Origin of the sequence: Longitalea arenae (assembly GCF_016924755.1) — a bacterium.
Lineage (GTDB): Bacteria > Bacteroidota > Bacteroidia > Chitinophagales > Chitinophagaceae > Niastella > Niastella arenae.
The window spans coordinates 115343-206917 of sequence record NZ_JAFFJX010000010.1; the positions used below are offsets into that span (position 1 = coordinate 115343).

Sequence of the window (91575 nt, forward strand, 5' to 3'; positions counted from 1 at the left end):
ACATTATAAGGGATCAGCGTGAGGTATGCATTGGTATCATTGAAATAAATAAAATTCAGGATCAGGCAGCTTAAGAGAATACTTACTTCCATGCCCGGACTGCCGGCCAGATCCGGGTTGATGAAGATGAGATATACGGCGCTGAACAAAAGGATGAGAAATAAAGAGCCGATGATGGTGTTCTTGGTCGTGGCAGGACAGTCATTGGTAAAACATACTGCCTCAGCTATATTATAGTGATACAGGATGTATTGTCCCAACCAGGCTATTATAAACGAAATAACCACAATCAGGGTAATGGATTTGATCGCATTACGGAGGGTCATAAGGATCTTTTAAGGCCTTTATTACCTTATAAAAATAGCAAAATTTATCAGTGTGACTAATAAGACAGGGCGTCTTGTTCTGATTGTACCCACTAGACACTCTTCACGGCTGATAACCAGTATGCTTCATGAAACGATTCCTCCTAATACGTGGCTTATTTATTGCTATCTGCAGTCATTATCCGGTTTACTTTATTAACTTTCGGCGTATGGAACAAACCATTTCAATAACGGTAAGCGGCCTGGTACAGGGAGTATATTACCGCCAAAGTACGAAAGAAAAGGCCCTGGAATTGGGGGTTTCGGGTTTGGTAAAGAACCTGCCTGATGGGAACGTGCATATTATAGCCACCGGTACCGCCGACCAGCTCGATCAGCTGGTGCATTGGTGTAAACAGGGCCCACCACATGCCAAGGTAAGTGCTGTGAATGTAAAGCAGCTGGAGAAGCAGGTATTTATGAGTTTTGTAATACAACGATAACCGGGGGTAATGTGCTAATTTGCTGATGTGCTAATGTGCTAATGCAGCGTTGTACCCGATGGCTTTTTGAGAGCAGGGGGCAGTTATGGGATAGGGGTTCGCTCACTGCCTTGTGCCTTTATGCCTCTGTGCCTTTTTGCTTTGTGCCTCGTTGCCATTATGCCTTTTTTGCCTTTTTGCATTAACTTTCCAACTTATTATTAAAATTATCAACCAATGGCTAAACGATTCCTTTGTGCCTTTTCCTTTATTATTTGTGCATATGCCGTACAGGCGCAAAAACCTTTGCGGCAGGGTGATCCGAAATTATCAGAAGTATGGGAACCCGAACCAAAAGTGATCACGCCCGGCAAATCAGCTTCCGATGCACCTTCCGATGCGATCGTGCTCTTCGATGGACAAAACGCAGATGCCTGGGCGGGGAAAGATAATGGACCGGTTAAATGGAAAGTGGAGAATGGCGCATTGACCGTTGTTGGCGGCACTGGGGAAATCCATTCCAAACAAGCTTTTGGCGACTGCCAGCTGCACGTTGAATGGCGTACACCGGCCGAGGTAAAAGGGGATGGACAGGGCCGTGGTAACAGTGGTATTTTCTTAATGGGCCGGTATGAGCTGCAGGTACTTGATTCATACAAGAACAGGACCTATAGCAATGGCCAGGCGGGGAGTATTTACAAACAATTGCCTCCATTGGTGAACGCCAGCAGAGGACCTGGTGAATGGCAAACCTATGATATCATCTTTATTGCACCCCGTTTTTATGAAGATGGTTCTGTTAAATCAAGGGCGCAGATAACCGTTCTGCATAATGGCGTGCTGGTACAGAATAATGCTACGTTATGGGGCAGCACCCAGTATATCGGCATTGCTACTTATGAGAAACATGGAGAAAAAGAACCGCTGGTGCTGCAGGATCATGGAAATCCAACGAGCTTCAGGAATATCTGGATACGTCCGTTATAATCAATAGACAATTGGCCATAATTTATGTTACAGGTTCCAGGTTACAGGTTTCAAGGAAAAAAGCCCTGGAACTTGTAACCTGGCACTTGAAACTTCGATAAAAGGACCTGTAGTCCCTGCCACCAATTGCATTTTTATTTTAGCAGCTCATCAACGATCGCATAAAACTCTTTCTTAAAAGCCTCATAGTGTTCCCCGGTGCCCGGGCCATAAAAGCCGCTATGCGTTCTCTTCAGTTTGCCGTCGCGGCCAATGAAAAGGGTGGTGGGGAACATTTTGATCTTCGTTATTTGCGGTAATGTCTTTTCTGTACGCAGGGTATCTGAAACCCGTACACCTGTAATAAGCATTGGATAGGTGATATTGAAATGCTGCTGGAATTTACGCAAACTCTTCTGTGACCTGCGGAAATCGGTGCTGTATTCATATGCAAGTGCGATCATTTCAATGCCGCGTTGTTTATTGTTTTTGTAATACTCACTTAGGAAGGCAGTTTCATCCATACAGTTCGGGCACCAGGAACCCATGATCTGGATGATCACCACTTTATTGCGGAAACGATCGTCGTTTATGGATACCATATTGCTGTCGAGGTCGGGAAAGCGGAAGTTCAAACGTTCTTCACCCGGTTTCAGATATACGTTTGCCAGCGTGTCCGGAATGATAGCTTTTTCATTTTTCCTGGCTGTCCAGTTCTCTACAAAACTGGCGCCGGAGAAAAATAAGCCATCGGTAATCGCCGTATCGTTGTGAACCGTGCCCCTGAAATAGTAAGCATGGCTGCCATCAAAGGTGCTCAGGTGTATTGTGTCTTTATCCAACCCGCCTTCCAGGTAACGATAGTCGCCGGTGGGTGTTAACACCGTGCCTGTTAAATGCGTGCCGGACTGGTTAAATTCAATAATGGCCGGTTTTGATCTGTTTTTGTCGATAAAGGTGGCAGCCCATCTTCCACTGATCTTCCGCCTGGTTTCTCTGGCTTGCGGATAGCGTTCGCCCTTATTATAGTTAAATACCACAGGCATCACCTGGGTGGATGTAGAAGTGCCTTTGATCCACGAACCGCGCAGCGTTTGGTTGTTTTCCAGTTTTAACCTGAATTCCGATTCAAACAGCGGCATTTGAACGAATATGCTATCCTTTTTTTGTTCAATAGCAGTGACCTTTATTTTTTCAGCTGCATTTCGAACTTGCCATACTGGTTTGCCAGCTGCATATTGTATGGTTACACTAAAATCAATGGTATTTCCATCTGCCCTTTGCAGTGATGCGCGCCAGGCACCGCCGGCCGGCTTTTGCGCCTTGGTTGCAGCCGGAAGAATAAAAGCGGTGATCAAACCGAAAATCCAGGGAATCTTTTTCATATTACTTATCTAAACAAAAATTTAGCATGCAAGTTTAGTGCATTTGTCTATCTATAAAAAGTTGGGGCTGCTTCATTTTTTGAAACAGCCCCGGTGACAACACATAGCACTAAATGCTCAAAGAAAAACAATGAATATTTTGCACCTATTTAACAATATAGTATTGGGAAGAAGTACTATTCCTATTATTCAGGAAATTTAAAGCACAATTCCTGGAATTCCAAAAAAACTGTCCAACCAACAGGGCTACACGCTGTTGTCTGCAACAATGATTACGGTTTGCGCAGATTTTCCAACATGTCCTTGGTCATTTTTAACAGATCGTATTCTGGTTTCCAGCCCCAGTCATTACGCGCAACAGAATCATCAATACTTTGCGGCCAGCTGTCGGCGATAGTTTGCCGGTAGTCAGGTTCGTATTGCATAGTGAATTCGGGAATATAGTTTTTGATGGCGCTGGCAATTTCTTTGGGGGAGAAACTGATCGCCGATATGTTGTAGGAAGTGCGAACAGAAATATTACTGGCGGGTGCTTCCATCAATTCAATGGTCGCCCTGATGGCATCGGGCATATACATCATGGGCAGGTAAGTATCTTCTTTCAAAAAGCAGGTGTATTTCTTTTCTTCCAGTGCTTCATGAAATATTTCCACGGCATAATCGGTAGTGCCGCCACCGGGCGCAGATTTGTAAGAGATCAATCCGGGATAACGAAGGCTGCGCACATCAACATGGTAGCGTTGATGATAATAGTTGCACCAAAATTCACCGGCGTATTTACTGATGCCATACACCGTTATTGGTTCAATGATGGTTTGCTGCGGGCAGTTCTGCCTGGGCGAAGTGGGGCCGAATACGGCAATACTGCTGGGCCAGTATACCTTGTAGATCTTTTCTTCCCTGGCGATATCAAGCACATTCAGCAATCCCTGCATGTTCAGATGCCAGGCGAGGTTCGGGTTCTTTTCACCGGTGGCTGAGAGGATGGCGGCCAGCAGGTAGATCTGCGTGATGTTCTGCCGGATGACCTGAACATGCAGCATTTCTTTATTCATAACGTCGAGGCTAACGTATGGGCCTGTGCCTTTCAATAAATCGTTCTCTTCCCGGAGATCAGATGCAATGACATTGGCATTACCATAGATCTTGCGCAAGGCCAGTGTAAGTTCAACACCAATTTGGCCGGAAGCGCCAATTACGAGTATTCTTTCTCTAATCATTAATAAACAACTGTTAGTTTTTGTAATAGCAGCAAAAGAAAGGAAAAAAGATCAAATACCAATGTGATAATGTGATAATTGGATAATGTGATAATTAAAAGACTAAACAGGTTGATTTTTAGATTGTTAACTTTTTTGGCGCTGAACAGCCTGAGCGAATTCATTATCAAATTTGCTAATCATCAAATTATCACATTGATTTACCTTTGCCGCATGAAAAAAATGCTTACTGACCTTTTCGCCGGGCAACAATACGATGCTTCGAACTTCTTTTTGATTGCTGGTCCCTGTGTAGTGGAAAGTGAAGAGTTGTTGATGGAAGTAGGAGAGAAAGTATCCACGATCTGCCGCAACCTGGGCATCCCTTATATTTTTAAAGCTTCTTACCGCAAGGCTAATCGCACCAGCGCTTCTTCCTTTACCGGACTGGGCGATGAAACCGGCTTACAACTGCTGCAAAAAACAGGCGCCGCCTTTAAAGTGCCGGTAACAACAGATATCCATGCGCATGATGAAGCAGCCATAGCTGCCCAGTTTGCAGATGTGTTGCAGATCCCCGCCTTTTTGTGCCGGCAAACCGACCTGCTGATCGCAGCGGCTGAAACCGGTAAAATAGTGAATGTAAAAAAAGGCCAGTTTGTTAGCGGCCCATCCATGAAATTTGCGGTAGAGAAAATAATAAAAGCCGGTAATGAGAATGTGATCCTTACCGAGCGGGGTAATACCTTCGGTTACCAGGACCTGGTAGTTGATTACCGGAACATTCCCTGGATGAAAGAACATGGCGCACCGGTGGTAATGGATTGCACGCACAGCCTGCAACAACCCAATCAGACAACAGGTGTTACCGGTGGTAATCCGCAATTGATCGGTACCATTGCCAGCGCTGCCATTGCCTCCGGCGCCGATGGTTTATTTATTGAGACCCATCCCAATCCCGCTGTTGCCAAAAGCGATGGAGCCAACATGTTGCGCTTAGATCTGTTGGAAGCCCTGTTACAGAAGTTAGTGAGGATCAGAAAAGCGGTGGTATAAGGGCAAGTGGTAAATGGCTAGTGGCTGGTGGGGAACGGCGAGTGAAGAGTAGCCAGTAGACTGGCGGGGGAATCTCATTTCTGGCATAATCGCCTAGGATAATTTAGCATTACTATAAAAAGAAAAGCCCTTGTAGTGAAGTTCACTATAAGGGCTTTTGTATTTCAAATTTGTGAGGTCTGAAGTTTGCAGCGAAGCTTGCATGAAAGCCACCCGCCACTCACTACATACAACTCGTTACTTCACCAAACGCACGGTGTCTACAACGGTTACATTACCGGTAGTTACAGCGATACCCGTCTTAACCTGTGAGTTGTAGGTGGTATCGGTAGGCCAGTATTGCAGGGTATAAGAAGCAGCAGGTACTCCTTTGATCAAGTAGCCACCGGTTGAATCGGTAAAGGTAGAGATGGTATCGGCGCCATTGATCGCATACACTGCAGTGATCACCGGGGCAGGTGTAACAGCACCTTTGATGCTACCACCAACCGCATTTAATACGGTGCGGATAACCGGTTTCAAAATGTACTTGCCATTACCGGGGGTTATGATGGATTTACCAGCATCGAAATCAAGCAGCATGGTGTACAGGATGCCACCTGTTACATTATGCTGAACGTTCAGCTTTAAACCGCTTTGTTGTGCGCTGGGTGTTTCGAGCTGAATGGTTTTGCCATCAACAACAATTGAATTGTTGGAGCCCAGTACCAGGCGGATCTGGTGCAGTTTGCCTGTAGGAATATCGGCATTCACCAGCAGGGTGTCTTTATCATTCACCAGGTCGAGCAGGTTGTATATACCCTTATGTACACCTGGTAACGATTGCCACCCTTTGTCGTCTTCACCGGTTACATTGATCTGTACATCCTGCAGATCGATATAAACGGCATCGTAATTAGCAGGATCATCGGTCATGCGGACCTCTAATCTGGCTTTCTCATTCGAGTCTTTATCAGAACAGGAAATCAGGCCAGTGGTAAATAGTAAACTTGCGAACAGGGACGTGAGCAAATTGGATTTCATAGTGTGTGACATATTTTATGTAGGCACAAAGGAGCGAAAAGTATACCACACATAAAAACATAATATGAAAAAAGCTCCCTGGGGGAGCTGTAAGCATTTGTTTATCAAAGGTCTTATAATGAGGAAAAATATTTATAAACATTTTTCCTTATTTGGTATTGGATTTAAAAACGGGGAGTTGAATACCTTCAGTATTGTATTTGTACGCAAAACTATTCCGGACTATTACTATAGGGTATCTGATATAGCTATAACAACAACCGTAAAAAGTAAACGGAATAATACGGCTTCAATTTAACGTTTCATAAACAGCCATGGTATTTATCAATGGGGAATTGTTCGTGTCGGCTGTTAATGAGACAGTTTCTTTTGTGAGAGTAACTGGCTGGGTAAGATGCCAAATTCTTTTTTAAAGGCGATGGTAAAATTGCTCAGATTCGAATAGCCCAGCTCCATGGCCACTTCTTTAACAGAATACTTTCCGGTCAGTAATTTATCCTGCGCCGCATGCATCCGTGCTTTTTGAAAGTACTCATAAATGGGGAAATTGTACATCGTCTTGAAGTCCTTTTTCAGCTTTGATTCACTGATAGCGGCTATCCTGGCCAGTTGCTGTATCGAAGGCGGGGTTTGCAATACATTTCTTGTTAATAAGCGTTCGATATGCATTACCCGGGCGATATCTTCATGGGACAGCGGCAGCCGGTATGCCGGGTTGCTCATTTTTTCGAACAGGCTTGTAAAGAAACGTTCAACCAACAGCATCATGCGGTTCTGCAGAATGGTCGTTCTCATCGGATTGTCTTCTTCCACATGACTTATGGTCTTCATCCACCGCCTGTACCGTGCATCGAGTGGTATAATATTTATGCTTTCCGCTTTCAACGAAATATAGGATGATAATACATCTTCTACCCGTTCAATTTCAAAATACCGCCCCAGCCATTGTTTGCTGAAGGCGATATGCACTCCTTTATAACTACAGCCGGCCGTTCCTTCATACGACCAGTTGTACAGTGAACTGGTGAGATATGCCAGCGCTTTATTGGTATTTTTTTCCCTGATCTTTTCATCAGCCACCGTAATGGTCAGTGACTGTGGAATGGCCAGTTCATCAAAACGAAGCATATAGTATTCTTCGCTGGATTGATTGATGTGAATATGCCAGTCCTTGCGCAGGGTACAGTCTATGAGGTAGGCATGTAAGCCGTTTGGGGCATGAATATGGCGAAAGCTCCCGGTGCCGATCGCTTCGGGAATTAACAATTGTTCGTTGTGCACCGGAACCTGTAATGAGAAGGCCATCGCATGCACCAATTGCTCATAATTGGTATCAGTGTAATCAAATTCGAACACAGAGCCTTATTTACGTCTGTACATAGGACAGATGATAAAAAAATCCGTACCAGCCCAGATCACGGCTAAATATTCAGAGGAGTAAAAGGTTCTATTGATATTTCAAGGGGTTGCGGCGGAGCGACCAGATGTATCTTTTAATATTCATCCAGAACGCCAGGATGAAATAAATGATCAATGGAGAACCCATAGTAAGAAAGGATACATATATAAACCAGGTACGAATGCGCGAGGTAGCAATGCCCAGCCTTTCACCAATAGCTGAACATACGCCAAATGCCTGCCATTCTATAAATTGCCTGAACCGGTTCATGGCTCTAAATTAAAACATTCGCCAAAAATCTGCAAGCAATGAATCCCACACTACTCATTTTTTAGGTAACTTTGCCAAACTTTTTTATACGTTTGATCACTTCTTAAACGAAAAATCATGGTTTTTGATCTGGACTTAATTAAAAAGGTTTATGCCGCAATGCCTGAAAAGGTGGCTGAAGCGCGTAAACTGGTAGGCCGTCCCCTTACATTAGCAGAAAAAATATTATATGCGCACCTGTTCGTTCCGGCAGAAAAAGCTTACGATCGTGGGGTTGATTACGTAGATTTCACTCCCGACCGCGTGGCCATGCAGGATGCGACGGCGCAAATGGCATTATTGCAGTTTATGACCTGCGGACGTGCAAAAGTGGCTGTTCCTTCAACCGTGCATTGTGATCACCTGATTCAAGCCAAAACAGGCGCGCAGGAAGACCTGAAAACTGCGAATGAGATCAATAAAGAAGTGTACGAATTCCTTTCTTCAATTTCCGATAAATATGGCATCGGTTTCTGGAAGCCGGGAGCCGGAATTATTCACCAGGTAGTACTGGAAAATTACGCTTTCCCCGGTGGTATGATGATCGGTACCGACTCCCATACGCCCAATGCCGGTGGTTTAGGTATGATCGCCATCGGTGTAGGTGGTGCTGATGCAGTGGACGTAATGGCTGGTTTGCCCTGGGAGCTTAAAATGCCCAAACTCATCGGTGTTAAATTAACCGGTAAAATGAGTGGTTGGACAGCCGCCAAGGATGTGATCCTGAAAGTGGCTGGTATCCTTACCGTAAAAGGTGGTACCGGTGCCATCGTTGAATATTTTGGGGAAGGCGCCGACAGCCTGAGCGCTACCGGTAAAGCTACCATCTGTAACATGGGTGCTGAAATTGGGGCTACCTGCTCATTGTTCGCCTATGACGAAAAGATGGCCAGTTACCTGAGCGCTACCGGCCGTGAAGATGTAGCTTACCTGGCTACTCAGATCAAAGAGCACCTGCGTCCTGATGAAGAAGTATACGCTGATCCTGCCAAATATTACGATCAGTTAATCGAGATCAACCTCGATGAGCTGGAACCATATGTGAACGGTCCGTTTACACCAGACCTCGCTTGGCCCATTTCCAAATTTGCTGAAGCTGTGAAAGCCAACGATTGGCCACAACGGCTGGAAGTAGCCCTGATCGGTTCCTGCACCAACTCTTCTTATGAAGATATCAGCCGCTCTGCCTCACTGGCAAAACAGGCGATCGATAAGAACCTGAAAGCAAAAGCTGAATTCACGATCACACCTGGTTCTGAGGTGGTTCGCTATACTATTGAAAAAGACGGATTCCTCGATACTTTCGACAAGATCGGTGGCATCGTGCTGGCCAATGCCTGCGGTCCCTGTATCGGTCAATGGGCCCGTCATATCGACGATCCCAAACGTAAGAACTCCATCATCACATCGTTTAACCGCAACTTCGCAAAACGCAATGACGGTCTGGCTTCCACCCACGCATTTGTAGCCTCGCCCGAGATCGTAACTGCATTTGCTATTGCCGGTGACCTCACCTTCAACCCGTTAAAAGATAAACTGAAGAACGAAGACGGTAAAGAAGTCATGCTTGATGAGCCAACCGGTATGGAATTACCGCCCAAAGGTTTTTCTGTGGAAGATCCCGGTTACCAGGCGCCTGCAGTGGATGGCAGCGGTGTTCAGGTAAAAGTGGCTCCTGATTCACAACGTCTGCAATTATTGGAACCATTTGCTGCCTGGGAAGGCACCGACCTGAAAGGGTTGAAGCTGCTGATCAAGGCAAAAGGCAAGTGTACAACTGACCATATCTCCATGGCTGGTCCCTGGTTAAAATTCCGCGGCCACCTCGATAATATCAGTAACAATATGCTGATCGGTGCGGTGAACTTCTTTAACGACGAAACCGATAAAGTAAAGAACCAGCTGACCGGCGAATACGGTGCGGTTCCTGCTACCCAACGTGCTTACAAAGCGGCAGGCATCGGTTCTGTTGTAGTTGGCGATGAGAACTACGGTGAAGGCTCCAGCCGCGAGCACGCTGCTATGGAACCCCGTCACCTGGGCGTTCGCGCGATCGTGGTAAGAAGCTTTGCCCGTATTCACGAAACCAACCTGAAAAAACAGGGTATGCTGGCATTGACCTTCGCTAACAAGGAAGACTACGATAAAGTACAGGAAGACGATAGCATTGATATTGTTGGACTGGCATCTTTTGCGCCTGGCAAACCATTGACCATGGTATTGAACCACAAAAACGGCAGCAAGGATGAAATAACGCTGAACCATACCTACAATAAACAACAGATCGAGTGGTTTAAAGCAGGTGGTGCGTTGAACGTTATCCGTTCTCAATTCGCGAAGAAATAAGCCTGATCGCTTATTTGAACATACTAAGAGAGCAAAGTGAGTTCCGTACTCCTTTGCTCTTTTTTATTGCTTCGCTTCGGGCAGAGATTCGCGTGAGCTTTTTTGACGAATGGTTACCATTGAATGCATCTTCTGCTGTACATTACATTTTTTCCATTTACAGCACTTATAATTAAAACACTGCCAATGATGCGCTTCCTAATACCAACACTGTTACTGCTTCACCTGTTCGGCAGCGGTTTTTCGCAATCCGCATCGAAAAAGACCGGTAATGCACAAGCCCTGAACGTAATTGCCTATTATGCCGGTCAGGCTGCCCAGGTCGACAGTTTTGCGGCCGAAAAGCTGACGCATATCATCTTCAGCTTTTGTCATTTGAAAGGCAATCAGCTGGCGGTGGATAATGCCGGTGACACCGCAACCATTCAGCGGCTGGTAGGGCTGAAGAAAAGAAATCCCCGATTAAAGGTATTGTTGTCCCTGGGTGGATGGGGCGGTTGTGAAACCTGCTCCGATGTGTTTTCTACCGACAAAGGGCGTGAGGAGTTTTCCCGCTCGGTAAAAGGACTGCTGGATTATTTCAAGGCGGATGGGATTGACCTCGATTGGGAATATCCTGCGATCTCGGGTTATCCGGGCCACCGGTTCGTGCCGGAAGACAAACCCAATTTCACCAAACTGGTGGTATCGTTGCGTAAGGCGATCGGCCCAAAAAACGTTATCAGTTTTGCAGCCGGCGGTTTCACCCAATTTCTGCAGGAAAGTATCGAATGGAAAAAAGTGATGCCCGTCATTGATATGGTCAATTTAATGACCTACGACCTCGTAAATGGCTTTAGTACCGTTACCGGCCACCATACACCCATTTATTCAACACCACAACAAAAAGAATCGGCTGATAATGCTATCCGTTTCCTGGATTCTATCGGCATTCCCCGGAACAAAATGGTGATCGGTGCGGCTTTCTATGCACGTATTTTTGAAAACGTAGATAGCGTCAATAACGGCTTGTACCAGGCTGGTAAGTTCAAACGAGGCGTGCCTTTTAGAAATTATCCGACGGTATTTGCGCCAGACAGTGGTTATGTATATCACTGGGATCCGGTAGCGCGGGCGCCCTGGATGTATAATGCATCAAAGAAATTGTTCGTAACCTATGATGATACCACATCGATGCGGCTTAAAACTGCCTATGCCACCGATCAAAAGCTCAATGGAATTATGTTCTGGCAATTGGGTGAGGATACGTTTACCAATGGGTTGCTGGACGTTATTTATGATGAGAAAGTGAAGACGATAAGCAAGTAAGCGAGTGGCAAGTAGGGCATGGGCTTTACCTGCGGAATTCAAAAAAGTATTTGAACAACCGATACCGGCACTTGTAACCCGTGAACCTGGAACTTGTAACCTGGAACCTGAGACCGGTAACCGGAAACGGTAACTGCCTGCCAAACAGAGAACTTGGTGCTAAGTAGCAATCGCTCTACCCCCTAATTCTATCACCTCACAATCTTTCATATTACTTCCATCAATAACAAAGCGGATCAGGGTGCGCACTTTGTGCCAGCCCTGCATTCCTGCTGCGCCGGGATTTATATGCAGGCATTGCAATTTATCATCGAATATTACCTTCAGAATATGAGAGTGCCCGCAAATGAAAAGCTGGGGCGGATCAGCCGTTAACAGTTTTTTTACCGCGGGATTGTATTTGGGCGGATAGCCGCCAATATGGATCATGAACACCTTCACCTCTTCGCAGGTAAAGCGTAGTTGCTCAGGATAAACAGTACGGATATCCTGCCCGTCGATATTTCCATATACACCTTTCAAAGGCTTGAAAGCAGCCAGTTTGTTAGCCAGTGCGATATTACCGAAATCACCGGCATGCCAGATCTCATCGCAATTGTCAAAATGTTTGAAAACTGCTTCATCCAGATAACCATGTGTGTCGGAGATCAAGCCTATTCGTTTCATAAATGTTGAAATGTTAACGTAACGGCAGGTAGAGATGGCGGGGCGCTCTGCTCATCAGCTGTGGCATCCGCTATTCACCATTGACCATTGACCATTCACCATTGACCATTCACCACTGCGCTTCTTCTTCTGCCAGTTTTTTGATGCTGTCAAGGGTTTCTGCCCAGTTCTTTTCGGCATGGGCAAACATTACCTGGGATATGATATTGCTTTGTGTCATTTGTAATAGAACACCACTGCCATCAGGTGTAATGGTAAAGGTGATCACGGAGTAATTCTCCGGGCTGTCTTCCGTAGCGGAGAATACGCTCCAGTAATTGTAAGATAATGTTTGTTCTTTTTCCAGCGCTAACAAGGTGCCTTTGTCTTTTACCTCTTTGTCCTTATAATTAAAGGTGAATTCAATAGGACTTCCTATTTGCCAGTCGGTGACCATTTGAACACCCAGCCATTGTTCGATCCATTCGTTATCGGTTAAAACGGTCCATAGTTTCGAAGGGGGAGCATCTATATGTCTTTCTTTGGTAAGGATCAAATTCTTTTTCATCTGCATATTATTTAGTGGTTCGCCTGGTTCTTCGGGAATCGGGTCGCAAATTACCGGATTTTCCATTTTGCCCCCCAAATTTCAAAATTGCCTGGTTTAACCGGTATTTATTAACTTTATATCAACGATCATTGCTATGCCATTCTTTCGCAATTTTACATATTGGATCGATAAGCGAAGCTGGAAATACGTTTTTCTGCTCAAAACGCTTGAACTTTCCCTATATAGTCCACGTTTCAAATCCTTAGTTACTGCTTGTCTGTAAATGCTGGTGTATTGCATCAGCAAACTAGCACATCAGCAAATTTTCACATTATCAAATTATTGTTATGCCATACTATTATAAATTGGGAAATATTCCACACAAGCGTCATACCCAGTTTCATAAAGCAGACGGTTCATTGTATGCAGAACAGCTGTTTTCCACCGAAGGGTTCTCCAATGATTATTCCCTGTTATACCATTGCCATCCACCTACCGATATCATTAAAACAGAACCTTCATACGATGTATCCCCAAAGGTTGCTGAAGAAAAAATGTTGAAGCACCGCAGTTTTGAAGGCTTTCACATAAAACCGGCTATTGATTATTTGCAGAGCCGTACACCGGTGCTGGTGAATAATGATTGTCATATTGTACTGGCTGCGCCACAGGAAGGAATGCACGATTATTACTTTAAGAATGCCGATGCCGATGAAATGATCTTTGTACATGAGGGCGCCGGCGTATTGCGCACCATGTATGGCGAATTGCCTTTCGGGTATGGCGATTACCTGGTAATACCCAGGGGTACCATTTACCAAATGCAATTCAAAGATGATAACAACCGCCTGTTCATCGTGGAATCGTTCAGTCCAATCAGGTTCCCAAAAAAGTATTTAAGCAAATATGGCCAGCTGCTGGAGCATTCTCCATTTTGCGAACGGGACATTCGCCCGCCGCAGAACCTGCCTACCTTCGATCAGAAAGGCGACTATCTCATCCGCACCAAAAAGCGGGGAATGATGTATAATCTGCATTACGGGCATCATCCGTTCGATATTGTAGGGTGGGACGGCTACTGTTATCCGTTTGCTTTCAGCATTCATGATTTTGAACCCATCACCGGCCGCGTTCACCAGCCACCGCCTGTACACCAGACATTTGAGGCGAACAATTTTGTGGTATGTTCATTTTGTCCGCGCCTGTTCGACTATCATCCGCAGTCGATACCCGCGCCGTATAATCACAGTAATATCGACAGCGATGAAGTGTTGTATTATGTGGATGGGGATTTCATGAGCCGGAAAAATGTGACCCGTGGTATGATCACCCTGCATCCCGGTGGCATTCCGCATGGACCACATCCCGGCGCCGTAGAGAAAAGTATCGGCGCAAAAGAAACAAAAGAACTGGCCGTGATGGTAGACACCTTCCATCCCTTACAACTGACGAAGGAAGCGCTGGAGATCGAGAATCCGAATTATACGATGAGTTGGGCAGAGTAAGGCACAATTAGCTGATTTGCTAATGTGCTTATTAGCTAATGAAATAGCTTACTTGAACAAAGGAAGGCCTGGATGATTTAGGCTTCCATTATTTTAGTTGTTTGTTCAGTAACCGGCTACCAGTTGCGGTTCCAGTCCATGACTAAAAATCGGCCATGAGGTTCGAGTGCGGTTTTGTCAACTTCCCGAGGCTTTACCGCTTACACCATAGCTTCAGCGACGGTACATGTAGCAAGCAGTTATGCAGCGTACCGCGTATTCCTTAGCAAATCATCGAATTAGCACATCAGCAGATTATAAATGATCGTCTGCCTATAAAAAGGCAGGCGATTTTTTTTGCAAAAAATGTTGGCAGTATCGATATTTTGGTTATACCTTTGTGTTTAACCAAATGGTTAAACTTTGTGGCTAAAGTAACAAAAAACGATACAAGTACCGAAGAGAGGATCCTGGCAGCTGCCAAACAGGTATTTATGGAGAAGGGGCTCGATGGCGCGCGTATGCAGGACATCGCTGATAAAGCAGGCATTAACAAGGCTTTATTGCACTATTATTTCCGCAGTAAGGATAAATTGTTCGAGCGCATCTTTATTGAAGAAGCGCAAAAATTCATGCCCAAGGTTACGACCATTATGCTGTCGGAAATGCCGCTGTTTGAAAAGATTGAAAAATTTATGGGCGAATATATCGATACCCTGGCGCAAAATCCGCTGCTGGCCAACTTTATCCTGAATGAGATCAACCGGAACCCGAAGGACATGATGAAAAAGATCTGGGGAAACCACCGGCCACCGGTTGATAAAGTAGAAGAGCACCTGGCGAAGCTGATAAAAAAAGGAGAGATAAAACCGATCAAGGCGTATGAGCTCCTGATCAATATGGTCTCTCTCTGCATTTTTCCCTTTATGGCAAGGCCGATGGTGCAATGGGTCACCAGAACGAATGATGAAGAGTTTATTGAAATGATGGAACAACGTAAGAAGTCGGTAGTCAGGTTTGTTATTGATTCAATTAAGAAATAAATTTTTTTACCATGCAATTAACTAAATGGTTAAACCTTATGATTAAATCCTGGGTAACAATGGGGATGCTGCTGCTGGCCATGGCTGTGCAGGCGCAGGACAGCATCCGGCTTAGCCTTGAACAGGCCTACGATCTGGCCAGGCAACATTATCCGGTGATCAAACAGAAAGACCTCGTTCGCCAGACTGCCAGTCTCACCGTCGAAAACCTGAGCAAGGGTTTCCTGCCGCAACTGACCATTTCAGGTCAGGCTACTTATCAATCAGATGTGACCAGTGTACCTGTATCGATTCCCGGCATTAAAATAGATGCGCCCGAGAAAGACCAGTATAAGATCCAGGCAGAACTGAGTCAGCTGCTCTATGATGGCGGCAGCACGGCAGCTCAGAAAAATTGGCAGCATGCGAATGCTTTGGTGGAAGATCAACGGGCGGAAGTAGAATTATATAAAGTGAAGGACCGCATTAATCAGTTATACCTGGGAATTCTATTGCTGGACGAACAAATTAAACAGGTTGACCTGGTAAAAAAGGATATCCAGTTAGGCATTAAGCGCATAGAAGCGCAGGTTAAGAATGGAACCGCTTTCCGGTCGAGCCAGTTAACCCTGGAAGCGGAACTGATGAAAAATGACCAGCGCATTATAGAGCTGAATGCTAACCGTAAAGGCCTGGTAGATGTACTATCGTTGTTCATTAACCGGCAGTTGCCGGCTACCGTACAACTGGAACAACCGGTATTGCCTGCAACCCTTGTGAAAGAAAGCATGGCCCGCCCCGAGTTGAAATTATTTAATTACCAGAGCGAATCATTCAAAGTGCAAAACCAGCTGGTAACTGCGAGGAACCGGCCACGTACCAGTTTATTTGTGCAGGGAGGTTATGGCCGTCCCGGATTGAACATGCTGAAGAATGAGTTTGATTTCTTTTATATAGCAGGCGTACGGTTAAACTGGAGCCTGGGCAGTTTATATACTACCAAGCGGGAAAGAGAACTATTACAGGTGAACCAGCGCGTGGTGGATGTACAAAAAGAATTGTTCCTGCTTACCACCAATACCCAGTTGAAGCAACAGGAAGCCGAGCTGGAAAAGCTATCCCAATTGATCGAAAGCGATCAGCAGATCATTGGCATCAGGTCACAGGTAAAAGAGGCGGCCAATGCCCAATTGACGAATGGCGTGATCACTGTCAACGATTTTTTGAAAGAAGTGAATGCGGAAGACCAGGCGAGGCAATCGCTTATTGCACACCAGTTGCAACTTATTCAGGCCCGGATCAACTACCGCACTTTATCAGGTAATCAATAATAATGACCGGGTCATGGCGCAAGACCGTGGCCGGTTGAAAGTCAAAATAAAAGAACATGAACAAACTTATTGTGACCCTTACTGCTACGGCGATGCTTTTAGCAGCCTGTGATCGTAATGCCCCAAAATTCGATGCTTCAGGCACTTTTGAAGTAGACGAAGTGATCGTATCTGCTGAACAAACCGGAAAGATCTTATCGTTCAATGTATTTGAAGGACAAACAATTCCCCGCGAACAGGTGGTGGGCATTATAGATGCCGAAAATCTGTCTTTGCAAAAAGAACAGATGCAGGCCAGTATTGAAGCCCTGCAGGAGAGAACCTATAGTGTGCAGCCGCAGATAAAACTGCTGGAAGAACAGCTGGCGGTTCAACAATCGCAATTGAAGAACCTGCTGCATGAGCGTACCCGCATTGAAAACCTGTTGAAGCAGGATGCAGCCACAGGCAAACAACTGGATGATATTACTTCCCAGATAGAAGTATTGCAGAAACAGATGGGTGTTACCCGCCAACAGATCAATGTGCAGCGTACCAACACCAATACGCAGAACCGGTCGGTACTCAGTGAAAAGAAACCCCTGGAAAAAAGGGTGGCCCAACTGAGCGAGCAGATCGACAAGGCGAAGATCATTAACCCAGTGGATGGCACCGTTATTACCAAATATGCTGAAGCGGGCGAAGTAACAGCTGCTGGCAAGGCCCTGTACAAGATCGCTAACCTCGATACGCTTACCCTTCGCGCTTATATTACTGGTACACAATTGCCACAGATCAAACTGAACCAATCCGTAAAAGTGATGATCGACAGCGGTGCGAAAGCTTACCGCGAATACCCCGGTACCATTACCTGGATAAGTGATAAAGCGGAGTTCACCCCCAAGACCATACAAACGAAAGAAGAGCGGGCGAATCTGGTATATGCTATCAAAGTAAGGGTTAAAAATGATGGGTATCTGAAGATAGGTATGTATGGTGAGGTGATCTTAAACTAAAACACATGGCATCTGTAACTGTAAATAATATTACAAAGCATTACGGTAAAAAGAAAGAGCTTACCCAGGCTTTGCGCGGCGTTTCTTTTACCGTAGAGCAGGGTGAATTATTCGGCATTATTGGTCCCGACGGCGCCGGTAAAACATCCCTGTTCCGCATTCTTACCACCTTGTTATTACCCGATGCCGGTGCAGCTTCTGTAGATGGCCTGGATGTGGTCAAGGATTTCAAAGCCATCCGTCAACGCGTTGGCTATATGCCGGGCCGTTTCTCTTTGTACCAGGATCTTACCATTGAAGAGAACCTCGAATTCTTTGCCACCATCTTCAATACCTCGGTCAGTGAGAATTACGATCTTATCAAAGATATCTATTCGCAGATAGAGCCGTTCAAGAAAAGGCGGGCTGGTAAGTTGTCGGGAGGGATGAAGCAAAAACTCGCCCTTTGTTGTGCGCTGATCCATAAACCTTCGGTCTTGTTCCTGGATGAACCTACTACGGGTGTGGATGCAGTATCGCGCAAAGAGTTCTGGGAAATGCTGCGCAATCTTAAAAAGCAGGGCATTAGCATCCTGGTGTCAACGCCTTATATGGATGAAGCCAGTATGTGCGACCGCGTGGCATTGATCCAAAACGGAAGCATATTATCGGTAGACAGTCCCGAAGGGGTGATCGCTTCTTTCAAACAGCCGCTGGTTGCGGTGAAAGACAGGAATATGCTGCCGCTATTGAATCATCTGCAGGCTTTTGAAGGAACACAGGATGTATATCCGTTTGGGGAATACCACCATGTCGTGTTGAAGGATGGTTATTCAGCTGCTGAGGTTTCTACTTACTTACAGCATCAACATGCGCAGGCGGAAGTACAGCCGGTGAGGGCAGACATCGAGGATTGTTTTATTGCCCTGATGAAGTCCGCGTGACAGGCTTAGGCGGGCGAAACAAAAGGACCCTGGCACGCATATAACGAACGCAAACATTTAGCAATGACAACTAACAATATAGCCATACAGGCCGTTGAGCTAACGAAACGTTTCGGTGATTTCACTGCTGTGGATGCTATCTCCTTTGAAGTAAAAAAAGGCGAGATCTTCGGTTTCCTGGGTGCGAACGGGGCCGGCAAAACAACGGCCATGCGCATGTTATGTGGTTTATCAATTCCCAGTTCCGGTAAAGCGGCTGTAGCTGGCTTCGATGTTTATAAACAAACCGAACAGATCAAACGGAGCATTGGCTATATGAGCCAGAAATTCTCCCTGTATGAAGACCTGACCGTAAAGGAGAATATCCGGTTTTACGCTGGTATTTATGGAAAAAGCGATGCCTTTATTAAAGAGAAAACGGCCTTCCTTTTAAAGGAGCTGCGCCTGGAAGCAGAAGCCAGTAAGCTGGTGAGATCGCTACCATTGGGCTGGAAGCAAAAGCTGGCTTTTTCTGTAGCCATCTTTCATGAACCGGAGATCGTTTTCCTCGATGAACCAACCGGCGGTGTGGATCCTGTTACCCGGCGCGAGTTCTGGAATATGATCTATCAGGCCGCCGAATCGGGCATCACCATTTTCGTGACTACGCACTATATGGATGAGGCCGAGTATTGTAACCGCGTGTCGATTATGGTGGATGGCAGAATAGATGCTTTGGATACGCCGGCAGCATTGAAGCGGAAGTTTGAAGCCAGGTCGATGGATGAGGTGTTCCTGAAACTTGCCAGGAAAGCGAAACGATCCGGAGACTAGCCAGGTCTTGACACGCATACCGGCAACCGGCGACTGGTAACCGGTAATTGTATTGAATCGAATAATAAAATGTTGGCATAACCCATTCATATGAAACAATTCATTTCTTTCGTAAAAAAAGAGTTTTACCATATAGCCCGTGACAAGCGCACGCTGTTTATTTTATTGGGTATGCCCATTATGCAGATCCTCATCTTTGGATTTGCGCTTACCAATGAAGTAAAGAATGCGCGGGTCGCCATTTTCGATCAGTCGAAAGACCTGGCCACGCAGGCCTTGCGCAGCGAGCTCGATGCCAGCCGGTATTTCGATATAACGCAGGATGTACATACCTATTCCGAAATAGAAGCTGCGTTTAAAAAAGGCACCATTAAACTGGCCGTGGTTTTTCCGGAAAACTTTGCCAACGATCTCGATCATTTTAATACGGCACAAGTGCAGCTGATCGCCGATGCTTCTGACCCCAACGTGGCCAATACACTTACCAATTATGCCACGGCTATTGTGCTCGATTATCAGGATCGTATCACCAACAACAGGCGCTTACCCTATACCATTAAAACGGAAATGCGCATGTTATATAATCCGCAACTAAAAGGCGCTTACAGTTTTGTGCCCGGCGTGATGGCCATGGTACTGATGCTTGTTTGTACGCTGATGACTGCCATTACCATTGTGCGCGAAAAGGAATCGGGTACGATGGAAATTATGCTGGTATCGCCCATGCGCCCCTTCAAGATCGTGGTTGCCAAAGCGGTTCCCTATTTATTATTATCCGTCGTAAATATTACAAGCATCCTGTTGCTGAGTGTGTTTGTGCTGGATGTGCCTATCAATGGCAGCCTGTTGTTGCTGATCTTTGAAAGCATCCTCTTCACGTTGACCTGCCTGGCTTTCGGTCTATTGATCTCTACCCGCACCGATTCACAGCAAACGGCCATGTTCATTGCATTGACCGGCATGTTCCTGCCCACGATCATGCTGAGCGGTTTTATGTTCCCGATCGAAAATATGCCGTTGCCGCTGCGTATCCTTTCGAATATCGTTCCGGCCAAATGGTTCTATTATATCGTAAAAGAAGTTATGATAAAAGGACTGGGGATAAGCGCTGTTTGGAAAGAGACCCTGATCCTCACCGGCATGCTATTGTTTTTATTGCTGTTAAGCATCAGGAATTTCAAGATCAGGCTGGCATAGGTAATTTCTATTGTTAACTTTTTCACTCCCCTAAAGGGGTTGGAGGTAAATAATTATATGAGAACATTACGTTTTCTCTTACAAAAAGAGTTCCGGCAGATCTTCCGCGATCCGTCGATCATTCGCATCATCTTTATGATGCCATCCATCCAATTGCTGATCCTGCCGTGGGCGGCCGATTATGAGGTGAAGAATATTCAGCTCAGCGTGGTTGACCATGATCATTCGCAATATTCCCGGCAACTGGTAAATAAAGTGACCTCCTCCGGTTATTTCCAATTGCAGGATTATTCCGGCTCTTATTCCAATGCATTACAACAGGTAGAGCATGACAAGGCAGACCTGGTACTGGAAATACCAGCTGATTTTGAAAAGAACCTGATCCGGGACAATGAATCCACCCTGTTTATGGCCATCAATGCCATCAATGGGGTGAAAGCGAACCTGGGCGGTGCTTACCTGCGCAGCATTGTTCAGGATTATAACCGGGAAGTGCGGGCGAAATGGGTACAGTTGCCGCGGTTCAGTCCGGAAGTTCAGCTGGAAGTAACTTCTTCGAACTGGTTCAATGCAGCCATGAACTACAAATTATTTATGGTGCCTGGGATCCTGGTGGTACTCGTAACCATGGTTGGATCTTTTCTGGCATCGCTGAATATTGTGCGGGAAAAAGAGATCGGTACCATAGAGCAGATCAATGTAACGCCGGTTAAAAAGTATCATTTCATTTTGGGTAAGCTGATCCCTTTCTGGATACTCGGCCTGCTTATTCTCAGTATTGGATTGACCATTGCATGGCTCGCCTACGGCATTATTCCGGTGGGCAGTTTACTGGTGATCTATACGTTTGCGGCCGTCTACCTGCTGGCGGTACTTGGTTTGGGCCTGCTGTTATCCACCTACACCAGCAACCAGCAACAGGCCATGTTGTTATCGTTCTTTCTGATGATGGTATTCATTTTATTGAGCGGTCTGTATACATCTATCGACAGTATGCCGGTCTGGGCGAGGGCCATTACCAAAGTAAACCCCGTTACTTATTTTATTGATGTAATGCGGATGGTAGTGCTGAAGGGGAGTGGATTAAAAGACATCGGTCCGCATTTGCTTACTATGCTGGGTTTTGCGCTGGTGCTGAATAGCTGGGCGGTGCTTCATTATAAAAAGCGGTCATGAGAAAAGATAGTAATGAAAAACCCTCCTGAATGTCCGGGAGGGTTTTTCTATTTTTATTTTAATGCTGTTTTAATCGTACCAAAACTGATGCTCGGAATAATTAAAGGAAATAGCAGCGCTTGATCTGTTGTAGTTAATGCCGATGTACAGATCGCCGGGCTGGGCAAATTTCTCCGATCTTTCGATATTGCCGTTTACAACTACTTTGATGGTATGAAGCCCATCTGTATTGGCTGTTGAAATGCTGGTCGCCAGTCCGAGTGATGGAGATGTTGTTACTTCTGTATTCAATAAAGGCTGGTTATCAATATACACCTGTACATGGTCCTTTTCGAAACCTCCCTGCACATCTACTCCCAGATCAAACACCGTTGGGTTGTTTGTTTTGCGGCAGGCTGCAAATAGCAGCAAAACCAGTGGGAGCAATAAAAGAGTTTTTTTCATAATATTTTTGCGTTCATGGCTGATTGCAGTACGACAACCGGTTAAAGGTTTTCGTTGCATGTTAATAACAAGGTAACGTTTATTAGACGTGCAAAGTTACAGTAACTTGCATCATTACAAAAGCGATCTGCTTAATAAATAGTCACAACCAACAAATTAAGTTATGGAATATAGACAATTGGGTAGTTCTCCGGTGAATGCTTCGGTAATTACGTTTGGTGCGTGGGCCATTGGCGGCTGGATGTGGGGCGGTAGTGACCGCCGGGAGGCTGTTGATGCCATTAAAGCGTCTTATGACAATGGAGTTACTTCCATAGATACGGCGCCAGCCTACGGGCAAGGCCTGAGCGAAGAGATCGTAGCGGAAGCTATCCGGGGCATTCCCCGTGACCGTGTGCAGCTACTTACCAAATTCGGATTGCGCTGGGATACCCAAGAGGGTGAATTCTTTTTTAAAAGCAAAGACAATAACGGACGCGATATCGACATGCATAAATATGCATCGAAAGAAAGTGTGATCCAGGAATGCGAAGATTGTTTACGCCGCCTGAAAACCGATTATATCGATCTGTTTCAGATCCACTGGCCCGACAGCACTACACCGGTAGCGGAAACCATGGAAGCCTTGTTGAAGTTGCAGGAGCAGGGAAAGATCCTGGCAGCCGGTGTAAGTAATTATACACCCGCGTTAATGCAGGAAGCGGAAAAGACGATCAGCCTGGCAGCAAACCAGGTGCCTTACAGCATGGTATTCCGGGATATTGAAAATGACCTGGTGCCTTACTGTATCGAGAATAATAAAGCGATCATTGTGTATAGTCCGCTGCAGCGGGGTCTGCTTACTGGTAAAATAAAACCCGGCCACACCTTTAACGACGGCGATACGCGTGAAGGCAATCGTTTTTACACAACCGAAAATATCACCCTGGTAAATCAGATGCTGGATAGTTTACGGCCTCTGGCAGCCGCTAAAAACGCAACGCTGGCACAATTGGTGCTCCGCTGGACGATTGACCAGCCCGGTATCACGATAGCCCTGGCGGGCGCCCGCAATGCGGAGCAGGCTATACAGAATGCGAAAGCGGCAGAGGTGAAGCTTAGTCAGGAAGATATTGCGTTCATTGATGAAAAAGTAGCTAAGTTGGAATTGGTGATGCCATAAAACATCAGCTTGAGTAACACGGATTGGCGCGGAGGCAAGAACCTGTTAGAAACGCAGGAACCGAGGGCGCTAACCGGTGTGACGGTGTTCGCATATCTATAAAAAATATATGTTCAGGAGAATATAAGTGAATGAATATTCATTTATGTTTGCGCTGCGATGCGTACAAGAGACGTTAATAAAGAAAACAGTATCCGGGAAAAGGCGATCGAAATGATCGTGAAGGAGGGGCTCGATGGTTTCAGCATGCAGAAGCTGGCCAAAGCAGCCGCTGTTTCACCGGCTACCCTCTACATCTATTACAAAGACCGGGACGACCTGATCACCCAGATCGCGACTGAAATCAGCAACCGGTTGATGGAATCCAGCCTGAAAGGGATGCATCCCAAGATGTCATTTGCCGATGGTATGGCCCTGCAATGGAAAAACCGGATGGAATTCTTTTTCAAACATCCGCTTGATATAGAGTTCATCGAGCAGATCAGGTACACGCCCACTTATGACAGTATCAAGAAATCAATCCGGCAGAATTTTGGCGATGTGCTTGGCAAATTCGTGCACAATGCCATTAACCGGGGCGAATTAACACCCCTTCCTTTTGAAGTGTATTGGGCGATCGCTTTTGCGCCTCTGTATCAGTTGATCAAATTTCACAATCAGGGAGAAACGCCGGCCAGTCAGCATTTTACGATCAGCGATGAGATCGTTGATCAAACCCTGCAGCTGGTACTAAAAGCCCTGCGGCCCTGATATTTTTTTGTCCAATTAAGTAAATGAATGTTCATTTTTATGCAAACCATCATTAAACCTGCTTCTTATTCTGAACAAAACGTACAGGTATTGGTCTTTAGGACCAACCTGGTATCTGCAAAAGATATCTGGCGCATTTCGCCGTTAATGAGCGTTACACCGGGTATACTCAAGTGGAATGTTGATCAGCACGATATTGACAATGTGCTTCGTATCGAAACGGCCTGGTTGCTGCCGGAGGATATCATCCGGATAGTGACAGCGGTAGGTTACCTCTGTGAAGAGCTGCCTGATTAAGACGTTCCGCCGGCTGAAACATCCTCCCGGTCAATAGGGGAGGATCCATTTTTCCGTCCGATCGACCTCGGGACGGTATTTGTTCCAAACGCAAATCATATTTGAAATGAACCAAACCAATCCAACGAAAACAGTCAAACCATCCTTTACCGGCTATGAGGTCTTTGTGATCGCCATACTGGCTTTTTTACAATTCACGGTCATTCTCGATTTTATGGTGATGTCGCCCCTGGGCGCCATCATCAGACCGCAATTACATATTTCACCGGCCCAGTTTGGCATGGCCGTATCGGCTTATGCCTTTAGTGCGGGCGCTTCGGGTTTGCTGGCGGCCGGTTTTGCCGACAAGTTCGACCGCAAAAAACTATTGCTCTTTTTCTACACCGGTTTTTTGATAGGAACGGCCCTATGCGCCATGGCGCCCAACTATTATTTTCTGCTGGGCGCCCGTATTGTGACCGGCTTGTTCGGAGGCGTGATCGGCTCGGTAAGTATGGCCATTGTAACAGATCTTTTCCGTATGGAAGTGCGGGGCCGGGTAATGGGTTTTATTCAAATGGCCTTTGCTGCCAGCCAGGTGCTGGGTTTACCGGTCGGTCTTTTCCTGGCGAACAAATTTGCCTGGCATGCACCCTTCTGGATGATCGTGTTGGCGGGTATTATCCCGGGCATTATCATAGCGGTGAAAATGAAGCCGGTAAATGCCCATTTAGCGCTGCAGCACGACCGCAATGCTTTTGAGCACATGGGAAAGACCGTTTCCAATGCCAATTACCTGCTGGCCTTTCTGACCACTACTTTGCTGGCTACCGGCGGTTTTATGCTGATGCCATTCGGCAGTGATTTCAGTGTAAGGAATCTCGGTATCAGGCCGGAAGATCTGCCCATTTTATATGGCATTTCAGGCATATTTTCCTTTGTTTTTGGTCCGCTCACCGGCTATCTCGGCGATAAGCTGGGCAAATACAATGTGTTTGTGGGTGGAAGTATCCTGACCATGGTCATGGTGGCCATTTACACCAACCTGGGCGTAACGCCCTTGTGGATCGTCATTGCGGTGAATGTGCTCATGTTTGCGGGTGTGCTGGCGCGGATGGCCACCTCCACAGCGCTGGTAAGCGCCATTCCGCAGCCGCAGGACAGGGGTGCGTTCATGAGCATTAATTCTTCGGTGCAGCAGTTTGCAGGCGGTTTGGCGGCCTTTTTGGCGGGGCAGGTGATCACCGAGGGGGCCGATAAAAAGCTGCATCATTACAGTACGCTGGGAATCATAGTGATAGCTTCTATGTTAATAGTGATTGTCATGTTGTATTTCCTGAACCGCCAGGTGAACCGGAAGATGGGGAAGACGACCGCTGTGAAGCAGGAAAAGGAGCTGGAACCAGGGGCCTTTGTAATTGAATGAGTTGCAGGTTTGCAGGGAAAAGCCCTGAAACCTGTAACCTGAAACCTGTAACTTGTAAGCTGAATCCTCCGCCGTGCTATGAACGGGGAACATGGAACTTTGAACTTAAGTATTGTTATATGGACAGCCTTTTGTAAATTAGAAATCAACTAAAAATGCTGTCATATGATCAAATTTTCAGAACTTAAATTCGGAGATGTTGTAATAGCTGAGTATGAAGGTCAGCGGATGGAAGGCATGGTGAAGGAGATCAACCGGGAAGACAAGGAAGTGTGCGTGGATACCGGTGTGCAGGAATTCTGGTATTCCCCGGAACAATTGTATCCCATTCCCCTCAATGATGAGCAAATGCGAAAGCTGGGTTTTACGATGACCGAGAACGGCAATGGGTCGGTCAAGTACATGAAGGACTCTTTCCGGGTGCTTTTGCCCAAAAAAGACGATTTTTCGGTGATGGAGATCTGGTGGCGGGAAGATCACCGGTATTTGAACCAGCCGATTAACGTGCATGAACTGCAAAACCATTACTATCAAATGACCAAGGTAGAATTATTGCCAGCCCGTGTGCATTAAATTGCTTATTTTCATATCTTTATAGGTAAACAAGGAGTGTCGGACCAGAGGTTGAGCGATCTTCGTCAGTCGATGTTCCTTGTTTCTTTTTGTCCTTTCAGGCCGGGAATTAAAGGGAAAAAGGGCAAATATTTTTAATTATTTCTTATTTTTTTCTTTTTTAGGGCGATTATCATATCTTTGCGCCTCCTTAAAATTATATGGGTAAACAACCGCTGATTAAACAGGATGGAGTTATAACAGAAGCTTTATCGAACGCAATGTTTAAGGTAAAACTTGAGAATGGCCATGAGATACTGGCAACGATCTCTGGTAAAATGCGGATGAATTACATCAGGATTTTGCCAGGCGATAAAGTGGGAGTGGAGATGAGCCCTTATGATTTGACGAGAGGAAGGATAATCTTCCGTTATAAGTAGTAAAGCACTGTAAATAAATAAATGTTATGAAAGTTCGTGCATCTATTAAAAAGCGTAGCGCAGATTGCAAGATCGTGCGTAGAAAAGGCCGGTTATATGTTATAAACAAAAAGAACCCGCGCTTCAAGCAAAGACAAGGGTAATCGATCGGCAATGGGCAATCGGCAATCGGCACTATCAGCTGTTTGCAGGTTGTAGGACTGATGGATTGTAAACAACAAACTACAAACAACAAACAATAAACAAGAATTATGGCTCGTATTGCCGGTGTAGACTTACCCAAGAATAAAAGAGGTGAAATTGGTCTTACCTACATTTTTGGGATCGGCCGTTCAACTGCCCAGTACATACTCAGCAAAGCTGGTATTTCGCTGGACAAAAAAGTGCATCAATGGAATGATGACGAACTGAACGCTATCCGTAATATCATTACCAACGAATTCAAGGTAGAAGGTCAGTTACGTTCTGAAGTGCAAATGAGTATCAAGCGCTTACTTGATATCGCTTGCTACCGTGGTTTGCGTCATCGCAAAGGTTTACCAGTTCGCGGTCAACGTACCCGTACCAACAGCCGTACCCGTAAAGGAAAACGGAAAACTGTTGCCGGTAAAAAGAAAGCACCTAAGAAATAATAATAGCTCCAAGCTAGAAGCCTTAAGCTGCAAGCCATTTTTAATAATGACTTGTGGCTTGAAGCTTATAGCTTGAAGCATTTTATCTATATGCACCGATATAACAGGTCAGCTACAGATACCCGGTGCAGGTGGAGTGTTGACCTGGTTCCCACACAAATGGGAGTTATTTTTAAACAAGATTACCTGTAAACAATTATGGCAAAAGCACAACAGCCCAGCGCAAAAGCCGCTGCGAAGAAAAGAATTGTGAAAGTGGACACCTATGGTGATGTTCACATTTCAGCCAGCTTCAACAACATTATCATCAGCATTACCAACAAAAATGGCCAGGTAATTTCCTGGAGCAGTGCCGGTAAAATGGGTTTCAAAGGTTCTAAAAAGAACACCCCATACGCCGCTCAGATGGCTGCAGCCGATGCTGCCAAAACAGCGTTCGATGCAGGTGTGAAGAAAGTTGATGTTTATGTAAAAGGACCGGGCGCCGGTCGCGAAAGCGCTATCCGTGGCCTGTCTCAGAACAGCATTGAAGTGGCTATGATCAAGGACGTAACTCCGCTGCCCCACAATGGCTGCCGTCCTCCGAAAAAACGTAGAGTATAAAGAAATTTCTGATTTTGGATATAGGGATTTCGAGATTTGAATTGTAAATCTCGAAATCCCAACTCTCGAAATCTAAAATATTAAATAGGGTACACGATTGATTTTTAAGATTTTTAGGATCGTGTATCGTCACCAAAAAATCTGATTAAATAACAACATGGCACGTTACACTGGTCCCAAAACAAGAATCTGCCGTATTTTCGGCGAGCCTATCTTAGGCAATGGTAAATATCTGTCAAAGAACAGCAATCCTCCCGGTCAGCATGGTCCTTCAAAGAAGCGTAAAGCGCCCGGTGAGTATGCATTACAGTTGAAAGAAAAGCAAAAAGCAAAATATACATACGGCGTTCTGGAAAAACAATTCCGCAAGACCTTTGAAGAGGCAGCCCGTATCAAAGGGGTTACCGGTGAAAACCTGATCAAATTGCTGGAAGCCCGTTTGGATAATGCCGTTTACCGCCTGGGTCTTTCTCCTTCACGTCCCGGCGCCCGTCAGCTGGTATCGCATAAACATATTACCGTTAACGGAGAAGTGGTGAACATTCCTTCTTTCCAGTTAAAACCGGGTGATATCATCAGCATCAAAGAAAAAGACAAGTCAAACACAGCAATTACCAGCGTATTTCGCGGTAAGAACCAGAAGTTCAGCTGGCTCGACTGGAACGAAGCTGAAATGACAGGTACTTTTGTCGCTTATCCAGAGCGGGAAAGCGTTCCTGAGAACATTAAGGAGCAATTGATTGTTGAGTTATATTCTAAATAGTCGATAAGTCAGAAAAAGTCAAATGAGTCAAAACAGTTAAAGGAACTCATGTGGCTTATATGACTGATTTGACCCATTTGACAGATTTGACATTTGACTCCTTTGACATTGTAAAAAATCGAAATTTTAAAATATGGCCATTTTAAATTTCCAGAAACCTGACAAAATAGTTTTACAGAAAGCTACGGAATTCGAAGCTCAGTTTGAGTTTCGCCCGTTAGAGCCAGGTTACGGTGTAACCATTGGTAATGCTTTGCGCAGGGTATTGTTGAGTTCATTGGAAGGGTTTGCAATAGTAGGTATCCGCATTGAAGGAGTAGACCACGAGTTTGCTACCATCAAGGGAATTACTGAAGATGTGCTGGAGATCATCCTGAACCTGAAACAGGTTCGGTTCAAAAAGAAAGTTGATCATGAAGTGAGCCAGGAAAAGATTACGTTGAGCATTAAAAATAAATCAGAATTCACAGCCGGTATGATCGGAGAAGCTACCCAAAACTTCGAGATCATGAACCCTGAGCTGCTGATCTGTATTTTGGATTCATCAGCCAAGCTTGACATTGAACTGACCGTTGCAAAAGGCCGCGGATATGTTCCTGCTGAAGATAATAAGGTAAAAGATGCGCCATTCGGCTACATCCCAACCGATGCGATCTTCACACCGATCAAGAACGTAAAGTATGCTATTGAAAACACCCGTGTTGAACAGCGTACTGACTACGAAAAACTGATCATGGATGTTTCTACCGATGGCACCATTCACCCTGAAGAAGCGGTGAAGCAAGCCAGCCGCATCCTGATCCAGCACCTGATGATCATCACTGACGAGAACATCACTTTCGATAACAAGGAAGATAAGAAAGAAGATGTAGTTGATGAGCAAATGCTGCAACTGCGTAAGATCCTGAAAACCCCGCTCGAAGACCTGGATCTGTCTGTACGCGCTTTCAACTGTTTGAAAGCAGCGAAGATCAATAGCTTGAGCGAACTGGTTCAATACGAACAGGAAGACCTGATGAAGTTCCGGAACTTCGGTCAGAAATCACTCGCTGAAATTGAGCAGGTGCTGGCTGAAAGAGGACTGCACTTCGGAATGGATCTTAGCAAGCTTGGTCTTGACAAAGAAGAACTTTAGTCACAGCTAATGTGATAATTAGCGGATTTGATGATGAATTGCAATTTGTGGTTCCTGCCGGAGCGCAGGCTTCCCAAACGGCAGCATTATCACAGAAACGAATTATCACATTATCACATTAAATAAACGTAGACTGTAAATCCTGACACGGTACAGTCGGTAAAACAACAATCGTCATGCGTCACGGAGACAAAATCAACAACCTGGGCAGAACGGCTTCTCACCGGAAGGCGTTACTGAAAAATCTGGCTTGCGAGCTGATCAACCACAAGCGTATCACTACCACTTTGGCAAAAGCAAAAGCACTGCGCACATTCATTGAGCCGCTGATCACGAAGTCTAAGGACAATACCACGCATCAGCGCCGTGTAGTGTTCAGCTACCTGCAAAACAAAGAGGCTGTTACCGAACTGTTCGGACCTATCGCCGAGAAAGTAGGTGGACGTCCTGGTGGTTATACCCGCATCATTAAGCTGGGTATCCGCGTGGGTGATAATGCTGAAACAGCTATGATCGAACTGGTTGACTACAATGAGATCTACGGTAAAGGAAAAGGCGAAGTTAAAGAAGCTGCGAAGAAAACACGTCGTGGTGGTAGCCGTAAAAAAGCTGCTGGTGAAGAAACTGCCGCTCCTGCCGAAGAAACAGCATCAGAAGAGAAATCAGCTAAAAAAGCAGCAAAGTAAAAATGACCGAATTGGTTTTTATAGAAAAGCAAGACTGTTACCGGTCTTGCTTTTTTCATGCATATAATTCCGGGCCTTTGTGATCCGGAGATCTTGTGTTTGAAGATTTTTAAAAGGTTGGTCTGGTATTAGCGTGAAATAGTTAAAAATCCAGAAATCAGGAAATCCCGAAATCACAAATTCAAAATTATTGTTTTATTTTTGCAAAATTTTTTATAGAAAGATGTCGAATCCGCTTCAAAAACCCGCTGTACTACTGTTGGAAGATGGCACCGTTCATTACGGTAAAGCTTTTGGAAAAATAGGCACTACAGCCGGTGAAATTTGTTTCAATACCGGGATGACCGGTTACCAGGAAGTTTTTACCGATCCCAGTTATTATGGTCAGATCGTTATCATGAATAACGTTCATATTGGGAATTACGGAACCAAAGACACAGATGTTGAGTCGGATGGTGTAAAGATCCGAGGCATGATCGGTCGAAACCTGGAAGAACAATACAGCCGTAAACAGGCAAATGAATCGCTGGATCAATACCTGATCAAAAATAACATCGTTTGCATAGAGGGGGTTGATACCCGGGCGCTGGTAACCCATGTTCGCCAGAAAGGTGCTATGAACTGCATCATCTCCTCAGAAATACTCGATGTTGACCAACTGAAAGAAGAACTGAAAAAAGTGCCCAGCATGGATGGCCTGGAACTGGCCAGCAAGGTGAGCACCAATGAACCATATACCCTGGGTGATCCCAATTCACCGGTAAAGATCGCCGTACTGGATTTTGGCACCAAACAGCATATTCTGCAATGTATGGTTGAACGGGGCGCATATGTAAAAGTATTCCCCGCCAAAACGCCTGTAAGTGAACTGAAGCAATTTGCGCCCAATGGCTACTTTATTTCCAACGGTCCCGGCGACCCCGCTGCGATGGATTACGCCATTGTAACCGTTAAAGAGGTGCTGAAAGAAAAGAAGCCAACTTTTGGTATCTGTCTGGGACACCAGTTACTGGCCCTGGCCAATGACATCACTACTTTCAAAATGCACCACGGCCACCGCGGGTTGAACCATCCGGTAAAGAACCTGTTGACCGGCAAATGTGAAGTGACCACGCAAAACCACGGGTTTGGCGTTGATCCCGAGTCGGTTAAAAAGGCGAAGAACATAGAGATCACCCACGTGAACCTGAACGATAATTCTATCGAAGGTATCCGCCTGAAAGATCAGCCCGCTTTTTCGGTTCAATACCACCCCGAAAGCACGCCTGGTCCGCACGACAGCCGCTATTTGTTCGATGACTTCATTAACATGATCAAGGAATACATGAACTAATACAGAAGGGCGGGTCATTGAAAAGGCCCGCCTTTTTTCTCTATTTACATTATGAAAATAGCTATCATTAACGGTCCTAACCTGAACCTGCTGGGAAAGCGGGAGCCTGGCATTTATGGCAGTACTTCCTTTGAAGATTACCTGGTAACGCTGAAAAGTAAATATCCCCAGGTAGAGATCCTCTATTACCAAAGTAATGTGGAAGGGGAGCTGATCAATGAATTGCAACGGGTTGGCTTCGATTATGATGGCATTATTATGAATCCCGGCGGTTATACCCACACTTCTGTAGCTATTGGCGACGCTATCGCCAGTATAAAGACCCCGGTGGTAGAAGTACATATCTCCAATGTACATGCAAGGGAAGAGTTCCGTAAATTAAGCCATGTTTCGGGTAAATCGGCCGGTAGCATCATTGGGCTGGGGCTGAAGGGCTATGAGCTGGCTCTACAATATCTCATCGACCGGAAGTGATTTCTGATTTCTGATTTCGGGATTTCTGATTTTGGGATTTCTGATTTCGGGATTTTGAGATTTTCGGATTTCCGGACTTATCAGCGTGTTCAAATCTGAGCAAATCCCCAGATCTCGCAATCCCGAAACCAGAAATATGTATTTGCATGGTGGCTGAAATTTAACAAAGCCTCCCATCAGGGCCGGCAATGAATTGCAGGTCCTGGCGTTATTATTGCGAAGGATAAGTTGTTTTTTTACCATTACAAACCTGTTAAAGATGCGAACGATATTCATTGTGGTCCTGCTGGGGTTTTCGGTTTGCAGTTTTGCCCAATGGAAGGACTATAAACTTACCTCTAAAGGCGATACCCTGAACCGGATCGATAAGATCGGCCGGAAATGGGGCCCCTGGAAGCACCATTATGACAATGTACGGGGCGAACCCGGCTATGAAGAAGAGGGCTGGTATGAAAAGGACCGTAAAGAGGGTGAATGGCGCCTGTATTCGCTTATGGGCGACCTGGTAGGCATCGAGTATTATAAATGGGGTTTGAAGGACAGCATCTGCCGTTATTTTACCAAGGATGGAGCCTTAAGGCTTGAACAAAGCTGGCGTGCTTTGAACCCCGATAAGGAATATGATACCCTCGAAATTGAAGATCCCGACAAATTTGATACTTACCGCACGGTGATCGTTAAGAACGAAGGCGCCGCTATTAAACACGGCATCTGGAAATATTATGATCCGGTGAGCGGGCGGGTTATTCGCTCTGAAATGTACACCCTGGGAAAACTGGAACAGGAAGCCAAGAGCGAACCGGTAACCACCGAAAAGAAACCGGTAGCCAAACCAAAAGAAGTTGTGGAGTTTGAAAAGAAGAATGCCGGGAAAAAGAAAGTGAGGTATAAAGATGGAACGACCGGAGGTTAATTAGCTAATTTGCTGATGTGCTAATATGCCAATGAAATACAATTTTAAAAAAAAGCCCCGCCAAAAACATTTGGCGGGGCCTTTTTATACAGTGATGCTTTTAGAAATTCATCAGCACATAAGCTAATCAGCAAATCAGCACATTAGTTTTTGGTGAAACGGCTGATCACCGTAATGGAGCCGGCCTGTGCTTTCAGGATATAAACGCCTTTTCCAAGTGTGCTTACATCTATAGAGGTATTGAGGGCGTTACCATCAGAAGCAAGATTGTTCCGCCTGATCACTCGTCCGTTCATATCGATGATCTGTAAGCCGATAGAACCGTTCATGCCCTGGGGCAGCTGCACCTGTAACATGTCTTTTACCGGGTTGGGGAATACCTGCAGGCTGCTGCCCGACTCACCGCCAAATTTAACGATGAGCGTTTTGCTGTAGGATTGTTTGCCATCAATATCCTGCATCAACAAACGGTAATAATTATTGCCAGACAAAATCGGCGACTGATCTGCAAATGAATAGTTCTTAGCTGTAATGCTATTACCTGCAGCGGCTACCTGGCCGATGGCTTTATAGGTCTTACCATCGCTGCTGCGCTCAATAACAAACTGCTTCACATTTTCTTCGCTCGACGTCTGCCACAGCAATACTACTTTGTTGCTTTGTTTTTGTGCATAGAAGTTCGACAACACCAGGGGCAGGGGCGTACCGTCGTTTTGGAAGGCAGCCACTAAAAAATCGCTGGGCGCTCCTGGTCCGGTACCACCCGCCAGATAAATGCGGTTGCCATACAACTTTACAGCGTAACCGAACTCTTCGTCAGTGCCGAGATCAGCAGTAACTATGCCGTCGCCATCGAAAGTGGCGGCATCCAGGCTGCCATTCGCGTTATAGCGTAACAACAAAAGCCTGAAATCAGCACTTATAGGTTCCAAACTGCCGCCGATAATTATTTTACCATCGCTTTGCAATGCGATGGAGCGACCGTCTTCATCTGAATTCACGGTGCCCGGTGCAAAGTCGAATATTATTATTCCATCATTATCACCATCGCCATTAAAGCTGGCATCAGGGATACCTGTGGTGGTCAAACGAACGGTAGCAATATCATTGTTGGTCACCGCAACAGCTTTGGATTCTCCGGTCATCACCAGTTTCCCATCGGGTTGTAAAGCAATGGCATTGCTTTCGTCGTTGGAACCGGCAACACCACCATTGGCGATATCTATAATCGCAATACCGCTGGTACCATAACCATTGTCAAGTGTTCCGTCTGTATTATACCGTACGGCCGTATAGTTGCCGTTGGCGCCTATATTACTGGTGCCACCTGCAATGATCTTTCCATCCTGTTGTACTACTACGCCTGTTGCCTGGTCATTGCCACTGATAGCGGTTGTTACGATACCACCGGTGCCAAAACCGCCGTCGGGATTTCCGTTTGCATCGTATCGTACTACTGCAAAATCATTGTTCGTTCCGTTGTGACTGAAGCCTGCCACTATGATCTTACCATCACTTTGAACGGTTATGGCCCTGGCTTCATCATGTCCGCTGCCAATGGGTGTTAATACCCATCCACCCGTACCAAAGCCGGCATCAGGCGTACCGTTTGGCTGTAGTTTCAGGAGGGCAAAATCCCTGGTAGCGTCATAGGAGAAGCCTGCTACCAGGATGGAGTTATCACTTAAAACAGTTATTGCAAAGGGAACTGCATTATTCTGTGCACCGGCATCTTCTCTTAAATGAACGATACCACCGGTGCCAAAAGAAGCATCGAGTGAACCATCAGGCAAATAGCGTACAATGGTCATGTATTCATCGGTGGTATACGTAGCTACCACAATTCGTCCGTCATTATGCGTACCAATAGCCTGGCCATAATCGCTATTGGCAGGAACTATATTGTTTATGACATAACCAGGCGTTCCGGCTGGCGCGGGATTGAACGTGGGGTCCAGGGCTCCAACCTGGGCGCTTAGGTACAGGCATAGAAATAACGCTGTAAGAGTAGAGGTAACCTTCTTCATATTATTTATTGTTCTTTAGAATTTAGCTAACCAAGGACATAGAAGATCGGATATACGTATTAACCGGATACACGTTTTCAAAGGATGATAGGGGCTATAAACTCATAATGGGATGGGACATCAGGATCTGCCAGGTATTCTCGTCAGGTTAAAGGAATAATGGTAAAAAAGCACAGTTCGTGTGTGGAGATTAGATAGTGATAGGAAATTCAAAGGAATCGTGGCGCTATATTAGAAAGAAAAATCCAGATTAGGAAATGGAGCCGGCTCTTTTACTTGCAGGCGGTCGCAAAAATAGTATAAATGTCCATATAACGATAATCAATTATTCGCACAGCGCTATCTGCTGAAAATATATCATTGATAATTGTAATGCCATTCAATGTAAAAGGGGATTTTTCATCAGAACAGCCGGGTTTCAGATAATTGATGGGGAAATCAAAAAGCTACATAGTAATTTTACTGTATTATGAGATCAACTACCATTTTCTTCTGGATCCCTTTTGTTGTCGCATTTGTCGGTTTTTTCTTGCGTGCATGCCATTAGAATCAGCCGCAAAAAAAATCGCTTCCTGTTGCATAACAGGAAGCGATAAAGAGGTGCGCTACTTGCTCTGGCCATGCAAAGGAAGTATGGCACACCTGCGAGAATACTATTAGAATCCTTTTTTCTGCTCTTGTGCTTTTTGCATAGGCGTAATACCGGTTGATTGTCCGCGCGCCTGTTGTTTATGCTTGAACGCCGCAAATTTCGACGGAGCAGGCATGGTGCCCCAGTTGTTATTGGCTTCATTGATATCAGCAGTTTCACGCATGGGATCCAGTTTCAGCGCGGCCACTTCTTTATCTTTCATGAACACCTTGCTGACTTTCTTTTCATTCAGACGCCAGATCTGCACCGGGATGCGGTCCACTTCTTTGGTGCCATCTTTAAAGGTCCACTCTACAATAATAGGCATTACCAGTCCGCCTTTATTGCTGAATGATACTTCATAAAAATGTTTGCCGGCCAATTTCTGTTTGGTGGCATCGTCTGCTGCTTCAACACTGGCAGGAACCGGTACCTGGTAAGTAGCGGTATCATATGGCTCTATGCCGCGGGCGTATCTCCAGTAAAAATCGCGCAGCGTAGTATCCTGGTCGGTCAGGAACTGAATGCTTTTATCGTCGCGGTTGCGTTGTTTTGAGATATCGGGATTGGTAGAACCCATCGGCCGGTCCAGTTTCCTGAAAACAACAGTATCGCCCAATTGTGAAGGCTTTGCATTCAGATCGGCTGTAAAGTATTTTACCGAATCAATGGCCAGATCACAGGGATCGGTACCAAAGAACCAACCTCGCCAGAACCAGTCGAGGTCTTCGCCGGATGCATCTTCCATGGTGCGGAAGAAATCGGCAGGTTCCGGATGTTTAAAGGCCCAGCGGCGTGCATATTCTTTAAAAGCATAGTCGAACAGCTCGCGGCCCATGATGGTCTCCCGTAACATATTCAAACCGGTTGCCGGTTTGGTGTAGGCGTTCGGACCGAAACCGACGATGTTCTCAGAATTCGACATAATAGGTTCCAGCTGGTCTTTGGGCAGTTTCATATAATCAACGATCGCCCAGGCCGGTCCTTTTCCACGAACCGGGAATTTATTATCATACAATTCTTCTGTGAGGTATTCAACAAAGGAGTTCAGGCCTTCGTCCATCCAGCTCCACTGGCGCTCATCACTGTTAATGATCATCGGGAAAAAGTTATGACCTACTTCGTGGATGATCACTCCCAGCATACCATATTTGGTAGCTTCACTGTAGGTGCCATCTTTATCGGTACGGCCATAGTTGAAGCAGATCATGGGGTATTCCATACCATTGGAGGCTTCTACGCTTTGTGCCACCGGGTAGGGGTAGGGGATGGTGAATTTAGAATAACTTTTAATGGTATGCGCCACCGCTTTGGTGGAAAATTTACTGTACAGGCCATACGCTTCTTTGCCGTAAAAGCTCATGCACATTACTTTTTTGCTTTCTACATAGGCAGGCATGGCGTCCCATACGAATTTGCGGGAAGAGGTCCAGGCAAAATCACGCACATTATCGGCTTTGAAGATCCAGGTTTTTTTTGCTTTGCTTTTTTGCGTTTCTGCCTTCTTCGCTTCTTCGAGGGTTACGATCTGCACGGGTTCTTTAGCGGTTGTGGCTTTGGTATAACGCGCCATTTGGGTGGGGGTCAATACCTGCGCATAGTTCTGGCATTCACCAGTGCTGCCCACCATATGATCGGCAGGTACTGTCATCTGCACTTTGAAATTGCCAAAGGTCAAAGCAAATTCGCCGCGGCCGGTGAACTGGTGGTTCTGCCATCCCTGGAAATCGCTGTATACGCACAAACGGGGATACCATTGGGCCATGGTGAACAGGTAATTGCCATCTTCGGGAAAAAATTCGTAGCCGCCGCGGCCGCCATATTTGAAGCGGTCGGCGATCTTGTAATTCCAACTGATATTAAAAGTGAACTTCTGACCGGGTTTTAAGGCCGTGGGCAGTTCAACCCGCATCATCGTCTTGTTAATGGTATACTTCAATGTACTCCCGGCTATATCTGTTATTTTAACAATATTAAAACCATAGCCATTATCTGAATTAGCTTCTTCGAGCCTGTCTACCATTCCGGCATTCAACTCCCGGGGCATGGTGCTGCCGGTTTGATAGTTGGCGTTCTTCGTGGAGCTGTGCTGGTTCTCATCGAGCTGCAACCACAAATAGGTAAGTGTATTGGGTGAGTTGTTAAAATAATTAATGGTCTCGCTGCCGGTTAGCTTCAGGTTCGCCTCATCGAGCTCGCATTTGATATCGTAATCGCAGCGTTGCTGCCAGTACTTAGGACCAGGCGCGCCGCTGGCGGTGCGATATTCGTTGGGGGTTGGCAGTATAGTACCTAACTGCTCGAATTTATTTCCGTGGTTTGAGCCCGGATTGTTCTGTATATTCTGGCCCTGTACGCCCTTATACAGACCTGCTACAGCCAATACCAGAAACAAGAACTGTTTTTTCTGATTCATCATCGTAGTTTTTTTGATATGGGAATCTTTGGTATGCCCAAAATAGTGAAATGACCAAAATTAAGGCAGATGCAGCCTGCAACCACAGCTTTCGTGATAATTTTAATAATTGAACCACCAGGTAAGACAGCAACAAAACCACCAGCACAATGAGCAGCTGCGCTACCTCAATACCAATATTGAAGGCCAGCAGGTCTGCCACCAGATTGTCTTTTCCTTCCATACTGAGGATCGTCTCTGCATAGGCGAGCCCATGGATGAGGCCAAAGAAAAGCGCAAAGAAATAGATGAGGGGCAGCCGCTTTGTTGGTTCTGCTTTGAATTGTGTTATATTATTAACGCAGGTGGCGGCTATGGTAAGCGGAATCAGGAATTCGATCCAGGTGGCATTTACCTGGATATAATTCAGGGCGCTCAACGCCAGCGTCAATGAGTGGCCAATGGTGAAAGCCGTTACCAGCACCACCACTTTTTTCCAGTCCTTCCACAGGTACCGGAGGCATAAAGCGGTTACGAACAGGATATGATCCAGTGCGTCGGGGGTAAGAATGTGCTCAACACCTAATTGAAAATAAATGGTAAAATCCTGCATAGTGCCGAAATGGTGTTAAAATAATTAAGAGATTTGTAACCTTAAAATTTTCATGTTTAATGGTAATACTCCTGTATAAATGGTTGTTCCTGCTGTCGGCTTTCCTGCATGAAGCGGATGTTGTGTTATCGCGCGCCGGGGTCCGTCATCCATTATATGTAAGTGTTACAGAGATTAACCACAATGCAGCGGACAAAAACCTGGAAATAAGCTGTAAGCTTTTTACCGACGATTTTGAGAAAACGCTGGCAAATATTTATCAAACCAGGGTGGATCTTACGGCCCCTGCCAATAAAGCGCTGGCTGATAAAATGGTGATGGAATATATCAAAAGCCATTTGCTGTTGAAGCTCGACAATAAAGCCGTTACCTTGTCATTCGTGGGTTTTGAAAAGGAGAACGATGCGGTATGGAGCTATTTTGAGGTGCAAAATACGGCGGCGCCTAAAAAGATCGACGTTGTAAATACCATCCTCTACGAATCCTTCGATAAGCAAATAAACCTGATGCATGTGACCGTTGGTGGCAACCGCAAAAGTTACCGGCTGAACAATCCTGACAAAGAAGCTTCCTTTCAATTCACCCCCTGACCTTCTAAGGAGGACCTGTATTTCATCAGCTCATTACCAAATCAGCAAATAAGCACATTGCCAATTACACTTCGTCTTCTTCGTTGTCTTCCATTTCTTCTTTAATATCCTCTGAAGGAGTAACAAGCACTTTATCGATGCGCTGGGCATCCATATCAATGATCTCGAATTGAAAATCTTTCCACTCCATGGTATCGCCGATATGTGGTATACGTTCGAGCTGGTGCAGGATAAAGCCTGCCAGGGTGTCGAATTCCTGTTCCACTTCGCTCATCCATTCTGCTTTGGAAAAATAACTCAGGAAATTATAGAAAGGGATCTGGGCATCTACCAGGTAGCTGCCATCCTTGCGCTTTACTATTTCATAGTAATCATCATCTGGTTGTGGCATTTCACCTACGAGGGCCGTTAAAATGTCGTTCAGGGTCACCATTCCCTGCAGGCTTCCATATTCATCTACGATAAAACAGGAGTTCACGCGTTGCTGTTTGAACCTTTCCAGCAGGCGGTAGGCCGTAATGTTCTCCGGTACGAAGAGGGCCGGTTTCATAATGGATTTAAAAGCCGTAAAGTCATTGGTAACATACAGGTCCTTCAATGACACAATGCCTTTGATATTATCCAGGTCCTTATCGCAGATAGGGTATACGGAATGCGGCTCATGAATGATCTTGTCGCGGATGGAATCCTCCGTATCGTTCAGATCGAACCACATGATATCGCTGCGGTGGGTCATGAGCGAGGTGATATTGCGGTCGCTGAGGTGAAAGACCCGTTCAATGATCTCCTGTTCCACTTCCTCAATGGCGCCCTGTTCCGTTCCTTCGCTGATGATGGCTTTAATCTCCTCTTCCGTTACCGAATTGTCGGAAGTGGATTTTACATTCAGGATCTTCAGGAATAAATTACTGGTCTTGTTCAACAACCATACAAAGGGATGGGTAAGCTTTGAAAAGGCCAGTACCGGTAATACCACGATACGGGCGATCTTTTCGGCCTTTATCAAACCGATGCGTTTGGGGATCAGTTCACCGAATACAATAGATAAAAATGTAACGATTATAACAATGATCGTAGTGGCCACTGTTTGGGCATAAGGCCGCAACAATTCAATTCTTTCAATAGAAGGTTCCAGGTATTTGCCAAATCGTTCGCCTGAGTACACACCCGTAAGGATCGCAATAAGGGTAATACCAATTTGTGCCGCCGATAAAAAGATCTCCGGGTTATTGGCCAGGTCCAGGGCCTTGCGGGCTGTGTCATCCCCCTTATTGGCCAGGTTCTCTAACCGGGATTTGCGGGCTGATACCAGGGCTATTTCAGACATTACAAATAAACCATTCAATAAGATCAACGCCAGTAATATGAATATTTCCATTAGCCGGTTGGTTTGGTTAAACTAAGATACTGTAAGCATTCCTATTCGTTTATGAAATAGTTTGCTTAGTAAAAAACCTATTCCGCAACCCAGGAGCGCCCCGCAAAATACATCAAAAGGGTAATGTACCCCTACATAAACCTGGGTATAGGCAATAATAAAGGCCCAAACAAAGAATAGACCGGCCCATTTGCCAATAGCAGGCCGCAAAGTGGCAAAAAAGAACATGGCCTGGGCAAAATGGTTGGTAGCATGGGAAGAAGTAAAACTGCTGCTGCGTGGACAATAATTGATAAAGAATCGCAATTGGGGGCCCATAATTTCATCGCGGCAGGGCCTTGTTCTTATAATGAATGGTTTTATGAGCTGACTGCTGATCAGGTCGCTCAGGGCGGCGCACAAAATGACGCCCATGACCCACCACCAGCCTTTGATGCCGAAATTACCGGTCACAAACAAGAGCAGGAACAGGTAGAGGGGTACCCAGGTAAGGGTCTCGCGCATAAAGGGCAGTACCGTATCTAAGAAAGAAGTGCTCCAGTCCTGGTTAATATGGGTGATCAGCCATGCATCAAAGGGCTGAATTAGTTGCCAAAATGTTAATAGGAAGGCGGGTGGATCAACAATCATAATTGCAAAAATAAATACTATAATTTTAGGTCTTATTTGTTATTTACAACGTATGGCGAAAATTCCTAAACTGATCCGGTGGATACTATGGACTGGCCTGATCTTCCTTATTTTATTCACGCTCATGAGGCTGGGGTTATTTATTCTTTCAGACCAGCAAAGTTATGGTCTTACCCAATTGGGCGGGGCTTTTTTCCTGGGTTTGCGGTATGACCTCCGCATGATCTCGTGGTTACTGGTGGCAATGCTTGTATTGGGCAGTATACCGGTGCTGCATCCTTTTTCGAGCAGCAGGGGCAAGAAATTCTGGATGATCACCCTGGGAGCGGTCACTTTATTTGTACTTTTCTTCTTTTCCGTTGATTTTGCACATTATGCCTACCTCGAACAGCGGCTCAATGCCAGTGTATTGAATTACCTGGAAGATGCCCGTATTTCGATGGGCATGGTATGGCAATCATATCCCATTATAAGGATGGTGCTGGGCGTATTGCTGTTTGCCGCCCTGCTGATTTGGGTCTTACACCGCACGCACCGCAAGGTGGGCAAGCAATCCTTTATGGGAACAAGACGCAGCCGCATTATTTCTTTTGCCATCTGCTTTCTGCTTTGCGGCTTTTTTATTTTCGGCAGGTTCGATCAATATCCCTTGCGCTGGAGCGATGCTTTTGCGCAGGGCAGCGATTATAAAGCTTACCTGGCCCTGAACCCCTTTGAAAGCTTTTTCAGCACGCTCAAGTTCAGGCACAGCACCTATGATGAAAAAAAGGTGAAGGCTTTTGCCCCGGTGATCGCCGAGCATTTCAATATTCCGCCAAATGCTCCTTTCCCTGCAGCTTTTACCCGCACGGTAACACCGCGGCCGGGCGCTTTGACCACACAACCCAATATTGTGCTGGTGATTTGTGAATCGTTCAGCGCCTATAAAAGCTCCATGTATGGCAATCCATTGAATACCACGCCCTTTTTTGACAGCTTATGCCGGCAGGGCATCTTTTTCGACCGTTGTTTTACGCCTACTTATGGCACGGCCCGCGGGGTATGGGCAACGGTCACGGGTACACCCGATGTGGAAATGCCTAAAACGGCCAGCCGCAACCCGGCCGCCGTTAACCAGCATACCATCATCAACGATTTTACAGGCTATGAAAAATTTTACTTTTTGGGCGGAAGCACCAGCTGGGCCAATATCCGTGGCGTGCTCACCAATAATATAGATGGACTTCATTTGTACGAGCAGGAAGATTATACCGCAGAAAAGATCGATGTGTGGGGCATCAGTGATAAGAACCTGTTCCTGGAAGCCAATAAAGTGCTGGCCCAGCAGCAAAAGCCATTTTTCGCCATTATTCAAACGGCCGATAACCACCGGCCATATACGATTCCGGAAGAAGACCTCAAGGAGTTTAAAAAGATCCAGGCGCCGGCTGATTCGCTGGCTAAATATGGCTTTGAATCCCTGGCCGAGATGAACGCTTTCCGTTACACCGATTTCGGGTACCAGAAATTTATGGAAGCTGCCCGTAAGGAGAAATATTTCAACAATACCATTTTTGTGTTCATTGGCGATCATGGCATTCCCGGCAATGCCGATGCGCTCTTCCCGAAATCCTGGACGGCCCAGCGGCTCACTACCATGCATGTGCCATTGTTGTTCTATGCGCCGGGACTGCTAACGCCCCGCCGCATCAATACCATCAGTTCGCAAACCGATGTGTTGCCTACCATCGCGGGGCTCTGCAATATGAAATATACCAACAGTACGCTTGGTAAAGATCTGCTTGATTCCACCACCAAAGGCTTTGCTTTTATTTTTGACCCGGATAACAGCATGACCGGCGTGGTGAAAGGTGATTATCTGTACCGCAAGCAACTGGTGACAAAAAAAGCGGAGCTGGTTTCCATTATCAACAATGAGCCTGTTCCGGATGATGCCGAACATGCTGCCATTGCGCATGAGATGCAGGTGCTTACCGATGCTTTGTATGAGACGGCGAAGTATATGTTGCTCAATAATAAGAAAGGAGGGAAGTAAGAGCAATGTGCTGATATGCTGATTTGCTGATGTGCTGATGCCTGAACGCTGAGCAATGTGCTGATGTGCTGATGTGCTGATTTGCTAATATGCTGATGTGCTGATGCCTGAACGCTGAGCAATGTGCTGATGTGCTGATTTGCTAATATGCTGATGTGCTGATGCCTGACCGCGCAAGCTGTATTTCATTAGCACATTAGCACATCAGCAAATTAGCTAATTCTTCTCCGCTATCATGATCATCCGCGGGGACTGCTTAATATCGTAAGCGTTCAGATGATAGTCGCCATACACCTCCTTTAGCTGCAGGTCGTAAAAAGCAAACATATCGTTGAAATCGCCGAGAGAGAATTTGGCCACTTTCTCGGTGAATTCCAGCGGAGCGTCCAGCGCTTCGTCTTCGATCTCTATCTTTTTATAGAAATGCGTTTCATCGAACCATTTAGTAAGGTAATAGGTAACATCCTCTATTACCTTTTCCTGTTTGTGCACCAGGTGGTCTTCGGCAAAATGCACGTTCAGGTAATCAATTACGAGGGTGCCGCCATGCACGAGGGAGCCGGCAATGGTCCGGATGGCGTTGTAATGTTCACGTTCCGTTCGGAAATAGCCGAAGCTGGTGAAAAAGTTGAAAGCGTAGTCGAAATAATTGATCCAGAAAGGCAGGCGCATATCATGTTCAAAAAATTGCAGGTGGCCATTTTCCAGCCGGCGGGCGATGCTGATGCTGTCGGGAGCCAGGTCGATACCGGTAACATCATAACCTTTCGATGCCAGGAATTTCGCATGGCGGCCGCGGCCGCAGCCCACATCCAGCAGCTTTGACCGTTCAGCCGGTTGCAGTTTCCCGAGCAACCTGGTCATAAAGGCAGCCGCTTCCTGGTCGTCGTGTTCAAAGTATAATTTATGGTAATAAGGCGAATTGAACCACTCTTTAAACCAGTTGCTGCTGTTGAACATGGGTATTGAAAGTTTACACAAAAGTAGGGCCTAAGGATTTTTGATTTTGAGATTTCGAGATTTCTGATTTTGGGATTTTGGGATTTTGGGATTTTGGGATTGCGCGGGGGCGCGGCGCTTAAGCAAATGGTGAAATCCTGAATGAGAAATCTGAAATCGCATAACCGGTTGATAAGCTAATAATTATTCATTGTTTTCCACATCCCGCAACTCATATCTGAAATGTCTTTAATTTTCACTTATCTTCACTTTTCTTATTCCCGATCCTGTAAAATACCTGAATCTGGTACTCCCTGCTAACGGCCAAACACTTATTTTTGTAATTATTACTGTTAAACCCTGTTATTGTGGCATTGATTAAAAGTATATCAGGTATTCGTGGAACGATCGGAGGTAAAACCGGAGAAAATCTCACTCCCCTTGATGTGGTAAAGTTTTCCGCCGCCTTTGGTAGTTGGGTGCTTGAAAAAAATTCGGGCAATAAAATTGTTATCGGCCGCGATGGCCGGATCAGCGGCGCTATGGTACAGCAACTAGTAGTTAGTACGCTAACAGGGCTGGGCATAGACGTGGTTGACATTGGTTTGTCTACCACCCCAACCGTTGAAATGGCGGTTGTTTGGGAAAAAGCAGCCGGTGGAATTATCATTACCGCCAGCCATAATCCCAAAGAATGGAATGCATTAAAGCTGCTGAACGAACACGGTGAATTCATCAGTGGGGCCGATGGCGCGCTGGTGCTGCAAAAAGCCCAGGAGGAAGATTTTAATTTTGCTTCGGTAGATAAGCTGGGCACTTACTCAGTCAACGAAACCTACATACAAAAGCATATTGATGTCATTGTGAACTATCCGCTGGTAGATGTTGAAAGCATCCGCCAGAAACAATATAAAGTGGTAGTGGATGTAGTGAACTCAACCGGGGCGCTGGCTATTCCGCCACTGTTGACCGCACTGGGCATTGAAGAGGTGATCGTCTTGAATGAAGAGATCACCGGTAAGTTTGCCCATAATCCGGAGCCATTACCAGAAAACCTTACCGCGTTAAGCGCGGCGGTACGTAAGCACAAGGCCGATCTGGGCATTGCAGTTGATCCTGATGTGGATCGCCTTTGTTTTGTTTGTGAAGACGGCAGCATGTTCGGCGAAGAATATACCCTGGTGGCGGTGGCCGATTACGTACTGAGCAAAAAAGTAGGTAATACAGTGAGCAATATGAGCAGCACCAAGGCGCTGAAAGAGATCACCATCAAACATGGCGGAGAATATTATCCTTCTGCTGTAGGCGAGGTGAATGTGGTGAATAAAATGAAAGAAGTAGGGGCGGTCATTGGCGGCGAAGGCAATGGGGGCATCATTGTTCCCGACCTGCATTATGGCCGTGATGCGCTCATCGGGATCGGCTTATTCCTGAGCTCCCTGGCTACCCATAAAAACGGCATCCGCTCCTTCAGGACCCGGTACCCCGATTATTTCATCTCAAAGAATAAGATCGAGCTGCAGAACGGCATCGATGTGAAAGAGATCTTTGAGAAGATAAAAACCAAATACAAGAACCAGCCCGTGAATACGGAAGACGGTTTAAAGATAGAATTTGATAGTGACTGGGTTCACCTACGTACATCGAATACCGAGCCCATTATCCGGATCTATGCAGAAAGCAGCTTTGAAACAACAGCCAATAATATTGCGCTTCGGTTGATGCATGATATTAAGGAGTTTTTGTAGTCGAGCATTCCGATGGTGTAATAACCGGTTTAAGTCTTGCAAAAAACACCGGCTTCTTTTGAAAAATATCAGTCGAACTGCGTAATTTTTTGAACATTTAATGGTGTACGATTGTTTTTGATGGTAAGCGTGTAATTCAGGTACGGTAAAAAATCTTTTCAAATATTTTTTTCAATTTTGCTCCGCTCTTTGCGGAGCTTTTTTATTTAAACAAAACTACATGTCAAGTCTGCCTACACGCATTTACTTAGATAATGCTGCAACAACGCCGCTCGACCCCGCGGTGCTGGAGGCTATGATGCCTTACTTTACCGAAAAGTTTGGTAACCCGTCTTCCATTTATTCTTATGGACGGGAAAGCCGGCTGGCTATTGAAACCGCCCGGAAGACCGTAGCAAAGATCCTGAATGCACATCCGGCCGAGATCTTCTTCACCTCCGGCGGAACAGAAAGTTCCAATACGGCTATCAGCGCGGCGATCCACGACCTGGGCTGCCGTCATATCATTACTTCGCCGATCGAACACCATGCCACTTCGCACACGGTAGAACATTTATACCGCCACAGTGAAGCGGCTTTGAGTTTTGTAAAGCTGCTGCCCAATGGGCATATTGATATGGAAGACCTGGAGCGGCTGCTGGCAGGCAGCACCGAAAAATGCCTGGTCACCCTCATGCATGCCAATAATGAAATAGGTAATATGCTCGACCTGCATGCAGTGGGTAACCTCTGTAAAATGTATGGCGCCATCTTTCATTCCGACACGGTGCAAACCGTTGGGCATTTCCCCTTCGACCTGCGGAATACCCCTGTGCATTTTATCACCGGCGCCGGTCATAAGTTCCATGGGCCAAAAGGCGTAGGCATCCTGTATATAAATGAAAATGTAAAGATCAAACCATATATCCACGGAGGCGCGCAGGAACGCAATATGCGGGCCGGAACCGAAAACCTCTATGGTATTGTGGGTTTTGCCAAAGCTCTTGAGCTGGCTGCCGAACGTTACGAAGCAGACAGCAGCTATATTAAAGAGCTGAAAATATATATGATGGAGCAGGTGAAAAAGGCCGTGCGCGGCGTTTCCTTCAATGGAGATCCTTTGGGCCGAAGCCTTTACACCGTCCTGAGCGTTTCATTCCCCAAAACAGAGAAGTCAGAAATGATCCTGTTTAACCTGGATATGAATAATATTTGTGTCAGCGGCGGCAGTGCCTGCACCAGCGGGGCCGACCAGGGCTCACATGTTATTCGCGCTATCAATAATAATCCCAACCAGGTTACAGTGCGCTTTTCATTCAGTAAACATAATACCAAAGAAGAAATTGATCTTGTGGTGGAGAAACTGAAGGACATGATCTAGCCTTCATGCCTCCCTCCGGTTTTGGTTACCAATACGGCTCTTTTGCTATCAAATAAGAATAGACGTCCCGAGAGATCGGGATGTCTTTTTTTATATATATCCGGTGCGAAAAAATCTTTTAACTTACCGGTAAAATGCGGCATTGGCCGCTTACCGGTAAATATATGGATGTTATCATCGGCGTTGATATTGGAACATCAGGCACCAAAGCCATTGCTTATAGCCATGCAGGAAAGGTGATCGCGAATACCTATGTGTCGTACAATCCGGTCCCGGGCAAACCCGGCTATCATGAGCTGGATGTAGATGTACTGTACAATGCCGTTATCAGCTGTATTGAAGGAACAGCGCAGCAAATAACTGCCGGGGCGGCTAAGATCACCGGCATTTGTTTTAGTGCCGCCATGCATAGTTTGATAGCGGTAGATGCCGACGGCCAGCCGCTCACCCATGTGATTACCTGGGCCGATGCCCGCAGTGCTGCTTATGCAAACGCCCTGAAGCAGTCAGCAGCCGGCAGGGAGATCTATCGTCATACGGGCACACCGATCCATCCTATGTCGCCCCTCTGTAAGATCATGTGGTTGCGGGATCATGAACCAGCGCTCTTTGCAGTTACCCACAAATTCATTTCCATCAAGGAGTTTGTCTTTCACCGTTTCTTCGGCGAATACCTGGTCGATTTCTCCATTGCTTCTGCTACCGGCTTATTCGACATCTTTCATAAAACATGGTATGAACCGGCGCTGGCAGCAGCCGGCATTACGCCTGCTCGTTTATCCCAGCCCGTGCCCACCACCCATGTTGTATCAAGACAGCAAAAGCCCTTTCCGGAAAGATTACATCTGGTAGCTGATGCACCGTTTATCATTGGCGCGAGCGATGGCTGTTTGGCTAACCTGGGCAGCCATGCCACAGAGCCCGGTGATCTCTCGATCACCATTGGTACCAGCGGCGCCGTGCGCATGATGGCCAGCGAACCGGCCTGGGATAAACAGGAGCGGATCTTCAATTATATTCTTACCAACGAGCGCTATGTTTCCGGTGGCGCTATCAATAATGGCGTTGTATTATTGAAATGGTATACCGAAAAATTTTTACACAAACCTTTTGCCAGTGCCAAAGACCTGCAATGGTTTGTAGAGCAGGCGGCACAGGCGCCGGCTGGCGCCGATGGATTATTATTCCTGCCTTACCTGCTCGGAGAGCGGGCGCCCATCTGGGATGCTGTGGCAAAAGGGGTATTTTTCGGGGTTCAAGCCGGTCATACACAGGCGCATTTTATGCGTGCAATTATCGAGGGAATCAATTATGCATTGTACCAGGTGGCCAGTTCGGTGCAGGAAACCATAGGTGCTATACAACATATATATGCGAGCGGTGGTTTTATCAATGCACCGTTATGGTTGCAATGGTTAACTGATCTGTTTGGAAAAGAGATCCTGGTGATCAATAATGACGACGCTTCCTCTGCAGGCGCCGCCCTGCTTGGTTTGCAGGCCCTCCGGCTGCCTGAGGGCAGGAGGGTGTCGCCTGAATTCCACATGCAGCAGCATTATCTGCCCGATATGGTGATGCATGACCGCTATCAGCGTTATTATAACGTGTTTGCAGGATTGTATAACAAGGTTAAAACAGACCTGCACACCTTGGATGCCATCCGGGCATCGGAAGTGTAATTTCTAAATTATTGAGTTGCAGGAGCTTTAAACCCTTTAACATTTTATTTTAAATAAGGGGCACAACTGGCATATTTTTTAAAGTATATACAGTGAAGGGTTGCACAACTCTACCTTTCAAATCGCTGTGGTTAAGTTAAAACAAGTCATACCGCCAGAAGGCGGATGATCGCGCTGTCCGCCAGCGGCGGACAGCTTTTTTATTTTCATACCGGCTGCCATTGATCCCAAATCATGGGCTATTAAGGGGAATAGTTGTAAATTCACCCGAATCCCTTAATAGAAGCCAGTATGAACCAACTAACTGCAGTCAAGAAGCGGGTGCAATCCATTGACATCCTGCGCGGCATTGTAATGATCATTATGGCCCTCGATCATGTGCGCGACTATTTTCATTTAGATGCATTTCAAAATGACCCGCTTAATCCTGCTACAACGACACCCATTTTATATTTTACCCGCTGGATCACACATTTTTGTGCACCTACATTTGTCTTTCTAGCCGGAACTTCGGCTTACCTCATAGGAACAAGGAAAAGCAAAGCCGACCTGAGCAGTTTTCTGATAAAACGCGGCTTCTGGCTTGTGCTAATAGAAGTGGTTATAATAACCCTGGGCTGGACCTTCAATCCTTTTTATAATACCATAATCCTTCAGGTAATATGGACCATCGGTATTAGTATGGTATTTCTTGGCCTGGCTGTGCGTTTACCCTACTGGGTTATTTTTACGGTAGGGGCCTTGATCGTATTCGGGCATAATATACTTGACTATCCCGAGGCCGCCCGTAAAAATGATGTTGGCTTCTTATGGGACTTACTGCACAACGGTCGTTTTGATACCTATACCTATGCCCCGGGCCGGATCCTGATCATTGCCTATGCCTTTCTTCCCTGGCTGGGTATTATGCTGATGGGTTATTGTGCAGGCAGATTATTTGAACCGATCGTAGATGCGGGACAGCGGCAAAAGAAATTGCTGCTGATTGGGCTGGCATTGATTGCTGCATTTGTGGTGCTGCGGTTAATGAACAATTATGGCGATCCTTTTCCCTGGACGGAGCAGCCAACCGGTTTAGGCAGTTTTCTCGCGTTCATGAACGTACAAAAGTATCCGCCTTCATTGATGTATACCTGTATTACCATAGGCCCTGCACTGATTATGCTGGCCCTGCTGGAAAATGTGCAGAACCGGTTTACCGGATGGGTGAAAGTATTTGGCCGGGTGCCTTTCTTCTATTACGTAGCACATATTTACCTGATACACCTGGCAACGGTTATTGCGTTCTATATCGAGGGATATGGAAAAAAGGATATTGTAGGGCCAACCCCTTTTCTGTTCAGGCCGGTGCAGTTTGGTTATGATCTGTTGACGGTTTATATCCTGTGGGTGCTGCTTATTTTGCTGTTATATCCTTTATGCCGCTGGTATAATAACTACAAGAGTACACACACGCAATGGTGGTTGAGCTATTTGTAATGGTCAATGGTGAATGGTGAATGGTCAATGGCTTTGAAATGTTTACAATTTTCGGTTATGACCGGTAACTGGTAACCGGTAACTGTATATCATTATCACATTATCGAATCATCACATTATCACATTATTTCACCATGTTCTTTATCTCATTCAACTTCATCAAAGCTTCTACAGGTGTCAGTCTATTGATGTCTATATCCTGCAGCATTTTTCGAATGCCGTCGAAGGTTTCGCTATGGGCGTCAAAAATAGAGAGCTGTACTTTCTGGGTGTCTGCCTGTTTTACCTGTTCGGCCAGTTTGTTCTTTACGGTAGCAGCAGGCTGGTCTTCATGCTTCTTTTCCAGCAGCTTCAAGATCTCGTTCGCCCGTTCAATAAGGGCCGGCGGCATGCCTGCCATTTTTGCTACATGAATACCAAAACTATGGGTACTGCCGCCGGGCGCCAGTTTACGCAGGAAAATGATCTTGTTGCCCACTTCTTTATTGGTGATATGGTAATTCCTTACGCGCGCCATTTTGTTTTCCAGTTCATTCAGCTCGTGATAATGCGTTGCAAACAGTGTTTTCGGCGCCTGCGGAGCCTGGTGCAGGTATTCAGCAATGCTCCAGGCAATGGAAATGCCATCGTAGGTAGAAGTACCGCGGCCGATCTCATCGAGTAATATTAAACTGCGGCTGGAAATATTATTGATGATGCTGGCTGTTTCATTCATTTCCACCATGAAGGTCGATTCGCCGCCGCTTAAGTTATCGGATGCGCCAACACGGGTGAATATTTTATCGGTCAGTGGAATGCGGGCGGCAGTGGCTGGCACAAAACTGCCCATATGGGCCATCAGCGTAATAAGGGCGGTTTGGCGCAATATGGCGCTTTTACCGCTCATGTTAGGCCCGGTAAGAATGATCACCTGTTGCGCAGCAGGGTCAAGCAAAATATCATTGGAAATATAGGGTTCGCCCACCGGCAAATTTCGTTCGATCACCGGATGGCGGCTCTCTTTCAGATCAAGCACGGCCTCTTCGTGCAGCTCGGGTTTTTTATAATTGTAATGAAGGGCATTGTGGGCAAAACACAAAAGGCAATCGAGCACTGCCATTACATGACCATTTACCTGCATGGGCGCAATATAATCCTGTAATTCCAGCAGCAGCTTTTCATAGATGTCGAGCTCAATAGCCAGGATCTTTTCTTCCGCGCCGGTTATTTTTTCTTCATATTCTTTCAGCTCGGTGGTGATATACCGTTCGGCATTGGCCAGCGTTTGCTTGCGCATCCATTCTGCAGGCACTTTATGTTTGTGCGAATTGGTTACCTCGAGGTAGTAACCAAACACATTGTTGAAACCGATCTTTAAAGATGAGATGCCTGTTTTCTCCGATTCCTTTTGTTGCAGCTGTACCAGGTATTCCTTGCCATTGGTAGCGATGTTGCGCAGCTCATCGAGCTCGGCGTGGATCCCGTTCTGGATGGCGCCGCCTTTGGCCGCCATGGCGGGTGGGTTATCAATGATCTCTTTGGTGATCTTTTCTTCAATATAGCGGCAGCCGTTCAGGGAATCGGCCAGGCGTTTCAGATATTCATTCGGGCTATTGCTGCAGATCTGTTTTATCTCTTCAATATGGCGCAGGCCTCGGGCAATTTGCAACACCTCGCGTGGGTTGATCTTCTTTAAAGGGATCTTGCTCACCAGCCTTTCAATATCGCCGCATTGTTTGATGTGCTGCGTGAGTTTGGCCCGCAGGTCAACTTCTTTTATAAAGAACTCAACCAGGTTCAGCCTTTCGTTGATGCGGGTAATGTCTTTTAATGGCAGTAAGATCCAGCGTTTCAGCAAACGGGCGCCCATGGGCGAGACCGTATTGTCGAGCACTTTGTGCAAGTTGTTCCCTTCACCATTACCGTTACTGATGAGTTCCAGGTTACGAATGGTGAAGCGGTCCATCCACAAGTGATCATCGCGATCGATGCGCTGGATACTCGTGATATGCTGCAGGTTGGGATGTTCGGTATCTTTCAGGTAATGTAAGACCGCGCCCGCAGCTACAATACCCAGGTGCAGTTCTTCCACCCCGAATCCTTTAAGGGAATGGGTATTGAAATGTTTCAGCAGGCTCTCTGTAGCATAAGCTTCGTCGAAGATCCAGCTTTCCATCGTATAGGTATAGAAGCGGGAACCAAATACCTCTTTGAAATGCTTTTGAAAGCTGCGCTGAAAGATCACTTCAGCCGGCTTAAGTGTTTGCAGCAATTTATCGATGTATTCTGCATTGCCTTCGGCTACAAAAAACTCACCGGTAGAAATATCGAGAAAGGCGATGCCCGCCTGTTCCTCGGTAAAATGAATGCCGGCCAGAAAATTATTGCTGTTATGCTCCAGCATTTTATCGTTGGTGGCCACGCCCGGCGTCACCAGCTCCGTAACACCGCGTTTCACAATGCCTTTGGCGGCTTTGGGATCTTCAAGCTGGTCGCAGATGGCCACCCGGTAACCGGCCCGCACCAGTTTATGCAGGTAGGTATCGAGTGAATGGTGGGGAAAGCCGGCCAGTTCGCTGCTGAAAGCCGCTCCATTGTTTCTTTTGGTGAGGGTAATTCCCAGCACCTGCGAAGCAATAACGGCATCCTCGCCAAAAGTTTCATAAAAATCACCTACCCTGAACAGCAGTACAGCATCCGGATACCGTTGTTTGATGGCCCGGTGTTGCTGCATTAATGGAGTTTCTGTAGTGGCTTTTGACATGGAGGGCAAATATAAAAGGTTTGACTTCCGTTTACATATGCCTCCGCTGGGATGTGGAGAACTTGGGGAAGAAAAACGATTACTCGATTTCTGATTTCTGATTTCGAGATTGCGAGATTTGCTCAATATGGCAATCTCCAATTTATTCTAAATCTCAAAATCTCAAAATCCCCAAATCTCAAAATCCCCAAATCCCAAAATCCCCAAATCGCCGAAATCTCAAAATCGCGCAATCCCGCAATCCAACATCTTCCCTCTGGCGCCTGAACCAAATTCAGCCTATCTTTGCTCCCATGCGCAAGCTGAGTATGGACGAGCTGAACCGTAAATCGGTTCATGAATTTAAGGAAGCCGAAAAAATGCCTGTTGTGGTGGTGCTGGATAATATCCGCAGTATGCATAATGTAGGCAGTGTTTTCCGCACTGCCGATGCTTTTTTATTACGCGGCATTTACCTCTGCGGTTATACGCCGCAACCGCCGCACCGCGATATTCACAAAACAGCTCTGGGCGCTACCGAAACGGTGGAATGGAAATATGCCGAAACAACGGTGGAAGCAGTACAAAAGCTGAAAGCAGACGGTTACCTGGTGTATGCGGTAGAACAGGTGGAAGCAAGCATTCCCTTAAACCGCTTCGATATGAACCAGCAAAGGGCAGTGGCCGTTGTTTTTGGCAACGAAGTGACGGGGGTAGAGCAGGAAGTGATCAAATTATGCGATGGCTGCATTGAAATTCCACAGTTGGGCATGAAACATTCATTGAACATTTCCGTGGCGGCCGGTATTGTGTTGTGGGAGCTGGTGAGGCGAAATGTGATAATTAGCTGATTTGCGGTCGTCAATCGAATTCCGGCGGGTTAGATCGCAGATTAACCTCAAAAATGGCTAACCATTCATGATTGACGATTGCCGATTCAAAATTGTTCATGCCGATCCGCTCATCCCGGCTAAGCCGGACCGAGAACTTTAATACATTTAACATTCAATATTCGATATACAAACAATGAGCACCGTTAAGAAATACCTCAGCCTGATAAAATTTTCGCATACCATTTTCGCGATGCCCTTTGCCATGATCGGGTTTATGCTGGGCGTTTTTGCCCTGATGAATCCGGGCATAACCGAAGCCAGAAGATCCATTGGCCGGCAAGGGGAGTTTGTTAGCACCGTTTTCAGGTTCACCCCCAACTATTCCCGCCTGGCATTATTATTCGCCCTCGTATTGCTTTGCATGATCTTCGCCCGCAGCGCCGCCATGGCCTTTAACCGCTACCTCGACCGCCACTTCGATGCACAAAACCCCAGAACGGCCATCCGTGAAATTCCGGCCGGTATTTTAAAAGCCAACAATGTTTTGTGGTTCACTATTATCTGCAGTATATTGTTTGTGCTGTGCACTTACTTTATTAATCGCATTTGTTTCTTTCTGTCGCCGGTAGCCCTGTTTGTGATCTTATTTTACAGTTATACAAAACGATTTACGCCGCTCTGCCACCTGGTGCTGGGACTGGGTTTATCACTGGCGCCTATTGGCGCCTACCTGGCGGTGACCGGGGCTTTTGCCTGGTTACCGATCCTGTTTTCACTCACAGTCATCTTCTGGGTAAGCGGCTTCGATATCATCTATGCCTTGCAGGATGAGGAGTTCGATAAATCGAAACAATTGTATTCCATTCCCGCCTGGCTGGGTAAAAAGAAAGGGTTGCGCGTATCGGAGCTCTTACATGTGTTGAGCGCTGCCTGCGTTATTGCCGCCGGTATATATGGTGAGTTTAACTGGCTGTACTGGATAGGCGTTGTCATTTTTGTAAGCATGCTCTTGTACCAGCATTCGATCGTTAAACCAACCGACCTGCGCCGGGTGAACCTGGCCTTTATGACCGCCAATGGTATTGCCAGTGTGGTGTTTGCCGTGTTTGTGATCAGTGATCTGTTTGTTGGATGATTATAATCGCAGGTTACAGGATACAAGTTACAGGTTACAGGGTGCAGGAAAATTCAGTTACCGGTTACCGGTTTCCTGTCACCGGGCAAATTAAAATTATATTAGGTACAGGTTACATGTTACAGGTTATAAGGTACAGGAAAATTCAGTTACCGGTTACCGGTTTCCTGTCACCGGGTACAAATCAAAAGCATATTAATCAGGTACAGGTTACATGTTACAGGTTACAGGGTGCAGGAAAATTCAGTTACCGGTTACCGGTTTCCTGTCACCGGGCACAAATCAAAGGCATATTAATCAGGTACAGGTTACATGTTACAGGTTACAGGGTGCAGGAAAATTCAGTTACCGGTTACCGGTTTCCTGTCACCGGGCACAAATCAAAAGCATATTAATCAGGTACCCGTTACATGTTACAGGGTACAGGATACAAGTTACAAGTTACAGGAAGCAGGGATCTGGGAAGAGATGCCCTGGAACCTGAAACCTGAAACCTGGAACTGCCAGTTATAAACAAAGAATTTTTAATTTTTGAATGGCTCGCATACTATCCATAGACTACGGTAAAAAACGCACCGGCCTGGCCGTTACCGATCCATTGCAGATCATTGCAACGGGATTAACAACGGTAGAAACGCCGAAACTCATCCCCTTCCTGAAAGATTATTTCCAAAAAGAAGCCGTAGAACTGATCATTATGGGCGAACCCAAGAACTGGGACGAAACCGATACCCACGCCACACCGCTGGTTAAAAAAGCGGTAGAGCGGCTGAAAAAGGAATTTCCCGCCATTCCCATAAAAATGGTCGATGAACGCTATACCTCAAAAATGGCTTCACAGGCAATGATCGATATGGGGCTGAAGAAAAAGCAAAGGCAGAACAAAGCCCTGGTAGACGAAATCGCCGCCACCATCATGCTGCAGGAATACTTACGCAGTATTAGCTGATTATCAATGAATAATAGGGGCTAAATGGCCAATGGCGCCAGTGGAAATGAGATAGCCATTACAGGTTACAATTGTCAGGTTACGGGGAAAAGCGTACCCTGTACAGCTAAAAAGGTAAGCAGCCGGTTGCCGTAATTTAGGCAAATGAGCTTTGTACTCTGAAACTTGAAACCTGTAACTAGTAAACCGGCAACTGATAACCGGTAACAGGCAACAGCCTTCAGCCACTCAGTTTTTATAAGTAACTTTGCACCCTAATTTTATTCAAAAGGAAAAAGATACCATGATATTACCGATCGTAGCATACGGGGCTGAAATTCTGAGGACCAAGGGTAAGGAGATCACTCCCGACTATCCCAATTTATCAAAGCTGATAGCTGATATGTGGGAGACCATGTATGCCAGCAGCGGGGTAGGACTGGCAGCACCGCAGATCAACAAGGATATTCGTTTATTTGTCGTTGACAGTGCGCAGATCTTCGAGAACCAGGAAGAAGATGAAAAAGGGAAGTACCCCGATGAGCCGGGCATTAAACAGGTATTTATAAATGCCCGGATAAAAGAATTGAATGGGGAAGAATGGGCTTATAATGAAGGCTGCTTAAGCATTCCCAAGATCAGGGAAGATATCATGCGCAATGAGACGGTAACACTTTCTTATGTAGACGAAAATTTCGTTCCGCAGGAAAAGACCTTCAATGGCATTACCGCCCGCATCATTCTGCATGAATACGACCATATAGAAGGCAAATTATTTATTGATTACCTGAAGCCATTGAAGAAAAAAATGCTGCGTGGCAAACTCGACGATATCTCGAAGGGCAAGGTAAGGGCCGATTACAAAATGATCTTCCCTAAATAGTGTCGTATGTTAGCGGTTAGCTGGCGTGTACTCATTCTGCTGTTTGTTTCCGGTTCGCTTTATGCGCAGGACTCCCTGGTGCAGTACCAGAATAAAGCGGTTACCTTGAAAGAAGTTGTAGTGCGCAACAACCTGAACGTGCATGCTTTTATTGAACGCATTAAGAACGATACTACTTTTTACAAAGCATTCCGCAACCTGAAAGTGCTTGGTTATACATCACTGAATGACATCAGGATGCTGGGAAAAAAAGAACAGGTGACCGCTTCTTTGTACAGCCGCACCCGGCAGCATGTAAATAATGGCTGCCGTTATACCCAGGTGCTGGAAGAGCGAACCAGCGGCGATTTTTACGATAAACATCATCAATACAACTATTATACAGCCGGCATGTATGCCGGTTTGTTTTTTGCGGCCGATACCATTTGCGGCGAAACCAATATTGTAAAAAATGCCGGTTTCAGCACCCAGGGTAAGAGCGGACTGGCAAAACACAAAGAGCAGCTGAAAATGTTGTTCTTTAATCCCGGTAAAAAGATCCCCGGCATTCCCTTCATTGGCAATAAAGTGGCGCTCTTCGATGAAGATGTGGCCGAACGCTATGATTTCACCATCGATATGGAAGCCTTTAAAGGAGAGATGTGTTATGTATTCTCCTGTAAACCGCGGGCTGATCTGCCCGAAGGTGAAAAGGACAAGATCGTAGTAAATAATATGACCACCTGGTTCCGCATAGATACCTGGGAAATTGTCGCGCGCAATTATGACCTCAGCTACAATGCCGGCGTATACGATTTTGACGTGCGCATGGAAGTAGAGCTCACGAAGTTTGGCAACTACCTAGTACCCAAATTGCTTCGGTACAATGGAAATTGGGACGTCGTTATGAAGAAACGCGAACGATCTGTGTTTACAGCTACACTTTTTGATTTTAGCCAAAGTGAGTAATGTATTGAATGTGATAATTTGATAATTCGATAATGTGATAAATGGAATACAATTTCCTGTTCGGTTCAAGGACTTTATAATGTTATCGGCACTCCCGAAAGCGAATTAATCAGCACATTAGCACATTAGCAAATTAGCCAATCATTACATTATAGATCTCGTCTTGGCATAGCCCCTCCACTTTTCGAACAACTGCTGCATATCCTCTGGCATTTCGCTGTTGAATACAACTTCCTTGCGCGTACGCGGATGAATAAAACCGATCGTTTTGGCGTGTAAGGCATGCCGTGGGCAAATGGCAAAACAATTATCAACGAACTGTTTGTATTTGCTGAAAACAGTTCCTTTTACAATTCTGTCGCCCCCGTATAATTCATCATTGAAGAGGGGATGGCCCAGGTGTTTCATATGCACGCGGATCTGGTGGGTGCGGCCTGTTTCCAGCTCACATTGAATAATGGTCACATAACCCAGTCGTTCCAGTACTTTGTAATGGGTAACTGCATCTTTACCATAATCACCATCCGGGTAGGCGTCGAATATTTTGCGAAAGCGCTGGTGGCGGCCGATATGGGCCCGAACGGTGCCGCTGTCTTCGGCAACATCGCCCCAGACCATGGCCACATACTGGCGGTGAATGGTATGATCGAAGAATTCTTTGGCGAGGCAGGTCACCGCTTTTTCGGTTTTTGCCAGCACCATTAAACCACTGGTATTTTTATCGATGCGATGCACCAGGCCGAAGCGGGGCAGGGTATCGGCAGAGATATCGCTGTTCTGCTGCTGTAAATGCCAGGCAACGCCATTGATGAGCGTACCGCGTGGATTGCCGCTGGCAGGATGCACGACCAGTCCCACCGGTTTATTGATGATCAGGATATCAGTGTCCTCGTAAACGATATTCAAAGGCATTTGTTCCGGGATGATCTCTTCGCCATGCATTTCCTTATCGGAATACACGATAATCTCTTCGCCCGGCTTTATTTTGTGATTCGCCTGTACGGTTTTACCGTTCACCGTAACGCGGCCGGTTTCAATGGACTGCTGCACTTTATTACGGGAGGCGCCCTCTATACGGGCCACCAGGAATTTATCGAGGCGCATAGGTTCCTGGCCTTTATCTACCACCAGACTGAATCGTTCATACAGCTCCTCGGCGCCTTCTGCGCCATCTGCGCTTTCTGCGCCTTCTACACCATCAAAATTTTCGTCCTGCTCATTAAAAGTGTTGGCATCCTTTATAGTCATGCGGTATCTCAGTTTCGGACAAAGGTAACAAACGACGGGAGTTGTATAAAGTAGTACATTTGTTTCTATATGAAAACCAGTACAAAACAGGGGGTTTTATTTCGTGATCTTGGTCAGGTCGGGTACCAGGAGGCCTGGGACCTGCAGGAAAGCCTGTTACAGGAGAATGTGCGTATCAAAACCGAATACCGGAGCAGGATGGCCCTGATGGAATCGGCTTCCGCTTATAAACAACCGGCTACGGGTTATGGGCAGGAAGTGATTGATAATGAGATGAATGGGCCGGAAACCACCCACCACTTACTTTTTGTGGAGCATCCGCCGGTGTATACGCTGGGAAAAAGCGGCGATCTTGAAAATGTACTGATCAGCGAGGAAGAAAGAGTGGCCAAAGGGATCAGTTTTTACCATACCAACCGCGGCGGCGACATTACTTTTCATGGCAGAGAGCAACTGGTGGGTTATCCCATACTCGACCTGGAAAGATTCTATACAGATATAGGCAAATACCTGCGGAACCTGGAAGAAGTGATCATTGCCACCATAGCCGATTATGGCTTGAAAGGGGAACGGTCGCCCGGGGAAACCGGGGTTTGGCTCGATGCGGCCATACCGGGTAAAGAGCGAAAGATCTGTGCCATGGGTATACGCTGCAGCCGCTGGATCACCATGCATGGCTTTGCCTTCAATGTAAATACCGATCTGTCTTACTTCAATTATATCATTCCCTGCGGTATCCAGAACAAACAGGTGACTTCGATGCAGAAGGAACTGGGGCGTAAACTCGATATGCGTGAGGTGAAGGAAAGAGTGAAAGCGAATTTTGAGAAAGTGTTTGACGTAGAATTAATTTGATGATTGGATAATTTGATAATGGAATACAGTCCGAAGAAAAGTGGACATAAGTTACGGGTTTGAAGGAACTGCTAAAATTGAAGCATTATCACATTATCAAATTATCACATTATCACATTTGTCTCAATCTCTCGGTATAAAGAATTTATGCTTCTCCTTCAGCTTGCCATCTTCATACAATTCAAACCGGTACCAGCCCGATCGTAAAAAGTTCACTTTATCGATCAGCAAAGCAGGTTCTTTTACTTCGGCAATATCGAAGAGCAGGATGCTTTTTTCATCGAAAAATTTAATAGAATATTTGTGCACTGCTGAGTTCGGCAGATTGATGGCCACATTGCCGTCTCTTTCAGTATATACAAATTTGGAAGGCTTGAAGATTTCCTTCGGAACAAATGGTTTTAACAGGATGGTATCTGCGCTGGCGAAAGCAATGGTATCTTTTGTTTTGGAAACCACCGAGTCGCGGAATTTCTTCAACTCCTTTGCATTGATGGTAGCCACCAGGGTATCGCGTTTTTTGACGAAGTAGAATTTTTCCGGCTCAGGCGCTTTCACAACCGGTGTTGGAGCGGGCGTTGCCGGTTTCAGTTTTTCTTTGATCTCCTCCGCCTGGGTAGGTGAAACGCCTTCCGTAATGATCACGCGGCGGGCATTTTCGGGAGTCTGTTGTTTGGCCACCGCAAGCTGTGTGGTATCCCAGAAAGGGCGTTCAGACTTCGTGAATACAAATTTGCCACTATCCTGCACAATGAAGAGGCGGTAAAACTGGTTGGCGTCCGGCGCTTTTGCATCAACAATACCATTTTGCGGGGCTGTAGGGTCTGCCACAGACAGCACAGTAACAAAACCTTTGGTGCTGTCTTTGGAACGTTGAACACTTATTTGTTTAACAACGCGGTAATTGTTCACCCAGCTGATTATAACCTTTTTATTTCCCTTGGTTACAACGGTAAAATCAGGCAGCACATCCTGCGCCCAGCTGTTGGTAAATAAGGTACAAGTTAGTATTAGTAATGCTGCCAGTTTGCGCATGCGCCCATATTGAATTAGTCGGTAAAGGATTTGGCGTCGCAAATATAATAGTTTTGCGACAGCGGTTTTATATTACGGCTTACAGGAATGTTAATGTTCCTGCCGGTAATGACCGGTTGCCCTGTAAGCCGCCGCTGTGTACTATTAACAGGCGACTGCCGGGTTCAAAATAACCTGATCCTGCCAGATGCATCATACCGAATAAGAGTTTGCCGGTATATACGAAATCGGTGGGCAGATCATGTGTTTCATAAATTGCATTCATAAAATCGATCAGCTCACCCGTTTTCCGCGCATAACCGCCAAAATGGTAGTCGTAGAAAAGGGTATAATGCTGCTGGCCGCCGGCGTATTGCTTCACAAAACGGTGAATGCTGTTGTCATGTTCCGGCAATTTCAGGCTGCAAATGCCGATCACCTGCTGATGCGGTAATGAACCGCGCACTAAGCCAGCAAGCATGGTGCCGGTGCCTGCTGCGCAGCATATATGTGAATAACTTTTTATTTGTGCCAGCTGCAGGATCTCCGCAGCGCCTTGTACACCCAGCTCGCTTTGTCCACCCTGCGGTACAATATAATAATCCGGGTAAAGCGATTGCAGTGCTGTAATGAGGGCGGCCTCATCGCTATAGGCCTGCCGGGAAACAAAGCGCAGCTGCATATGATATTCCTGTAATTCTTGCAGGGTAGCTGAGGGCAGAGCCGGTTCTTCGCCGCGGATAATGCCAATGCTTTCCAGTTCAGCCTGCCGGCAGGCCAGGGCAGTGGCTACGAGGTGGTTCGACCAGGCGCCGCCAAAACTGAGTATGCCTTTTTTATTTTGTTGCTGCGCCTGCTGGATATGGTATTTCAGTTTGAACCATTTGTTGCCCGAAATGACCGGATGGATACGATCGAGCCGCAATACATCCATGGCAACGTTTTTGTTATGCAAGAGATCGCTGGCAAGTGGTTGTACCACTGCTTTTGTTAAGTCAACCGGTTGATTGAATACTTTTTTTATCAAAATTAATTTCACCACATATTTTATATTTTCGTGGCTCAATTTTTAAAAATACAATAATGGAACCAACTCTTTTGATTTTGGCAGCAGGCATGGCTTCCCGCTATGGTAGTATGAAACAGATACAATCGTTCGGACCCGGCGGAGAAACGATCATGGACTATTCTATTTATGATGCTATTCGCGCCGGATTTAAAAAAGTGGTATTTATTATCCGCAAGGAGTTTGCTGACGATTTTAAAGCCATAGTTGAACCCCCGTTAAAAGGTAAAGTGCAGATCGATTATGTGTACCAGGACCTGAAATCATTTACTGATGGTTTCGATGTACCTGCAGACCGTACCAAACCCTGGGGAACTGCGCATGCGGTACTGTGCGCCAAGAATACCATCAATGAGCCATTTGCGGTGATCAATGCCGACGATTTCTACGGTCGCGATGCATTTGAAAAGGCTTATACTTTCCTTACGAAGGATGTGAATGATAATACTTATTCTATTATCGGTTATGAACTGCTGAAAACATTATCTGATAATGGTACGGTAAACAGGGGTGTATGCGTGGCCAATGGCAACGGTAACCTGGTTTCTATTGCAGAACGCCTGAATATTTCGAAAGTGAATGGAAAGATCGTTACCGACGATAACCAGCAGCCCAAAGAGTTGCCGCTCGATTCACAGGTATCTATGAACTTCTGGTGTTTTTCACCTTCTATCTTCTCCTATTCTGAGAAATTATTCAATGAGTTCCTGAAAAATAATATCAGCAATATTAAATCGGAATTCTTCATTCCTATTGTGGCCGATAAATTCATCAACGAAGGTAAAGGCACTATTAAAGTAATACCTACCTCGGCACAATGGTTTGGGGTTACCTATAAAGAAGATGCGCCTGAAGTGAAAGCCAATTTGGAAGCATTGGTGAAAGCCGGTGAATATCCTGCAAAATTGTGGAAATAGGTTTTCTGCTGAAATAGCTTAGAAGTCCCACCAATAAACGAAGAAGCCTCCCGATATTTTAGGAGGCTTCTTCCTTATATGTTTCCGGCGCATTGCTTTTTGTTATAGGTTTTGGCTCTTTGCCTTTATGCCTTGTGCCTTTCCTTGTTGCCTATGTGCCTTTTAATAAGATTTCACCATGAATACCGCATCTTCAATTTTCTTGATCTGCTGTACCCGGTCCATATTCCTGATAGACGAATTCAGCGTCAAGCGGATATTTTCGTAGGTAGAATCTTTTTTGATCTCTTCAACACTGCGGAAGATGTTTTTGGCTGTAAGGGCGAATACCACGCCTTCAGCAGCTTTCTGCCGGGCATTGATAATACCGATCACTTCACCGCTTTTATTGAATACCGGACCGCCCGAGTTACCGGGGTTGGCCGATACGCCGATCTGGAAGGAGAGGGTATCGCCATTATAACCGGTTTTGGCGCTCATATATCCTTCATTGTATACGATCTCTTCGCGGGGATAGCCCAGGGTGAACAGTTGTTCACCGAGCTCGGTACCACCTTTGCGGATGCCATAGGGCAGGGGGCCGATGCTTCTGTAATCTGCATCTTCTATTTTGATGAAGGCCAGGTCGGTTGCAGGATTGGTATAAATTATACGCGATCTGAATTCCTGTCCTTTACTATTTTGTACTACTACGGTAGAGGAACCATTTACCACGTGCGCGTTGGTAACAATGATTCCCTTGCCATCGACGAGGAAACCGGTTCCGCCATATTTGACCGGTGTATTTTCCGGTGCTTTGGTGGTGCGGGCCTGCATGGTATTGATCACCTCGTTGGCTTTTTGGGCAACTTCCCGTTTCACTTCCCTTCTCAATCTTTCAATGTCGGCGCCGGTCTTCTTTTGTGAATAGTAAGTAGCCATACCCGCAATAAGCAGGGTAGTAACGCCTGCAATGGAAGCGGCAACCGCCATGACCCGTTTGTATTTTCTCCACATCTGGATAACGGTGGCTTTGGGGGCTTCCTGGGTAATATCGCCTGATTCGAGCAATTGGGTATGTACGTCGTTCAGGGTTGATTTGAAGTTCTTCCAGTCAGCGAACTGGTCGATCTGCTGTAAAAACATGGTGTGCTCTACTACTTTTTCATCCACTTCCGGATTACTTTTTCGCAGCTGCTCAAAAGAAGCCATTTCTTCGGGTGACATTTCGCCGCGAAGAAAGCGCTCGATTGCATCCAATAATTGTAGCTCTTGCATCACACGTTGTTGTTTTTGAATTCGGCAAAGAATAATTTCCTAAGCCGCATCAGGCATTTGTATTTCTGATTTTTGGCGTTATCAGCGTTTGTGTAGCCAAAATGGCCGGCAATATCTGTCATGTTCTTTTTCTGCAGGTAAAATGCTTCGATCAAACTTCTGCAGGGCTCGCCCAAATGCAATAATGCCTTTTCCATCATTTGAAATTCTGCATTGCGCTGGCTATTGCTTTCCACTTCTTCCTCCACAGGAACCGTCTCTTCGAGGTTGTTCATGCTGGGAAGAAATTTCTGCTGTTGCTGTAATTTTTTAAGCCAGAGCCGCCGGCTGACCGAGTACACATAGGTCTTAAGCTGACAGTTCAGCTCGAAGGAGCCGGTTTTCGCTTTTTCATACAGCACGATGACAGTTTCCTGGAATATATCCCTTGCGTCGTCCGCAGTTCCATTGTTGTTGATGATCAACGATTGAACCATATTATAAAACAGTTTATAGATGGTTTCAACGGAGTTGCGGTCGTTCAGTGCCAGTCCTTTTAACAATGCTTTTTCGTCAGTTGAATCAGTTTTCACGCTAGAACATTAATTAATACCCAAATTAAATAGAAGTAACCCATCCCGGCTGTAAAATTCACGCCAAAAAGGGCCAAAAACGCCCTTAGCCCGAAAGGTTGAACTTTTTTTTAAGAAAAAATAAAAAATCTTGGGGTGACGAGGTTACCTTTTGCCGGATTCTGTATTAAACTTCAAATTCATTTGTTAACAAACAAAAAACGGTACAATGAAAAAACTGTTGTTAGTTTTAGCTATTGGTTCTTTATTCGCTGTAGCTTGTAATGATGGCGGAAGCGCCGAAGCAGAAAAAACTGCTGATACAGCATCTACTACTCCTACAGTAGATACTGCTGCTGCTCCTGCTCCTACTGTTGATACTGCAGCTGCTGCTACAGTTGATACAACTAAGAAAGCAGACACTACAAAAAAGAAATAAGTTTTTTTTCATATGGCAAGCAATCGTTAGAGGCCGTCCTGATCTCAGGATGGCCCTTTGTGATAAGCCATACGAATTTAAGCCCTTCTGCCCAGCCGGTGGAAGGGTTTACTTTTACCCCCCGGCCCCATAAACGGGAGAAACAACACTCCGGAACATCACCGCACGGCCCGGCTTTAACGATTCAAAAACAGCACTGATCGTTCAAAAACAGCTTCCAGGAATGCAACAAACAGCACCTGGTTTTGAACGATGGAATCGGACCTTTCAATAAACCGGTGTTATTCATTGAAAACGCAGTGGCTGGTTGTTGAAAAATGCGTTCTATCCGTTGAACGAACAAGGTCTGTGTATTTAACAAACCATACTTGTGTATTCAACAAACAGGATCTGTTTATGCAATAAACTGCTCTATGCTTTCAATGATCCATACCGGTTTGTTCAATGAATGGGTCCCTGCCTTTCAATAAACCATACCAGGTTGTTAAATAAACCGGTCTTGTTTATGCAACAAACTGGTACTGTTTATTGAACAAACTGTTCTTGTTTGTTCAATAATTTTGAGTGCAAATCATTCATTTTCATACCTGATCATAGTTAAGTTCCTCTCACCCATAACACTTTCAAATATGGCCCGCCCGGCCCCTTTCAGCAGGCGAAAGGGCATAAAAAAAGGCTACCCGCCAGCGGCGGAAAGCCTTCTTGATAATATCAGGGTTAAACTAATTTAACGATGGCCATATCCAATATACCCTTGCGTTCCCTTACATCCTGTGCCCCTGGCCCCTTTTGAAGCCGCGCATGAGGTAATAGCTGCGCTGGCTAAAATAACCATAGCTACGATAACGATTGTCCGTTTCATTTTTGTGATATTTAATTGATGTTAACAATTGCCTGATGAATACAAGGGTAGAACGATCATCAGGTTCATTCAAAGGTTAAACGGACTTAAGGGAAGGAAAATTCGGTCGGATTGGATAGTAGAATGACCAAAATAACAAATAATATCCCGCTTGTGCAAGCCTTGTTTACAAAAAATATTCAGGTGTATATAAAAAGTTTTTGGTAATCGTTCCACCTTAAATACATTTAGCCGTAAATCCGTTGCATGAAACCTTCGTCCCGCTTACGGGATAGTAAATAATATCAGATGAAAGTACATTTTATAGCTATTGGTGGAAGCGTGATGCATCAGCTGGCGCTTGCCTTGCACAAAAAGGGTTACCAGGTAACCGGCAGTGATGATGAAATATTTGAACCGGCCCAATCAAATCTGCAAAAGGAAGGACTGCTACCGGCCGCTATCGGCTGGCATCCCGAAAAAATAACAGCCGATCTGGATGCTGTGATCCTCGGCATGCATGCCAAACAGGATAATCCCGAATTGCAAAAAGCCCGGGAACTCAACCTGAAGATCTATTCTTTTCCCGAATATATATACCAGGAAAGCCAGGATAAGACCCGGGTGGTAGTAGGCGGCAGCCATGGTAAGACCACCACCACCTCTATGATCATGCACGCCTTGCGGAAAGCCGGCAAAGATTTCGACTATCTAGTAGGCGCCCGGCTGGAAGGTTTTGATCAGTCGGTACAGGTTACCCATGCGCCCATTATTGTATGTGAGGGCGATGAATACCCTGCCAGCGTGATCGAAAAAAGACCGAAGTTCCATTTCCTCTTCCCCCATATTGCGATTCTTACAGGTATTGCCTGGGACCACATAAATGTTTTTCCAACATTTGATTTTTATCTGGAGCAATTCAGCATCTTTTTACAGAAAATTGAACCAGGAGGCCTCCTGATCTACAATGAGACGGACGAGGTGCTGAAAAAGCTGGTTATGGCAAACAAACGACCGGATATTCGTTATCAGCCTTACCAGGTGCCACCACATACTATAACCAACGGCAAAACGACCCTTACTATAGAAAACCAAAGCGGCGAACTGCAGGTCTTTGGTAATCATAACCTGCTTAATTTACATGCAGCCTGGTATGTATGCCGCGAGCTGGGCATGGATGCCGCTACGTTCATAAAAGCGGTTTCTTCGTTTACCGGTGCCGCTAAAAGGCTGGAACTGCTTGCCCGCAACGAACATACGATCGTTTACCGCGATTTTGCACATGCTCCTTCGAAAGTAAAAGCAACGATTGAGGCCGTAAAGCAACAGTTCCCCAACCGCACCCTCATCGCCGTGCTGGAGCTGCATACTTATAGCAGTCTCAATGAACAATTCATGAATGAATACAGGGGCGCTATGGACAGGGCCGATAAGACCGTCGTATTTTATTCGAAACATGCCCTCGAACTGAAGCGAATGCCCGAGCTACCGGCCGAAAAGGTACAGGCGGGTTTTGGCAAGCCAGGGCTGCAGGTAATGAACGATAAAGGAGCGCTGATGCAGTGGCTGCAGCAACAATCCTATAAGAATGCCTGCCTGCTATTGATGAGTTCGGGCAACTATGATGGGGCAGATATACTTACATTTGCAAAGGATATCACAGCTATTGACAATTAGTATTATATTGTTGACCGGCCCGGTGATGCGCTTTCAATTTTTTTTTACCGGCACTAAACTTGATATCCGTTTGAGATGTTTATGTCACCAGGATGGTGATCATTACGGCCGATTAACACAATAACCATTTTATCCTTATGTTCCAAAAAGAGAATTTCAGTCCCCACATTCCCGGTAAGGAAAGTTTTACCAATTTGAATCTTTTTACTGATAGTACCCATTTTATATAACCATTATCAATTATCATTGTTGAATGTTGCAGTTAAAGAAGCCGCTGGCAATTATTGATCTTGAAACTACCGGGATTAACCTGAGCACAGATCGTATCGTTGAAATAGCCATCGTTAAAGTTCAACCCGATGGCACCCAACAGATAAAGCGAAAATTACTGAACCCTGAGATGCCTATTTCGGCTGTATCACAGGAGTTTCATGGTATATCCAATGAAATGGTAAAGGATGCGCCCACTTTTAAACAGGTAGCCAATGAGATCAAACAGTTCCTCGACAATTGCGACCTGGCCGGGTACAATTCAAACAGGTTGGATATTCCCCTGCTCGCCGAGGAGTTCTTGCGGGTAGGTCTGGAGTTTGATTTCAGCAACCGCCGGCTGGTTGATGTGCAGAAGATCTTTCATATGATGGAACAGCGAACCCTGAGCGCGGCATATAAATTTTATTGCAATAAAGACCTGGTAAATCACCATAGTGCAGAAGCAGATGCAAGCGCCACCTGGGAGATCTTGCAGGCACAGATCGACCGATATCCGCAGCTCGGTAATAGTGTGGAAAGCATTATCACCTGTATAGGAGATGATTGTATCGTAGATTTTGCCCGGCGCATGATCATGGAAAACGGGGTGGAAGTGTTCAATTTCGGCAAACATAAAGGCCGGGTGGTGGCAGAGGTGTTAAAAGCTGAGCCTCAATACTATGACTGGATGATGAAAGGAGATTTTCCCATGCATACAAAGGCAAAGCTGACCGAGATCTTTAACAGAACTTTGTTAAAGAAGGGATAATTAAATGCAAATGTGTAATTTATATAATTGCACAATTTGAATTATTGTATTTTCGTACTCCAATATCAATTGAATTGTTTGGAAAACATCGTTATCATACCAACTTACAATGAACGGGAGAATATTGGTCATTTGATTGATATCATCTTTGCCCAATACGATAATTTTCACATCCTTGTAATTGATGATGGCTCCCCCGATGGTACAGCCACCCTGGTAAGGGAGCGGCAGCTTAAAAATACCGGCAAATTATTCCTCGAAGAACGTAAAGGAAAACTGGGACTGGGAACCGCTTATATTCATGGATTTAAATGGGCCCTGGCCAGAGGCTACCGGTTCATTTTTGAAATGGATGCCGATTTTTCGCATAACCCCCGGGACCTGCAACGTTTATACGAAGCCTGTGCAACCGGTGGCGCCGATGTGGCGGTTGGTTCACGGTATGTAAAGGGAGGTGGAACCATCAACTGGCCGCGTAACCGCATCCTGCTTTCAAAAGGCGGCTCATTATATACCCGGCTCATCACCTGGATGCCGGTAAGGGATACCACCGCCGGTTTTGTTTGTTATTCCCGTGAAGTGCTGCAGGCCATTAATCTCGATCAGATCCGTTTCCTGGGCTATGCCTTCCAGATCGAAATGAAATTTGCTTCCTGGAAGCTGGGTTTCAAAATAAAAGAGGTGCCTATTATTTTTGAGGACCGTAAGTACGGCGTATCAAAAATGCATAAAGGCATTGTAAAAGAAGGCATCTGGGGCGTTTTGAAATTGCGCTGGCTAAGCCTTTTCAAAGATTACCGCAACCGGGTAAAGAATACCGGCGCCACCTCTTATGGTGCGATAGCGCAACCCGGCGAAAAGGTGCTGGCAGAAACTAAATAGCATTGGTACTCATAATAAGCATTGTGCCATCGGCGATCCGCAGATGGCACAATTTATTTTTACAGATGCCAGCCATTGCCCGCCACCCTTTTTATTTCAATATCTTCATGTTATCGTCTTTATCCCATGCGTAAAGCATTTTTACAATTGCACATGGCCGTTTTCCTGGCCGGATTTACCGGTGTGCTCGGCAGGCTGATCACCCTGAATGAAGCGCTGTTGGTATGGTATCGCTTATTGATCACAGTACTTACCCTGTGGGTGATATATTTATTTAAAAGAGATGTGTACCGCATTTCGTGGAAGGGCATAAGCCGGATCACCGGTGTGGGCATGATCGTAGCCTTGCATTGGGTGAGCTTTTATGCCAGTATCAAGTATGCGAATGTATCTGTAGCGCTGGTATGCTTCTCGGCCATTGGTTTTTTCACAGCCATCCTCGAACCGCTGATCACGCGCAAACCATTCAATAAAACCGAATTGCTGCTGGGGCTGCTGGTGATCGCCGGCATTTACCTGATCTTTCATTTCGACCCTCATTATAAAAAGGGCATCATCCTGGGCCTGATCTCAGCATTGCTGGCCAGCCTCTTCCCGGTATTTAATCGCTTATTGGTGCAGGATCATAAACCCGAAACGGTAACCCTCTACCAGTTAAGTGGCGGTTTTCTCTTCCTGAGCCTTTTGCTGCCCATCTACCTTTCTTTTGTGCCGGCCGGTCATCTGGTACCCACTCTGGCCGATACCGGCTGGCTACTGGTACTGGCCTGGTTTTGCACGGTGTGGGCATTTAATTTATCTATGAATGCGCTGAAAAAGATTTCTGCTTTTACCGTAAATCTCACCTACAACCTGGAACCCCTCTATGGCATCGTCCTGGCGTTTATACTTTTCCGGGAAGACAAATACCTCTCCGGCTCATTTTATGTCGGATTGTTATTGATTGTATTGTCGGTATTCCTGCAAACCTGGCTGATCTATAAAAAAAGAAGGCAATAGACAACTGGCAATTGAAAACAGGCAACCGGCAATAAACGGCAACGGGCACGACAGGCGACCAGCAAGCAACGGTATTACCAGCTTGCCTGTCAAACCAGAAAAATTGTATAGCACATGAAAAAGGCATGTTACATTTTGTTTGTTTTTGTAATATCTGCATTGGTTGCCTGCGACAAAGACAATAAAGGCCAGGACGACCGCGGAACAAGGGATTTGCAGGGAGGCTGGGCATTGAGGGAGAGATCTGCAGCAATGGGACCCATCATAACATATAACAGTGGAACAGAGCATATACTCACGTTCCGGGAAAATAAATACTACATCTATGAAAGCGGTGAAAAGATAGCGGAAGGAACTTATACCACAATGATAGACACTACGGTTGAGCAAAATGTTTGTCTCGTTGGCCTTGCTTCTGACTTTAACAGGCGCATTGTATTTGATAACGATCTTTCGTCGCCCAAAATATTCTTTTATGTAAATAAAGACGAGCTCATTACCATCTCCGGCTGTTATGCGATCGATGCCGGCCAGAAAAAGATCTATGGGCGTTTACGCAGTTTATAATACCAATGTGATCATTAGCTAATTTTATAATACACACGGAAATCTGCCATTGCCCGGTCATTATAAAATTGAAGCATTATCACATTATCACATTGTGACTTTATCACATTTTTACAAGCGGTTTAACCGCAGGATGGTAGTTGGTTTAGAAATAAAGTTTGTATTAATTTTATTTTTTAACCGGCTACCACTAATGAGAAAAATACTCGCGATTCCCGTTTTGATGCTGGCAGCGCTGAGCGCTTCCGCCCAAAAAAAGCCCCTTACGCATGCCGTGTATGATGGCTGGCAAAATATCAATGAACGTTATATCAGTAACAATGGCAAATGGGTGGTATATACCATCACACCACAGGAAGGGGATGCTACCCTTGTGATACAGGCCACAGATAATTCTTACAAAAAAGAAATACCGCGCGGTTATGCAGCCGCTATTACCGAAGACAGCCGCTTTGTGGTCTGTAAAATAAAACCGCATTTTGCGGCTACCCGCGAAGCTAAGATCAAAAAGAAAAAGGCAGATGATATGCCGAAAGACAGCCTGGCCATTGTGGAAGCAGGCATAGACAGTGTATTGCGTATTCCGCGGGTAAAGTCATTTAAATCACCTGAAAAAGGAAACGGTCAGTGGCTGGCCTACCTCCGTGAAAAATCACTGCCCGAGCCGCCCAAACAACCGGATTCAACGGCGCAGTTAAATAACCTGCTGCGTATGGCCGATAGCCTGGCCCGCGTGGCAGACAGTTTACGCAATAAAGCCAATGAAGCAAAAACAAAAGGTTTGACGGCCCTGAAAGCGCCCAAAAAAGAAAGCAGGGGCAGGGCGGGTGAAACCATTGAAGAAGGCACTGAACTGGTGCTGCGGAATTTATATACCGGCGAAGAAAAGACCTTTGCCCTCGCCAACGATTATTATTTCAGCAAACCCGGCAATTCCTTAATTATTGAAACTACCCGCAGCAATGCCGATACCTTACAAAAAGCGGTCATCATCTGGTATCACCTCACCAATGGAAAAGCGGATACGGTGTTCCGTGGGTTCAACATCGCAAAGCATTTCGTGTTCGATGAAGCCGGTACCCAATTGGCCTTCGTGGCGGAGCGGGATAGCAGCATAAAAGCGTTGCAGAAATTCTATAAATTATATTACTACCGGCCGGGGATGGACAGCGCCCGCTTACGGGTTGACAGAACCACGCCCGGCGTGGCGAAGGGTTTAACGCTGAGCGACACGCAGGCGCCGGAGTTCAGCAGGAATGGACAGAAACTTTATTTCGGACTAATGCCGGTACGTAAGCCAAAGGATACTACACTGGTTGATTTTGAAACCGCGCGATTGGATATCTGGCATTATAAAGACGATTATCTGCAGCCCCAGCAGCTGGTGCAACTGAATACCGAATTACAAAGGAGCTTCCGGGCGGTGCTGCATGGTGACGATAACAAAGTGATCCAGTTGGGCGCCGAAGATGCGGAAGTCGTTTACCTGGCCGATGAAGGCAATGCCGATCATGTACTGGCAGCCACCTCTAAAGGCAATCGCGTTGAGTTCCAGTGGCTCGGTCATTCGAAATACAATGTATATATCGTTTCAACCATTGATGGCTCGCGTAAAACTGTCAGGGATAAAGTGCGGTCGCCGATCATTATTTCGCCAAAAGGTAAATTCGTGATCTGGTATGATGCCGCTCAACGTAATTATTTTACGTATAACGTAAGCAACGGCGTTATTACAAATATTACCAAAAGCATCACCGTTCCCTTATATGAGGATGATGACGATCATCCGGATGATCCGCCCGCTTATGGTATCATGAAATGGCATGAGGACGACCGGTACGTATATGTATACGATAAGTATGATGTATGGCAATGCGATCCCGAGGGCAAGACCGCACCCCGCAATTTTACCAACGGGTATGGACGCCTGCATAAGACCCGGTTCCAGTATATGTCGCCCGACAAGGAAGAGAAATACATTTCAGATGGTCAGAAACTGGTATTTAAGACCCTGAACGAAGTAAACAAGTATGGCGGCCTGAGCATTTATGATACCAGGGAAAAATCGTTCAATCAAACCCAGCTCGAAGGCCCCTTCCAGATCGGCTTCCAGGTGATAAAGGCAAAAAATGCCGACGCCTGGGTATATACGACGGAAAGTTTCGACAGATCGCCTTCTCTTGCTGTGAGCGAATGGGCAAAGTCGCCTGACAGCAAATCGGGCAATGGTGTATTGCCTCAAACCATTTTGGGTTCCACCAATCCACAACAAAAAGAGTATAACTGGTTAACTGCCGAGCTGGTTAAATGGAAAATGTTCGATGGCAGAATGTCGGAAGGTTTGTTGTTCAAACCGGAGAATTTTGATGCCACGAAGAAGTATCCCGTGATCTTTTACTTTTATGAAAAATATGCCGATCAACTTTATATGTACCGGGCGCCTGCACCCAGCGCTTCAACGGTCAATATCCCGTATTTCGTAAGCAACGGCTACCTGGTATTTGTGCCTGATATCTATTACAAAAAGGGGGAACCGGGTGAAAGCGCTTACAATTCGGTTGTATCGGCGGCAAAATTTTTTGCTAAGAAGCCCTGGGTCGATTCCACCAAAATGGCCATCCAGGGGCAAAGCTGGGGTGGCTACCAGGTGGCTTACCTGGTTACCCGCACCAATATGTTTGCGGCAGCAGAAGCCGGTGCACCGGTGGCCAATATGACCAGTGCCTATGGCGGCATTCGCTGGGGCACCGGGTTGAACCGCCAGTTCCAGTATGAGCGGTCGCAAAGCCGTATCGGTGCTACCTTATGGCAACGGCCCGACCTCTACATCAAGAACTCGCCTTTGTTCAGGGCCGATAAAGTAAACACGCCTTTACTTATTATGCATAACGATGCCGATGGGGCCGTACCCTGGTACCAGGGTATTGAATATTTTACGGCTTTGCGCCGCCTCGGTAAAAAAGTATGGATGTTACAATATAACGGTGAAGATCATAACCTGGTTGAAAGAAGGAACCGCAAAGACCTCAGCATCCGGCTGGCGCAATACTTCGATCATTTTCTGAAAGGAGCGCCTGCGCCGCGCTGGCTGGCGGAAGGATTACCTGCTACCTCCAAAGGAATTGAGTGGGGAACGGAGATTCAGGAAAAGAAGGCGTTTTGATCCACTAATGAAATTATTTTGAGATTTCGGGATTGCGGGATTGGGGAAACGTGGGATTTTGAGATTTCGGGATTTCGGGATTGCACGGTTTATCGGATGGTTCAATCCGGAGAAATCTCAAAATCTCAAAATCAGAAATCAAAAATCAGAAAATGTGTAACGGTGTCAAGGTCCCAGATCATGGCACCGTTTCTTTATTAGAAGAAATTCGGGATTGCGGGATTTGGGGGATTTTGAGATTTCGGGATTGCGGGATTTCGGGATTGGGCGGTTTATCGGATGGTTCAATCCGGAGAAATCTCAAAATCTCAAAATCTCAAAATCTCAAAATCTCAAAATCTCAAAATCTCAAAATCTCAAAATCAGAAATCATTCTTACGCTGCCTTGGAAATGTATCTCACCAAACTCCGCTTTGCTACCGGTAACAGGGTTTCGGAAACAGGAAAGGTTAACTCTGTCTCTATTGAATACACCGCCGGGTTAGGCAGTTCGCGTTTATTGCGTAAGAGTTCGGCCTTGATGTTCTCGTAAGTGTTTACAATATTACGTTCCCATTCATTTACGTATTCCGTTCTGATAGCCCGGTATTTTTCATCATGCTTCTCAAAAAAGCTCAGCCGGTATTGATATACCATCGTTATGCGATGGGAACCTTCACTTAAAAAGAAATAGCCCTCATTCGTATCGAGCGGTACCAATCCAACCGGAAAGATGTTCAGCTTGTCTTCAACGAATTCATAGATCTCGGTCCCATTGCCGATGGTTGTTTTCAGCTTATCTGCCGAATAGTTGATTATATCTTCCAGCTCCTGCATCAGTTCATCATCTTCAATGATCTGCTCGTATAACAATTGCAGTTTTTCAATTTGAATACCTGTTAATTTTTTAGGAAATTGTTCCTGTAAGAATTTCTTATTCTCTTTTAATGCCTGCAGATTATTATAATGAAAGATAACATCAGATAATTGCGGGTACAGTTTTGATTCATTGAAGTATTTGGTCACCTGTTGCAGATAGGCGAGCAGCGTATATTTCTTTAGTTCGAAATCAATATAGCCTTCGGCAAACCAGGTTTCTGAAAGCGTTTTCATTCGATTACGTTTTAAGTTTAGAATGTAGAATTGTGCTGGCACTGCAGGCAAGGTTCTAATGGTACTACTATCAATTTACAAAAAAAAGACCATGCCAGGAAGTGATGGTTTAACTATTTATAGTTAAAACCGGGCATATGCCCCATGATGTTCAGGAGGCCGGCATTGAACAATTGGGCGCTTTAATTGTAAACGAAGCTCTTTGAAGAATAGTATGTAAAAAATAACCCTGACGATCATGTCAGGGTTACCGGTTATTAACTTATGTAAAAGCAATTTATAACTTTCGCTCTACTGAGAAGTTTTCCAGCTCTTTGGCCACTGCATTTAGGAAGGTAGAACCTAATGCACCATCGATGATGCGATGATCATATGACAATGACAGGTACATCATGTGGCGGATGGCAATAAAATCACCTTGCTCGGTCTCTATCACTACCGGTCTTTTCTTAATAACCCCCGTGGCCAGGATGGCTACCTGCGGCTGATTGATGATCGGCGTACCCATTAAGCTGCCAAAGGTACCCACATTGGTGAGGGTAAAAGTGCCGCCTTGCGTATCATCGGGCCGCAGCCGGTTATTACGGGCTGCGTTCGACAATGAATTCACCTGGCGGGTTAAACCTACCAGGTTCAGCTGATCGGCATTGCGAATGACCGGTACAATAAGATTACCAGTTGGCAGGGCAGTGGCCATACCAATATTGATGTCCTTCTTTACGATCAGTTTGTCGCCATCTATACTGCTGTTCAACCAGGGGTATTTTTTAATGCAGCGGATGATAGCTTCTATGAACAAAGGCGTAAAGGTGAGCTTTTCGCCTTCCTGTTTTTCGAATTCTTTCTTAACCTTGTCGCGCCAGTGTACCATATTGGTTACATCGGCTTCGGTAAAGCTGGTTACGTGCGCACTGGTCTGTTTGCTGCGGATCATATGTTCCGAGATCAGCTTGCGCATGCGATCCATCTCAATGATCTCAACATTACCGCTATAGGTCTGGATGTGGCGTTCCGGTTCCTGCGGTACCTGTTGTACCTGGGGCAGAATGGTAGGTGTTGACTCAGGCGCTTTCTGAACAGGGCTGGCAACAGCGGTTCCCCCCTGTTTGCCGGCTTTTTTATTGGCCACGTATTGCAAAATATCTTTCTTGGTGACCCGGCCCTCATTTCCCGTACCGGGAATACTTTCCAGCTCGCTGAGGCTTACGCCTTCGCTGGTAGCAATATTCAATACCAGGGGGGAATAGAAACGCGAACCATTCTGCGCCGGCGGCTGATGATTGAACGACTCGCTGCTGACCGGTTTATGGTTCATGTCGTGCGCCAGCGGCCGGTTCTCGGCTACTTCCGCGGCCGGACTGGTTACCGTGGGTGTATTGGTAGAAGCTGGTTCTGCTGCATTTGACCGGATGCGCGCTATCACGGTACCTACCGGTACTACATCATTTACATTGAAAAAAGTTTCTTCAATAACACCTTCAGCAATGGAGGGAACTTCACTGTCCACCTTATCGGTGGCAATTTCAAGTACCGCCTCATCCATCTTCACTGTTTCTCCGGGATGTTTATACCACTTCAAAATAGTGGCTTCCATAATACTTTCACCCATTTTAGGCATCACCAGGTCAACTAGAGCCATATGCAATTGCAGATTTTTATTTCCCGCAGCGGGCGGGAAGGTTTATGATTTTCGCTTTTTTAAATTTCAATAGGCCGGATCAAGCGCTGAAGCTGCGAACTTATTAATTAATACGCAGATCGCAACACCAAAAATCCAAAACCTGGCACCCCGAACTTTCAACTGTACATGAGCAACCAGGAGCTAAGTCCCAGGTATCGGGAGGGCCAAAGGTAATGATTTATACTAACAACTGTTTGCTTATGCATTGTCAGCAATAAATTTCCGCAAAAGATTCAATGCCTGCATGGCCGTCATTTCAATATTCCGGTCACGGTCGAATCGGAACTGGAATTTATGCGTCACCAGCTTATTGCGGTCACCGGCAGCCACCCATACGGTACCGACTGGTTTTTCAGCGGAACCGCCATCTGGCCCCATAATACCCGAAACGGCCACTGCATAATCGGTATTCAGTTTGGCCAGGGCGCCGGCAGCCATTTCCTTCACCACTTCTTCACTCACGGCACCCGCTTTTTGCAGGGTAGCCGGTGAAACATTCAATGCCGAGATCTTTATTTCATTATCGTAACTTATGATACTCCCTTTATATATGTTGCTTGCCCCGGGAATAGCTGTTATAAGGTGGGCCATATAACCGCCGGTACAGCTTTCGGCGGTGGCCATGGTCTTGTTCACCGACCTTAACAATTTACTGAGCACCATGGGCAGGCTTTCATCCTGATCGGTAACCAGCCATTCCTGAACCAGTACTTTCAGCCGGGCAAATTGCATATCCAGCTCTTTTTCGAGGAGCCCCTTATCGGTGCCCCACCCGGTGATGCGCAACCGTACCATTCCATAGTTAGGCAGATAGGCCAGCTTCAGGTGTTGCGGCAATTGTTCTTCCCAGTTTTTTATGCGTTCTGCAATGAACGATTCGCCCATGCCAACCGTAAGCAGGGTTCTGTGCGTTATGAATGGCATCGCAAAGGCCTGCTGCAGGCGTGGCAACACTTCGGTGATCATCAGTCCCTTCATTTCATGCGGCACACCCGGCAGAGAAACAAATACTTTACCATCTTTTTCAAACCACATGCCGGGCGCAGTGCCGCGGGCATTGGGCAGCACCGTACAAACATCGGGCACTTCCGCCTGTTTCAGGTTGCGTTCAATGATCGGGCGGCGGAAAACCTGTTCAAAAAGATAGATGAGGTGTTTACGCACTTCTTCATTGACGACCATTTTTCCACCGAAATAGTCACACAATACCGGCTTGGTAATATCATCAGCCGTGGGGCCGAGGCCGCCGGTGATGATAATGATATGGGCATCGCGGCTTTCTTCATTGAGTGCGCGAATGATCTCTTCTTTATTATCCCCAACGGCCACTCTTCTTTTCACCCATACGCCAGCCTTGTTCAATTCCTGCGAAATGAAAGCGCTGTTGGTATCGATTACCTGGCCAATGAGCAGTTCATCGCCAATGGTTATTATGGAAGCGATAATTTTTTCCATAACAACAAAAGTAGAAATAAAGTGCTAATGCAAATAAAGAATCAGTTCCGGGTTGCAGGTTCCAGCTTACATGCAGAAAACAGTTTTACTTTAACCATAAATAAAGTTTGTGGTACCTTGAAACCTGAAACCTGTAACTTGTAACCCATGAACAGACTGATCTTTGTCTTGTTATTTATAGCCGCACAAACGAGTGTGGCGCAAAATATAGCCACCAGACTTTCTAACGCAGTAAAAAAACTGGAGGCCGACCCCCAGGTACAATATGGTATTGTCAGTGTATATGTGGCCGATGCAGTAAGCGGTAAACCGGTGTATGAGCACCATGCGCAAATGGGTTTGGCGCCGGCCAGTACCCAGAAACTGCTCACCAGTGTAGCTGCCTTTGACTTACTGGGCGCCGATTACCGCTATAAAACGCTCATTGGCTATGATGGCCGTATTGAGCAAGGGGTATTACACGGGAACCTGCATATTAACGGTTATGGAGACCCTACATTGGGAAGCTGGCGCTGGGCGGACACCAAGGAAGAGGTGGTCTTCAAAAAAATAATAGCAGCGCTGCAGCAGCATCATATAACCCGCATTACAGGTCATGTGTTGCTGAACGATTCGGCATTTTCGGTACAACCGCTGCCCGGCGGCTGGATCTGGGATGATATTGGCAATTATTATGGGGCAGGAAGCTGGGCCATCAACTGGCACGAGAACCAGTATGACCTGCATCTGGCGCCCGGGAAGAAAGAAGGGGACAGTACCAGGATCGTAAAGACGATCCCCGAATTGCAGGCGTATGTGCTCAATAACTATATTACCACTGGTAAAAGGGGCAGTGGCGACAATGGCTTTATTTATTTGCCACCTTATTCAATCATCGGTTTTACGGAAGGTACGGTTCCCGCGGGCAACGAATCCTTTGTTATTTCCGGGGCTTTCCCCAATGCGCCCCTGCAGTTTTCGCATGAGCTGGAACAATTATTTAATAAAGAACATATTGCCGTCACGGGCAAGTTCAAAATATATTCGCAAAGCAAGGCGAACAAAGAACATTGGCCGGTGATGCAAAAGGAATTGACGACGCTATTGTCGCCACCCCTGGAAAATATCAATTTCTGGTTTTTACGCAAGAGCATCAATCTTTATGGCGAAGCATTGATAAAGACCATCGCCTGGGAAAAAAGCGGTTTGGGCAGTACGGAAAAAGGCGTTGAGCTGGTGCGCAATTTCTGGGCAGGCAATGGCATTGAGAAAGGCGCTATCAATATCATCGATGGCAGCGGGCTATCGCCCCAGAACCGGGTAACCACCCACGCGGAGGTGAAGGTCCTGCAATATGCAAGAACACGGCCCTGGTTCAATGCGTTCTATAATGCGCTGCCCGAATACAATGGAATGAAAATGAAAAGCGGCTCCATCGGCGGTGCGAGGGCCTTTGCCGGTTATCATACGGCAAAAGACGGAAAGCAGTATGTATTCTCGATCATTGTAAATAATTATGAAGGATCGGCGGGGGATGTTGTGAAAAAGATGTATGCTGTTTTGGATCTATTGAAATAGGGTAAGAGATTTGGAGATTTTGGGATTTAGACATTTAGAGATTTTGGGATTTTGAGCTTTATCAGAAAGTTCAAATTTGGGCAAATCTCAAAATCGCGAAATCACGAAATCAGAAATCGCGAAATCAGAAATCACGAAATCAGAAATCGCGAAATCAGAAATCGCGAAATCAGAAATCACGAAATCAGAAATCATTTAAAGAAGGGTTTCAGTTTGTCGTACAACTGTGCAGGCATGGTCGTTTTTTGCATGCCACTGGCCGTAACGAAGAACAGTACGACCCGCCCTACGGTCAGCAGTTTTTTATTTTCGTTAAATACTTCCTGGTGAAATTCGATCTTATGATCGGTTGGTAATTCTTTCAGGGTGGTCTTAATGGTCAGCAGGTCGTCGTAATGGGCCGTGCGTAAATAGCGGCAATGCAATTCAACAACCGGCATAATGACGCCCATGGCTTCCATGTCTTTATATGTAAAACCCAACTGGCGGATAGATTCGGCGCGACCTACTTCGAAATACTGGGCATAGTTGCCGTAGTACACTACATTCATCTGGTCGGTTTCGGCATAACGAACACGGATCTGTGTCTCTGAAATGAACATGGTCAATGGTGAATGGGTCAATGGTCAATAGCTAATCCAATTTGAAATGAATAGCTGTTTGCATAATGCGGTTTTCGAATGACCCCGACTAATTTAATGTTAAATAAAAAATATTGAAAGATAGCAAATGTTGGGTTAACATGAACAGCGGGTTGTGAGTGATCAGTGGCGGGTTCCGGAATACGGATATCATTCACCACTGACCATTCACCGTTCACCTATTTACCCATAGCACCATCGATGCTATACTTGCCAGGACCCATTAATAAGGTGCTGAAAAATCCGGCGAGATACAGTACTGCCACTTCATTATCGCCCCGGAACCCTTTGTGGATCATGAAAACGGCCACTAAAAATGTGATCACAATAGGGATCGTCATGATGCGGGTAAAAAGGCCGAGGATTACAAATACAGCACAGAATACTTCTGCAAACAATACCAGCATCAGAGATGGCATGTGCCCGATATGAAAGGGGTCGGGAAAGCTGTTTTGTCTTTCAGCAAAATGTTTCAGCTTGTCAATTCCATGATTTACGAGGAGCAAGAGACCAAAAGTGACCCGTAATAATAACACGGCGATATTAAAAGCGGTTTCGGAACAGGCGGTGCTCAATAGTCTTTTCATGAGTTCGTTTTTAAGGTGGGTCAAAAATACGGGTATTTATTTTTCACATTTAGTATTAAAAAGATTTGTTAATCCTGGCACTTATCCACATCTGTTTGGAACGATGTTTGGTTAAAGGGTAAATATTTAGAACCTTTACGAAGTTTTACCTATCACCTTAAGGACACTGGAATGAAACAAACGACAGCCTTCATAACCCTCTTAGGTCTTTTTCATTTTTCCTATGCCCAGCAAACCCGTGTAATCACTGATCCCCAGGCCACTTTCAAACAAGCAAAAGAATATTATCAACGGGAGCAATACAGTCTGGCATATCCATTATTAAAAGACCTGCAATTACAACAAACATCCGCCGACCGTAGTGACCAGGCTATAACGTACCAGGAAATAAAATATTACAGCACGGTCTGCGCACTCAAACAGGATGAAGAAGGCGCCGTATTGAATGCCCGTAAATTCATTGAGCTCGAAGACAATGCCGCCCGGGTGCAAATGATGAGCTTTCACCTGGCGGAATATTATTTCCGGCAGGGTGATTATGCCCAGGCAGCTTCTTTATATGAAACCGTTAAGATCGGTAACCTGAGCAACCGCGAGATCGGCGATATGAAGTTCCATCTCGGTTATGGTTATTTTGTTTCCAAACAGTTCGACAAGGCCAAACCGATGTTCAATGCCATCCGGCAAATGAAGGATGACCCCAATTATGCCGATGCCAATTACTATTATGGCTTTATTTGTTTTTATGAAAAGAATTATAAAGACGCACTGGCCGCCTTTACAGTGGTAGAAGACCATCCCAATTATGGCAAAGTAGTTCCTTTTTATATCGCCGGTATTTATTATTCACTGGGCCAAAAAGAAAAAGCGCTGGAATATGCCGAGGCAAAACTCAAAAGAGGCAACCTCTATTACGATACGCAGATGCGCCAGATGGTAGGCCATGCGTATTTTGAAAAAAGACAGTTCGATAAAGCCCTGCCATACCTGGAGACCTACGTTAAGAAAGCGGATAGCGTAAAACGGGAAGATATCTACGAGCTTTCTTACAGCTATTATGAAGCAAAGAACTGGAACAAAGCGATAGAAGGATTTAAACAGATCAGCGGCAAGGAAGATTCGCTGGCGCAGAACGCCATGTACCTGCTGGGCGATGCCTATTTAAAAACCGGGCAGAAAGCCAATGCCCGCAATGCCTTTCAACTGGGGGCACGCAACAGCAGCAATCAAAAACAACAGGAGGTTTCTCAGTTCAATTATGCGAAATTATCATACGAGCTCGGTTACCAGGATGTGGCCCTTTCTGAATTACAGGAGTTCCTGACCAAGTACCCGCAATCGGAATACAACAACGAAGCAAAAGAACTGCTGGTAAATATGCTGGCCAGCACCAATAACTATAAAGATGCCCTGGCACTGATAGAATCGGTGAAGAATCCATCTTCCAATGCCAGGAAACTGTACCCGGTAGTATTGTACGGCCGGGCCACTGAATTGATCAATGATGGAATGCTGGTGACTGCCAATGAGCTGCTCACCAAGGCAGAATCAGACGCCAACAATACGGGTGTATTACCCCAGATCCATTTCTGGCGTGGCGAAATTTCTTACCGGCTGAATAAACTGGATGATGCCATCCGGTATTATTTTGAATACCTGAAACGCCCGGTCTCGTATATAGAAATAAATCGCACCAACGCCTATTACAACCTGGGCTATTGCTTTTTGAAAAGAGAGAATTATAACCAGGCGCTTGGTTATTTTGAAAAAGTGGTTACCAACCCGAAAATAAATGCCAATCCCCTTGAGCAGGACGCTTATGTGCGGAGTGCCGATTGTTATTATATGAACCGCGATTTCAAAAAAGCGATGGCCATGTATGATAAAGTGATCGGTTATTCATGGGCTGCGGGCGACTATGCTACCTTCCAAAAGGCCATGATCACCGGGGTCAATAATGAAAAAGAAAAGATCAACCTGCTTGCCACCATTGCCCGCCGTTATCCGCAATCGAACCTGCTGGCCGATGCCAATATGGAAATTGCCATGACCTATATTGCGGGTGAGCAGTTCCGCGAAGCCATTCCATATTTGAAGAATGTGGTCAGCGATCCGGTTCCTTCCCTCAAGCCAAAGGCCTATCTTAAAATGGGTATCGCTTATTACAACCTGAATAATGATAATGAAGCGCTGAAACAGTATACCAATGTATTGCAGCAGTTCCCCAACTCACCCGAAGCGGAAGCCGCATTGGAGAACGCCCGCCTTATTTATGTGGAGCAGGGAAAGACCAGCGAATACATAACATTTGCGCGCTCCATGGGTAAAGAAATTACCAATAACCAGGAAGATGAGCTGATGTATCAACAGGCCGAAGTGCAATTCAATAATGGTAATTTCCCCGGCGCCGCCAAGAAATTTGAGGAATATCTTACCCGTTTCCCGGATGGCAAATTCGCCATGGAAGCATTATACTACAAAAGCGAAATTTATTATAATCAGAAAGACTGGACGAAAGCAGCAGAAGGATATGAAAAATTATCTGAGCTGGTGCCTAACAAATTTGGTGAAAAAGCATTGCTGAATGCTGCCCGCCTCAACTTCTTTGAACTGAAGAATTATGAAAAGTCGGAGAAGTATTTTACCAGGCTGAAAGAGTTTGCCGGCTCCCAGGAAAACAAACTGGAAGCCATGCGTGGCTTGCTGCGCAGCCAGTTCCAGTTGCAAAAATGGACCGATGCGGTTACGAATGCGAAAGACCTGTTGAGCCAGAAAGGTATTGGTTCCGACGATAAGGTGATTGCCAATATGGCCATTGCGAAATCCTTCCAGACCTCCAACCAATGCGATCAGGCGATCAGTTATTACCGGCAGGTAGTGTCCCTGAATAAATCAGCCTATGGAGCAGAAGCCCGGTATGAAATTGCCAATTGCTTTTTCGTACAGGACCGGCTGGCCGATGCAGAGAAAGCAGCCTTTGAAGTAGTGAATAAATCGGGTTCATACGAAGTATGGGTAACCAAAGCCTATCTTTTGTTAGGCGATGTGTACCTGAAGCAGAAGGATTATTTCAATGCAAAGGCTACTTTCCAAAGTATTGTGGACAATGCCAAACTGGAAGACCTTCGCCAGGAAGCAGAACGTAAGCTTAAGCAAACCCAGGATGAGGAGCGGAAGAACAGTAAGGTGGGAGGATAGTTGAACGAGTTGACGGGTTAACACAGTTTGCCAGTTAATAAGTTATATAGTTCTTAAGTTATTAAGTTAATAGGTTATTGGCTTATGAGGAAGCAATGAAATTCGTGAGCTATTCATCATTGACCATTGACCATTCGGCATACACCATTGACAATTCACGAACATCGTTTTTCAGATGAATAAACAATTCAGAACAACAGTTTTTCTTATCAGTGGTTGCTTATTGGGCACTACGGTAATTGCCCAGGAACCCAAGGGAAAGACCATTGATGTAACCTCTACATTTAAACCGGTATTACGGGAGGCGTCAAAGATCAATTTCAATGCAACAGAGCCGGCGGTAGATACTACCAAACCCCGGCTTAATTATAATATCCCTGCACAGAACCTGTTTTTCACCTATCAGCCTGCCGGCGTTCATCCGGTGGCGTTAAAAGCCGATTCGGTGAACGATTGGGTTAACAGCAATTACATAAAAGCGGGTATCGGTAATATTCATCAGCCCTTTATAAAAGCGGGATTCAGCTTTGGGGATGGCCAGAAAACTTTCTTTAATATTTTTGGCAATCATTATACGTCGAAAGGAGAACTGCCATTTCAAAAGAACAGTCAGACCAGTGTAGGCGCCGCCGCTACCTATAAAACGTCGAAGAACCTCGAATGGAATGGAAGCCTGGGCTTCCGCAGCGACGATTACTATTTATACGGGTTCAAACCAGATTCCCTGGCTGAGGTATTCACTAAAGACGATCTGAAGCAAAAGTTTCAAACCATTGAAGGAAAGATCGATTTCAGAAATATTGCTCCTACTGAATTTGGCCTGAATTTCCATCCGAGCATCCGGGTGAGTGGATTTAACGGAACCACTTTTGGCAATAAAGCTACAGAGACCAACACGGTGCTGAACCTGCCGCTGGAAAAGACCTTTGGCGACAGTGAAAAATTCGCCTTTAATATTGGCGCTACCGCAGACCTTACCAATTACAAGAACGACAACCTGAAGACCGATAAAAAAAGTATTCAGAATAACTTGTACCAGATTGCCACAGCCGTATCGGTGAAGACCGGTAACCTGTACCTGCATGCGGGGATCCTGCCTTCCTGGGATCAGAAGAAATTCCACATGTTGCCCAATGTTATGGCCGACATTACCACCAACGACAAACAGTTAACCCTGCAATTGGGTTGGGTAGGTTCTTACAGCAAGGGTTCTTATCAGCGTTTTGCCTCCATCAATCCCTGGCTGGCGCAACCCGATTCGCTGCTGAATACGCGCACCATCGAAATGTATGGTGGCATCAAAGGTTCTTTGGGCGATCATTTTACCTATTCAGCTAAATTGGGTTTAGCGACCTATCATAATATGCCATTATTTGTAAATGACACACTTTACGGCAATACCTTCAATATTCGTTATGAGCCCAAGATGAATAACCTGCGTTTGCACAGTGAGATCGCTTATACCGTTGGTGAAAAGTTCACTGCCAGTGGCGGGTTGACCTGGAATAATTACTATAAGCAGGAGCGGGAGGCAGATCCTTATGGATTGATCCCGATAGAGCTCAATGCAGCCATACGCTGGCAGTTGCTGAAAGACCTGTTCTTTTACAGCGAGTTGTGGACCTGGACCAAGCCCAAATACCTGTCGAAGAATGGCGACAGTTATAAAGGTGATAATGCATTCGACCTGAATGCAGGCGCTGAGTTCAGGATCACCAGGAACTTTAATTTGTGGGTTCAACTTAATAATTTGTTAAATGACAGGTACCAGCGCTGGAACCAGTACGAGGTGTTTGGTTTCAGTATTCTGGGAGGTATAACTTATTCGTTTAATACGAAATAGGAAGTCAATAATCAATTGACAATAAGCAATTAGCAAAGCCCGCCGATAGTCGGGCTTTTGCATTATCCGCACCCTTGCCAATGGCTTGTTGCTGATTGCCTGTTTGCCATAGGTGGATAAAGGTTTTAGGAGGTAAATGTGCTCAAAACCAGAAAATTTTTGTTTTTTGCAGCGTAAACAACGGAATCATATGAACAATGTGCTGGTAAGTTATCTGCTTCAACATAAGAGCATCAGTATCCCGGGGTTGGGTTCAATGTATATTGAGCGTATTCCGGCGCAGACTGATTTTGTGAACCGTCGTATACTGCCTCCTGATTACCATTTCCGTTTTGATAAATATTTCGATGCGCCGGATAAAGATTTTTTTACCTATCTGGCAAAACAGCAAAATATTGCCGATTATGAAGCCATTAAATGGTATAATGAATGGGCGTATGAGCTGCGCAGCAAGATCCGTGAGGGACAGGTAGTTGAGTGGGATGGCATCGGAACCCTTAAAAAAGATATTTCAGGAGAAATAATATTTGAAGCGGCTGGACGAATTCCCAGTTTGCAGGAATCTACGCCGGCCAATCGCGTTATTCATACTCACACGCAGCATACCATGCTGGTGGGTGACCAGGAAGTGACCCGGAAGATCGTCAATACTGATACGGCTGAACCGGGAGCACTGGAAAATAATGTAATCGCAGGTGAAGAGCAGGCGCCGGAACTGTATGAAGAGCCGCCCAAGAAAAAAGGCTGGTGGATCTTTGCCCTGATCCTGGCTGCGCTGGCGCTGACGGTGATCGGCCTGCGGGTGTATAGAGATGGATTGGTTACATCAGCTGCAGGGAATCAGCAGCCGATACAGGCTGCGCCCTGATATTTTTCTTTCAAACAAACTGATTTTTCTTTTCTTTGCAGGTCATAAATACCTGATGTCATCACCTATACATTATACCACATGCCCTGTATGCGATTCATCTGAGATCCGTCGTGTACTGGCATCAAAGGATCATACGGTATCGCAGAAAATGTTCGAGATATGGGAGTGTAGCCGTTGTACCATGCGATTCACCCAGAATGCACCCCAACAGGATGATATAGCCGCTTACTATCAGTCGGAAGACTATATATCACATAGCAATACCAGCAAAGGACTGGTCAACAGATTATACCTCAGCGTGCGCGAACGTAGTTTGAAAAATAAAAGGAAACTGGTACAATCGTACACCAATGCCGAAAGCATGCCCCGCCTGCTGGATGTTGGTTGCGGTATTGGCGCGTTTATGGATCATATGCGGCAGCATGGCTGGCTGGTAGAAGGGGTTGAACCCAGTGACACGGCCCGGGATAATGCCGTAAAGCAATACGGATTATACGTATACCCACCCGATAAATTCTTCGACGATTCCTTTGGAGATTTCGATATCATTACCATGTGGCATGTGCTGGAGCATGTGCATTTGTTGAATGAATACATGGAGCGGCTGAAACAATTGTTGCGCCCACAGGGAACCCTTTTCGTTGCTGTTCCCAACTATACCAGTTATGACGCCGGCAAATACAAGGAACATTGGGCTGCCTATGATGTGCCCCGCCATTTGTATCATTTTTCACCAGAATCCATGCGCTTACTCGTGGAGAAACATGGACTGAAACTCAGGGCTGTAAAACCCATGTGGTTCGACAGCTTTTATGTGAGCATGCTGAGCGAGAAATACCGCACTGGTAAAGACAGTATCCTGAAAGGAGGGATCATGGGCTCCATCTCTAACCTCAATACGTTATTCCACAAAGAACAATGTAGTTCGTTAATTTATGTGATCGGGAAGTAAGAAGAGTTACAGGTTTCAGGTTACAGGTTTCAGGTTACAGGGGAACAGGTTGAATTGTTACCGGTTGCCGGTCGCCGGGTCCTAATACTTAGATCCAAAACATTTTTTGGGCATCCTATAAGCCCTGCCCTGGAACATGTAACCTGTAACGCTATGCCAGATCAGCAATGTTGGGAATGAATTATAAGCCAACCTATGTTACTGGATCTTTATCTCATAAATATACGGCCATCTTTTACCGGTAACAAGCACCTGACCGGTTTCAGGATTATAAGCGATCCCATTTAACACATCAGCGCCGGGCCGCAGGGCGGAAGCTTCTTTCTGCAGGTTTTCGAGATTAATGCGGCCGGTCACTTTACCGGTGGCCGGGTCGATCTTCAGGATATAGCTTGTTTCCCATTGATTGGCGTAGATAAATCCGTTGATATATTCCAGCTCGTTGATATTAGCTACGGGGCCATTGTTATCGGTTACCCGGAGGATGTTCTGTAATTTCAGCGAATCGGGCGTCAGGTAGTACAGGTTACTGGTACCATCGCTCATGATGAGGTGGGTTGAATCGTGGGTTAAGCCCCAGCCTTCCTTGGAAGGAAGTTTAAATTCCCCGATCTTTTTAAAAGTATTGGCATCATATACAAACCCAACCTGGCTGGTCCAGGTAAGCTGATACAGTTTATCGTTGAAGAAAGTGATGCCCTCGCCAAAATATTTCGTTTTATCCAGTTGCACTTTGGTGGTTACTTTCCCGGTTTTCAGGTCGCTGATACCCAGTTCAGAGGGGTAGGGGCTTTCATCGGCATTACCGCCGGAGCTTTCGAACAGTTGCCCTTTATAAAATTCCAGGCCTTCGGTGAAATAGGCGGTATCATGCGGGTATTTATTCACTACCGCATATTGGATAGCGGGGATGGCCTCAGTGGCTGACACGTTGTTGGCATCGGTGTTCCCGTTCTCAGCCTCGTTACAGGCAATGAGCGTGGTAAAGATGGTGGTAGCTGCAAAAAGTCTTCTATTCATAATAAAGGGCGTAAGCTGTCAAAAATACGATCGGAAAGATAAGCAAAGCTTAAAGAATAATTAATTTTTGAATTTGTGGGGGGTGGGGGGACAGGTAGTTTATTTACACGAATATTGGCATAAACAGCGCGGTTATTGGCCAATTCTACACGACTATTAAAAACATTGATCGCGTGATGGTAAATCTTTTAGTTTTGGTCTGTCAGTCAGAATTACTGACCTGACCATTATATTTTTTACCAACCCCTAACAGAATTATGAGAAAGCCTAATTACTTTTTATTTTATCCCGGTTTAGACGATCTTTTTTGAAACAGGATATTTTCATCTGGAATTAATTACATCGGCGCTGCTCACCTGATCTTTTCGATGTGAGCCAGGAACCAGCATTTTCTGCTGCAGGTGAGGTGGCCATTTTCTACTTTTCCCAATAATCAAAAACAGACTAAAATCAAATTTAATAATATGTTTAAACCAGCAGTAATTACTTTAATAGCAGTGTTTTTGACTACAGGTATATTTGCGCAGATCTATGTTAAAAATCCCGGGAATGTAGGGGTGGGAATCAACCTGCCAGCGGATAAGCTGCATGTAAATGGAAATCTGCGGTTAAGTGGCGATAAGGAGTTTTTTTTCGAGGATAACGGGCAGATAAGAAGCCTTGATGATAACCATCGCATTTTATTCCGGCGCGCAGAGAATAAAATGGAATTACGTGAGTATGGTAATATTATTTTGTCATCAGGCTCAACCACAGGTACAGAAACTGCAACTATGGTTTTAACGAACGGAGGCAACGTAGGAGTAGGAACTGCTTCCCCTGCTTATAAACTTCATGTACAGGGCGATGTAAAGGGAAATAATTTTGTGGCAAACGCATATCAATATGCCGACTATGTGTTCGACTCTGCTTATCAATTGCCCTCTTTGCAAGAGGTTAAAAATTTCATTCAGAAAAATCATCATCTGCCGGATGTGCCTTCGGAAAAGGAAGTGAAAAAAGACGGATTGAACCTGGCAAGCCACCAGGTGATTTTATTAAAGAAGATAGAAGAACTGACGCTGTATACAATTGATCAAAATGAAAGGCTGAAGTTGCTGGAAGAAAAAATGAATCAGGTATTGAATGATAATATTAAGCTGAAGCGAGAAGTAGAATCTTTAAAGGCGCTGACTCCCCCAAGTAGAAATATTAAATGAAGATTATCGAATTTTATTAAGTTGGTGCTGACATATGAGAGTCGTATTCGATCGTTAATTAAACTTAGATAGCATTGACTAAATATTTATAATGGCTTATGTTCTGATCTTGCTCCTATTGCAGCTTTTTTACTGAAACGCAACAAGAATTGACATTGTACATCATCTAACAATAAAAACAAATGAAAGCTCAATGACAAAAAATTGAGCAGCTTAAGAAAAAAAAGAAATGACAAAAATACTTTAGCCGGTTCAGTAATTAATTTCTAAGCCTTAAAGTGGTTATTCATTACCCAGCGGTCGCTTCAACTTACGAGGCGACTTTTTATTGCCAATGTGGTTATTGGATCTTCTAATTTAGTTTTACGAGGGTCTATTCAATAAACTGTGTCAGTGGGGTTTACGGTTGATTAATCCTGTCTTCAAAGATAATAGCTAATTGTGCATAAAGTTGTTTCCATCCATGTATGGGACCGATCCATCCAACAGATTGATCTTTAAAAGCAAGATATAGGAGTTTCATTAA

General features: G+C 45.7%; 81 protein-coding genes (1 of these 81 running past the window's edge). 54 read left to right on the top strand and 27 right to left on the bottom strand.

The annotated features are described in order from the left end of the window. Window positions 1-326 carry the 5' portion of a hypothetical protein gene (locus JT717_RS19370; RefSeq protein WP_205512674.1) on the bottom strand. Its footprint begins 310 nt before the window's first position, so 326 of the gene's 636 nt are visible here — the first part of the coding sequence; its start codon is at window positions 324-326; the stop codon falls past the left edge of the window. Between the two features lie 209 nt (window positions 327-535). Here JT717_RS19370 and JT717_RS19375 point away from each other — a divergent pair, with 209 nt between their 5' ends. Next, window positions 536-808, top strand: coding sequence for an acylphosphatase (locus JT717_RS19375; RefSeq protein WP_205512676.1), 273 nt, complete (start codon window positions 536-538; stop codon window positions 806-808). A gap of 216 nt (window positions 809-1024) precedes the next feature. Continuing rightward, window positions 1025-1774 (top strand): 3-keto-disaccharide hydrolase, encoded by a 750-nt coding sequence (locus JT717_RS19380; protein ID WP_205512678.1) that lies wholly within the window; start codon window positions 1025-1027, stop codon window positions 1772-1774. Between the two features lie 134 nt (window positions 1775-1908). Here JT717_RS19380 and JT717_RS19385 read toward each other — a convergent pair whose 3' ends face one another. Together JT717_RS19385 and JT717_RS19390 are read right to left on the bottom strand one after the other, a co-directional pair. Further along, window positions 1909-3138, bottom strand: coding sequence for a peroxiredoxin family protein (locus JT717_RS19385; RefSeq protein ID WP_205512681.1), 1230 nt, complete (start codon window positions 3136-3138; stop codon window positions 1909-1911). Between the two features lie 272 nt (window positions 3139-3410). Beyond that, window positions 3411-4358, bottom strand: coding sequence for an NAD-dependent epimerase/dehydratase family protein (locus tag JT717_RS19390; RefSeq protein WP_205512689.1), 948 nt, complete (start codon window positions 4356-4358; stop codon window positions 3411-3413). 213 nt (window positions 4359-4571) lie between these two features. On the opposite strand from JT717_RS19390, the gene kdsA reads away from it, so the two are divergent. Beyond that, a complete protein-coding gene (kdsA, locus tag JT717_RS19395; protein ID WP_205512691.1) occupies window positions 4572-5393 on the top strand; it encodes a 3-deoxy-8-phosphooctulonate synthase in 822 nt (273 codons plus the stop codon). Window positions 5394-5630: 237 nt separating this feature from the next. Here kdsA and JT717_RS19400 read toward each other — a convergent pair whose 3' ends face one another. The 3 genes from JT717_RS19400 to JT717_RS19410 form a co-directional block, all read right to left on the bottom strand. Continuing rightward, window positions 5631-6416 carry a DUF4382 domain-containing protein gene (locus JT717_RS19400; protein WP_205512692.1) on the bottom strand — a complete coding sequence of 262 codons (786 nt, stop codon included), beginning with the start codon at window positions 6414-6416 and terminating at the stop codon, window positions 5631-5633. Between the two features lie 351 nt (window positions 6417-6767). Then, entirely contained in the window at window positions 6768-7772 is a 1005-nt protein-coding gene (locus JT717_RS28870) for a helix-turn-helix domain-containing protein (RefSeq protein WP_205512693.1), read from the bottom strand. 91 nt (window positions 7773-7863) lie between these two features. Next, a complete protein-coding gene (locus tag JT717_RS19410) occupies window positions 7864-8085 on the bottom strand; it encodes a PspC domain-containing protein (RefSeq protein WP_205512694.1) in 222 nt (73 codons plus the stop codon). Between the two features lie 117 nt (window positions 8086-8202). On the opposite strand from JT717_RS19410, the gene JT717_RS19415 reads away from it, so the two are divergent. Beyond that, window positions 8203-10470, top strand: coding sequence for an aconitate hydratase (locus JT717_RS19415; protein ID WP_205512695.1), 2268 nt, complete (start codon window positions 8203-8205; stop codon window positions 10468-10470). A gap of 186 nt (window positions 10471-10656) precedes the next feature. Beyond that, window positions 10657-11778, top strand: a complete 1122-nt coding sequence (locus tag JT717_RS19420; protein ID WP_205512696.1) for a glycoside hydrolase family 18 protein — start codon at window positions 10657-10659, stop codon at window positions 11776-11778. 159 nt (window positions 11779-11937) lie between these two features. On the opposite strand, the gene JT717_RS19425 is transcribed toward JT717_RS19420, so the two are convergent. After that, entirely contained in the window at window positions 11938-12444 is a 507-nt protein-coding gene (locus JT717_RS19425; RefSeq protein WP_205512697.1) for a metallophosphoesterase family protein, read from the bottom strand. Between the two features lie 109 nt (window positions 12445-12553). Further along, entirely contained in the window at window positions 12554-12991 is a 438-nt protein-coding gene (locus JT717_RS19430; protein ID WP_205512698.1) for an SRPBCC family protein, read from the bottom strand. Window positions 12992-13320: 329 nt separating this feature from the next. On the opposite strand from JT717_RS19430, the gene JT717_RS19435 reads away from it, so the two are divergent. The 8 genes from JT717_RS19435 to JT717_RS19470 all read left to right on the top strand — a co-directional run bounded on the left by JT717_RS19435 (window position 13321) and on the right by JT717_RS19470 (window position 21914). Then, on the top strand, window positions 13321-14478 hold the full coding sequence (locus tag JT717_RS19435; protein ID WP_205512699.1) for a homogentisate 1,2-dioxygenase: 1158 nt from the start codon (window positions 13321-13323) through the stop codon (window positions 14476-14478). Between the two features lie 404 nt (window positions 14479-14882). Further along, window positions 14883-15500, top strand: coding sequence for a TetR/AcrR family transcriptional regulator (locus JT717_RS19440; RefSeq protein ID WP_205512700.1), 618 nt, complete (start codon window positions 14883-14885; stop codon window positions 15498-15500). Between the two features lie 38 nt (window positions 15501-15538). Beyond that, a complete protein-coding gene (locus JT717_RS19445) occupies window positions 15539-16810 on the top strand; it encodes a TolC family protein (RefSeq protein ID WP_205512701.1) in 1272 nt (423 codons plus the stop codon). A gap of 56 nt (window positions 16811-16866) precedes the next feature. Further along, window positions 16867-17805 carry an HlyD family secretion protein gene (locus JT717_RS19450; RefSeq protein ID WP_205512702.1) on the top strand — a complete coding sequence of 313 codons (939 nt, stop codon included), beginning with the start codon at window positions 16867-16869 and terminating at the stop codon, window positions 17803-17805. A 5-nt stretch (window positions 17806-17810) separates the two neighbouring features. Continuing rightward, window positions 17811-18728, top strand: coding sequence for an ABC transporter ATP-binding protein (locus tag JT717_RS19455; protein WP_205512703.1), 918 nt, complete (start codon window positions 17811-17813; stop codon window positions 18726-18728). A gap of 63 nt (window positions 18729-18791) precedes the next feature. Beyond that, entirely contained in the window at window positions 18792-19541 is a 750-nt protein-coding gene (locus JT717_RS19460) for an ABC transporter ATP-binding protein (RefSeq protein ID WP_205512704.1), read from the top strand. 90 nt (window positions 19542-19631) lie between these two features. Beyond that, entirely contained in the window at window positions 19632-20738 is a 1107-nt protein-coding gene (locus tag JT717_RS19465) for an ABC transporter permease (RefSeq protein WP_205512705.1), read from the top strand. A 57-nt stretch (window positions 20739-20795) separates the two neighbouring features. Further along, complete coding sequence (locus JT717_RS19470; protein WP_205512706.1) at window positions 20796-21914, top strand: ABC transporter permease; 1119 nt, start codon at window positions 20796-20798, stop codon at window positions 21912-21914. A gap of 69 nt (window positions 21915-21983) precedes the next feature. On the opposite strand, the gene JT717_RS19475 is transcribed toward JT717_RS19470, so the two are convergent. Further along, on the bottom strand, window positions 21984-22358 hold the full coding sequence (locus tag JT717_RS19475) for a hypothetical protein (protein WP_205512707.1): 375 nt from the start codon (window positions 22356-22358) through the stop codon (window positions 21984-21986). Between the two features lie 163 nt (window positions 22359-22521). On the opposite strand from JT717_RS19475, the gene JT717_RS19480 reads away from it, so the two are divergent. The 15 genes from JT717_RS19480 to JT717_RS19550 all read left to right on the top strand — a co-directional run bounded on the left by JT717_RS19480 (window position 22522) and on the right by JT717_RS19550 (window position 33503). Further along, complete coding sequence (locus JT717_RS19480; RefSeq protein ID WP_205512708.1) at window positions 22522-23520, top strand: aldo/keto reductase; 999 nt, start codon at window positions 22522-22524, stop codon at window positions 23518-23520. 159 nt (window positions 23521-23679) lie between these two features. Next, complete coding sequence (locus JT717_RS19485; RefSeq protein WP_205512709.1) at window positions 23680-24270, top strand: TetR/AcrR family transcriptional regulator; 591 nt, start codon at window positions 23680-23682, stop codon at window positions 24268-24270. 39 nt (window positions 24271-24309) lie between these two features. Then, window positions 24310-24567: a hypothetical protein gene (locus JT717_RS19490; protein WP_205512710.1), complete on the top strand. Its 258-nt coding sequence runs from the start codon at window positions 24310-24312 to the stop codon at window positions 24565-24567. Window positions 24568-24673: 106 nt separating this feature from the next. Next, window positions 24674-25972, top strand: a complete 1299-nt coding sequence (locus JT717_RS19495) for an MFS transporter (protein ID WP_205512711.1) — start codon at window positions 24674-24676, stop codon at window positions 25970-25972. Between the two features lie 165 nt (window positions 25973-26137). Then, entirely contained in the window at window positions 26138-26545 is a 408-nt protein-coding gene (locus JT717_RS19500) for a hypothetical protein (protein WP_205512712.1), read from the top strand. A 200-nt stretch (window positions 26546-26745) separates the two neighbouring features. Then, a complete protein-coding gene (gene infA / locus JT717_RS19505) occupies window positions 26746-26964 on the top strand; it encodes a translation initiation factor IF-1 (protein WP_081147897.1) in 219 nt (72 codons plus the stop codon). Between the two features lie 26 nt (window positions 26965-26990). After that, a complete protein-coding gene (ykgO, locus tag JT717_RS19510) occupies window positions 26991-27107 on the top strand; it encodes a type B 50S ribosomal protein L36 (protein WP_010519235.1) in 117 nt (38 codons plus the stop codon). A gap of 108 nt (window positions 27108-27215) precedes the next feature. Continuing rightward, window positions 27216-27596 (top strand): 30S ribosomal protein S13, encoded by a 381-nt coding sequence (gene rpsM, locus JT717_RS19515; RefSeq protein ID WP_205512713.1) that lies wholly within the window; start codon window positions 27216-27218, stop codon window positions 27594-27596. A gap of 198 nt (window positions 27597-27794) precedes the next feature. Beyond that, window positions 27795-28199 (top strand): 30S ribosomal protein S11, encoded by a 405-nt coding sequence (rpsK, locus tag JT717_RS19520; RefSeq protein WP_205512714.1) that lies wholly within the window; start codon window positions 27795-27797, stop codon window positions 28197-28199. A 157-nt stretch (window positions 28200-28356) separates the two neighbouring features. Then, window positions 28357-28962 carry a 30S ribosomal protein S4 gene (gene rpsD / locus JT717_RS19525; protein WP_205512715.1) on the top strand — a complete coding sequence of 202 codons (606 nt, stop codon included), beginning with the start codon at window positions 28357-28359 and terminating at the stop codon, window positions 28960-28962. A 133-nt stretch (window positions 28963-29095) separates the two neighbouring features. After that, window positions 29096-30097, top strand: a complete 1002-nt coding sequence (locus JT717_RS19530) for a DNA-directed RNA polymerase subunit alpha (RefSeq protein WP_205512716.1) — start codon at window positions 29096-29098, stop codon at window positions 30095-30097. Between the two features lie 176 nt (window positions 30098-30273). After that, complete coding sequence (gene rplQ / locus JT717_RS19535; protein WP_205512717.1) at window positions 30274-30783, top strand: 50S ribosomal protein L17; 510 nt, start codon at window positions 30274-30276, stop codon at window positions 30781-30783. A gap of 223 nt (window positions 30784-31006) precedes the next feature. After that, the gene (carA, locus tag JT717_RS19540) at window positions 31007-32116 is read left to right on the top strand and encodes a glutamine-hydrolyzing carbamoyl-phosphate synthase small subunit (protein WP_205512718.1); all 1110 of its coding nucleotides are present in this window, start codon (window positions 31007-31009) and stop codon (window positions 32114-32116) included. Between the two features lie 51 nt (window positions 32117-32167). Further along, window positions 32168-32590, top strand: coding sequence for a type II 3-dehydroquinate dehydratase (aroQ, locus tag JT717_RS19545; RefSeq protein WP_205512719.1), 423 nt, complete (start codon window positions 32168-32170; stop codon window positions 32588-32590). 259 nt (window positions 32591-32849) lie between these two features. Further along, window positions 32850-33503 carry a toxin-antitoxin system YwqK family antitoxin gene (locus JT717_RS19550; protein WP_205512720.1) on the top strand — a complete coding sequence of 218 codons (654 nt, stop codon included), beginning with the start codon at window positions 32850-32852 and terminating at the stop codon, window positions 33501-33503. Window positions 33504-33646: 143 nt separating this feature from the next. Here JT717_RS19550 and JT717_RS19555 read toward each other — a convergent pair whose 3' ends face one another. The 3 genes from JT717_RS19555 to JT717_RS19565 all read right to left on the bottom strand — a co-directional run bounded on the left by JT717_RS19555 (window position 33647) and on the right by JT717_RS19565 (window position 39169). Beyond that, window positions 33647-35530: a T9SS type A sorting domain-containing protein gene (locus tag JT717_RS19555; protein ID WP_205512721.1), complete on the bottom strand. Its 1884-nt coding sequence runs from the start codon at window positions 35528-35530 to the stop codon at window positions 33647-33649. 656 nt (window positions 35531-36186) lie between these two features. Then, window positions 36187-38580, bottom strand: a complete 2394-nt coding sequence (locus tag JT717_RS19560; protein WP_205512722.1) for a M1 family metallopeptidase — start codon at window positions 38578-38580, stop codon at window positions 36187-36189. Next, the gene (locus tag JT717_RS19565) at window positions 38522-39169 is read right to left on the bottom strand and encodes a HupE/UreJ family protein (protein ID WP_205512723.1); all 648 of its coding nucleotides are present in this window, start codon (window positions 39167-39169) and stop codon (window positions 38522-38524) included. Before JT717_RS19565 ends, JT717_RS19560 begins: the two co-directional genes overlap by 59 nt. 59 nt (window positions 39170-39228) lie before the next feature. On the opposite strand from JT717_RS19565, the gene JT717_RS19570 reads away from it, so the two are divergent. Continuing rightward, entirely contained in the window at window positions 39229-39759 is a 531-nt protein-coding gene (locus tag JT717_RS19570) for a DUF6702 family protein (RefSeq protein ID WP_205512724.1), read from the top strand. A 64-nt stretch (window positions 39760-39823) separates the two neighbouring features. On the opposite strand, the gene JT717_RS19575 is transcribed toward JT717_RS19570, so the two are convergent. Beyond that, the gene (locus JT717_RS19575; protein ID WP_205512725.1) at window positions 39824-41137 is read right to left on the bottom strand and encodes a hemolysin family protein; all 1314 of its coding nucleotides are present in this window, start codon (window positions 41135-41137) and stop codon (window positions 39824-39826) included. A 21-nt stretch (window positions 41138-41158) separates the two neighbouring features. Further along, window positions 41159-41767: a phosphatase PAP2 family protein gene (locus tag JT717_RS28735; RefSeq protein ID WP_205512726.1), complete on the bottom strand. Its 609-nt coding sequence runs from the start codon at window positions 41765-41767 to the stop codon at window positions 41159-41161. 52 nt (window positions 41768-41819) lie between these two features. Here JT717_RS28735 and JT717_RS19585 point away from each other — a divergent pair, with 52 nt between their 5' ends. Beyond that, the gene (locus tag JT717_RS19585) at window positions 41820-43802 is read left to right on the top strand and encodes an LTA synthase family protein (protein ID WP_205512727.1); all 1983 of its coding nucleotides are present in this window, start codon (window positions 41820-41822) and stop codon (window positions 43800-43802) included. A gap of 216 nt (window positions 43803-44018) precedes the next feature. Here JT717_RS19585 and JT717_RS19590 read toward each other — a convergent pair whose 3' ends face one another. Then, complete coding sequence (locus JT717_RS19590; protein ID WP_205512728.1) at window positions 44019-44762, bottom strand: class I SAM-dependent methyltransferase; 744 nt, start codon at window positions 44760-44762, stop codon at window positions 44019-44021. A gap of 347 nt (window positions 44763-45109) precedes the next feature. Between JT717_RS19590 and glmM the strand changes: the two genes are divergently transcribed. The 4 genes from glmM to JT717_RS19610 all read left to right on the top strand — a co-directional run bounded on the left by glmM (window position 45110) and on the right by JT717_RS19610 (window position 51007). Continuing rightward, window positions 45110-46489: a phosphoglucosamine mutase gene (gene glmM / locus JT717_RS19595; RefSeq protein WP_205512729.1), complete on the top strand. Its 1380-nt coding sequence runs from the start codon at window positions 45110-45112 to the stop codon at window positions 46487-46489. 220 nt (window positions 46490-46709) lie between these two features. After that, window positions 46710-47849, top strand: coding sequence for a cysteine desulfurase family protein (locus JT717_RS19600; RefSeq protein ID WP_205512730.1), 1140 nt, complete (start codon window positions 46710-46712; stop codon window positions 47847-47849). 134 nt (window positions 47850-47983) lie between these two features. After that, window positions 47984-49528 (top strand): gluconokinase, encoded by a 1545-nt coding sequence (locus tag JT717_RS19605; RefSeq protein ID WP_205512731.1) that lies wholly within the window; start codon window positions 47984-47986, stop codon window positions 49526-49528. A 291-nt stretch (window positions 49529-49819) separates the two neighbouring features. After that, window positions 49820-51007, top strand: coding sequence for an acetyltransferase domain-containing protein (locus JT717_RS19610; protein ID WP_205512732.1), 1188 nt, complete (start codon window positions 49820-49822; stop codon window positions 51005-51007). Between the two features lie 124 nt (window positions 51008-51131). Here JT717_RS19610 and mutS read toward each other — a convergent pair whose 3' ends face one another. Next, window positions 51132-53750 (bottom strand): DNA mismatch repair protein MutS, encoded by a 2619-nt coding sequence (gene mutS / locus JT717_RS19615; protein ID WP_205512733.1) that lies wholly within the window; start codon window positions 53748-53750, stop codon window positions 51132-51134. A gap of 293 nt (window positions 53751-54043) precedes the next feature. On the opposite strand from mutS, the gene JT717_RS19620 reads away from it, so the two are divergent. The 5 genes from JT717_RS19620 (at window position 54044) to JT717_RS19640 (ending at window position 58456) form a co-directional block, all read left to right on the top strand. Further along, on the top strand, window positions 54044-54580 hold the full coding sequence (locus JT717_RS19620) for an RNA methyltransferase (protein ID WP_240348262.1): 537 nt from the start codon (window positions 54044-54046) through the stop codon (window positions 54578-54580). Between the two features lie 175 nt (window positions 54581-54755). Then, a complete protein-coding gene (locus tag JT717_RS19625; RefSeq protein ID WP_205512734.1) occupies window positions 54756-55697 on the top strand; it encodes a UbiA-like polyprenyltransferase in 942 nt (313 codons plus the stop codon). Window positions 55698-56232: 535 nt separating this feature from the next. Then, complete coding sequence (gene ruvX, locus JT717_RS19630; protein WP_205512735.1) at window positions 56233-56646, top strand: Holliday junction resolvase RuvX; 414 nt, start codon at window positions 56233-56235, stop codon at window positions 56644-56646. A 283-nt stretch (window positions 56647-56929) separates the two neighbouring features. Then, window positions 56930-57508 carry a peptide deformylase gene (gene def / locus JT717_RS19635; protein ID WP_205512736.1) on the top strand — a complete coding sequence of 193 codons (579 nt, stop codon included), beginning with the start codon at window positions 56930-56932 and terminating at the stop codon, window positions 57506-57508. A 6-nt stretch (window positions 57509-57514) separates the two neighbouring features. Beyond that, the gene (locus JT717_RS19640) at window positions 57515-58456 is read left to right on the top strand and encodes a hypothetical protein (protein ID WP_205512737.1); all 942 of its coding nucleotides are present in this window, start codon (window positions 57515-57517) and stop codon (window positions 58454-58456) included. 144 nt (window positions 58457-58600) lie between these two features. Here the strand turns inward: JT717_RS19640 and JT717_RS19645 are convergent, their stop codons facing one another. After that, entirely contained in the window at window positions 58601-59704 is a 1104-nt protein-coding gene (locus JT717_RS19645; protein WP_205512738.1) for an RluA family pseudouridine synthase, read from the bottom strand. 69 nt (window positions 59705-59773) lie between these two features. Here JT717_RS19645 and lipB point away from each other — a divergent pair, with 69 nt between their 5' ends. Beyond that, complete coding sequence (gene lipB / locus JT717_RS19650) at window positions 59774-60559, top strand: lipoyl(octanoyl) transferase LipB (RefSeq protein WP_205512739.1); 786 nt, start codon at window positions 59774-59776, stop codon at window positions 60557-60559. A gap of 123 nt (window positions 60560-60682) precedes the next feature. Here lipB and JT717_RS19655 read toward each other — a convergent pair whose 3' ends face one another. Beyond that, window positions 60683-61594, bottom strand: coding sequence for a hypothetical protein (locus tag JT717_RS19655; RefSeq protein WP_205512740.1), 912 nt, complete (start codon window positions 61592-61594; stop codon window positions 60683-60685). 79 nt (window positions 61595-61673) lie between these two features. Continuing rightward, complete coding sequence (locus JT717_RS19660) at window positions 61674-62615, bottom strand: 1-aminocyclopropane-1-carboxylate deaminase/D-cysteine desulfhydrase (RefSeq protein WP_205512741.1); 942 nt, start codon at window positions 62613-62615, stop codon at window positions 61674-61676. Between the two features lie 41 nt (window positions 62616-62656). Between JT717_RS19660 and JT717_RS19665 the strand changes: the two genes are divergently transcribed. Continuing rightward, the gene (locus tag JT717_RS19665; protein ID WP_205512742.1) at window positions 62657-63556 is read left to right on the top strand and encodes a nucleotidyltransferase family protein; all 900 of its coding nucleotides are present in this window, start codon (window positions 62657-62659) and stop codon (window positions 63554-63556) included. Between the two features lie 162 nt (window positions 63557-63718). Here the strand turns inward: JT717_RS19665 and JT717_RS19670 are convergent, their stop codons facing one another. Continuing rightward, window positions 63719-64813 carry a S1C family serine protease gene (locus JT717_RS19670; protein ID WP_205512768.1) on the bottom strand — a complete coding sequence of 365 codons (1095 nt, stop codon included), beginning with the start codon at window positions 64811-64813 and terminating at the stop codon, window positions 63719-63721. After that, the gene (locus tag JT717_RS19675) at window positions 64813-65385 is read right to left on the bottom strand and encodes an RNA polymerase sigma factor (protein WP_205512743.1); all 573 of its coding nucleotides are present in this window, start codon (window positions 65383-65385) and stop codon (window positions 64813-64815) included. Before JT717_RS19675 ends, JT717_RS19670 begins: the two co-directional genes overlap by 1 nt. Window positions 65386-65593: 208 nt before the next feature. Here JT717_RS19675 and JT717_RS19680 point away from each other — a divergent pair, with 208 nt between their 5' ends. The 7 genes from JT717_RS19680 to JT717_RS19710 all read left to right on the top strand — a co-directional run bounded on the left by JT717_RS19680 (window position 65594) and on the right by JT717_RS19710 (window position 74953). Continuing rightward, complete coding sequence (locus JT717_RS19680) at window positions 65594-65803, top strand: hypothetical protein (RefSeq protein WP_205512744.1); 210 nt, start codon at window positions 65594-65596, stop codon at window positions 65801-65803. Between the two features lie 1150 nt (window positions 65804-66953). After that, entirely contained in the window at window positions 66954-68321 is a 1368-nt protein-coding gene (locus JT717_RS19685) for a UDP-N-acetylmuramate--L-alanine ligase (protein WP_205512745.1), read from the top strand. Window positions 68322-68574: 253 nt separating this feature from the next. Then, the gene (locus tag JT717_RS19690; RefSeq protein ID WP_205512746.1) at window positions 68575-69342 is read left to right on the top strand and encodes a 3'-5' exonuclease; all 768 of its coding nucleotides are present in this window, start codon (window positions 68575-68577) and stop codon (window positions 69340-69342) included. Window positions 69343-69420: 78 nt separating this feature from the next. Continuing rightward, window positions 69421-70224, top strand: a complete 804-nt coding sequence (locus tag JT717_RS19695; protein ID WP_205512747.1) for a polyprenol monophosphomannose synthase — start codon at window positions 69421-69423, stop codon at window positions 70222-70224. Window positions 70225-70350: 126 nt separating this feature from the next. Beyond that, entirely contained in the window at window positions 70351-71223 is an 873-nt protein-coding gene (locus tag JT717_RS19700) for a DMT family transporter (protein ID WP_205512748.1), read from the top strand. A 114-nt stretch (window positions 71224-71337) separates the two neighbouring features. Beyond that, window positions 71338-71790: a hypothetical protein gene (locus tag JT717_RS19705; RefSeq protein WP_205512749.1), complete on the top strand. Its 453-nt coding sequence runs from the start codon at window positions 71338-71340 to the stop codon at window positions 71788-71790. A 193-nt stretch (window positions 71791-71983) separates the two neighbouring features. Then, window positions 71984-74953: an alpha/beta hydrolase family protein gene (locus tag JT717_RS19710; RefSeq protein ID WP_205512750.1), complete on the top strand. Its 2970-nt coding sequence runs from the start codon at window positions 71984-71986 to the stop codon at window positions 74951-74953. Window positions 74954-75328: 375 nt separating this feature from the next. Here JT717_RS19710 and JT717_RS19715 read toward each other — a convergent pair whose 3' ends face one another. The 3 genes from JT717_RS19715 to JT717_RS19725 all read right to left on the bottom strand — a co-directional run bounded on the left by JT717_RS19715 (window position 75329) and on the right by JT717_RS19725 (window position 79181). Continuing rightward, complete coding sequence (locus JT717_RS19715; RefSeq protein WP_205512751.1) at window positions 75329-76045, bottom strand: hypothetical protein; 717 nt, start codon at window positions 76043-76045, stop codon at window positions 75329-75331. Between the two features lie 277 nt (window positions 76046-76322). Continuing rightward, window positions 76323-77684, bottom strand: a complete 1362-nt coding sequence (locus JT717_RS19720; protein WP_205512752.1) for a dihydrolipoamide acetyltransferase family protein — start codon at window positions 77682-77684, stop codon at window positions 76323-76325. 240 nt (window positions 77685-77924) lie between these two features. After that, entirely contained in the window at window positions 77925-79181 is a 1257-nt protein-coding gene (locus tag JT717_RS19725) for a CinA family nicotinamide mononucleotide deamidase-related protein (RefSeq protein WP_205512753.1), read from the bottom strand. 147 nt (window positions 79182-79328) lie between these two features. Between JT717_RS19725 and dacB the strand changes: the two genes are divergently transcribed. After that, window positions 79329-80738, top strand: a complete 1410-nt coding sequence (gene dacB / locus JT717_RS19730) for a D-alanyl-D-alanine carboxypeptidase/D-alanyl-D-alanine endopeptidase (protein ID WP_205512754.1) — start codon at window positions 79329-79331, stop codon at window positions 80736-80738. A 191-nt stretch (window positions 80739-80929) separates the two neighbouring features. On the opposite strand, the gene JT717_RS19735 is transcribed toward dacB, so the two are convergent. Next, window positions 80930-81340, bottom strand: a complete 411-nt coding sequence (locus tag JT717_RS19735) for an acyl-CoA thioesterase (protein ID WP_205512755.1) — start codon at window positions 81338-81340, stop codon at window positions 80930-80932. A 218-nt stretch (window positions 81341-81558) separates the two neighbouring features. Then, window positions 81559-81966 (bottom strand): DoxX family protein, encoded by a 408-nt coding sequence (locus JT717_RS19740; protein ID WP_205512756.1) that lies wholly within the window; start codon window positions 81964-81966, stop codon window positions 81559-81561. A gap of 171 nt (window positions 81967-82137) precedes the next feature. On the opposite strand from JT717_RS19740, the gene JT717_RS19745 reads away from it, so the two are divergent. The 4 genes from JT717_RS19745 to JT717_RS19760 all read left to right on the top strand — a co-directional run bounded on the left by JT717_RS19745 (window position 82138) and on the right by JT717_RS19760 (window position 88830). Beyond that, window positions 82138-85164: a tetratricopeptide repeat protein gene (locus JT717_RS19745; protein ID WP_205512757.1), complete on the top strand. Its 3027-nt coding sequence runs from the start codon at window positions 82138-82140 to the stop codon at window positions 85162-85164. Window positions 85165-85339: 175 nt separating this feature from the next. Next, a complete protein-coding gene (locus tag JT717_RS19750) occupies window positions 85340-87007 on the top strand; it encodes a TonB-dependent receptor (RefSeq protein WP_205512758.1) in 1668 nt (555 codons plus the stop codon). A gap of 190 nt (window positions 87008-87197) precedes the next feature. Then, on the top strand, window positions 87198-87875 hold the full coding sequence (locus JT717_RS19755) for a hypothetical protein (protein ID WP_205512759.1): 678 nt from the start codon (window positions 87198-87200) through the stop codon (window positions 87873-87875). Window positions 87876-87930: 55 nt separating this feature from the next. Next, window positions 87931-88830, top strand: coding sequence for a class I SAM-dependent methyltransferase (locus tag JT717_RS19760; RefSeq protein ID WP_205512760.1), 900 nt, complete (start codon window positions 87931-87933; stop codon window positions 88828-88830). A gap of 198 nt (window positions 88831-89028) precedes the next feature. Here the strand turns inward: JT717_RS19760 and JT717_RS19765 are convergent, their stop codons facing one another. Beyond that, on the bottom strand, window positions 89029-89850 hold the full coding sequence (locus JT717_RS19765; RefSeq protein ID WP_205512761.1) for a glutaminyl-peptide cyclotransferase: 822 nt from the start codon (window positions 89848-89850) through the stop codon (window positions 89029-89031). Window positions 89851-90251: 401 nt separating this feature from the next. On the opposite strand from JT717_RS19765, the gene JT717_RS19770 reads away from it, so the two are divergent. Next, window positions 90252-91049: a hypothetical protein gene (locus tag JT717_RS19770; RefSeq protein ID WP_205512762.1), complete on the top strand. Its 798-nt coding sequence runs from the start codon at window positions 90252-90254 to the stop codon at window positions 91047-91049. Window positions 91050-91575: the final 526 nt, after the last annotated feature.

What these genes read in the sequence shown, in the direction of transcription:
- JT717_RS19665 (WP_205512742.1), top strand. Translation starts at nt 62,657, where the DNA reads ATGGAACCAACTCTTTTGATTTTGGCAGCAGGCATGGCTTCCCGCTAT.
- JT717_RS19640 (WP_205512737.1), top strand. Translation starts at nt 57,515, where the DNA reads ATGTTAGCGGTTAGCTGGCGTGTACTCATTCTGCTGTTTGTTTCCGGT.
- JT717_RS19575 (WP_205512725.1), bottom strand. Translation starts at nt 41,137, where the DNA reads ATGGAAATATTCATATTACTGGCGTTGATCTTATTGAATGGTTTATTT.
- mutS (WP_205512733.1), bottom strand. Translation starts at nt 53,750, where the DNA reads ATGTCAAAAGCCACTACAGAAACTCCATTAATGCAGCAACACCGGGCC.
- rpsM (WP_205512713.1), top strand. Translation starts at nt 27,216, where the DNA reads ATGGCTCGTATTGCCGGTGTAGACTTACCCAAGAATAAAAGAGGTGAA.
- JT717_RS19655 (WP_205512740.1), bottom strand. Translation starts at nt 61,594, where the DNA reads ATGCGCAAACTGGCAGCATTACTAATACTAACTTGTACCTTATTTACC.
- infA (WP_081147897.1), top strand. Translation starts at nt 26,746, where the DNA reads ATGGGTAAACAACCGCTGATTAAACAGGATGGAGTTATAACAGAAGCT.
- JT717_RS19375 (WP_205512676.1), top strand. Translation starts at nt 536, where the DNA reads ATGGAACAAACCATTTCAATAACGGTAAGCGGCCTGGTACAGGGAGTA.
- JT717_RS19605 (WP_205512731.1), top strand. Translation starts at nt 47,984, where the DNA reads ATGCGGCATTGGCCGCTTACCGGTAAATATATGGATGTTATCATCGGC.
- JT717_RS19425 (WP_205512697.1), bottom strand. Translation starts at nt 12,444, where the DNA reads ATGAAACGAATAGGCTTGATCTCCGACACACATGGTTATCTGGATGAA.
- JT717_RS19685 (WP_205512745.1), top strand. Translation starts at nt 66,954, where the DNA reads ATGAAAGTACATTTTATAGCTATTGGTGGAAGCGTGATGCATCAGCTG.
- aroQ (WP_205512719.1), top strand. Translation starts at nt 32,168, where the DNA reads ATGAAAATAGCTATCATTAACGGTCCTAACCTGAACCTGCTGGGAAAG.
- JT717_RS19700 (WP_205512748.1), top strand. Translation starts at nt 70,351, where the DNA reads ATGCGTAAAGCATTTTTACAATTGCACATGGCCGTTTTCCTGGCCGGA.
- JT717_RS19385 (WP_205512681.1), bottom strand. Translation starts at nt 3,138, where the DNA reads ATGAAAAAGATTCCCTGGATTTTCGGTTTGATCACCGCTTTTATTCTT.
- JT717_RS19765 (WP_205512761.1), bottom strand. Translation starts at nt 89,850, where the DNA reads ATGAATAGAAGACTTTTTGCAGCTACCACCATCTTTACCACGCTCATT.
- JT717_RS19420 (WP_205512696.1), top strand. Translation starts at nt 10,657, where the DNA reads ATGATGCGCTTCCTAATACCAACACTGTTACTGCTTCACCTGTTCGGC.
- JT717_RS19475 (WP_205512707.1), bottom strand. Translation starts at nt 22,358, where the DNA reads ATGAAAAAAACTCTTTTATTGCTCCCACTGGTTTTGCTGCTATTTGCA.
- JT717_RS19450 (WP_205512702.1), top strand. Translation starts at nt 16,867, where the DNA reads ATGAACAAACTTATTGTGACCCTTACTGCTACGGCGATGCTTTTAGCA.
- JT717_RS19720 (WP_205512752.1), bottom strand. Translation starts at nt 77,684, where the DNA reads ATGGCTCTAGTTGACCTGGTGATGCCTAAAATGGGTGAAAGTATTATG.
- JT717_RS19430 (WP_205512698.1), bottom strand. Translation starts at nt 12,991, where the DNA reads ATGAAAAAGAATTTGATCCTTACCAAAGAAAGACATATAGATGCTCCC.
- ruvX (WP_205512735.1), top strand. Translation starts at nt 56,233, where the DNA reads ATGGCTCGCATACTATCCATAGACTACGGTAAAAAACGCACCGGCCTG.
- JT717_RS19755 (WP_205512759.1), top strand. Translation starts at nt 87,198, where the DNA reads ATGAACAATGTGCTGGTAAGTTATCTGCTTCAACATAAGAGCATCAGT.
- JT717_RS19585 (WP_205512727.1), top strand. Translation starts at nt 41,820, where the DNA reads ATGGCGAAAATTCCTAAACTGATCCGGTGGATACTATGGACTGGCCTG.
- JT717_RS19680 (WP_205512744.1), top strand. Translation starts at nt 65,594, where the DNA reads ATGAAAAAACTGTTGTTAGTTTTAGCTATTGGTTCTTTATTCGCTGTA.
- JT717_RS19530 (WP_205512716.1), top strand. Translation starts at nt 29,096, where the DNA reads ATGGCCATTTTAAATTTCCAGAAACCTGACAAAATAGTTTTACAGAAA.
- JT717_RS19725 (WP_205512753.1), bottom strand. Translation starts at nt 79,181, where the DNA reads ATGGAAAAAATTATCGCTTCCATAATAACCATTGGCGATGAACTGCTC.
- ykgO (WP_010519235.1), top strand. Translation starts at nt 26,991, where the DNA reads ATGAAAGTTCGTGCATCTATTAAAAAGCGTAGCGCAGATTGCAAGATC.
- JT717_RS19750 (WP_205512758.1), top strand. Translation starts at nt 85,340, where the DNA reads ATGAATAAACAATTCAGAACAACAGTTTTTCTTATCAGTGGTTGCTTA.
- JT717_RS19470 (WP_205512706.1), top strand. Translation starts at nt 20,796, where the DNA reads ATGAGAACATTACGTTTTCTCTTACAAAAAGAGTTCCGGCAGATCTTC.
- JT717_RS19600 (WP_205512730.1), top strand. Translation starts at nt 46,710, where the DNA reads ATGTCAAGTCTGCCTACACGCATTTACTTAGATAATGCTGCAACAACG.
- JT717_RS19380 (WP_205512678.1), top strand. Translation starts at nt 1,025, where the DNA reads ATGGCTAAACGATTCCTTTGTGCCTTTTCCTTTATTATTTGTGCATAT.
- JT717_RS19645 (WP_205512738.1), bottom strand. Translation starts at nt 59,704, where the DNA reads ATGACTATAAAGGATGCCAACACTTTTAATGAGCAGGACGAAAATTTT.
- rpsK (WP_205512714.1), top strand. Translation starts at nt 27,795, where the DNA reads ATGGCAAAAGCACAACAGCCCAGCGCAAAAGCCGCTGCGAAGAAAAGA.
- JT717_RS19480 (WP_205512708.1), top strand. Translation starts at nt 22,522, where the DNA reads ATGGAATATAGACAATTGGGTAGTTCTCCGGTGAATGCTTCGGTAATT.
- kdsA (WP_205512691.1), top strand. Translation starts at nt 4,572, where the DNA reads ATGAAAAAAATGCTTACTGACCTTTTCGCCGGGCAACAATACGATGCT.
- JT717_RS19760 (WP_205512760.1), top strand. Translation starts at nt 87,931, where the DNA reads ATGTCATCACCTATACATTATACCACATGCCCTGTATGCGATTCATCT.
- JT717_RS19560 (WP_205512722.1), bottom strand. Translation starts at nt 38,580, where the DNA reads ATGATGAATCAGAAAAAACAGTTCTTGTTTCTGGTATTGGCTGTAGCA.
- JT717_RS19670 (WP_205512768.1), bottom strand. Translation starts at nt 64,813, where the DNA reads ATGCAAGAGCTACAATTATTGGATGCAATCGAGCGCTTTCTTCGCGGC.
- JT717_RS19625 (WP_205512734.1), top strand. Translation starts at nt 54,756, where the DNA reads ATGAGCACCGTTAAGAAATACCTCAGCCTGATAAAATTTTCGCATACC.
- JT717_RS19710 (WP_205512750.1), top strand. Translation starts at nt 71,984, where the DNA reads ATGAGAAAAATACTCGCGATTCCCGTTTTGATGCTGGCAGCGCTGAGC.
- JT717_RS19565 (WP_205512723.1), bottom strand. Translation starts at nt 39,169, where the DNA reads ATGCAGGATTTTACCATTTATTTTCAATTAGGTGTTGAGCACATTCTT.
- JT717_RS19455 (WP_205512703.1), top strand. Translation starts at nt 17,811, where the DNA reads ATGGCATCTGTAACTGTAAATAATATTACAAAGCATTACGGTAAAAAG.
- JT717_RS19465 (WP_205512705.1), top strand. Translation starts at nt 19,632, where the DNA reads ATGAAACAATTCATTTCTTTCGTAAAAAAAGAGTTTTACCATATAGCC.
- JT717_RS19410 (WP_205512694.1), bottom strand. Translation starts at nt 8,085, where the DNA reads ATGAACCGGTTCAGGCAATTTATAGAATGGCAGGCATTTGGCGTATGT.
- rpsD (WP_205512715.1), top strand. Translation starts at nt 28,357, where the DNA reads ATGGCACGTTACACTGGTCCCAAAACAAGAATCTGCCGTATTTTCGGC.
- JT717_RS19610 (WP_205512732.1), top strand. Translation starts at nt 49,820, where the DNA reads ATGAACCAACTAACTGCAGTCAAGAAGCGGGTGCAATCCATTGACATC.
- JT717_RS19690 (WP_205512746.1), top strand. Translation starts at nt 68,575, where the DNA reads ATGTTGCAGTTAAAGAAGCCGCTGGCAATTATTGATCTTGAAACTACC.
- JT717_RS19555 (WP_205512721.1), bottom strand. Translation starts at nt 35,530, where the DNA reads ATGAAGAAGGTTACCTCTACTCTTACAGCGTTATTTCTATGCCTGTAC.
- JT717_RS19415 (WP_205512695.1), top strand. Translation starts at nt 8,203, where the DNA reads ATGGTTTTTGATCTGGACTTAATTAAAAAGGTTTATGCCGCAATGCCT.
- JT717_RS19745 (WP_205512757.1), top strand. Translation starts at nt 82,138, where the DNA reads ATGAAACAAACGACAGCCTTCATAACCCTCTTAGGTCTTTTTCATTTT.
- rplQ (WP_205512717.1), top strand. Translation starts at nt 30,274, where the DNA reads ATGCGTCACGGAGACAAAATCAACAACCTGGGCAGAACGGCTTCTCAC.
- JT717_RS28735 (WP_205512726.1), bottom strand. Translation starts at nt 41,767, where the DNA reads ATGATTGTTGATCCACCCGCCTTCCTATTAACATTTTGGCAACTAATT.
- JT717_RS19500 (WP_205512712.1), top strand. Translation starts at nt 26,138, where the DNA reads ATGATCAAATTTTCAGAACTTAAATTCGGAGATGTTGTAATAGCTGAG.
- JT717_RS19495 (WP_205512711.1), top strand. Translation starts at nt 24,674, where the DNA reads ATGAACCAAACCAATCCAACGAAAACAGTCAAACCATCCTTTACCGGC.
- JT717_RS19620 (WP_240348262.1), top strand. Translation starts at nt 54,044, where the DNA reads ATGCGCAAGCTGAGTATGGACGAGCTGAACCGTAAATCGGTTCATGAA.
- JT717_RS19740 (WP_205512756.1), bottom strand. Translation starts at nt 81,966, where the DNA reads ATGAAAAGACTATTGAGCACCGCCTGTTCCGAAACCGCTTTTAATATC.
- dacB (WP_205512754.1), top strand. Translation starts at nt 79,329, where the DNA reads ATGAACAGACTGATCTTTGTCTTGTTATTTATAGCCGCACAAACGAGT.
- def (WP_205512736.1), top strand. Translation starts at nt 56,930, where the DNA reads ATGATATTACCGATCGTAGCATACGGGGCTGAAATTCTGAGGACCAAG.
- JT717_RS19550 (WP_205512720.1), top strand. Translation starts at nt 32,850, where the DNA reads ATGCGAACGATATTCATTGTGGTCCTGCTGGGGTTTTCGGTTTGCAGT.
- carA (WP_205512718.1), top strand. Translation starts at nt 31,007, where the DNA reads ATGTCGAATCCGCTTCAAAAACCCGCTGTACTACTGTTGGAAGATGGC.
- JT717_RS19590 (WP_205512728.1), bottom strand. Translation starts at nt 44,762, where the DNA reads ATGTTCAACAGCAGCAACTGGTTTAAAGAGTGGTTCAATTCGCCTTAT.
- JT717_RS19400 (WP_205512692.1), bottom strand. Translation starts at nt 6,416, where the DNA reads ATGAAATCCAATTTGCTCACGTCCCTGTTCGCAAGTTTACTATTTACC.
- JT717_RS19705 (WP_205512749.1), top strand. Translation starts at nt 71,338, where the DNA reads ATGAAAAAGGCATGTTACATTTTGTTTGTTTTTGTAATATCTGCATTG.
- JT717_RS19735 (WP_205512755.1), bottom strand. Translation starts at nt 81,340, where the DNA reads ATGTTCATTTCAGAGACACAGATCCGTGTTCGTTATGCCGAAACCGAC.
- JT717_RS19715 (WP_205512751.1), bottom strand. Translation starts at nt 76,045, where the DNA reads ATGAAAACGCTTTCAGAAACCTGGTTTGCCGAAGGCTATATTGATTTC.
- JT717_RS19445 (WP_205512701.1), top strand. Translation starts at nt 15,539, where the DNA reads ATGATTAAATCCTGGGTAACAATGGGGATGCTGCTGCTGGCCATGGCT.
- JT717_RS19460 (WP_205512704.1), top strand. Translation starts at nt 18,792, where the DNA reads ATGACAACTAACAATATAGCCATACAGGCCGTTGAGCTAACGAAACGT.
- JT717_RS19435 (WP_205512699.1), top strand. Translation starts at nt 13,321, where the DNA reads ATGCCATACTATTATAAATTGGGAAATATTCCACACAAGCGTCATACC.
- JT717_RS19485 (WP_205512709.1), top strand. Translation starts at nt 23,680, where the DNA reads ATGCGTACAAGAGACGTTAATAAAGAAAACAGTATCCGGGAAAAGGCG.
- lipB (WP_205512739.1), top strand. Translation starts at nt 59,774, where the DNA reads ATGAAAACCAGTACAAAACAGGGGGTTTTATTTCGTGATCTTGGTCAG.
- JT717_RS19490 (WP_205512710.1), top strand. Translation starts at nt 24,310, where the DNA reads ATGCAAACCATCATTAAACCTGCTTCTTATTCTGAACAAAACGTACAG.
- JT717_RS19570 (WP_205512724.1), top strand. Translation starts at nt 39,229, where the DNA reads ATGGTAATACTCCTGTATAAATGGTTGTTCCTGCTGTCGGCTTTCCTG.
- JT717_RS19390 (WP_205512689.1), bottom strand. Translation starts at nt 4,358, where the DNA reads ATGATTAGAGAAAGAATACTCGTAATTGGCGCTTCCGGCCAAATTGGT.